Origin of the sequence: Wolbachia endosymbiont (group A) of Oxytorus armatus (genome assembly GCF_964027005.1) — a bacterium.
Lineage (GTDB): Bacteria > Pseudomonadota > Alphaproteobacteria > Rickettsiales > Anaplasmataceae > Wolbachia > Wolbachia pipientis.
This window is the reverse complement of record NZ_OZ034719.1, coordinates 749,470-864,812: the sequence shown is the minus strand read 5'-3', so window position 1 is coordinate 864,812 and position 115,343 is coordinate 749,470. Positions and strand designations below refer to the sequence as shown.

The following is a 115,343-nucleotide window of genomic DNA, read 5'->3' as shown; positions in this document are numbered from 1 at the left end:
CTTCATTATAGAAAATGGCCTACTGTTTCTTCAAGACTTGAAGCTTTTCTCATTTTTTCGCGCTTTGTCCAAGAGTCCACTTTTGTTGCATCAGATTGATTAATTGTTTCAGAACGAATCAACTCTCCAGATCTAGTAAAAAAACCTCGTTCAATAGCATCACGTACTGAACACCCACCAAGCAAACATTTTTCCCCTATTCGTTCCTCACAATTCTGTAATTTTTTCCACTTTTCTTGATCTTCTACTTCTACCTTTATTAGATTTTGCTTATCAGGGTATAATCTCACTTCCAACTCTCCCAAGCCAGTATCGAAAGTCAATACTATATTACTACCATCTGCTAGGCCTACATAATTCCTTATAGCGTTTTCCGTTATAATTTCTACCTCACTCTTACCTATCTTTATTATATTTCTTCCGTATTGTACACCTTCCTGAGTGATACCTAAACCCCTTGCTCCATTTGTAATCTTTGCAACATCTACTTTACTATCCTGTGAATATTCAAGACAGAGAGTAGAGTTGTCGATTTTTACGTCTCTTACCTTACCACTTGTTGCGCTTTGAACGATTGTTATGAAATCTAAAGCACGATTCTCATAATCTGCATAAGCGTTTTTCATATTAGCTTTGTGGCTTTCAAACTCTTCCAGTTCGTCAATTACATATATACTGCTTATGTTGTACAAAATTGCCCCTTTTGATATCAATTGACATACTATACCACTAGCAACCTCTATATTCCTTGAACCTTCGGAACTCTTTCTTAATTCACTAATCTTTCTTATCACAAAATCTGTAAAACTATATTCCTTTTCATATACCTTTCCGTATATACTACCCTGGTTAGGAAAGTTCAGCCTTACCCCAAGTTCTATAGCTTCGTTTACAACGCGTTTTAACTCATCTATATCTTTGGATTTATTTACCCTACCCAAAAATATTTTCAACTTTTCCGACTGATCTAATATTAAATCATCCCATAGAGTTCTAAGCTTAGGCAAACGTTTTTTGTCCTTCCACTCTTCGTAATCAATCGCTCCTGCTTCTAGCAGCAACTTTTTTGCTTCTTTGAAATGAGTTTCATTACCATAACAAGCCTCCCTAATCTTTTGAAAAACTCGAGACTTTCCTTCGCAATCACGAAGATTGAGAATCTCTTTAAGACCTTCATTTCCTTTGTGCTGATTGAAAAACTTTCTTAGTCGATTAGTGTTAAAGCTATGACCGCAAATACCTTCTAAATCATTTTTTGCTTCCAATTGCTCCTGAGTTAAAAAGATCTGTTCTAAAAGATTCACTTCAAAAGGTTTTTTGTTAATAATTACAATGTCTAGAGGAGTTTTTCCTTGTCTGTCAGTTTGACCACGTGCTCCTTTTTTCAGAAGCAAAGGTATATTTAAAGTATTATAATAAGCAGCATAGTGCAAAGGTGTTTGCCCTTCACTGTTAACTATGTTAGGATCAGCACCAGATTTTAAAAGTAAAGTCATAAATGCACTAACTGCACAACCTATGTCTTTTTCCACTGCTAAATACTCCATACCTTGTATTACATGTAGTATTGTCAATTTGGATTCTCCCCTTTGAAGATTGAGAACAGCTTTTAGATCATCACCTTTGTTATCGTGTAAAAAGTCCTTAAACCTTGTAATGTCACAAAATGGAAAGTCTGTAAGAAGATTTAACAGTGCCTTATTCAAATTTTTTTGGTTATCTTTTAAATCAGGTACGTTGAAAGACCAATCAGATATTAAATTTTTGAATTTTCCCCTTTTAATAATAGAGGTCAAAGAGCTGTTATCACTAAGCAGCAACGAGTATTTAATTGACTCATACTTATCATCTACCCGCCCCTCCTTCTGTTCTACCTTTACCTCCTTTAAATACTCTGTATCATCATCTTTAATGCGTTTAGCTAGATCCTTTAAAAATTCAATATCTCTGTTTTCCAGTAAAGGTAATGCCCCCTTCTTCATGAGAATCGAGACCATTTTTGTACTTCGTCCAGCTAAGTATAATGGAGTGCGCCGTTTTTCATCTAACGCATTAACATCAGCTCCATTGTTTATAAGATACTCTACTATTTTTATTTTTTGGCTCAAGACAGCATGATGTAGAGGAGTGCTTCCGTCATTATACTTCTTATTAACACTTGCTCCATTTTTTATTAGGATCTCTACCATTCTTGTGTTCCCTTGTGAGATAGCATAATATAATGGATCACGATTGTACGCATCAATTGTGTTAACATCAGCTCCTCCTTTTATAAGGGTTTCTACCATTTGTTTGTTGTTTTTTAAAACAGCAAAACTTAATTGGCACAATGTACCTGGATCTACTTGCTTTAATCTCTCTTCTATTTTACTAACTACATTACTCTTACTGAAACCAACATCAGCGTTAGCAGAATTTAATACTTCCTGCAATTTATTCAATTCCATAACTCCACCTCGGTTAAAAATACTACACACCATTTTCACACGCATGACATAAAATGCAAGAACTAATATGACATGCAACATTCGTCCTTAGGCATTTGAGGTAAGCTTTGCCTATTCACTTCACATTCATTTAGCCTACTATTAGGCTTTAATACTGCATATGTAATGCCACCAGCAATGGCCCCAACAATCAATGCAGCAGTAGCTGATATTGATAAACTAAGATGAATAGCAGTACATCCAATAGCCACACTTGTCAACATGGTCATTATCCCTACACAGAAACTGGTCTTTATTGCTCTATTAGTTATAGTTAGGTGTTTATTTTCTGTCACTTTTTGATACTGTATCACATTTTTATCATCAGCCAGACTTCCCGAGGTTTTGGGACACTCCCTTACTCGAAGACTAAGATACTTAACTATATCTTTGTAACCATTAGAATCTGCCAAATCGGAAGGAGTCTCACCTCTCAAGTTTTTTACATCAATAGTAGCCTTTTCTTCCTCTAAAAGATATTCAACTATATCGTAGCAATTCATTCTAGCAGATTCATGTAATGGAGTATCGCCATTTTTTTCGCTTACTACATTAACATCAGATCCCTTTTCTAACAGAGCTTTAACTATGCCTAAACAGCCCACCTCACAAGCAATATGCAAAGCAGTGCATCCTTCTTCGTTTCGTGCTTCAAAACTAGCTCCTTTTTCTAACAGAAATTGAACTACTTCCAAATGACTACATCCAGCAGCTTCATTTAAAGCAGTATCGCCTTCATAGTTTGTTGCATTAATATCAGTACCTTTGTCTAATAGAGCTTTAACGATTTTTAAGTAACCCTCTCGAGCAGCAATATGCAATACACATTTGAAACTATTCTTTCGTATGTCAGCATTATTCATTTGGCCCAATAGAGCTTTAACTATTTCTAAGTGGTCCTCGCTAGCAGCAATATGCAAAGCAGTACAGTCTTCGTTGTTTCGTGCCTCAACACTGGCTCCTTTTTCTAACAGAAATTGAACTACATCTAAGTGACACATTTCAGCGGCAATATGCAAAGGAGTGTCATTATCATCGGTTGCTTGGTTAATATTGATTTTTTCTTCACTTATAAAGTACTCAACCACTTTTAATTTACCCATTTCAGTAGCAGAATGAAGAGCAGTGCATCCTTCTTTGTTTCGTGCCTCAACACTAGCCCCTTTTCCTAATAGAACTTGAACTACTTCTAAGTGGCCTGCTTTAGCAGCAATATGTAAGGCAGTGTCACCATTATCTTTTTGCGCATCAACATCAGCACCATTATCTAGTAGAACTTGAATTACGTTTAAGTGACCCATCTGAACAGCGATATGCAGCGGAGTAGCTTCTTCATTGTTTATTACCTCAACAGTAGCTCCTTTTTTTAACAGGGTTCCAACGATTACGAAGTGGCCCCTGCCAGCAGCAAGATGCAAAGGCGTGCTACCATTGTTGTCTTTTATCTCAACACTAGCTCCTTTGTTTAATAGATCTTGAACTTTCTCTAAGGAACCATGAAAAGCAAAATTAAGTAAGTCAGTATGTATATTACTTTCGTGTACACAATGCTCATCTGTTTTTAAGTGACTATCGAGCGTAGCTAAATATGAATACGTAATATTTTGATTAACTTGATAAATTGGTATGGTCTGTGTTGCATAAAAACCTTGTTCTTTTGACCGCTTTTCTATTCCATCAACCATACTGTTCTCTTCTAAATCTGCTTGAATATTTATTGGACTAGATACTTCTTCCAATTGATTAACCACGACACTACCTTAACTTAAAAACTTATGTTTTAATTATTACACAATTATTATAATTAGCAATAGTTTTATATTTTTTTCAGAATTACAAATTTATTGTATTCAGATATAGGAAAATACCTTTTGTCTCTAAAAAACATTGCAACCAAGTATTACAAAGATTTCAATTATTTACTTCTTCAAAGATCCCAAAAAGATCGTATCTTTGTGAGAACAAGCTACGTAAAAGTAGGGTTATGAAAATAGGAACTTGCAATCTTTGCAACAAAGTTAGGTAAGTTAGTTCGTATGTAAATGTAGTAAAAGTAGGCTAATATAGCTGCTTTTATGGTATAGTAGAATTATTATATAGAAAAGTTCACACGTGTCATTTGGTAGACCAATCCATTCCAAAACGAACTCTTCTCTCACTAGCTGGTTTTGAGTGCTGGAAATGGTTATATTATTTAAGTTATTAATGACATATATTGTTAAATTAATACCAGTTTATTTTAGAATAATAATTAAGGTAGACTTATAAAAAACAGAATTTAAAAGTGAACAAAAGACCTTATATAAGCCTATTAAGAGCCTTTTACTAAAAACCACTTTAGGTTAGAAAATTTTTCTAAAATAGTAATTGACAAGTTTTAAAGGTGGGATAATATACCTAAAATATATTGGACTTATTCATTATGGTACGTGAAGAGTACAACATTCTTTCATTGTTCAAAAGGAGGTAATTATGGACCGTCGGGATATTTCAGAAGTTTTGTTTTCATCTATTAAGGAAGATGATCCTTATAGGGCATCTAAGCTCCTTCAGATTGAGCGTTGGTGCTATGCACATTGGATGATACATGAGGGGTATGGTGAAATAAGAAATAATTTTCTTGCACGAGTGTTATCTAGTAAAGATTGCTGGGAAGAAGTCAATAATTTGCATGGAGTGAAGCTTAATAGACAAGTGGTAGGCAGAAAATTAATTGCACCCAGTTCAGATAGTAATCCAAATCCTTTTGGTACTGTTAGATACCAAATTGCATGTGAGTGTTGTTTGGAAGATGAAATACGAGCTATATTTGAGGAAAGAAAAGAGAAATTGTCTGCTAAAGGTGGTGGCAGTTTGCTTGAGTATCGCCGCTTAGTTAAGTGCTATGGAGAAGGTCCTTTAGCTCAATTTTGGTCACATTTCATTAGTGGGTATCTTGATAAACTGGATTTGAGGGACCGTCATCCATATGAGTATGGGCTTGATTGTGCAGTAGATTGGCAAAGAGTAGAAGCAGTGGAATTCTTTTGGAATAAGATAAAATCTTTGCCTGAAGATGAAATAAGTGCACAAAAGAAGGATGAGATCTTGATGAAAAATGCAGCTTATACGGCAAGACCTAGTTTTCGCATTTATCCTGATATATTTGAGTTTTTCCTGAGTCAGGTAAGTCCTAATAGATATCCAGAACTTTTAAGAAGAGATTTAGAGAAAAATGATCATTATGGATCTTTGAATAAAATGAAAGACATGCACAATTTTGGTAAATTTCAGGAATTGTTTGATTGTTTAAAATCAAGTGAAATTTCAGAAGATGATTACTCTCTTTGGTTGAAATTCATGATAAAGGACTGTCCAGAGCATTATTTAGGTGCTGGTGTGGAAGTTTTTATGCATATGTGGAAAAAAGAAGGATTTGATAATCATCGTACTTTCACATTGGACGAGGAAATGATGGAAGATTCTTCTTTTCAAGGAAAATTTTCAGTGCATTTGGTTGAAAAAGGTTTTATGGAGCCAGTATGGGCAATGTTAGATAAGGCTAGTTCTAGACAAATCAAGGAGTTCATGTCTTCCGAAAAAGCAAATGATATACGTTCTATATTAGAGCAAGGAGATAATGAATCATTAAGTAAGTTTTTAGCCTATGGTAAGTCTGCTGATAAAGGGCTTGATAAAAAGAACAAACCTGGTCCAAGTGGTGATTTAGTTGAAGTAGAAGTTAGAAAAACGTATGGTAAGTCCAATGTAAGACTAGGCAAGTAAAAAACATTATATATTGTTGGAGGATTTTGTGCCAAATCAAGAGAAACCACAAGGTTTTGAATTAATAGAGTTGTTGATTCGAGAAGCAGGTTCAAATGCAGGAGCTAGCCCAAGTACTTCAACTCAACAAGGAAGTGATTTTGAATCTTTCAAAGCAAGGTTTCAGTCATATATCGATCAAATTCCATCATATTTACATTCAGTAGGTAAAGCAGGGTTTTTTCCGCATTTCTTTTTAGGAAGCTTTTCTACTTTGATAGATACAGAGATTGCGAAAAAGCTAGATATTGAAAAAATATATTTTAGTTTTGATGGTTCGAAAACTCTGAAAGTGGCTGTTATAAGAAAAGGTGGTATTACAAATCAGAAAAGCGCGATTGAGAAGGTAAATCTTTTTGTGATTTCAGAGTTTGGTAAGAATGATAGTAAGAGTAAAAAATTTACCTATGGTGAGCTAGAAGAGATACTGGGTCAATCAAATTTACCTGCACAGAATGAACATGTGAGAAGTGCTAAAGATGATCTTAAAGTTAAATTAGTAAAAATTGTTAAAGCCACAGGGGAAATATCTGTTGAAGTAAAAGATGACAAGTTGGATAAGAATACTTCTGCAACACATGAGTTTAAGGAAATAAAAAAGGGGTTATGGAATAATCCAGAAAGTGATATAGCTAAGCTGACTAATCCTGATGTGGAAAAAGTGAAAAAGCCTGTTGAAAATATTCTAAAAAAAGTTAGTAAAATTCACTCTGAATATAAGAATTCACTTACCTGTGCTCAAGAAACAAGAGAAGCAGCACATCATGGGTTTATAGCAGGAGCTCTTGTGAATTTCCGCTATAGACACAATCTTAGGGTTTACTTAGAGCAATTTGCAGGAAGAGGTTACGCTGATATTGTTCTAGTGCCTCGTGGTAAGGATAGGTCATTGAATGCCGTTCCTATTATTATAGAGATGAAGGCTGCTACTAAAGCAGAGTTAAAAGAAGGTAAAATAGGAGAAAAGAGTAGAACTACACCAACTGCTGCTTTAAAGCAAGCTGAGGATTATACAAAAGGTTTTCAACCGAATGTAATGAGAGTTTTAACTACTGCAAATGATATTCTGTGTGTTGGTGTAAATCTTGACCATCCATCTCCTATTTCAGATATTTTGGATAAGTCACGCAATCAAAAAATAATTCCTCTTTTTAACCAAATATTGATATCTATTGATGGACGAAATAATGGTGAGATTACACAAGAACAATTAGAAACACGAATTCAAGAAAATATAGAGCGTATCTATCATACATTTCCTGGTACGGGAGAGAAGGGAGATAATCATTATTTCAGTAGGTTTTTATTAGGCCAATCATTACTGTTAAACGAAGTTAAAGCTTTGGAAAGCGATTTCGAAAAGCATGTTTTTATTTATGGTGAAAATATACCTACCGAAACTCGTTCTGAAGGTAGTGGAAGGGGTGTTCCTCAACGTCAAGCAGCTAAGGAAGCCGGTAAAAAATTAGCTGAGTCGAACAAGCTTGATGAAAGCCATGCAGTTGTAACAATGGTATTTGTTCCGGAAAATGATGAGAGATTAGTTTATGTAATGAATATTGTTGAATCAGATGGAAGAGCTGAAATATTAAAAAAAGGCATTCCTCTTAATAAACTTGAACAAAAGATAGGAAATAGAAAGGTAGTAGAATTAAATCTTAATTTTAATATAAAAGAACAAAAATCAGATTTTAAAAAATATTTTAGTGTTGAAGTTAATGAGCCTATTTCTCTAGGAGAGTATAATGGTAAAAAATCTGATAAGTTTAAAGGTGATTTTAAGAATGTTCCTTACCCTAAGGATTTTAAGAAAACATTTGATGAAGTACTAGTATCTCAGCTTGCTTCTTTACAAGATCAATCTTCATCAATAGGTAAGTACAAGAAGTTATTTGGCAAAGTAGGCGAGGCAATATTACCTTTTAAAGATTTAATAAAAAAAGAAGCACATACTCAAGCTGTGTTTCATGGAGCATTTAGCCACTATAGTGATATAAATCTAGGAGGATCACAAGAAAACAGGGCGTTAGTATTAACAGAGTTTCAAACTGGAAGGGGAAAACGTATTGATATGCTAGTTCATGGTATTAAGTTCGCAGGTGATGATAGCAATGCTAAGGAATATACTCCTGTAGGGTTAGAGCTTAAAGGACCAAGGGAAGGCAAGACAGCTGATGCGTTAAAAGATGAGGCAAATAGACAAATCGCTGATGAGTATACGAAGGGTGTTACTTATAAAACGCTTACAGATGGGAATGAAGTGGATTTTATGGGTGTTGTATTCGATAAAGGAGCAAATAGTGCAAATTCTCTTATTCTGGGAAGCAAAGATGAGTTCACTCCTGTTATAGTAGTGCACAGTTCTGTACATGTGATTCCTACTGATCAAGTAGCACAATCTATTGATATATCTAAGGGAGAACATTTAAGAGGAGGACAAGAAGTAATCCAGAAGTTGAAAAATCTTGGTATACAAGAGGAGAATCTACGTACATTAGAATCTGCAGCAGCAGAACAAGATTATCATTATTGGCTGCAGCAACATGATATAGCTGATATTGCAAGAATAAAATATGGTTATGGAATTGATGGAGCTGACACATTATTTGAAGTAGTGGGATCACCGAAGCATATAGCTAATCAATTACAACAGTTTCAGAATAGCGTAGCAACAAGAGGTGAAAAAAGACCATTAACTTTGATTGTTAATTTAGATAATAATCACTGGGTTACGTTAGTCATTTCCCATCAAAATGGGCAGTATAATGGATACTATGTAGACTCGTTGGGTAATAATGTTCCAGATAACATTCGTCAAGTTTTACAACAGGCTCGAATTACCGTTAATGATGTTTCTATTGCTCAACAAAGAGATGGTTATAATTGCGGCTTATGGGCGTTGGAGAATGCTAAAGATATTAATACTGTGTTGCAAGAAGATAGATTACGTAATATTCCTGATGAAATACGTAACCGGTTGCAGATTCAAGGAAGAAATGAAGATCATTTTATACACATGAGAGAAGGCATTTCAAACGAGTTAAGTATAGATCCACAACGCATAGCTAACTTAGAGGCTGTACTTGCTGAAACACAAGCACCTAGAAAGAAATTTGACCTAAATAATTGTGTAAAACAAGGTAGTAGAAAAAGAAGAAGTATTAATCCTTGTTTATTTTCATTGGATGATGTAAAAAAGTTTATTAAGGGAAGGATAGATGAAAATAATATAGATAAGGTTATAGTTGATAGTGAAAAGTTCCTAACTTATGTTAAAAGTAGTCAAAATAAAGGGAAAAATGCTCAGCTAATAGAGTTCGTTGGAGATAAAAATATCGAAGGTAATCATAAGTACTTATTTGATAAGGTAGTTGAAGATAAAGGGTACGGACGTTATATTGAAAATGAACGTATTAAGAATTTGCACGGTGACATTTCACAGCAAACTGGTAGTACAACAAAAAGCTCAAAGTTGAAAAGCAGGTTAATGAACGCTGCAGGTGGAATACAATTAATAAGAGGAATTCATGGAGCTATCGTATCTTGTAAAGATGGAACAGCAATAGATTGTGGATTAAATTTAGGTGGGATAGCATGGTCTTTTGCATCTCAACCAATTGAGAATGTAATGGTTCAAATTACTCCAAAAATTGTAGCATCAGCTGAAAAGGTTGTGGGAAAAATTATACCAAGTACTTTAGGTAAACAGACAAAATTTGCTGTTCGAGTTATGGGAGTAAAATTTGGAAGCACGATAGCAAGAGGTACAGCAGGAGCTATAACCGGTGTCTTTGATATTGTTGATATAGGCATGTCAGCAAGTAATCTTGTGGATTGTAAAAAAAGGGAGAATAGTGATAATCCATGTGGAGAGAAAGAAATAAGAGATAATATAGCAACTATATCTTTTTCCACTATATCGTTTGTATCTGGTGTTGCGCTTACAGCACTTAGTATGCCTGGAATTGGTATTGCAGCTGGAGTTGCATTGATGGTAGCTTCTGGGGTTTATAGCGGTGTTAGCAATATCGTGGAATACGAGAAAAAGTATGATACAACCCATGATGAAAATTGGCGTATTTTTTGGCATACATTTGCTTTTCAACCTATACCACAAGATGTACAACATCTTGCAGCAAGAAAGGAAATGGTTAATAGTCTCACTAAAGGAGCGTGGCAAACTTTAAATAATAGCCTTAATAGTACTGTTGCTTATGGTATTGGTTTTGGAAAAGTAAGTGGTAATACGCTTCGTCCAGATTATGCAAAGATTCTTATGAATAAAGAAGAAAGGGCTAATACAAGAAGTCTTTCACGTGTTATACCTCATCGTATTGAAGATGCTAGCAGGATTTGTTTACCACAGGTTACTGATCAAGATTATGAAAAAGAAGGTACAACAAATTCACTCGACTTTGCTTCGTATTATTGTGAAAATTCAATGGTTATTAGTCATGATAATAGGGTAAAGGGGAAACAAAAGGATAAAACAATTGTTTATGATTTAAGCAATGTAAACAAAGGTGCCATCGTTGGAAATAACGAATGGAGCAATAATTTTTTAATTGACTCAGGTACAGCAGAAATAACTGGTGGCAATAAGGTAGTAAATAGGTTTATTGTAAACAGCATTGACTTCTCAGGTAAAATTATTGGTGGAGGTAATTCTGTTAATATACTTGATTTAAGCCAATTGAAAGATAAAGTTATAGGAGTGAATGTTAATTATCGTTTTAAGCCTAGTGCCTCTGGATCATTAAAGGCAAGAGTAAATGGTCGTTGGCTAATCAATGATCAAATTGATAATAATGGCATCTTTAGTTACTACTATGTTGGAAGAAAGAACAAGGTGGATGAGATTTCGTGCATGGGTTACTCTGAACACTTTACAGGAATCGATGATCGTGACGTTATCATAGATAGTAGTGGTGGTTCTAATAAAAATGAGAAAGATGTAGTTGAAAATTGTAAAAAAGTAATTATTTCGCCGTATACTACAGTTAAGGGTGGAAAGAGCAATTATACTTTTTACGTAAAAGCTGCAGACTACAAAGGTAATGGTTTATATTCAGAAATTGATGTAGATGGAACAGGAACTGTAATTTTTCCGGAAATTGATTTATTAGGTGATTGTGATCAAATAACTTACTCTACAAATAGTAATACTTTATCTTTAAAAATAAATTTTGGTCAAAACAATCAATTTACTCTTGATGTAAAAAATTATGTCGAGCAAAGCAGTAATAAACCTCACTTTGCACTAATAGACAAAAATGGTAGTAATATTGTTCCTAAGATTGAAAGATCAGACTTATCAACTATAAAAATTACTTCATTTGAATTACATTCAGAACATTCCTTAGATAATTTTGACGATGTTGCAAGTCATTATAAGAAAATTCCAAACAATAACAAGGATTACAAAGTCTTTAGTGTTATCAGAGATAGAGTACAGAATCAGGGTAATAGTGCAGTTCCACATATGGTTTTTGGTTCTCTGGAAGATGATGTAATAAACTTCGATCAAGGAACTATTTTTGCTAGGGGAGGAGGAGGAAGTGATGTGTATTTTATTAGCAATGATATAAATAGTGGAGAAGTTAAAATTGATAATAACTCAAGTGATAAAAAACTAGATACACTATTTATGTCGGCAGTTGAGAAAGATTTTTCAATCCAGCAATGTGATCTGTATTTAAAATACAATAATAGTAACATTCGAGTGAAAAACTACTTTCAAGATCCTAATTATAGGCATCTTATAATTATGAACAAAAAAGGAGAAACTTTTATCCCCAATATACAATCAATGTCCTGTTCTCCCTCTTCTTCGGGAAAGGGTAAATTAGTTCCTTTTTTACAGGCTACACAAACTCAGAATATGTTTTTGTTATCTAAGGATTTTCAAGGTGATCATGTAGTGATAGATTCTCGTCTTAAAGATATTAAAAAGTATAAAGATAAAGATGATCTCTTATTAATAAGAGAAAGTGAAATTCCTTTTATGATTAGAATAGAAGGTTTTTATACTGAACAAAGCAAATGGGAAAATATTTCTTATTCTCTATGGAATAATGATCATTTTTCTCCATCTCCTGAGTTATTAGAGAACGTTGATAATGTAATGGAGCATAAGGATAAACTTAGAAGTGACTATGAAAGAGTTGTAAAAGAATATATTGAAGACTTTAGTAACTCTACTAGTATCACTCAACACAATCAAAAATTAGAAAAAAATATTTCTACTTCTGTAGGACAAGATGAGGAACGCATAGGAGTAATGATATTAAAGAATATTACTCCTGGTCAAGTTGAAATTTTCAGCAATGGTGCAGATCTGATATTTCGCGATAAGATGTCTAATCATACGATCAATATAAAAGATTGGGATAATAATGAATTTCATAGAATTTCTACGTTGGAGTTTGATCTAGGTTTAGAACCAATAACGCTCCGTAGATTAGATAGGTTTAGTTTATCTGAGGTAAGAAAAATACAAGCTTTAATTGATAAAGCTTCAGAAAATTACCAAAATAGAAGTAAATATACTCCTAAAGTAGAAAATGACTTTAAATGTTTGATGTCAGTTGATGATTTTGAAAGAGAAAACAAAGAGCCAACACATCAATGTCTTGGTTTTTCTTCACTCCAGGAACGGGTCGGGTTTACAGAAAATTCCTGTAGTTTAGAGCAAATTAAGGAACTTAAAAGTAAAATACCAAGTAGCAGTCAGATTTTATCATTGCTTGAAAAGTTAGAAAACAACCTTTTGCTGAATGGTTATGATAGGAACATAATAGATCGGTGTAATAAGTGGATGACAACTTCTGGATTGGGAGTATTAAAACCATTGGTAAGCAGAGCAGATGGTGAAGGTAAAAGTGATGAAGTTAAAACTCTTCTTGATAGAACTGCTAACAGAAGTAATGTCAATGTTGAACATAAGAATCAGTGTTCACAAAACTGGACGGCTTTGAATTATGCTGTTTATAACGGTAATGTGGAATTAAGCCAAAGTATACTTAAACCATTTTTAAAAAAGAAAGGTGACATTAATGCCTTAACTAGTTGCAACGATGATAATTGGGCGCTTTTACATTATGCTGTTCACTACGATAATCTTGATATGGTTAGCTTTCTTATAGATAAAGGTGCTAAGGTTGACATTCAAAGTAAAAAGGGTAAGACGCCTCTATATTTGGCTATTGAGGAAGCCAAGCAGTTGGATATAGTTAAGCTTCTCCTTGATAGAGGTGCGGATATCAAGATTAAGTACAATGGTAGAACACCTCTGTACTTAGCTGCTTACAATGGTAATTTAGATATAATCACATTTTTTTGTGATAGGATTAAAGCTGAAAGTAACAACTTATTTAAAATAGAGCAGATTAAATTTTTAAAGGAGGAAGTTGTTAACCAAGCGAATATTCCATCCGATACAAAAAGATTGGTAGAGTCTTGTATAAGCAGTTTAAGAGGTTCGATAAAAAGTGAAGCAAAAAGGGTGCTAAAGGACGGTATGCTGAATGGTCGTAGTGCTTCAACTATTGAACTTTTGGATGAGGTTTATAATTTTGATGAAAAGTTGTTTGATAGAGCAATTAAGGAAGCTGTAAATGACACATATTCAAGTGTAGGTATAGAAGGAATATTAAAGTTTATAGCCAGTCACAATTATATTGGTCAGTTTATTTCAGGTTACATAGCTGTGTTTGACAAAATACCAGAGGATGATGGTGCAATGTTTAAATTAGCTTACTCTATTAGAGAGACCATGAAAATGCCTAGGGTCAATTCAGAAGAGAAATCTGATCTTGAAAAGCTAAAAAACAAATTACCAGAATCAGTGAGCAATGCAGTATTTTCTTCAGAGGTATGTATTAAAAATGTTGAGTATGGAAGGTACTTGTACTCACCTAATAATGATTGCATGTACCACTTAAACAATTGTGACAGGGATAGGCGGTATGTGTTCACTTGGCCTTCAAATGGAAATAGTGATCAATTTAAGTGGAAGGTTGAGCTCAATGGCGATAATGTGTATTTAAAGAATGTTGAGTATGGAAGGTATTTGTATTCGCCTAATGATGATTGTACATACCACTTAAACGATTGTGACAGGGGTAGGCGGTATGCGTTTACCTGGCCTTCAAATAGCAATAGTGATCAATTTAAGTGGAAGGTTGAGCCTAATGGTGATAATGTGTATCTCAAGAATGTTGAGTATGGAAGGTACTTATATTCACCTAATAGTGCTTCTACTTTCCAAGTTGACAATAACAGGCGGTATGTGTTTACCTGGCCTTCAAATGAAGAGGGTGGTCAATTTAAGTGGAAAATTGAAAATTGTGGATCTACTCGCAAGAGACGTAGCATACAAGAATTAAATGGTTATAATCAAACTGTAGTAGACTATCAGTCAATATTGACTGAAGAAAATAGTCAGCAAATAGCAAGTAGAATATCTGCTATAGTTGAAGATATTGAAAGGCACACCTTTGTAAATCAGTCAAAAAATAAGTTAGATTTAGATAGTTATTTAAATAATAGAGGGAGAAGCAATGCTGCGGATTCTATGAAGAGAGATGTATGTAGTGAACTCAATGCAAGTAGGAAAAGAAATATTGTTCTAAGCGGAAACGATGTATGCTCAATTACCTCAGGTTATGAAACACTTGATGTTGAAAACTTCCATATTCAAGAAGTAGTGATTAATGATGATGCTGATGGGAAGAAAAGTTTAAGAAGTACATTAGACCTACATCATTTGGTGCAGCAGATAAATAGGGATTTGAGTATAAAACCGATACCAACAGTTATTAAAGGCAAAAGTGATTTATTAATTAAGTTATCTATATCAGCTACTGGCTTACAGCAAGATGTAATAACAGTCAGGCTGAAAGATGCACTTGTAAATAAGTGGTATAAAAAATTACAAATTATTTTTGATAATGCACCGATGGAAATCGATGATAGTTTAGGTTTAAAGTCTTCGTTCTTTATTTCTGATGAAAAAATTATTGTAGTAACACCTCAAGACATAGAAGAAAAGAATAAATTAGTAATATCTAAAAAAGCAGGACAGTATACCTATCTTCATGATAAATACGACTTGATAGTTACCAATGCTTTTAATGCTAATATAGAAGCAAGCGAGTTGTGTATTATATATTTTAGAGATTTCTATAAAGAACCTAAAATGGAAACATTATCTATAAGGTTTATTGACAAAGAAATATTATTAAGTAATGAAATAGATAAAATACATAATTCAGATAGTATTGATAAATTAAATAATGTGAGTTCTATTGTTAATTCACAAGAGAGTTTTATACATTCAGAGGTTTCAAACAGTGGAGACATAAATGCTCAAGGTAAACTTGACAGAACACTGTTGCATCTTGCTTCCGAGGCTGGTGAATTTGATAAGGTGAAACTTCTTCTTGATAGAGGTGCTAATATTGAAGTTCAAGATAAATTTGGGTACACACCAATATTTCTTGCTACTCAGTCAGGTAAATGGAGTATAGTAAAACTACTCCTTGATAGAGGAGCTAATATTGATGCTCAAGATGAGAAAGGTCAAACACTTTTACACTTTGCTGCGTCAGGGAATAATTTAGATATGGTTCAATTCCTTCTTGACAGAGGCGCTAATATTGAAATTCAAGACAAGCTTGCTTGGACACCAATACTTTATGCTGCTCAGTCAGGTAAATGGAATGTGGTAAAACTTCTTATTAGTAACGGTGCTAAATTTAATAATGAAATAACGATTCAAGGAACGCCTTTACATTTTGCTGTGCAAGAGGGTAACTTGGATATAATTAGATTTCTTCTTGATGAAGGTGCTGACACTGAATCTCAAGACAAAGATAATAAAAAGCCTTTACATCTTGCTGTTGAAGCAGACAGGTTGAACATAGTAGAACTTCTTCTTGATAGAGGTGCTAGTGTCAATGCTAAAGATGAGAATAATAAAACACCTTTAGACTTAGCCACTAAAGAAGATGTGAAAGAGCTTTTGAAGAGAGCACAATTGGATCAAGGATTGTTAATTAGTGCACAAGATGGTAATCTTGATAAAGTAGTAGAATATTTTATCGGGAAGAGAGTCAGCTTAAAGGTTAAAGACAGAGATGGTAAAACACCTTTAGATTTAGCTGAGCAGAAGGGTCACACAGATATAGCAAAAGTGATAAAGCAGATGCAGTTAGAGTTGGATAAAAAACTGTTATCTGCAGTAAAAAATGGTGATCTTAATAAAGTTGAGGATTTTATTAGCCAAGGTACTAGCTTAGAGGTGAAAGATAGCAATGGTAACACTCTTTTACATTATGCTTCTCAGAATGATCATTTGGAAGTAGTAGAATATCTTATCAAAAAGGGAGCTAGCTTAAAAGCTAAAAATAAAGATGGTAAAACACCTTTAGATTTGGCTCTTCAAAAGAATTATATAAGTATAATAGAATTTTTGAAAAAAACACAATTAGATTTAGATGAAGAATTGTTAGCTACAGTAAAAGGTGACGATCTTAATAGAGTCAAAGCTCTTGTTAGCCAAGGTGCTAGTTTAGAGGCGAAAGATAACAGTAATAATACTCCTTTACATAATGCTTGTAATAATGGTCATGTAAAAGTAGTAGAATATCTTATCCAAGAGGGAGATAGATTAAAGGCTAAAAACAAAGATGGTGAAGCACCTTTACACGTAGCTGTCCAACATGATGGCACACTTGAAGTAATTGAGTTTATTTTGAGCAGAGATCTTAGTGGTATTAATGATATAACTAATAACGGTAAAACGCCTTTACATTTAGCTATACGAGAAGATAAGCCAAATACGGTTCAACTCCTTCTCAGAAAAGGTGCAAATATTGCAGTTAAAGATAAAAATGGTAAAACATCTCTAGATCTGGCCAAACAAGAAGATTACACAAATATAGTAGAAATGATAGAAGAAGTACAATCAGATTTAGATGAAGGATTGTTGACCGCAGTACAAGATGGTAATCTCAATGAAGCTGAAGGTCTTGTTAGTCGGAATGCTAATGTTAATACTAGAGATAAGTACAGTTGGACACCACTACATTGGGCTGCGTATAAAGGTCATTTAGAAGTTGCAGAGTTTTTAGTAAAGAAAGGTGCTGATGTTAATGCTGCAAGTGAAAATCTTTATGGCAGCAGACCTATACATATTGCTATTGAGAACAATAATAAAAATATTATAGAGTTTCTTCTCAGCAAAGAAGTAGGTGTTAATGATACTGACAAGCAAGGTTATACGCCACTGCACTATGCAGCATGGAGAGGCCGTTTAGAGGTTGCAAGGTTCTTGATAGAAAAAGGAGCTGATATCAATGCTGCAGACACTTCTACTGCTGGTAAAAAACCTATACATGTTGCTGCTGAAAATAATAGTGAAAGTGTTATAGAGTTTCTTCTTGAAAAGGGAGTGAGCGTTGATGAGGCTGATAAAAATGGTTGGACACCACTACACTATGCTGCTAGGTTCGGCCAACCAGAGGTTGCAAAATTTCTGATAGAAAAAGGAGCTGATATCAATGTTGCAGATGCTTCTATTGCTGGTAAAAGACCCATACATGTTGCCACTGAGGAGAATAATAAGGATATTATAGAGTTTTTTCTGAGCAAGGGAGTGAGTGTTAATGATACTGACAAAGATAGCAGGACACCACTACACTGGGCTTCTTGGAGCGGCCATTTAGATTTGGTAAAGTATTTTATAGATAAAGGGGCCAACATTAATGCTGAATGCAATGATAGTAAAACACCGCTAGATGTTGCTATTGATCTGAAATATAATAATGTTGTAGAGTATTTACAGCGAACACAATTAGACCTAAATGAACAATTATTAGCTGCAGTACAAGGTGGAGATTTTAAGAAAGTTAAAGACCTTGTAAGCCGAGGTGCTAGCTTAGATGCTAAAGATAAGGAAGGTAAAATACCTTTGCATTTTGCTGCTCAAGAAGGTAATCTGGACATGGTCCAGTTTTTTCTTAATAGAGGTGCTAACACTAAGGCTGAAGACATGTATGGTTGGACCCCTTTACACTTTGCTTCTGCTTACGGTAAGTTTGATGTAGTTAAATTTTTTCTTGATAGCAATATTAACATTAGAGCTAAAGATAGATATGGTGATACACCTTTACATTTGGCTGCCCAAAATAATGATAAATCTGAAATAGTTGAGTCTTTTTTAGATAGTGATGCTAATAACATTAACGATAGAACTAATAATGGTTGGACACCTTTACATGTAGCTTTACAAGGAAATAAGCCAAGTACAGTTAAACTTCTTCTTGGTGTAGGTGCTGACATTGAAGTTCAGGATATTTTCGGTGAAACACCTTTGGTCATAGCTACTCGAGCAGGTTATACAGATATAGTCAAGATTTTAGAACAAGAACAATTAGGCAAAGAGTTGTTTACTGCTGTAAGAGAATATGATTTTTCTAGAGTTGAAAAGCTTATCAGTCGAGGAGCTAATATTGATACTAAAAACAAGAATGGTAAGACGCCGCTAGATATTGCTATTAATACAAAGAACGCTCTTGAAGAGAATCAAGGATCTCTCAATAATGCATTATCGCTTGGCCAACAAGGTCGTATAGTGAGAATTTTAGAACATGAACAATTAAACAGGAAGTTATTTACTGCTGTAAGAGAAGAAAATCTCCCTAAAGTTAGAGAGCTTATCAGTCGAGGGGCTAATATCGATACTGAAAGGGATGGTAAAACACCACTAGATGTTGCTAAAGAAAAACTTAGAGAACATAGTAAAAATGAAGAATGTAGTGATGTTGTGCAGTGCTTAGAAAAACTCAATCAGAAAAGAGGAGAAGCTGTACAACGTAAACGCCGTCATTTACTGAATGAGTTGCTAGGTTCAAGTAATCAACCTGAGATAGCAGCAAGTGGTAGTACAAGACCATCTTCATGGATAAATGATTTGTTTAGTTGGGTGAAAAGTTCTGTAGGTGGGTTTAGAGCTGTTTTACCTGAGGAAACATCAAGTACTACAAGTTCAATTTTACAAGTTGATGCGCCAATAGATGTAAATGGTACGATAATGTTACTTGATGTGCTTGTTAGAAAGGTTACGGGTCAAAAATACATTTTTACATCAGATCAGAACGTATCATTACTGGAAGCGCAGGGCTATGCATTGAATATTACAGAGAAATTTGAGAAAGTAGTAGAGCAAGCTGCATTAAAAAGTGGCATATCAATGCATCGGTTAAATATTGATTATATGGGAATGCAGAAAGAGATTACTAAAAAAGTCATGAGTGGTAAATTTAATGAAATTTCAGGGATTTCAAAATCGTATATAGAGAAAGCATGTCCTGGTGAAGAATCTGGTAAATTAAGTCCGAAGAAATTTGAAAAGTTTATAGCTCAATTTAATAAGGGGCTGCTAAATCAATCAATAGAGCAGATATTACACAACAGAGGTGGTAGATTAGAAGTTGATGGTACAAAAAAACAGCAGATAAGTTTAGAGCCTCAAAGTTATTTAAGTAATGCTTCAGTTCACAGCCATTCAGAAGTATCAACTTGTCTTTCTGAGATAGGAGTAACCAAGCTTGGAGGTAATATCAATAGGTAGGTTATAATATAAGAGGTGCAGCTATAAAATGCCAAGTAGTGGAAAATTTAAAGTGAAGGTAGCCAAAATAATTAGGGATACCAGACCAAGTTTGATGGTCCTAATACTAAAATGGATGAAGTAGACATTAAATGCTAAGTGGTTAATGTGTTTTCCATATTGAACTTATAGCACATAGCTTTGATATAGAAGTTTGGGTAACGTTATGATAGTAATTTATATAATTCTATGTGCAATCTTTATAGCTGTTTTAGACAGTTCATTAGACTCTTAATTATAGGATATGTTTAACTGAGGAAAGATTTTCATAAATGTTGAAGTGAATAAGTTGTAGTATTTATGTTTTTTCCCTGAGTTGTAAAATTTCAGAATGAGAGAGACCGGTAATTTGAGCTATAACATCTATAGGGACACTGGCCTTGAGTGAGTTTTTGGCTACTTCAATATCCCTTTCTTTGCGACCTTCCACTCTGCCTTTTTCATGGCCGATTTGGATGCTTTCTTGTCTACCTTTGTGAGTAGCATCATCGAGTTTTTGTTCCAAGATAGCAGCTTCTTTCTGTAAATCCATTACCCTTTCTTCATAAGCTAGGAGATCCTTCTCATTCCAATGAAACTTATCTAACTCATCATATGCTAATTTTATTATTGGTGATTTTTCTGCTATTCTTCTCAAATCTTCATCAGTTGTTTCTTCTGCATATTTAAAGAAAAATAGCCAACGGTCTATTACATTTTCTAGCTGCTCTTCCCTGCTTTTAGGAAACTTTGGCAGCTCAATGAAGATAAATTGAAAATCTTTTAAGTCATGCTCGTTAGTTTTTTCATCTCTTATGGTATGGCTAGATATATAATCAAGCTTATCAGGAAATAAATTACAATTAGAAATAGCAATAAAGAAAACCTTCTTTAAATCAATATACTTACCACCTTTATCAGCTTGCCTCGAGTAAGCCTTAGCAGCATAAAGTTGAGCGCGTTTTTCAAAGCCTTTATCACGAGCGAGTTGCATCTCAATCACGTATCTGGCCCCAGTGGAATCTCTGCACAGGACATCAACAATACTCTGCTTATCAGAGGCAATTTCAGGATCCATAATGGTGCTAAGGAATTCGACATCTTGTATAGTATTTATTTCAGTAAATCCCAAAATATCATTCAAAAAATGGATAAGGATATTCTTATTTTTTTCAGTACCAAAAATTTTCTTAAAGGTCAGGTCCAGCTTTGGATCGAGAAACTTAGAAAGAGCCATGAGAAAGTAAGATAAAAAGCATTAATAATTATACACAATTGTGAAGAAATATTCAACTAAAATGCAAACATAGAAGTTTTTGTATATCTTTGTTTGGTAGTATTAACATGTATAATATTTATGGCAAACATCTCAATAAGGTATCAGATAGCACAAAAAGTAAGGAACTGGAGGTTAAAGCGAGGATATACTCAAAAAGATTTAGCGAAGAAAGTCAGTGTAACGTATCAAGTAGTACTACAATATGAAAAAGGAACACGTAAAATTTCGATTGAAAAGTTGTATGCTATAGCAGAGATATTGTCGATTGGTATTGTAGACCTAATTCCTGTATCAAATGAAAAAATCTGTCTTGAAGATGAGGGAGAAGAAATACTAAATCTAGTAAGAGAATATAAAAAGATTAATGATCAAGAGTTACGTAAGATATTTTGTTTACTAACCAAGTTTGTTCAAATTAGTGAGAAAAGTAGTAAAAAAGCAGAGAAAATAAAAATTGCAAAGGGTCTGGTTAAAGGAGGAGTTTCTGTTGATATTGTTGCAAAAACAATTGGTCTCTCTGCTGATGAATGTGTTGAAGAAAAAGGAGGTTCTATTTACTGCCAAATAGGAAAGAAGATAAAAGAATGGAAGAGAGTATACTCAAAAGGATTTGGCTGAGAAAATGGATACAACACGTGACGAAATAAGCAACTATGAGCAAGGACGTGTGGCCATTCCACTGGAAAAATTATATGCAATAGCAGAAACATTATCAATTAGCATTACAGATCTGCTCATAGAGGAAGATTGTAAGTTAAAAACATGATATAAATGAAGTAAGAGGGAAGATAACTCTACTCACTATAGGAATAGAGTTATCACGGGCGTGTGCGACCGAAAACCAATTGGTATTACAACCGTTTGTATCAAGGTACACTAGCCCTATCTCTCGATACGTTTGAATAGTTGTTTGGGAAATATATATACGCCCGTTTACAATCTTAAATTAACTAAAACTATCGAGGTTTATTATGGTTACATCTTATCAAAATTTTATTGGCATTGACATCGGAAAATTTAAAAATGTTGCTGCAGTTTACAACCAAAATAACATTATCAAGTTCGACAATAATGCTGATGGTTGGCAACTGTTGTTTAAAAAGTTTTCAGATATCTTACCTAATTCTTTGGTAACTTTAGAAAATACGGGCAAATATGAGCTTGGTTTATCACATTTTCTTGTTGGCAAGAATATTGCAGTACATCAAGCAAATACTCGAAAAGTAAAAAGTTTTATCTTGTCTCACGGAACTTTAGCAAAGTCTGATAAATCAGATGCGATGGCTCTTGCTCAATACGGATGTGAACGCCATAAAACTCTCTCTCTATTTGTACCTACTTCAAAAGAACAATCAACTCTAGCTGCACTGTGTCAACGTCGTGATGACATTACGCAAATGAGAACTCAGGAAAAGTGTAGACTGGAAGCTCCTGAAAATGACCATATAAAGGAAAGTTGCCAGAAGACCATTGAATTTTTCAATAATCAAATAAACGAACTCAATGACACTATACAAAAAATTATTGATGAAAGCCATGAGCTACAACAACGTCAAAAAATCCTTAAAACAGTTCCTGGAATAGGCAAAAAGTTATCACAAGATTTTTTGTGTTTAATGCCAGAGCTTGGCTACTTAAGTAGAAAAGAAGTAGCAAGTCTTGCCGGAGTAGCACCTCATCCTAAGGAAAGTGGTAAAGCTGTTGGTTACCGAAGGATTATGGGCGGTAGAAGTAATGTTCGTTCAAAGCTCTTCATATCAGCCATAGCTGTTACAAAGTCAAAATCTGTACTTGGTGCCTTTTATTCTAAGCTTGTTGAAAGTGGTAAGAAGAAGATGGTGGCTATAACAGCTCTTATGCGTAAAATTATAGTAATTGCTAATGCAAGACTTAAAGCAGCAATTACTTCACACAGTAGCAACTGACAATGAATATTGTGAATAAGTACGTCCACACAAACTTAAAGTACTTATTCACATATTCATTGGCTTAAGCAGGCAATAGCTGTTTGACATAAAATTCTATTCCTATGACGAATGGATTTTTATTACCTACATGATTGGATCAAGTTGCAAAATTACACAATAAAAAATTTTTTAAAAAACATAGTTGATGAGATAGTAGAAGATGAGCTACCTGATTTAATAAAAGAATACAAAAAAATTGGGAGTCAAGAATTACGCTATGCGCTAATAAAATCTCTGTTTGAAAGCATACAAATTTGCGAAGAGAAAGTGAAAAGAGCAGAAAAGATGAAAATTGCAAAAGATTTAGTGAAAGGAGTAATTCCAATCAACATTATTTTGCAAACTGTAGGAATCTCTTTAGACGAAATTCAACAAGTTTAAAATAAAAAAATCATCATATATTAATATATTCACTTCTTAATGAAAAAATAAGCAAAAAAGATTGAAAAATTGATTTGACTTCACTCGAAAGCTATGGCTTTATGCCAATGCTGATAAAAAGACAGCAGTAAATATCTAAAAAAAGTTTGTTGTTAGTGAAGGGTAAATTATATGAATAAAAGTAAAGAAGAAATAGAATTCAGAATATTAGAAAGCAAAGGCAAAGCACTACTTGATCGTGAAATAATGGAAACATTTCTAAGTGCAGTACATGAAAGGTCACAAGCTCAAGAAATTGCTAAAAATCTGGTGAACACTTATACGGGAGTAGGAAGGATTTTAGGTAGAGAAATGGATGACCTGAAAGTGATAGAAGGAGTGACTGATTCTGCAGTAGCAATGATTATGTGCGTTAAGGAAACACTAGAAAGGGTACTGAGAGAAAAGCTCAAGAGTGAGCCAATAATGGACTTACAAGAGCTAGTAGAGTACTTAAACGTAAGTATAGGCCACTCAGAAAGGGAATGTGTAAAAATACTATACTTGAATAAGAGGCGCCAACTAATTGGAGAAGAATCCTATATTGGTGAAATGGAAAAAGCACCGGTATACATAAAGGAGATTATAAAAAAAGCATTAATAAAAAATGCAACATTAATAATAATGTCACATAACCATCCTGGAGGAAGCTTAGAGCCGTCAGAAGAAGATCAAGCAGTAACAAAGGGCTTAGCAGCAGCGTGTAGTACTGTAAGCGTTAGATTATTTGATCACATTATCATCACAAGTGGTGGTTATTTTAGCTTTAGAGAAAACGGATTGTTATAGTAGAAAGTATTTGCAAATCTACTCACTATAATTTATAATGAGTAATAGAATATATAAACTAAGGTTTATATACTTAAAAAGTATTTTTAATAGTGAGGATAATATGGGTAAGAAAATAATTGTACCTTTTGATGATCAAGAAGGAGGTACTTACGAGTTAAACATTGATCTTGATAGATTATCGAAGGGTGAAATATCAAATTCTATTAGAGGTATTGGTCGTACTAGCCAGCAGCCTACCTTTGTGAGCAAAATTAATAAGGCTAAAAAGCTTGGAGAAGTGCCCTCCCCTGATAGAGACGTTCAAATCAACTACGGAAAAGGGCTCGACTACATATATGGTACAAAACCTTTAAATGATCAAGAAGATAAAAATCCATTTGCTTCAGCTTTGCAAAAAATAAAGCCAAGTATAAGCGAAAGCGAAAAGTTGAGCTGGTTTAAAAGTGAAGTGGTAGAGGCAAAAAACGTAAATGAATTGCACAAAACTATAGACCAAGTACTAGCCTCTGGAGCAAGAATAAATGCATATAACGATGGGGAATGGAGCATTGCAGAGTATGTAGTATTGGGTACACATTTTCATAAATTTGATAAGACTGATCGAAAAAAGATAATGCGTAAATTAATGCTAAGTGGTGCAGAGTTTCATGATACTCTACTGCAGAATAAACTGATAGGTGAAATCTATAATAAGCTACAGCCAGAAGTTCAGCCACAGATAGATAAGCAACTAGAAGAGCTAGAGGAAGCTGGCGAAAGTGCTGTTCAAGAAGGAGAATTAATAGATATCGAGATAGACAATACAACATCGTATATAGAATTTTCTGATGATAGTAAGGTAGAGGTAGCCAAAATACTGAGAGAATTAGGAAGTAATATTTTAAAAATTGGCAATGATGCAGTTGAGGTTAAAAGTGAGAAGGGAGGTATAAGAAACTATATCGATATGTCAGATGAAATCTCTATTATATTAGAATTTCCTACAAGCATTGGTAAGCTAAATATTATATTGTACCACGATGTAAAAAAATATGATCAAGTACAATTGAGAGTAGAAAACAAGGAAATGTGGGCTGAATTACAAAAAATAGGAGAAGAAATAGGAAAAAACTGTCTCTTTGGAGGAGTAAAACTTAAAGAAGCAGTAGAGAGAGGTAGTTTCACTAGATGTGGCATATGGAGTAAAAAGTATGCTATAAAAGAAGTTAGCAATGATGAAGTATTGTCTCCGTCTTCGTGGGTGAATAGGATACGTGAAGGTAGTAAAGAAACCTTTAGAGAACTTTAATGCGTCTACAGCCAGCTTTAAGGTTCCAGAGGTTTTTTCTTACCGTTATATCTGGAGCCTTTGAGCTATAGTAGAAAATATTATATGTATGGTTCTTTGCGTGGAAAAAATTCTAGACTATGAAGTAGGGGAAAAAGTGAAAAGTTGGAGGTTAGAGAGGGGGTATACTCAGAAAGATTTAGCTGAGAAAATTGGTGTAAAATACTGGGTAATACTGCAATATGAGAAAGGGAATCGTAGAATTTCAATCGAAAGGTTGTACGCTATAGCAGGTGCATTGTCAGTAAGTATTACCGATCTCATTACTGCATCAAAGGAGAAAATCGGCTTTAAAAATGAGGAAGGAGAAATATTAAATCTAGTAAGAGAATATAAAAAGATTAATGATCAGGAGTTACGTAGGATGTTTTGTTTATTAACTAAATTTGTCAAAGTTAGTGAAAAAAGTAGTAAAAAATCAGAAAAAATAAAAATTGCAAAGGGTTTGGTTAAAGCAGGAGTTTCTGTTGATATTGTTGCAAAAACAATTGGTCTGCCTGCTGATGAATGTATTGAAGAAAAAGTTGGTTCTATATACTGCCAAATAGGAAAAAAGATAAAAGAATGGAGGCTAGTGAGAGAGTATACTCAAAAGGATTTAGCAGAGAAAATGAATACAACACGTGACGAAATAAGCAACTATGAACAAGGACGCGTAGCTACTCCACTGGGAAAATTATATGAGATAGCAGAAGCATTATCGATTAGTATTACAGATCTACTAACAGAGGAAGATGAAGGTAGTAGAGTGGAAAATGAGCTACCTGATTTAATTAAAGAATACAAAGAAATTGAGAGCCAAGAACTACGTAATGCACTAATAAAATCTCTGTTTGAGGGAATACGTATTTGTGAGGAGAAAGTGAGAGAGATAGAAAGGATTAAAGTTGCAAAGGATCTAGTAAAAGGGGGAATTTCTATTGATACTATTTTGCAAGCGGTAGGTTTATCTATTGATATGGTTTTAGATGGATAGCTCGTAAAAAAATTATAGCAATAAAGTTTTTTTCTTAAATGGAGGATAAATGTTTGTTTCTGCAAGCAATGTTAGTTACGGAATAGGGCAAAGAATAGAAAATTGTAGGTTAATGCGAGGGCATACTCAAATAGGATTAGCAAGTCAAATAGGTTTAACATACCAAGAAGTAAACAGCTATGAAGATGGGTATATTCCTATTCCAATTGAAGTACTATATATAATAGCAAGAGTATTATCAGTTGACGTTGTAGATTTATTACCTGAACCAGTAATAGTAAGGGAAGACAGCTATGAAGACGAGGAAATACTCTATCTAACGAAAATATACGAGAATCAAAAGTTAGGCAAAATAGTACCTTCATTAGTCAGGTTTGTTCATATTAGCGAAAAAATTAATCAAGAAGAGGCAAGGTTGGAAATAGCAAAAAATCTAGTGAAAGAAGGGGTTTCAGTTGACATAATTTCCCAAGCAACCGGCTTATCTACTTACGAATATAATGATACAAGAAAAGAAGTCTGCACTGACTCTATATATTACAGAATAGGACAAAGAATAAGAGAATGGAGGTTGATAAGGAGATATACTCAAAAAGATTTGGCGAATAAAGTTGATTTAACGCTCAAGGAAATACACGAGTATGAAATAGGATACACTGCCATATCATTTGACAAATTATATCAAATAGCAGAACAATTATCAGTGAATATTAAAGTTCTGCTACCTAAAACAAATGAAGATAGTGAACTACTCACTTTACTAAGAAAAACTGAAGAGCAGGAATTAGTGAATGGATTAGTAAAATTTTTATCTAGGAGTATGAAGGATAGTAAAGAAAAGGTTAAAAAAATAGAAAAAATCAAAGTTGCGAAAAATCTAGCAAAGGCAGGTGTTTCTACTGATGTTATTTTGCGAGCAAGTGGCCTAACTGCTGATGAGTGTGAAAATTGAATTGTGTTAAAGACGGTACTGAGAAATATTATATTAAGATATAAGTAAAGATAGTTATATATTTAACACTTCTATGCAGAATTTCTCTATCACTTTTTGATTGTCCTCTATCATTTTACTTGCCTCTTGCTGAAGAGATTTGATATTTTTTGATGTAATATTATCCATGTCAGGTGATGCTATTTTTAATTGCGATTGTATGCGTATATATTTATCACCTATAACTTGATCAAGTTGGTAATTTACTGAATCTAAACTTGAGGCAAACATCACATGTAATAGTGGTTTTATCCAGCCTATTTTTCCAAATCTCTTTGAATTGGCATACTCTATGCTTCTATCTGTTCTTCCAGTACCTATCGATAACAGTAGAATATCATCATTTGGAAATAACCTCTTACCACTTGCATATGCACAAGCCGCTGGATTATTGGCAAATACCCCGCCATCCACTAATACCATTTCCTTGTGGTTGATTTTAAGATATTTAGGTGCAAAGTAAGTAGGTGCAGAAGTTGTAGCTCGTAATGCATCTTTCAATTTGATAAAATTTCTATCTTCTTTCCAGCTCTTAAAAAAGAAAGGATGGTTGTTATGAATATCATAACTGGTAAGCAGTACATTACTTAAAGTGTTTTGTAGAGTATCATCACCAAAATATTTATCCAGTACAAATTCAATATTTTTATGTGAATATTGTGCACAATTAAACCAAGAAAATATTGATCTTCTCAAAAATGAAGATTTAAAAATATATGACCCGTATTCTTGGTAAAACTCAACTAAATCATTGGCTGAATATTGAGGTTTATCTTTTTTACATAATCCAGCTACAACAATTCCACCGGTTGAGGTCCCTGCCATAAGATCAAAGATTTCAGCTATCGGTTTTCTTGCTCTCTTTTCTATTTCTGCTAGAATAATGGCTGGTATTATGCCCCTTATGCCTCCTCCGTCAACTGAAAGGATGTATTTTTTCATGATTAGATATTTATTAATTCTGTTAACTTGCTCACTTTTATCAGGTTGTGTTACCTGTCCAAAAACTACAGTCTGTTTTACACCTAGGGAAAATTGTGCCGAACAAATAACCAATGCTATAGATCAAGCTCAAAAATCCATATTAATTCAGGCATATCAATTTACTTCAAAGCCTATTGCACAATCTTTAATTAGAGCAAAAAAACGTGGTATTGATATTAGGGTTATCCTAGATGAATCACAGGTCAGCTCAAAATACAGTGTCATCAATGAATTATTTAGGCAAAAAATACCGATATACATAGACTATAAACCTGCAATTTCACACAGCAAAATTATGATTATTGATGAGCAAAAAATCATAACCGGATCATTTAACTTTTCAGATGCCGCTCAGCAAAGAAATGCTGAAAACCTATTGATTATAACAGGAGATCCTCCACTAGTTGAGCAATACATCGAAAACTGGAAGGATCGTAAATCTCAATCTGATCCTTATACACCAAAAGTAGAAGAATAATTACTTAAAATCAGCTTTAAGCTCATCCAATTCCTCAGAAAGATTTTTTACCCTTTCCTCAAGTACTAATACTTTTTCCATTAAACCATATTCAATAAGTTTATCGTGAAATTGTACCCTTGAGTCTAACTTGGATAACCACCATATAAATGCTACTGTTTGTATTAATAACGTGATAATTACTGTAATTGGGATTTTTTGATTTTGCATGTTTCTCCTAACTGTGTAATCTTTCAACTACTTCTTGTTTCCGGTTACGAAATATTACTGCTCAGATTCGTGTTCTTTTTCAGCATTATAGAGCAAGTGTATAATTTCATCGTATGGTTTATCTTTATTGTGCCGTGATCTTAGCACAGCTACATCTCTAGGGTTTTTCCCATCTGTGTCTCTAATGTTAGGATCTGCACCTTTATCTAATAAAAATCTAATTATCTTTAAATTGCCTTCATATGTAGCTGCATGTAAAGGTGTCCATCTTTCATATTTCGTAGCATTTATATCAACTCCTTTTTCTACTAAGAATTTTACAACCTCTGCACATCCTTCTTCTGCAGCATAATGTAGTGCTGTTAATTTAGGGATCTGCACATTAATGTCTAATAGATTTTCTACTGAGAATTTTACAACTTCTAAGTTACAATTTTGAGAGGCAGTTCGTAATATTGTTTTATAATTATCTGTAGCTTTTGCTTTCATGTAGCAATAGGTAATAACAACACATATTATCATTGTTATACACCACCAAAAATGTAGCTTATTTCTTGAGTCTCTATTCATATTCAATACTTTTTTCAACATTAAACATTTGTTTTACTGATTTTTTCTTAACGTTGATGCTGATAACATAGTGCGATAACCTGAACTATCTAACACATGTTCTGCTCTATCAATTACCCATTCACCGTCTATATCTTGATAAAACCCTAACAAGCTAAGTTTCGCCTCTGCAAATAGTTCTGGATTACCAGGCATAGTGATATCCAATACTGCATTATTTCGCTTTAGTTGTTTTAACTTAGCATTTGCTGCACTTAGTGCTGATTCTACATTAGAGTAAAGCGTTTGTATGGTATAACTTGGACTACCAGAGCCAACTGTTTCTGATATAGTTTCACCCTTTTCATAGCTATGCCATTTTGCAACCACTGAGTTGTACCTACTCACGCTAAAATGCACTTTCCAATTTATTGTGTCTTGAGGTCTAATAGCTGTTGTTCCTAAAGCTTTTCCAGTTGCCGACTTTGCTTTGCCTTTTGGAATAAAGAGTATATATCCGCCAGCTAGTTTTGCCATTGCTTCGCGTTCTATTGCTATTTTTGTTAGTAAACTTATATCACTTTCTTCTGTTTGGTTAATATGTGGAATCAACACATTTTCAAATTCTTCTGCAACTCTGCACCCATATCCGTGTTTTTCTGCTATTTCATTAACCAAGTTACCTAGAGTAATTTGATGCCATTCTTTAGATACTTTTTCCTTTAATGATAGTCTTAAATTTGTTGCATGAGCCTTTATTAGTAAGGTTTTAGGCGGACTCTGTACCGTAATTTCATTAATTGTATATACACCCATGGGCGTCACTCCGATTTCCCTATACCCTAAAGAAATATTCAATTTATTCGGGATATTTAAGTTTTCATCTCTGTAATCAACATACACTTCAACTACATCGTCTATTGTCCCAGATTCATCTGTGAGGCGCAATGATATAACTCTATCTTTAATTGATTCACATTTATCTATTATAAAATCTGGCTGCATTTATTCCCAGACCTTTAATTTTGACTTTTGTACTGTTTTCTTAATAGTAGAAAGCTTTATCTTTAATCCAGCAGGTAAAAAGCTTCCGTATTCTGCCAAACCTAAGTTCTCTGCTAGTACTAATTCCACTACTCCATCAGTAAATCCGTAATGTTTCCAGCAAATCAGATCTAGCATTTCTCCTTCTTTAGTTAAGTAATATATAGTCATCTATAGCTTTTCAAACTCAAACTAAATTCAACTTTTCTTGGAAATCCACAAGGGAGAAATGATGTTTGCTTTTCTTCTAATCTTGTAATCACAAACTGTCCCAAAACATTTCCCATGTTATCAACCAAAGTGTGAGGTTCTTCTGCTTCTTTTGCACTATTTAATTGACTTAAATTTCCAGGGTTATGAAGATAAGTTATTCCCTCTAAGTCTATATTTTCCACTCCTTGACCAATATTTTGTAGTGACGGCATTTTATTGATGCATTCAATTACACTCCAACGATTTTCTTTACTATACTTCAAACTTATCGGAGTAAATTTATATGGACCAAGAGATAACATCAGTAAAATGTCTCTACTGTATCAAATAAAACATCACGTGACTTTTCTCTTATCCTTTTTATTACTTCATCTGCAAGACCACGAACATCTTGATTTGGTGCTGCTTGTACACTTATGTTGAAATAATTATGTTGAGTTTGGTTAAAAGTTTTATTTTCATATTTGCTTTTTACGTACTCTTTTAGATTTTTCTCATCTACTACAGATTTCTTTTCTGCGATAGCATGTTTAATTTTAACATTATTCCAGCTATTTTTAGAAATTTCTTTCATCACATTATTATTTGATAAAGGATTCCCATTATTAAAAACACTATTTTTAGAAAGTACATTGCTAGCTTCTCCATCAACTAACGAAATAACAGTTTTTCTCTTTTCAAATTCCTTTACTGGACTATTTTTTGACACTTTTCCAAATATGCTACTAACTGTATTTTTCATCCATGAAAAGGCTTCTCCTATAGGTTTAATGAGTGATTTTATGTATTCCAAAAAGCTAGAAAAAAAGTCTTTCACCTTTTGCCAGTTAGTCACAACAAGAGCTGCACCAGTAACAAGACTTGCTATTAAAAATCCAATCGGGTTACTCATTACAGCGAGTGTTACTGCTCTTAGTCCTGTTATTACTGCAGGAAAAACTGTAGCTGATAAAAATGAAAATGTTGCAATTATTTTTGCTCTTAAACCGAGAACTGTACTTGCTAAAAAAGTAAACCCATAACCTAAGCCCACTACTAAGATTTTCAAACTTATTAAAGCTGCTATAGTTCCCATGATTGCTGTAGTTAAGGTTGGATATTTTTCTGCAAATAAGGCTATGCTCCTAGTTTTTTCTTGTAAAAATTCAGCTATAAATTTTAAAGTAGGCAGCATCACCGAGCCCAGGTTCATACCAACTTCAGCTATTGCATTTCGAAGGAGTCTTAATTTATTGGCTGTAGTGTCTGCACGATTTTTGAATTCTTTTTGCAGAGAGCTTCCATACTTTTCTGTATTAGCCAATAACTTTATTGCATCCTCATACTTATTAAAACTTCCAGCTAATAATGCAATATCATCTTGATATTCCTGACCAAAAAGTTTCATAAGGATTGTAGAACGTTCCTGATTATCCATTTTCTTTAGAGTTTGAAAAAAGTAAAGTAGTGCTTTTTCCCCATTTTCACTTATCCTTTGTACCATTTCTTCTGCGGCTATGCCCATTTCTTCTAGTGCTTCCTTAAATTCTTTTCCTTGACCTTCAGCAGTTTGAAGTTTTGAAAGTAGTGCATTTATAGCAGTTGCAGCTTTTGCTGGTTGTTTGCCCAAACTAATGAAAGCATTTACTAAGCTACTTGTTTGTTCAAACTTTAATCCAAACTGCTTTGCAGTACCACCAACTATTGCTAGAGCTTCAACCATATCTTTTGCTTTAGCAGCAGTGTTATCTGACAAGTGGTTGATCACATTACCAACGTGTTCCATTTCACTAACATTAATTCCATAAACGTTAGAAAGTTTAGCTATAGAATCTCCTGCTTGTTCTGCAGACATATCAAATGCTGTAGACATTTTTGCCACTGTTTCTGTAAAATTAAAAAGGTCTTCTTTCTTGATACCAAGCTGTCCACCGCTTGCAGCTATTTGTGCTAATTCTGCGGCTGATAATGGTATTGTTCTTGACATTTCCTTTAACCCTTTGGCAAATTTAGTTGCTTCATTCGTTCCCTTTTTAAAATCAACTACTTTTGTAACATCAGCCATAGCACTTTCAAAATCAATAGCAACTTTAACTGGCGCTGCAAGCGTTAGTCCAAGCCCAATAGTCTCTATAATTTTTGACTTAAAATGTGCTTTGCTTGCTAAAAAACTTTGGTGACTACGTATTGCAGATCCAAGCTTACCATACTTGCCTTTCAGCGCTTCAATGGACGAGCCAAGTTTATATTGGTCGCTTACTAATGACTTAATATTTCTTCCACTTTTTCTTACTTCTTCATTAAATGAATGCAAAGCATCTCTCTTTTTCAAATATGCTTCTTTTGCTTTTATTGCAGAGGTTTTGGCCTTGTCAAATTCTGCTTTTAAAGTTTTGCTCGGTTTCTCTATTGCCTTCATTTGTTTAGCTAAAGATTTTACTTGATCTTCAAAGCCTTTCCATGACCTCTTGCTAGTCAAAACATCATGACCTAACTGCTTAAACTTTGATACTGATTTTAAAGATAAGTCAAGCTTTCTTATATTCTCACCAAGATGAGTAAGTTGACTGCTACTTCCTTTTATTACAGTACTGAAACTGCCATCTAGGACTGCTCCAATTTTTATAGATAACGTTGACATTGTACCTTCCTCGCTGCTTCATTCCATAGGATAAATTCATTAATTTCCATTTCAAGTATTTGCTCAACCCCGCCCCCTACAACAGAGCTGAACATTAATACTTCTGACCTCAAGTCCTTTGAATAACTGGTGAAAAAAAATCCTTTAATACCTCTTGCACTTTCACATAATCAGCAATATCTAACTCTTCAATCGCTTCTTTTGCAACTGATGTCAAATTGGCAGTCAAAGTTACTTCCTTACTTAGATCACTACCATTAAGTCTCTCAATAGCTAGATAATCTCTAACTTTTGGATGTCTAACGGTAAGTTCTGAGACAGAAATACCATCAACTGTTATTGGGTTGTTTAGTGTTATAGTTTGCATAAAATTCTCCTATAAAAAATAAAATCTTGTAAAATGTTGTAACTATTTGATCAACATCTAAAAAATAGAATTCTAAAAATCTTCATATTCCAAGCACCGTTTGAAGTAGTGCCATCTGATCAACACCATTTATCTTTCTAATCATATTTTCAGCATCGATTTCTATTAACTCATTACCACCTATAGTAAGTTTATAGTAATGAGCAGCTACAGTACACTTCAGCGTTGCTTTTTCAGCAGGTTTCCAGTTACCAAAATCAAACTCTTTAAAAATGCCTCTTAAATTGATTATTACTGCTTCAATATCATTACTACCACTCCCTTGCATTCCACCTCTGAGTGTCAAAGAAACTGAATTCCCATTTATTAGACCAAATAGCCTAAAGAGTTCTGTATCGTATTCAGAAAAAGTGAAATCTGCTTCAAGCTTTTCCATGCCCATATCAATATTTATTGGAATATCCATACCACCAGCTCTGTACTCTTCGGTTTTTATGGTAAGCTTCGGCAAGGTTATTTCATCTATTTTTCCTGCATAACCACGACCATCTACAAATACGTTAAAATTTCTCAGTATTTTGGGTAACACTTCGCTTTCTCCTAACTTATTACACTATTATTTACAAGATGGGATCTGAATATTATAGCTCTTTTTACAATAATCCGAACAGACCGTAATATGCTACTGGCCTGCTATAGCCATAAACACATATCTTATCGCATTCGGACTATTATAAGAAAGGCTATATTTGCTCAGCTGGATATGGCGGTGTAAACTCAAAATCAAAAGACACTTTTCCGCTTGCAATATTTGCCGGTGTATTGAGTTCGGGAGTTGCATAACATTTTCCACTGATAATTGCTCCTTGCGCTTTTAAACTTGCAAGGTAAGAATTCACCCCCTCAATCACATCATCTATATAAGTTTTTGTGATATTGCGATCAACTGCCCAGAGATGAGCTCGAAGTAGACTATCATTGAATAAATCTGCAGTCCTTCTCACTGACAGAAAAGCCCATTTTGAGTCATTTGAACATGTTCTATTTCCCCAAAGCCTATAGCCGTTTTGATGAATTATCGTTGTTACTTCATTTTCATTTAAGTGGTTTGCTCTGCAATTTGCATAACCTAAGCTAAAATCAATAGACCTGCTTGTGCCAACAATACCATTTATCTCTTTATTTGAAGGTGAATGCCAGAAGCCTTGTTCGCTGTCTATTTTAGCTATTAAACCAGCTACAAATGGGCTTGCTGGCAAGGTTCCTTCTTTTCCTTCAATAAATACCTTAACCCAAGGGTCAACTACGTAAACTCTTGAGCTGCCTACACTTTTTCTCCATTTTATTGCTTCTTCATCATTAGTATTTGGTCCATCTGCAACAATAATTGCTCTTAATTTTTCTGCTATGGAAATTAAAGCACTCACTACTGGATTTACTCCATCTATTTCAGGTAACTGATGAGTAAACTGAGGTGCAATTAATATTCTTGGAGCAATATGAACTATGCTTTCACTACTGAGGAATGCCTCTATCCCTTGATACTCTCCAGTCTCTTTATCAACACCGCCAATTATATTTTGGATAGTTTCACTTTCTTTGAGCTTTGAATCGCTGTTTTCACTTTCTTTAACTCGAATAACTACTACTGTTGCACCAATCTGGGAAAATATTCCGTTTGTTGCAGAAGGTAAACTGCCACTCTTTCCAAGTCTTGCTGCTTCTTTTAAGCTTCCTGCAATTAACACTGGTTTATTTAGCGGAAACTTTTGCTCATCAGCTTCAGGTGCAGTACCAATTACACCTATCACTGATGATTTAGCTGTACGTACTGTCTTTGCTCCTGAGGTTACCTCAATAACATTTACTCCGTGTAAAAATTCTTCAGCCATTTCTTTGTATCTTTTGTTTAAAATCGTTTAGTAAGTTCTCTAGCTCATTTTTACTTTTGGCTTCTGCAATTTTCTTCTTGGTAATGTCTTCCAACTCTTCACATTTAATTATTTCTTTTACTGCTTTTTTTGCTTTTTCTTCAATTATTCTTGCCATTTCAATAACTGTAATACCACGGACTTTTGCTAATGGTTCTATAATTTCTGTATCCTTTTTACTTATAGACTCTGGTGCTGCTAGAATGCTTTTTGCGGCTTTTTCTTGTATTTGATACGATTTAGCTTTTTGGTGAGAATTTCCAGCGTATTCGTTAGTATAGTTATTAAAATAAAAACGCACACTATCAAGTGCAGAAAGTTTCGCATTTTCCAATAATTCCAGCTCAATATCTTCCTTATTCCTTTCAACAATTTTCTCTCCTTCTGTTAAACAATAACTTTTTTGCCAGTCAAAATTCTTTGGTGCTTCATACCAATCATTTCCAGTTGGCTTGTTTTCAAGTGTTGTTGTTTCAATCTGCTTGTGGTTTTCAAAACGTATATAAATAGTCACAAATTCCTCCTCATTGCCATATTTGATCAGTTCGTTCTAACCCTGGACATTGCCAAGCCCTGAGCGTCCTTTCCACATCTACCTCAAGCCCTGTGGTGAGAAAATTGCTACGTATGTTATAAATCCCCCACTGAATAAATTGACCATAGTTGTGTACATAATTTGATGCAAGCATACCTTGACTAACTTGTGTTCTGGAATACAGATAAGATGATGTGTAAAGTAATATTGCAACTGTTTTTCCTGCTGGAATCTCCACATTACCAGATCCGGCTAACTTGCTATCAGAACTCGTGTATTGGTAAACATTTTTCCATACTATTTTTGAAATACTTGATTTATTAGAATTAGTGTTATCAGGAGTTCCCACAAATAATCCTGCTCCCCCATACTCCGTACTCGAATACGATGATCCAACAAATTCCATTGTCTTATTTATGTTCACATTGGTTGTATTTTTTACAAATACTACTCCAAGTGCAGCATACGGGTAATAGTATATCTCATCATAACTACCCGAAAAACTTTTTGTGCATAACTCTCCGTAAATAAATGTTCCTTTACTTCCCTCTATAAAACTTAGTTGTCTTGGCCGATAAAAACTAACGTAATCTGTATTGTACGTATGGCTACCTGCTAGTAGTTGTAACATATAGTCAGTTTTTGTTATATCACTACTCCACTTTCCAAGCTCTGTCGTAAAAGTTCCGTGGCCAAAATAATTATTTTTTCTGCCAAGTACACCAAATAAGAAAGGTAATGACCCTGGTTCAACCATGTTGCGCTTTCTTATTTCATTTATAAGAGACGCTTTTAACTGTTCATCCCGAGTTTTTACCTCATTCAGGATGTTTTCAATTCGAGTTTCTATTTCCCTAATAATTGATGAGCCACTTGGCACATCATTAACAGTACGGAAGTTATTCACTAAACCTTTAAGACCATCTTTATGACTGTTACTAATGCTATTTATTGCTGCAATATTGGCATTCTTTCTCGTATCAAGTAGCGATAAATTTGTTGTTCCTTTTTCATCAATTCTCTTTAATAACTGCTTCTCTGATTCAGAGATCACTGCTAAAGAACTAGCTTTTTTATTATCCAGATCAGTTAAGTGTTTTTTTGCACTATCAAGAAGTTCTTTTAGCTTACCATCTGTCATCTGTACAATTTCAGAAACTGCACTTTTGTCGATTATTGATTCCAATGCTTTAGCAAGATATGCTAATTGATCTGGTGTACTGTTTTCTGCTAAATCCTTAAGCCTCTTTTGTAGTGCATCAATTATTTCTTTTACTTTAGTCATTTGCGCAATATCAGAAATAGCTTTTTTATCTGCTATCAATTCCAGCGATTTTGCAAGATATGCCAGTTGATCAGGTGTGCTATTTGCTGCTAAATCCTTTATCCTTTGGTATATTGCTTCTTTCATTTCCAAAAATTTAAAAAAGTCTCAAAATTAAACCGCTCAAAATTACTCTTAAGTTGATTATGCTCATCTTCTCTTTCGGTAATATCTTCATCTATTTTCTTAATTGTGGTACGGATACGAACAACATCCTGCACAGCAATATTTTCTGGATGTGGTAGTGGATACCCTCTGCTTGTTTTATCATCTGACATTCTGCTAAGTGATAATGATTCGTAGATTTTTGACTTTAGGGCGATAAACAACCGTTCCACTCAAAGCTAATTTTACCCTTGTCTCATTACCATTAAAGTTTGTTAGCACATGAGTTCTCTCTACCCAGTTTTCCCCTATTGGTTTTCCTGATGTTAAATTTACTAATTGCCAATCCACGTTTTTTTGCACATACGCTTTAACATCTGCAGTGCCAGGTATCAGCGCATCATATGTTATGGTAATCTTAGTGTTAGCTCCTGCTGTAATGCTTCTAGTTACATAATCTGCACTCTTAGAAAGATTACCCATAACTAGCTGTAACCCAGGATATAGCACTGGACTTTTCTCTCGCCCTCCTTTTAGGCTTGCTTTTACCGTTAATTCCCCATTTATTCTTTCACGCAGTGCAAGCGGCAAATTATCAGACAAAAAGTTTTCTCTTCCCTCTTCATCTGTTAAGATAAATTCTACATTGGTATCAAATGCTACTTTTTCGACGTTTGTCAAAACAATTAAATCTGAAGTATTGGTTGCTGTAACTTTGCCAAGATCAATAACATGAGAATTTTCGCTAAATTTTGCAGCTAGTAGTCGAAACGTTAAATCTAAATTTTGATGTGGAGTCCAGGTACTTGCATTGCTAGATGAAAGTAATACTCCTACTTGATATGGCTGACTTGTTACCCAACGGCTATTTACTGCATCATATTTGCCAAGTTCTGCTATTTTGACTGCAGTACCCTGATCATCAGTAAGCAGTACTATTGCATACTCCTCTCCTGCATGGCAAAACACTGGTGGCCATTCTATACGTGTTGCTGTGCCATCTACTTTTATATCTTTCGGCTCAATATAACTTTCAGCAATGACAGTCTGCGAGGGCATTCCCACTGCTGTTTCTCTAATCTGCACAACAACACGTTTTTTGCTGCTATTTACGAACCATAGCTCCACGCCTCCTATGTGTCTGCTCTCATTTAGCGTAAATGTTTGGGCTAAAGGATCAAATCGTCTTGCTGCGATCACTCTTCTTCTTTCCTCTATGGTAATTGTTTTTTTACCAGTATACGTTGCTTCTCCATAACTTCCTTTATCACCGAAGAACTGCACTAACTTAGTCCCAGCAGGAATGTTTCTTGGTACAGTAAATCTTCCTTTTATTTTTCCTCTGTTATCAGCAATAAATGTTGCGATCATGTTTTTCTTTCAAATATTTTCTATGCTTGAGGTTGAATGCTTATGCCATCAAATTTTACTTCCTTAAGCTTTTCACCAGTTGCAAAACCTTCAATCTCAAAATTTTGAGTTGCTTCTCGCATAAATTCAGTTTCGTATGAGGTACTTGACAGCAGCTCTGTTGTTTCTTTAACATTAAACACTCTGGTTACTGGACTTTTCCAATTCGTGGTAACCTCCGTCCAGTGATCTATATTTTTATTTAGAGTAATTTGTGCCGGGACTGGATCAAAAGCTTGATATGGATTGATCTTTTCTCCTTTAATCTGTAAAAGCTGCTCCAGTACCGGTTCAAGTTCATATGGCAACAAATAAGTTTTTTCTCCTCCATCAATATCAGCAATCGTTACATCTATTGGTAAAATTAGTTCCTTATTTACTATTGCTGCAGACTGCAAAATTCCTTGATCGCGCATATCATCATCAAAGAATGAATCAACAAATACTCCTTTTTTGGTGGTAGGTTCTCTTGAATTTGCATCATTGCGTAGACGTTCCTCTGCAACCAGCGCATAAAGATCATTTATTCCTTTTTTCATTGCTTCAAGCTCATTCATCGGTACAGCATGAATAGCATTATTCACTATTTTTACCCCTTCGCCTTTTTTCCACGTCTGATGAATGTAGCAGAGCAAAAGTTGTCCACTAGGCGCTCTAGGCATTGATGGTCGCCAAGGGTGAGAAATTCCTTTTATTCTTCTTACCACTCCTTTGCTATCGATAGTAATTAAATCATAGCGGGGCATTTTCCAGGTGTAATCAATCAGAACCAAGCTGTTATCAACTGCTCCTTTTACTTTGCATCCCTGTTCACTTATATCTTCAGGGCTTACATGAGTACGACAGCGGTAGGTTATTTGATAACTACTTCCAGGAGCTGGTTCTTTACCTGGTAATGACCAATCAACATTTCCTGCATTTAACTTATAGTCTATACTATTTTCATAAATAACATTGCCTTGTTTAACTTGAATAATCTCAAGTACTGCAGAGTCAGGTATCGGATCAACAGCTCCTGAATATGAACCGTGAGTCACAGTAATGGTTTTTTGAATAGTGATATCTACTTTTTTAATTTCACTTATTGGAAAATCATTAACCTTCAGTTCCATTACTCTTTGGCTATTTGGCTGAAAAGTATGTGGTTCTGATTCAACTGATTTTATATCCGGATCTTCATCAAAAGAAACACGAATACTGTGAGGAAGTTCAATCTCATAGCCATCAACATGAGCTTTGCCCTCATTAATCACAAATATTTTTTTTCCTCCTTCTCCCTCTTCCTTTTGCAGGAACATTACTTCAAGACCATTTACGACGTAGGAACCATTTGCTTCTTTGTCATAACGAGCAAGAGCAGTAGTTACTATGTTTGCTTGTGGAGGTGGTGAATGTTCTATTAATACTCCATTTTCAATGTTATAGATTGGATAAAACTCTCCTTCAGAAAAACGTGGAGAAAGACCTTCTGCTTGATAACCCCAAATGGTGGAAACTTTAAGCCTTGCAGCTCCTACTTCCTGATAGTTTCTTGTACCAATAGCAGGATCACGAAGGTTTTCATCCTCAAGTTCTGTAATCGTAGATTCTACATAATAAACACCTATGCGAACTGTGGTACTCAGTGGAATAACAAATTCTTCTTTTTCAACTTTTCTAACTGCACCGCGCAGATAGATTTTTCCTCCCTCAAGTGTAGCTTTACCAGTTTTTGCATCTATAATACAATTGCTTCCCGTTATAACATCACCATCACGAAATATTGCATCACCTATGCCTTTAAGCTTAGAAAGAGCATACTCCTGAGTCTCATTTAATTCTGCAGACTGTAGACCTCTTCCTGCAAGGAACAAACTTTTTTCGTACTCTTTGTCAGGATTAAAGCGGTTATAATAGGCGTTTAAAGTCATTTTATTCTAAAAGGTTACAACAAATGAAAAAGTTTCCCGAGTTGCAGATGTTCTGATAAGTGGTACAGTGTGTTCTAAAACTAATAAGATCCCTGGGTCTTCTATATCTTGTGGTTCAAAATACCTCTGTCCTATAGGTAATTCTTCTTTTACTTTAGTACCAACCATAACCCCTAATTCCCGTATAACTTGATTTGCTGCGTTTGTGAAATCGAAAGTAAATTTGAGATAGAGATTATTAGTTGGTACATTTGAGGGGACAAGTAGACCGGTGGAACTTCCCCACCAGCCCCTCACAGAACTGTGCATGAACCTCTCGATTCACACAGCTCCCATTATTCAGTCCTTTGATTCCCATACTAGACTCCAGTGGTAGAAAGTATTCGGATTTTCTTTTCTCATTTTTCCTAGAAGTTCCCTCGCTAGTCTTTTTCCAATCTGATATTTCCTTTTTACCCACTTTTCTAGGTGCCTCTCTACATTATTAAGCAGTTTATACATCTCCGTTTGGTAAAACCTGCCATAATACTGACACCAGCCTCTGACTATTGGATTTACTTCCTTTGATATTTTCTCTAACTTTTTTCCTGTAAATTGGTGTATTTTCCACGACCTTATGGTTTGAGTGATCTTTTTCTTGGCCTCATTGCTAATCGCAGGTAGAAATCCAACGAAATATTTCCCTATTTTACTCTTTGCTTCTCTAGGTCTAAAAGTGTACCCTAGAAAATCAAAACTTTGTTTAGGAAATGCATTCTTACTGTTGCTATTCTTACAATATACTACCTGTGTCTTTTCAGAATGCAACCTCAGTTTAAACTCAGCCAATCTTTCTTCGATCATTACTTTCATAAATTCTGCCTGCCTGAGAGTTTTACAGTGTACTATCACATCATCTACATACCTCTCAAATGGTATTGTCGGGTACTTCTCTCTCATCCATTCATCAAATACATGATGCATAAATATGTTTGAGATCATCGGGCTTATTGAACCTCCCTGCGGAACTCCTTTATCCCTCACTACCCTACTACCGTCTGCTTGCTGAATTGGAGCTTTCATCCATCTTTCAGCATACATTATGATCCATTTGCAGTCTGTGTACTTTTTGATAGCTTGCAATGCCAACTCGTGGTCCAGATTGTCGAAAAATCCTGATATATCAAGATCTATCACCCAATTGTACCTCCAGCATCTTTTACGCGCTGTATCTACCGCATCCAATGCAGATTTATTTGATCTATAACCATATGAATCCTCATGGAATTTTGTTTCTACTAGCGGCTCCAGATACATAGCAGCAGCCGTTTGCCCTATCCTATCAAATACTGAAGGAACACCTAAAATTCTTTTTCCTCCTCCAGTACCTTTCGGTATTGCTACAGCTTTTACAGGCTCTGGAAAATAACTTCCAGATGACATCCGATTCCATAATTTGTAGAGATTATCTTTTAGATTTTCCTCAAACTTTGCTATCGAAACCTCATCCACACCAGCAGCTCCTTTATTCTTCGATACTTGTTTATAAGCTCTCCAAATAAGCTGCTTCGGTATGTTAAAAGACTTTGTTTTACTCATTAATTCCTCCCCTTTCGGTTGATAAATAATTAAAACTAAATAACCCAGCCCCTTCGCTCCATTTCCATTACAGAAACTTCTTCACTACTACGAGCTGATCCGCCCCTGTTCTTCGCATCGGTACTCTCATCCTTAGAGTTTAGCTCCTTGGACTTCTCCCTTATCATCGAAACGACAGGTTCCCGCAGTTCCACACAATAGCCTAAAATAGATTCACGCCACCTCTATGCCGGACGCCACCTATCCAGTAAACAAGTTCCTGATAGGTTTATCCCAAGAGATTGAGGAGCCCATGGTTTTGACGTCGTCTTTGGAATTTCGACACTTCATCAGTGGTTCATTTTCATTCGCCTCTCTATTTTACACATGATGCATAATTGCACCTTTTCCATAACGCTCACTACCATGGCTCTTTACCACAGCAGCTTATGGCTGTTTGAAGCCTGTTCTTGCAAACCGACTTCGAGGGGCCCACCCTCATCTATTGTGCAGCTTTGCACTTAGTTTGCTCATTTTTAAGCATTCTTTGTGTCCCTACGCCACACCCTAAACCTTCCAGATGGAGTTATAAGTTCACCGTTTTCATCACCTGTGCAGAATAGCACTTCGTCTGCAGTACGTCTGCCAAGTTCATTGAGCAGCTTTTCAGAAGTTATCAGCTCTGGTGGTGTGCTTTCACTATACTCTACAGTAACTTTATCACTTACTGGAATAGAGCTATTTTCCGTAAGTTTTATTACACCAGTACTGCCATTAACTGTATAGTCAATACTTGGCTGATAAGTTGTTTGCCCTGTAAAAACCTTCACATCTTTAATAGGTTGACGATCAAAAATAGGTTGATGATCAAATTTTATTTCACCCTTAACGAAAGTTTTTTCTACTTTGTGGCTACTTTCCCAACTTGAATCACCTGTTCCCCAAGCAAGATGTAGAGATTGCTCTTTTATGCTGGCTGCTATTGCTGCTCTTCCTGACTGTGTGAGTATTGACATTTTTAATTAAGCCCCCTATATTATATATGTACGGTGAGTTCAAAATTCGTCCGCAAAAATCAAAATATTTTTTTATATCAGAAAAATTTTTTAGGAGAATAGCTCAGCTCCACAGCTAAACTTTCCAACGCCGCGAGCAAATGGTCCGCTAGGAATGTCAAGCCATTTATCTTCTTTTGAACCAGTAGCCATTCCCTTAACCAGCTTCCGTGTTTGTAACAGCTCTTGAACTATACGCTCCATTCTATCTCTTCCTATACTGTGAAACTCCTCAGGTAGTCTATGCCGCTGTTTATACACTCCTGTACTTCCTGTATGGGTAAATGGATGTCCAGAAATTGCTGCTCGTGTAATTGCAGTTATAAGATGCTGCTTTGAATCTTTTTCGTTCATATTTTTTATTCTTAATCTTTCAGTTATGTCCTCTAACAATCCTGTTTCTTCATTTCTTAAATAAGTGCGTAAAGTGCGATCAGCCAAACCGTTTGCTTTAACAATTGCTCCATAAAATAATGCGTTCTGTCTTACAGATTCTCCTATTGATTTAAAAATTGTCGGTTTAGCTGTATCTTCCACAGACCAAAAAGCGTATGAACACCTAACACCATTAACAAGAGCAGATGTACCTCTAATGGCATCACGTGCTTGCTCAACAGTCGATATAGGTTTTTCACTTTTTGGCTTTCTCATATGATGAGCAGTAATTATTGATGCTCCAGTGCTACCTGCTAAATCAGATAATAAAGACATCAAATAATCGCCTACGGCTGGGTCAGTATTTAAATCAGCGTGCACAAATGATGCAAGTGGATCAAATACGATTAATTTTAAGTTTTTTATTTTATTAAGTTGTTTTGTTATCAATTCAAATTCAGGAGAAGTCTCTATAACTTTACCTGAAACACTCTTTATGATTGTAAGTGATCCACTAACATTTGGTAATGGTACAATAAAGAGCCTATCCTTATATTTTAATCTCTCGCATTGCGAATCAAGACGCTCTAAACGACGATGTATTTCACTCATATCATCTTCTGCAGAGAATATTACCACAGATCCATGCTCAGTAACAAGTGGGCCAAAACCACATGGCTGATCTTTTCTACTCGCAACTTTCAGTGCTAAATCAAGCAGAAGCATACCTTTACCAGTATCTCCCATTGCAGCTAGAATAGATGTCACTCCTAAAGGAAATAACCCTTCAACAAGAAACTTTTGCTCCGGTACTGGACCTATAAAACGTTCTACGCTCCATTCTTGAATATTAAGCAATTGCTTAACGATGATTTTTTTCGAGTTATTTTCAATGAATTCAGGAATATTCATCTTTTCTTCTATACCATCAGCTGAATCCCATCCCTTTGGTTTATTCTCCGGTATTTCAAGAAGAGTAAGTGATAAAACACCAAGAAAAGTAAGCTTTTTCACAACTTTCTCAGCATATTGTTTACCTGGTTCATCATTGTCTGGCCAAATAATAACATGCTTGCCCTTAAGTGGTGACCAGTCTGTTTTTTCTATTGGTGCATTTGCTCCTAACATTGCAGTTGTGGCAGTCATACCTTGCTCTATCAGAGCATCTGCACACTTTTCACCTTCAACTAAAATCACCTTATCAGATTTCACGATACCTGGAATATTATATAAAGGCCTGGTCTCTGGTAGAGTAAAACTAGACCTTTTTACATCAAAAGGAAGATATCTTTTTCCTGAATCAGTGTTATAACGATAAACTGTAACAATCACTTGATCACTTTCATCGTAATAGTTCCATGATGCCGTTGGTTGCCCCAGAGTGTTATTTTTTTCCGAATAACCAATCCACTTAGCAATATCTTCTATCGTATCAGTAAATTGATTTTTTCCAGTAACAGCAGCCCAAAGATCAAAAATATCTCCTCCTTCTTCGGTAGAAAAATCATGCCATAATCCGGCTTTACTGCCAGTTAACTCCACTATCATACTTTGTCCTTTATTGCCTTGTAGATCACCTACATAGAACTTATCACCACGAAAAGTTCCTCTTGGCAGTAAATAAGAAAGACATGACCTTATATTTGATAGGAGTTGAGTTCTTAATTGTTCTTTCTTCCCTAATAATTTATAATGTCCATTTCTTTGTGGACAATAAATATCCATACCTACCTGAAGAATTTTTATGTTCTAGCTATAACGTTAGCAGTTTTCCAACATCCATTAATCTTATTGATGAATTTTGTTGGTATAGATCTACCGTTTCTAAGTTCATATACTACTTGTAAGATATTTGTACGTTTATTGGGTTGAAATATTACTATTCCAGATGTATAAAAACTTCTTAAAGCGTTAGCACCAACGAGAGCTTGAAATGGGTTCTTTTCCAATGTAGAAATAGATACTTTTTTGGTGTGATTTGTGATGATTATTCCAGCCATAGGGTTAATCTTGGAGCGTAGTTTTTCTATTGCATGCTGCAGACCATAGTTAACGGAATTATAAGGAGAATCAATCACAACTAAGTCAAATTTTTCAGCTATCATATCTTTTATTTTTTCTATACCTTCTTCATTTAAGGTCAAATTCATCTTGTTCGTAACAACTAAGTTTTCTGTTGCTAAATGAGGAAGTTTGTTGAGTTGTTGTATACGTTCTCTAATGTAATCATATTCCATTTCGTTTTGTAGATAGAATATTTTTAGCGGCCTTGTAGGCTTCATGCCAAGAAATGATCTTCCTGCTGCCAGATGTACTAATAGAGAAAGAAGAAAATGACTTTTGCCAATCTTTGGAGTACCACCTATGACCAAAAGACCACCTGGTGTCAAAATTCTTGGGCCTATTATATCTTGTGGCATTGGTGATTTGTCATTTAAGTAATGGTGTACAGAAAATGCTTTTCCTTCGTTTTGTTTTTCTTGTAATGCGGAACTTCTTTCATCTTTACCGTTCAACCATGTCTCAACAGAATCTATATTACCTTTAACTAAAGTCCAAAGGTCTATTATATTTCCTTTCTTTTCTTCGATCAGGTTGTACCAATTTCCTGCATTTTCTCCTTCCATTTCAACTATTATCTTATTTCCATTTCTACTTCCAATATAGAATTTATCTTGGTAAGATTTGCCTTCAGGTAACAAATAAGATAAACAATCTTTGATGTTATTAATTAATAATGATTTTATTTTCAAAGCATTTTTAGATGAAAAATCCATAAAATTCTCCTTGTTTATTCCAAATTTGTTCAACATATTTTTTAGACGTTTAAAGTCAAGATTAGCCAGCTCACAAACAGTTTCAAAAGATCGTGAGCGAATCCATTGACAAGCCTCTTTTTTAAGTTTAGGGTTTTTTCCTGCTGCATCCTGAATAGCTCTAGTAATAACAGCAGCCCACAACTTTCCTTCGTCATACTTCAAAATGGCAACCAATCATCTTGAAAACTTTTTTGTAATTCTGGAGTAATAACTGTAGTAATCCTATTCCTATCTCCGTACGTATTATTAGTTTCAACGCCTACTTTTGCTGTAAACTCTAAATCGTTGAAATCAGCTATAGAGTTGATTCTTCTAGCAGTAACTGCTTTCTCTGAAGTGTCATTTGCATGAATATTTCTGGATGATTCCAAAATACTACGCAGCATAGAACGTCCAGATTCTCCCCAGATGTCTTCTTCACCTTCTGCTTTGCCATTTTTGATACCTATAATCTGAAAAATCTTGCGTTTTGCATATGGGCCTTCAGTGACGGTAAATTCTGCATTTAAATAGATACTGCCAGTAGTGTAGTTTTTAGTGAACCAATTTTCATAACCTCCAGGCTTTATTGCCATTTTTACCTTGACTATTGTACCTTTCGGTATTAAACTGCTTTGCAGTTTTGCATTATTAAAATCAGTTAAAAAATCTTGTAGCATACGCTCTCCTATAAGTTGACTTTAAAGTGAAAGTTAGCTATTCCATTAGCTGCCAATGACTATTTATCTTATCGACAAGTTTGTTTGGCACGCGTTCACCATTGCGAAGCTCAAATACTATCTGGCGTGCACTGCTTTCTTCATCATGAGCAAACATCACCATACCAGTACTGTAAAATCCACGTAAAGATCCAGCACCACTTAGGCCTTGAAATGGATCTTCTTCGAGCATCTTTTTCGATAATTTTTTTGTATGATGAGTGAGTACAATACAAGCATCTGGATTGACAGCACTGCGTAGCTTCTCAAGAGTCTTTTGCAGAAAGAACAGCATAGCACTATTATCATTTTCATTCCCATATTCACTGCTAAAGATGTTACGTAATGGATCTATGGCTAAAACATCAGGTTTAAAGCGTTCATTTACAATCTCCTTAATTTCACTTATTTCATCATGATTAAATGATAAGTGCACTTTTGGCGTAATGATTAAGTTGTTAGCAGCTACATTCAAAAGTTCATTATCAAGTTGTTGCAAACGTTCTTTCATATATTCATATTCAATTTCAGTTTGCATGTAGAAAATTTTTAAAGGTCTATTTGAAGCCATACCAAGAAAAGAAACACCTACCCCTACAACAACATTGCAAGCATTGATTTTTCTCCATATGAAAAGAGTCTGGAAGCTCTTTTACTCTAAACACAATGTTTACATCCTCAAAATTAATCTCAATTCGCTTAACTAACGTTCTAATAATATCACGTTTAGTTAGCCAGTCTGCATTATTAAGACTTGAGTTAATACTAGAGGAAAACCCCTCTAAATTTGTTACTACTAGAGTTAACTCTTGTGTGAGTTTTTTCTGATCAAATATCTTTTTCTTTTGTTCTTCAACCATTTTTAAGTTTTGTTTCATTGCTTTAATTCTTGGCTCAAATTCTTCTTGATCAATATATTCTTGAGCATAACTATCAATTAACCTTGCAATACCTCGTTTTAACTTATCTTCTTGTATTTCAAGCAAAGCACTTTTTTGATCTAGTGGTGATTTTTTAAGTTCTGAAAGTCTACGTTTATACTCCTCTAATATTCTATTTGGATTTTTTAATAGATGTTTTACCTCTTCCCACACAGCCATGTCTAATGTATCTGTACGAATTAATTTGTTGTTACACATTTTATTACCGCCAAAACGGTATGAATCCGTGCCAACACAACGATAATATACCTGATTATTAGTTTTTTCCCCCTCCTTATTCCTTGCAGTGCTAGTACCATAATATGCATAATTGCAAAGCTTACATACTACTAAACCTTGCAATAAATGTCTTGCTCCTCTTTGTCTTGTTCTTGCTATTTTTCTATTCTCAGCTAATTGTTCTTGAACGATTTCAAATAAATCTTCGCTTACTATACTAGGTACTTTAATATAAATCCAATCCTCTTTTGGAACAGGATAAGTAGAATAATTATCTTTTGGATGCTCGCAGGAGTTTTTTTTCGGTCTTATATGTTTTAGTTTGACACCAAACCTTGTTTTACCAAAAGCTGCTTGTCCTTTATAAGCAGAGTTTTTTAACATACTCAAAACTACAGCCCTATCCCAATACTCTTTTCCAGTTCTCGTCATAATGGACATAGCACTTAGCCTACGACATACTTCTCCTATACTGGCTCTTTCTCTTCCTACCCAAGAAAATACTTTACGAACAACTTCAGCTTCTTCTTCATAAATCTCAAATAAGGCCTGTCCTGTTTCTGTATTTTTGTTTATATAACGATAGCCATAAGGAGCAGCACTCATTACACTTATACAACCCTTATTTGCTGCATAAATCTTTCCTCGACGACTTCGTTCCATGATTTTTGCACGTTCGTATTCTGCTATCATACCTTGCATTTGTAATAGTAATTGAGATTCTGGATTATCGCTAATTTGATGATTTAAAAAAATGACTTCCACTCCTAATTTCTTAAACTCTTCAAGTAATATCATCTGATATGCATACTTACGAGATAAACGATCAGGAGAATGAATATAAACCTTATCAATGTTACCTTCTGCTATTTTATCACGTAATTTTTCCAAACCAGGACGGATTATGTTAGAACCACTATAACCATTATCAATAAATTTATATTCATTTAATAATTTATGTCCATCCATACTAATTTGATTCTCTATAGTAGCAATTTGGCTTGCTATTGTATCTTCTTGTGCTTGCTTCCCTGAAGAAACTCTTGCATATAAACTAACTGTTACCATTTTACCGTCCTCAAATCTACTTTCTTATATTCAGAGTTTTCTTCCTTTTTGCTCGCTTTTATTGGTTTACTTAACACTAATTTTTCATATGCATCTAATAGATACAACTCTGCTAATCGATTTACTTCATAACTACAACTAATACGAACTATTAATTTCTTGTTGCCCATGAGCTCTACCATATATTATCCATCGAGACATATGGTTATTTGATCATTAGCTCTATAAATAAATTCAACTCTCCGTTCTTTTTGTAGAAGCTTTCGGGAAATAGTCTTCTCAAGTTTCAGGTTTATTGCAATATTGTTGGCGGAGTCCCTCCTTGGTTTTGATGTAAGTAATCCCATACTTTATTTGGTTGATCAACAATAAAGTTTTGATCTAGTATATTGGGAGCTACAGCTCTATTATCTGTTTGTTGTTTTTTAATTTTAAACTTTCTTCTCAGTATAGCCCTGATGTCATTTTTCTGCATAATACTTTGCACCGTTTTCAAATTGCAACTTTTACCCAAAGCCTTCAATTCAGCATGAATTTTAGGAGCTCCATATCTACATTTAGAAACTTGATATATTTTTTGAATAGCTGCGAGTAGCTCTTTATTTGCTGATTCTCTACTGCTTATTTTTCTTGTGGTCCACTTATAGTAGCCACTAGCAGAAAATCCTACATAATTCCTGTACTTTATAGCAGTTACTATATAAAAAAATATTTTACTCTTTTTGACTGGCCAGGGCTTTTTTTTAAATGTCTCTTTCCCTTGTTACTCTTGCTTTGTAAATCAAACCTCTCTTTGTCGTAAGGAGCCATGTTACCTCTACCTGGAAATGCATCTGCTGCCGACTTTTTTTCGTTGTGTTTCTTTATCCATTTTCCTAATAAACCACCCTTTATTCCTAAATCTCTTGCTATTTTTGTAATTGTTTGACCTGCCTTTCTTTGTTCATTTGCCAGTTTAACAGCTTCCAATTTGAATTCTGCTGTATATTCTCTTACCATTTCTAATCCTCCAAAATTTTATTTTACCCGAAAAAACTCCTTTCTTTCTCTCCACTTTTTCTGGATAAGGTCAGTTTACTGGCCTCTCCATGAGTGAGATTGAAAAATTAAGTGTGAACGGTTACCTTGGATGACAGAAAAGAGTGTTGGAAGGAGGCAATATTAAAAACTTAATTTCAGTCCAGCCAAGAACACATAACCAGAGTTGTTATTTTCTATTTTAGGCTCTTTTGTACTAAACTTTACAATATCGAAATAGTATGAAGTACCTAAAAAAAGAGAATTTTCAAGACTTAAAGCATATGATGTTAACTCGTTTGTACCTTCGCCTGCAATATCCCTACCACTACTAAAATATGTTAAGCTCGATTTGTAAGAATCAGAACGGTAAGCGATACCTGCATTCATATAATACGTATTATTTGTTTCAGGATTACGCTTCTCACCAGATTTACCACCATTACCATACGAAAAAATGCAATCAAGATCGAACAATTTTAGCTTCAAACCAAAATTCCAGTGTAGTAATTGATTGCGGCATTCATAATTTTTAGAAGTCCCATCTGAGCAATCAGTTAAATTTTCTCTTGCAAATTCACCAGTTAAGGCAGTAGTAAAACCTATATCATCTGACAAGCTGTTTTTATAGGAAAGGCCAGCAGCAATTAAATTGCTGTACTGTAAGTTATTTTTTCCTGGAACATAACTGAATCCGAGTTGAAAGTTATAGATTTCAGGGGAGATGTAGTTAATTGATGATTGTTTTAGCCCTAGTCCGAGTTCATTATAATCGCTATAAATATTGGGCTTGACCCAGAACACCTTGTCTTGATCATATCCAGGGTCACCATCCTTTTTATGATCACCGCGCAAATTTGCATAGTTTGTCCAATGACCATTTACTCCTCCAGCAGCTGCATAAATTTTTGAAGTGTTAATTAACATGCTCTGACCAACTAAACTTCTTTTACCATATTCAATTGATCCAAGTTCCTGGTTTTTTATGATAAAATACCATTCCTCCATGTCTAACTTTTCTATGTCTAACGCTTTTAGGTTTGCAATACCAGAAACCCCTGCCTTAACATTAACCCCCATTTGAGTATTTGGATAAACTTGCTGTAAATAAAGAAAGCGCAAGTATGAATAACTTGAAGTTTTATCCTTAGGCTTAGCATTGAAAGAATCTCTGTTGAAGGCGTAGCCGAATCTCAAATCTATTTTTCCGTCTAGTTCTGCATAAAATATTTCCTTATCCAAAATTGTTTTAGAGCTAGCACTATTCTGCAAAAACAATGATGAAAGCAGTGCTACCAGGTAGTACTTTAACTTCATAAATAAACTTAAATCTTTATAAAAATTTAAGTTTAAACTCAATATAAATAAAAAACAACTTTTCAGAAGGCACCGCTGGTAGATTTTGCTGCCTGTTTTTGAGCTATATTCCCATAAATTATTGATACACTTGGTAATTTTTGCATTAATAACTGCTTATTAATGGCAGAATGTATACGATTAATTATTTTAGATGTACTTTTTACATCGCAGTTAATCAAAACAAAAAGCACTTTATTCTCATCAATATACCCTAGAAAATCATCACTACGGCAATTTTTATAAAAATGTTCTATGACAACTTTCAGTGCATCATTTGTCTCGCTACAGCTACTATTTAAGCCAATTATTCCTATAGCTGCATTAATTTGATGTTGAAAGGCGAAATTCAATATAACGTATAACTCTAGAATAGTGGACTCATTGCCCGGTATATCGAATAAGTCATGGTTTTTATATTTCTTACCCATTAGATATTCATCTCTAAAGATTCCTAATTTATGGGACAAACTGATATCACGTATTAATAGCTCATAATTTATTTTATTACTGGCAAATTGTGCAGTGCGGAAAACTTTTACTTTTGTCCTGATATCTTCTCCCTTAGCATCAATTAAGGAAAAATCTATCACTTTAGGTAGTATATCAAGTAAATCGTGTCCATTTTCGGTATACTCTAAATAATTCTTCACGTTGTCAGCTGCTCTTGTGCTTAAGATATTAATTAATGGCTTATTAAGCAAATTCTTCTCTTCATATTTTAACAAATCCCTTGCAACTTGATTGAGCCCTAAAATTAACACGTTTTTTTTCTTATTATCCTGACAAACAGATACCACAGCATCATCTTTTCTTCTTGCAGTTATGAAATCATCCATACTTTCATTCTATACAGCGTATTTATAAGTATAATAAGATTATATTAAGATTTACTTACTTATTAATATGCTTAATTGGGTATAGGCAAAATGTCATATGGGATGGCTTTGTTGTAGAAGAATCAAGATTACTGTTTATAGACTTCAAGTTACTGCAAAAAATATTTTAAAACATAGTGATATCTTGACTTTACCTAGTTAATATTCCAAATTATAAAAAAACAGATAGTTCTATGACGACAAGTCTATTACAAGGCAAAAAGGGATTAATAACCGGAATAATAAATAAGAGATCAATAGCATACGGTATAGCAAAAACTCTCTCAGAGCACGGAGCAGAACTTGCAATCACCTACCAGAATGAAATAATAAAAGAAAAACTATCACCAATAGCAGATGAACTAAATGTGGAGCTAATATTACACTGCGACGTTTCAAATGAAAAAATCATAGATAACGCTTTCGAAATAATAGAGAAAAAATGGGGTACTCTTGACTTTTTGGTGCATGCAATAGCATTCTCCGATAAAAATGAGTTAGATGGTAAATATGTCAATACTTCACTGGATAACTTCCTCAATGCAATGCATATATCGTGCTATTCTTTCACTGCTTTAGCACAAAGAGCTGAAAAAATGATGTCAGGTGGTGGTAGTTTGCTTACTTTATCTTATTATGGCGCTGAAAAAGTTATGCCAAATTATAACGTTATGGGTTTATGTAAAGCAGCACTTGAAGCAAGTATAAAATATATAGCATGTGATCTCGGGCCACAAAATATCAGAGTAAATGCAATTTCCGCTGGTCCAATCAGAACTTTAGCATCTTCTGGAATAAGCGATTTTCACTCCATATCAGAATGGAATAGAAATAATTCTCCGCTCAGACGCAATGTTACAATAGAGGATGTTGGCAAGGCAGCGTTATACTTATTAAGCGACTTAAGTAGTGGCACTACTGGAGAAATTTTGCACGTCGATTCAGGATATAACGTTGTAGGAATGAAGGTGGTTGACTAACAAAGCACTAGTTCCTTCGGGTTCATACACAACTCTATCAGGAGTTTTGTGACTGTGATTGCAGAAAACATCGAACATAAAATTCCTATTGATAAAGTGACAGAAAAGCCTCTAATTGCTCCACTGCCAATAATGAACATTATTCCTGCAGCAATTAATGTAGTGATATTTGAATCCAGTATTGTCTTTATAGCGTTTTTAAACCCTTCTTCAATAGCACGTTCCACTCTCTTGCCAGATTTGATTTCCTCACGAATTCGCTCAAATATTAAAACATTTGCATCCACCGCCATACCAACAGTAAGTGCAATACCGGCAATTCCAGGTAAAGTTAGAGTTGCTTCAAGCAGAGTGAGAATTGATAATATAAGAACTACATTAGAAAAAAGTGCAACAGAGGCCAATACACCTAATTTGCCGTAAGTGATGATTATAAATAAAGCCACGGCTATAATAGAGATTGTTGCTGCCATTTCCCCTGCCTTTATTGATTCTTCTCCAAGACTTGGGCCAATGTTTTTTTCTTCAATTATTTTAAGTGGTGCTGGCAGTGCTCCAGATTTTAAAAGTATTGCAAGTTCGCTTGCTTGTTTTTCAGTAAAATTACCGCTAATTTCTCCCTCTCCATTTAAAATTGGCTCACGTATTGTAGGTACTGTTAAGACTGTGTTATCCAGAACAATTGCAAAAGGTTTTCCTACATTTTCTTTAGTGATTTTCGCGAATCTTTTACTCGCTATGCTGTCAAATTTAAAATGCACTGTTGGTTTACCTAAGTGACCAAATCTAACTGATGCGTTAACCAGCGAATCGCCACCTATTTCAGTTTTGCGGAATATTGGATAAGAATTGCCTAAAGAATCCTTGAGCATGACAGTGGTTTCATGGTCTATATCCTGCACCTTGGCTATGTTAGTGTTTGCCAAATGAAAAGCTAGCTTAGCAGTTTTGCCAAGCAGAGATTTTATCTGCTTGGTATCTTCTACTCCAGGCACCTGCACTAATATTTTATTCTGCCCTTGTTTTTGAACGCTGACTTCCTTTGTGCCAAGTTTGTCCAAACGGCGCTGGACATTGTTTATTGATTCTGCAGCTACTTCACTGATCAAAGAATTTTTATAATGGGGTTTATACGAAATGAGAATCGAAGAATCTTTTCTATTTAGTTCTAAATTTGGATTTATCGCATTAATCAACACAGATGCTTTTTTATAATCATCAATATTATTTAAAGTTATAACGCTATTTTGTACGTTAGATTCAATATTTTTTGTTAGCAATGTCTCTTTTATTTCGTTAGCTAGCATGCTTAGCTTTTCCTTAAAATAGAAGTCTAAGTCTATGTTTAAAAGCAAAGATGCCCCTCCTTTCAGGTCAAGGCCTAAGTTTATTCTTTTTTTCGAAATAAAAAGCTTATTATCAAAGAAATTTGGCAGTGTTATGTATAAAGCAAATAAACAGATGCATAATACTGAAAAAGATTTGACTATAAGTCTGTTATACATAAGTTGTAGGTTTAAAATTGTAATAATTGATTGTAAGTTAAAAATAGATTTTTGTAAAATTCTCTATTTGACCTTACCCAGAAAAAGTAGAGAGAAAGTTAAGACGTTTTTATCATGAGAATAAATTGTGCAGGAATGCAATAGTTAATAGTAGAATGTCTACGTTATTTGTTACAAAAGATTTCTATGTATTCAAATATGGCAGTTCTGGTTTGTTGAGCGAGAAGTATCAATAAGCAGCTCCCTTTTAAGTGAACTTTTCTGCAACAGAGTTATCGTAACAACAGCCCTTATGGCTCATGCTGGAAATGATGTTTTTTGTATTCAATAGAAATTGGTAATTTTGAGAGGTATACTGTGACCCTTGATCGCTATGTAACAGCAGATTTTTATCGGGCTTGCGTTTATCAACGGCCATCAATAAAGAATCTATAACTAATTATCATGTTACTCATTAACCACCATGCGTGAATATAGGTCAATTATTGCCGCCAACAACCTTCTTTAGTTTTTATGTAGGTAATCCCAAACTTTATTTGGCTGATCAGTAGTAAAATTTTGATCCAATGTGTTCGGAGCCACAACTCGGTTGCTTATTTGCTGTTTTTTATTTTTGAACCTTCGTCTAAGCTTGGCTTTAATGCCATTTTCTTGCATAACACTTTGTACTGTTTTAATTTTTGCCTAAAGCTTTTAATTCAGCGTGAATTTTAGGGGCTCCATATCTGCATTTAGAAGCTTGATGTATTTTTTGAATATCTGCTAGAAGCCCTTCTTTTGCTAATTCTTTACTGCTTTTTTCCTTAGCAACCAATACCACCAGTACAAAACCCTACATAGTTCCTGTGTTTTATAGCAATTTCTATATAAAAGAATACTTTACTCTTTTTCTTTGCCCAGGGCTTTTTTTAAGATGTCTCTTTCTCTTGTTAGTTCTTTTTTTAGATTAAATCTTTCTTTGTCATAAGGAGCCTTTGCCTGGAAATGCGTATGCTCCAGACATTTTTCCATCATATTTTCTTACTTAACATACTGCCATCTATACCTAGATCTTTTGCTATTTTTGTACTTGCTTGACCTGTTTCTTTAACCAGCTTAACAGCTTCTAATTTGAATTCTGCTGTATATTCTCTTCTATTTGTCATATTTTGAAAAAACGTTTTATTTTACTCCAAAAACGTCTTAACTTTCTCTCTACTTTTTCTGGACTACTCCGAATCGGTTGACAAATTGGACGTTTGATAAGCATAATTTGGAGCTTCTTGTGTAATGACTATATCATGAGCGTGACTCTCTCTTAATCCTGATGCAGTAATAGTAACAAATTTACAATTTTTTTTCATCTCTTCTATATTCCTATTACCAGTATACCCCATTGCAGCTTGCAATCCGCCAATCAATTGATGGATTACTCCTGAAGCTGGACCTTTGAATGGAACTCTTCCTTCCACTCCTTGTGGAACTAATTTGAGTTTTGAATCTTTATCTTGAAAATAACGGCTAGCTGAACCTCGTTTCATTGCACTAATAGATCCCATTCCTCGATAGCCTTTATATGCTCTGCCCTTATACATAATAATCTCACCTGGGCTTTCGTCAGTGCCAGCAAAAATCGAACCAATCATCACAGAGTCAGCACCAGCTGCAATAGCTTTTGCAACATCTCCTGAGTATTTTACCCCACCATCAGCAATTAGTCTGACGTTTCTTGCTCTACACGCCTCTGCAACATTCTTGATTGCAGAGAATTGTGGCACACCAACACCTGTAACTATTCTGGTTGTACAGATTGATCCTGGTCCTATTCCAACCTTCACTGCATCAACACCCGCATCAATCAACGCTTCAGCAGCCTCCTTTGTTGCAATGTTTCCGCCAATTAATTGCGTATTAGGATACATCTTTTTTATTTCCCTAATGGTATTGATAACGTTTTCGGAATGACCGTGAGCAGTATCCACAACAACTACATCAACTTCTTCTCCGATCAAAGCTTCACATCTGTCTATACCATCTTTTTTACCAGTGCCAATTGCAGCGGCAACTCTGAGACGCCCTTTACTGTCTTTACATGAATTTGGGTATCTATTGTATTTTTCAATGTCTTTAACCGTAATTAAACCTATACAACAAGAATTTTCATCTACGACCAAAAGCTTTTCTATTCTATTTTCATGCAACAATTTCATTGCTGAGGCACTATTCACTCCCTGCTCCCGCACTGTCACTAACTTATCTTTTGTCATCACTTCGGAAACTTTTACATTCATGTTCTGGTCTTCAATAAATCTCACATCTCGGTTAGTTAAAATTCCAACTAACTTGCGTTGATCGACTACAGGAATGCCAGAATAATTTTGCTCTCTCATTAATGAAATTGCTTCCGCAACTGTTTTATCCGGTGAAATCGTAATTGGGTTATACACGATCCAACTTTCATATTTTTTCACCCTTCTCACTTCTAAAACTTGTTCATCTATTGATAAATTCTTATGTATGCAACCTATCCCTCCATGTTGGGCAATAGCTATTGCAAAGCCCGATTCAGTAACAGTATCCATTGCAGAGGATATGAGAGGGATATTTAGTTCTATACTATTTGTTAAATAAGTTTTTGTATCTGCATCGCAAGGCAATATATTAGAATAGGCTGGCAAAAGAAGTATATCGTCAAACGAATAACAAGCTTCCATTTTTTTCATAGGCTTTATTTAAAGCTTATACGCCAATTAATTAAATTGCAATAGGCAAAATTAGCTAGGAGCCTTTAATTGTATAGCTCTAACTGTTTTTAGGAGATAGAAAAGCTATATGGTTGCTAATACATTTTATTGCAAAATAAGCATTCTACATTATTTGCCAGCAAACAAAACTGCTCAATAGTTAAGTTTTCTGGACGCTGGTTTCCGCTCAATTTAGCGTTTTCAAGGACAGTTTCAGCGTGGTTCGTTATATTTTGCAAGCTATTTCTCAGCATCTTTCTTCTTTGAGAAAAAACGACACGTGTTAATCTTGTTAAGGTTTCCAAATTTACTGCAAACTTTGGGGTAGGCAAAGGATTTACTGTAATTACTGAAGAATGTATTTTTGGTCTTGGAAAAAACTCTTTAGGTTCAATATCAAATTCCTTTTTTATATCACATAGCAACTGGCTTAGCACTGATAAGGAACCATAATCTTTAGAATTGGGTCTTGCCGTAATGCGATCTGCTACCTCTTTTTGAAACATTAATGTCAAGTTCGTAAAAAATTTTATATTATTTAACCACTTTAAAAATAACACTACCGAGATATTGTAAGGCAAGTTAGCAATAACTTTAACTGGGCGCTCTATCAGCTCTTCTTCTGTAACATGCAGTGCATCCGCTTCTATAATTCTATACTTTCCTTGATGCTCATTTAGCAGTTGGTCATGGTGTTTTACTAAATCTCTATCTTTTTCTATAGAAAGTAGAGACTTTGGATTATGCACCAATATTTCTCTTGTTAATGCACCATATCCAGGACCAATTTCAATGACATTAAAATTTTCCAGACTACCAGCTAAAGCGACGATTTTTTTTGTTATCTCACTCGATAAAATAAAATTTTGCCCTAGACTCTTTTTTGGCTTCAGTAAAAATTTTTTCATATTATTTTCATTATACAGTATTTTAAAAATTAGTTGACGAAAATTCATTGATAATTGTATATTATTAATGTGTTTAACGCCGGCTTAGCTCAATTGGTAGAGCAACTGACTTGTAATCAGTAGGTTGTCAGTTCAAGTCCGACAGCCGGCACTCTCGCCCATATAAGTAAAGTTGATGTCCTTTTTAATAGTAGCAAATTGGAAAATGAATGGAATGCGTTCTTCATTTGTTGACTTTATAGGCAAACTTAACAACAAGAGCAACGAAATTACCTCTAAGCTAGTGATTTGCCCTCCTTTTACATCATTGCCAGATAGTATAGAGCTAAGCAATAATATTAGTATAGGAGCACAGAATTGCCATCAGAAAAAGTCCGGTTCTTACACAGGTGAAATTAGCGCAGAAATGTTAAAAGAACTAGGGTGTACTTACGTAATACTTGGGCACTCTGAAAGGGCTAATGAAAAAGATAGTGAAATAAAACTTAAGTCGGAAATAGCAATAGAATCAGGCTTACACCCAATTATCTGTGTAGGTGAAAATTCAGAAGATTATAAGAATGAAAAAACAAAAGAAGTAATAGAATATCAATGTAAAAACCGCTTGCCAACACACGGTGAATATACCGTAGCATATGAGCCAATATGGGCAATAGGCACAGGTCATGTGCCAAATAATGATGCAATTACTGAGGTGATAGAGGTAATAAAATTGTGTACTGGTAAAAAACACATTATATATGGTGGTTCAGTTAGTTCAGAAAATATAGAAAATTTGTTAAATATTTCAAATTTATCAGGAGTTTTAATTGGCAGTGCAAGCTTAGATTTCGATCACTTTTATAAAATTATACAACAAGTTGAAAAAAAGTTTTCTCTTATCAATTCTAAAATCAGCAACTAAGAATCCTATGATAAATGTCATCATTCCAGTGTCAAGCATATATCTGTACGAACATCTAGTATAGCTAAAGTAATCTAGAAAATTAACGATATTTTATTCCCCGGTGAACGCTCTATTTTGTTTTCCAACTCTAGTTCTAAAAGAGCCATTAGAGCTATGTTGGTAGAAAGTCCGCTTGCTAATATAAGTTCATCTATATCAACAGGTACAGAGTTAATATGATCAACTATAACAGATTTTGCCTGTTGTAATTTTTCTTGTTTTTGGTTAACAGAGTGGTGCTCAACATCAAATAGGTTTTTTTGCTGCGGAGGTAAACTAAACCTAATACTCTCTATTATGTCATCAGCGGATTCGATAAGCTTAGCACCGTTTTTAATTAAATAATTACTACCACTACAGCGTGAATCTAAAGGGAAACCAGAAACTGCAAACACCTCTCTCCCTTGATTTAAAGCAAAATCTGCTGTTATTAGAGAGCCAGAACGTTTCGATGCTTCAATCACTGCAACACCTAGCGATAGGCCAGATATAATTCGATTCCTTTGAGGAAAATACTGAGGCTTTGGTTTAGTAGCAAATGGAAGCTCAGTAATTACCAACCCACCATTCCCAGTGATTTTTTTGTATAGATCAAAATTCTCTTTTGGATACACCACATCAATTCCGCTTGCTGTAACAGCAATAGTGGGGTGATTTTTGTATATTACACTGTTTGCTGCAGTATCAATTCCTCTTGCAAGTCCAGAAATGATAACAAAACCAGCTTCACTTAAATCAAGTGCCAACTTATTGGCAAAATTTCTTCCATTCATTGAAGAGTTACGCCCACCGATTATTGCAATTATCTCACGGCTTAATAATGATATATCACCAAGCGCAGTTATTACAGGAGGACAACTAGGGATATTTCTTAAAAGATCAGGGTAATCTGGGTCACATGCGGGTATAATTTTAGCTCCAATTCTTTCTGCATTATTGATTTCTTCTCGTACATCTTGAATGCCATACACCTTATCATTAGCCACCCTATTGAGATATTTTAGCACCTCATCTAGCGATCCGTGTGTTCTTAGTATACTAAAAAACTTTATTGGTCCTATGGTTCTAGCCAGGCTTAACCATACTTCTAATTCTTTGTTGTTCAATTTATTTATCTTCATAAAAAGCTTGAATTTCTTATCAATTTAGTGTACCCAAGATAATGCAAATATACAGTGTTTTATGACGCATTTTGTTACAGATAAATGCATAAAATGTAAATATACAGACTGCGTGGAAGTATGTCCCGTTGACTGCTTCTATGAAGGCAAAAACATGCTCGTGATTAACCCAGATGAATGTATTGATTGCGGAGTGTGCATACCTGAGTGTCCAGTAGATGCAATTGTAACTGATGATTCCATAAAAGATATTTTAGAACTAGATGAAGAGTTGCTGAGCAGCGAACAAAAAACTTTCAAGTTATTTTACGATATAAATGTAGAATACTCACAAAAGTGGCCAAATATCACAGCTAAAAAGCAACCCCTCTATACTGCAGAAGAGTATAAGGAAAAAAAGGATAAAACAGCTTATTTTGACGAAAATTTAGAGTAATATTAACAAAGAAAAAGATCAGACTCCTTGCATAACCATATGAAAAACTAGCAACTCACTCTTTTTTGTCATTCCAACGCGTGACGCACAATCGTACGAACATTGCAATTTGCAGGTGGCAGATGGTGTCATGCAAGTAGCTCTCCTTTGTCATCCGAGCCCCTATGATGTCATTCCAGTGCTCTGACTACTTGGATCCAGAAAAAAAGATGATGTCATCCGAGTAGCTGACACTGGTTCCTTTATGACGGTGTCATCCCAGTGCTTGACACTGGGATCCAGGAATTTTATTAAGTATAAAAGTAGCCGTTTTATGTTAAAATACAACGTTTTGATGATTATGAAAAAGCTGGATTTCAGACTGGAATGACACCACCTGCAAATTGCAATGTCTGTACAGTTGTGCATAGGATAGAGCTATAGAATTTTTCAAAGCGTTTTTTCTATTGAAGATAAGAGCATCTTTTATATATGCTATATAGTAAAACATAGAATGCCCATGATTCCAACTATAGCAATTTTAAGTGGTGGGTTTTCTTGTGAGAGAGAAGTATCGCTTATGAGTGGAAAAGCAGTAAAAAAGGCGCTTGATAGCCTTTCATATAATGCAATAGAAATAGATGTTGACAGCAACATTGCTGAAAAGCTTAAAAAAATTAATCCCCACCTTGCTTTTATCGCTCTGCATGGACCTTATGGTGAAGATGGCTGCATTCAAGGTTTACTGGAGATTTTAGGTATAAAATATACACACTCAGGAGTTATGGCTTCTGCTGTTGCTATGAATAAAGTGATGTCAAAGCATATATTTCGATCCCTTAGTATCGACACTCCAAAAGGTTATGTAATTAGCCGAGAAGATGTACTAAAAAATAATATTAAAATCGATTATCCGTACGTCTTAAAACCAATTAACGAAGGTTCAAGTATTGGAGTGCACATAATTTTCTCGCACGAGGATTACTTAGAACTGAAAGATAACAGTTCTACTATAATGGAAAAGATGATTATAGAAGAATACATTCCAGGTGTAGAGTTACATACTGCTGTATTGCTAAATGAAGCAATTGGCACTATAGAAATACGACCAAAAAATAAATTCTATGATTATGAAGCAAAGTATACAGATGGATTTGCAGAACATATATTTCCTGCTGAAATTCCTGACAATATATATAAAATGACCTTGGAACATGCACTGAAAATTCATCAATTTTTAGGATGCAAAACTATTTCCCGCTCAGATTTCCGTTATAATCCCAAAAATAACACTTTAAAAATGCTTGAGATTAATACACATCCTGGCTTTACTGAGTTATCATTAGTGCCAGAAATTGCAAAATTGGCAAAAGGAATCAATTTTAATGAATTAGTTAAAATTATTATTGAAGCAGCACAAAAATATTAGGGATTTAAGTCATGTTGAGCAATGTTACTAGAAGCCAAAGGAGTTTTTTGCGCAAGTGTGCCTTGGTTATTATCACAGCACTTTTTCTTACGCTAATACTCTACAGCTCACTTGATAAAATAATAAATCGATTTAATTACTACTTTACTTGGTATAATGACTGCCTATCCAGTTTATTACTCAGTAGTGGATTTTCAATCGACGAAGTAGTTGTGAGCGGCAATAAATTTACAAACAAAAAAGATATTCTAAGTTTGACAGATAGAACGCAACCTATCCTGTATATATCACTTTCAAAACTTGCCGGTAACATACAATCCGTAAGCAGATGGATAAAATACGTAAGAGTTCACAGAATTTTACCTAATACCCTACACATTAATATAGATGAACATAAACCGTTTGCTCTCTGGAAAGACAATAACAAGACCTCGGTAATTGATTTCGAAGGCAAAGTGATCGTAGATGACTATCCAGTAGATGATCTTGTTGTAATTACAGGACAAAACTCGTTATCAAACCTAGAATTTGTTAAAGATGTGTTAGAGAGTAAAACTCAATTAAGTGACCACATTTCCTCTTTTGCTTATATAGGGAATAGAAGATGGAATATCATATTTGATAACGGTTCCACAGTGAAACTGCCTGAAGATAATCCTTATAGTGCATGGGACTATTTAAACCACTTGCAAAATACAACTGATTTTACTTTCAGCGATTGGAGTATCATTGATATGCGTATTACTGATAAAATTTTTGTGAAGAGGTGATCTGCTGTCATCCAAGTAGCGGGATACTTAACCGTCATACCGCCGCGGCGCTAACAAGTAGCGGACCGTCATACCTTAACATAGATTCCGCTAACAAGCAGCGGGATGACGGTTGTCGTTTAGCTACAAATATTAAGAAATTTACCAAACGAAAAAAAAGGCAAAAGAAGCCCCGTGGTTGGCTAATTACTTACATTATACTTTCAAGTATGGCGTTTTTTTATTCTAAACGCTTAATAACCGCGATTTAGCTGCTTTTTAATGCAACTAACCTTTAGTCATAAATGTTTAACAAATTTACTAAACAGAAAAAAAGGCAAAAGAAACCCTAGGGTAGCTAGTTATTCACTATCCATTTTTTAAGTTGGCGTTTTTTTATGTTTTAAATGCTTTATAAGCGCATTTTAGCTTATATTAGGTAAAAACCTAGAATTTTATAAAGACATAAGGTGCACATAGTGCAAAAAATTAAACATGAGACGCCAGATACGTGAGTTTTTTTGTCATTTAATCTGTACAGAGAAGATAAATAAATAGCTTCAGTTTCATGATAAGGGGGCTGGCGAGGTTTGTCAAGGAATTTTTATGCAAGAGATCTATTGAAATGCCCCTGTAAAATTATACTATTAATTAGTGCACTATAAATTTAAAATTATAGATATGTTAAGCAGATTGGTAATTTTGCTATTAGTTTTTATACTTCCTTTTTCTTCATACTCATACCAGTTTAGAACCAAAGCAAAGCAAGCAGTAGTCTTAGATTTAGCTTCAGACTCATTCATTTTTGACCATAATTCTGATGAAAAAATGGCCCCATCTTCAATGAGCAAGCTAATGACTTTATATATAGCCTTCGATTATCTAAAAGCTGGAATAATACACATGGAGGATAAATTTCGAGTAAGTAGAAAAGCGTGGGAAAGGAGAGGCTCTTCTATGTTTTTGAAAGAAGGTCAATCCGTTACGGTGAGGGAATTACTTGAAGGAATTACAATAGTCTCAGGCAATGATGCCTGCATAACACTAGCCGAGGGCATTGCAGGATCAGAAGAGAATTTTGTGGCTGAAATGAATGAAGTTGCACAAAATTTGAATCTGAATGACAGTCATTTTGTCAACTCAAGCGGGTGGCCAGATGAAGATCATTTTATGAACGCAAAAGACTTGGTAATGCTGGCAAAAAGGATTTTCACCGATTTTCCTGAACATTATGATTTATTTTCCGAACAATATTTGACATATAATGAAATTGTACAAAAGAATAAAAATCTTCTACTTTTTCACGATATTGGGGTTGATGGCTTAAAAACCGGTTATACAAATGCTGGTGGTTACGGCATTGTAGCATCTGCAAAACGAAATGATAGGAGAATTTTTGCTGTCGTAAATGGTTTAAACACTGAGAAAGAGCGAATAGAAGAAGCAAAAAGATTGATACAATACTCCTTAAATCATTTTAACACTAAGAAAATATTCGTTAAAGACAGCGTAGTTGAGGAAGTAAATGTTCTCTATGGAAAAGATAGAAAAGTGCCTATTACAGTTGCAAACGATGTTACCATAACTTACAACCGCAAATTGCATGACCAAATTAAGGTGCGTATTGAATACAAAGATATGATACCTGCACCCATTAAAAAAGGTCAAGAAGTGGGCAAAGTTTTTGTAGAAATACCAGGTATTGAGCAACAAACTACACCACTTTATGCAGCAAATGACGTGCAGGAATTGAATTTCGTAGAAAAGTTTTTTAGGATGTTGTTTTAAGTTTGATATTAAAGCAATTCCGAAAGAGAGATCTATTGCACTTTAGTGTAGTTTTAACTAACAATTTCTGTTACAATACAAGATTGAAATGTTACGAAAATGTGCTGGTTGTATTTGTTGCTGTCTAGTATCCTAGAGATACTGTGGGCTGTAACGCTAAAGTTTAGTAACAGTTTTACTAAAGTTGTGCCTTCGATTGCAACATTGGTAATTATGATCATTAGCATTTACTTTTTATCTCTTGCAGCATGCTTTCTACCTATTAGGGTATGCTATGCAGTTTCCTCTGGAATATGCACAATTGGAATAACTATAATTGGGGCAACCACTTTCACAGAGAATATTAATTTATCTCAAGTTTTATGTATCGTTTTAATTGTAATAGGAAGCATAGGGCTAAAGCTCTCTATTTAAACCTAAAAATTTATGCATGAATTGGATATATTTACTCTTATCGTCACTAATTGAAGTGTTCTGGGTCATAACACTTAAGCATAGTTATGGATTTACTCATCTCGTACCATCAATAATTAGCATACTCTCCATGGCTTTTAGTACATATTTACTTTCGCTCGCTACACGTTCTATACCTATCGGAGTATGCTATGCAATTTGGACTGGAGTGGGCGCTATAGGAGCTTCGATACTTGGAGTTTACCTATTTGATGAACCAGTTAATTTATTCGAAGTAATATGCTTTATTTTAGTTACATTCGGGATTATAGGATTAAAATTGTTTGATACTGCAAAACAAACTGTTGATAAAATGGAATAAAAGATCCCACTGGGATGAAAGAAGCAGATACTCCATATTGTCATGCAAATTGGAATCCAGACTTTTTTCTATATAGCATGGTGAAGACGGGAAACCGTAACCGTTCACACAATGGCGTCAACTTAAGGAAAAATATCAGCGATAGTGTATAAAATTTCTCTCTAAATTTTTTATCATTAAATTATCCAAAGAGTGCAAGGGACAGCACTTTTGTTTCTGTTTTATTTCAACAAAGAAGTCTAAAATGTGTCCTTTTTAGGTGAAATATGCAAAAAGGAAAAAACCTTATTCTACAAATTAAAAATATAATATACTCGAAAACTTTTCAGAAAATCCATTGTGTTGAGTTTTACACGAACAAGCTTTTTCGACAGTATTTTCTATGATTTTAAAGTTAGTTAAAAAAAGTTTGGGAATAGAATGTGAACTTATGGAGCCATTGACATGTACCCTCAAAGCAAGCTTTTTCTAAAGCAAGGTATAAGATTTGCCATACAGGCTTTCAAGAATTTAAGCATCCAAACAGCCTATCAGGATGAACCTGAGTTGGAGAGGCTATAGACTTATTGCAGCAGATGGTTCTGGTATGAGATTACCCAGCTCTGGGAAAATTGTATCCGAGTTTGAACCAAATGGAACAACAGGCACCATTGGCAATTTGTTTGTTGATTTGTGTACTTCGCTGATTTGTAGTGCTCGTCTTGCAGCTTGGAATATAGGTGAACAAACGTTGGCGGCAGAGCAATTACCCGAAGTTATCACTCAAATGCGTTTATTAAATCAAGAGAAATTATTATTTATCTATGATCGTCTTCAGTAAAATTCATTCAGCAGCATTATGATTTGGAAGTAGATTTTATTTTTTGCTTGCAAAAAAGAAATTATAGTAAGCTATGGGAACGCTGGCGAATTAGATTTTGATTTTATATTAGAAAATGAAAAGCTAAAAAATAAAATGAAAGGACAGAAAGTAAGAGTTATAGTGCTGACATTAGCCAACTGAGAAACAGAGTTTTTGACCGAGACTTTGGAGCAAAGCTTATGTGTTAAGGTGGCACATAGAGGAGTGCTATAAACGACTCAAAGTAGGAGCAGAGTTAGAGAATTTTTCTGGAGAGGCTGTATTACAAGAATTTTGGGCAAACTTGGTCATGTGCAATATATTATCGCTTCATATATGTGATGCACAAGGGCCTTGGAACCCAGATCAAATTACTGAGTATCGTTTAAATTTTTCAGTTTTATTTGGTGTAATGAGGCAGAAACTCTATCAGGTACTTATTGCGCCAAAAAACTTTCAAGCCCTTTTTAAGTATACGCGCTAAAGTTAAAATCCGACCGGGACAGCCGCAATAAAGTAGATAAGCCTAAACGCCATCATGTCTTTAGGAGAGTTTGCTAATGAAAGTTCTTAAGTTGACGTCATTGGCTGAATGGATACGATTTATTTCAGTGCATGAGCTGGTCCTTTTCGGATTTTAGCGCTGTGTACATAACTGCACGAACGTCTAGTTTAGGGGTAAGAAAAATTAGGGCCTGCAAATTAATCCAAACACATAAGTGTAGTGTTACCACCAAATGCTGTAGTGTTAACACTTACAACTTTTTCTGTAGAAAAACGCTGTAAATAATGAGGACCACCAGCTTTTGGCCCAGTGCCAGATAGTCCTCTACCACCAAATGGTTGTATCCCAACTGCTGCACCTATCTGGTTACGGTTGATGTAGACATTTCCAACTGATATTTTTTTACTTATAGTATCAATTTGACTTTGTATACGACTCTGCAAAGAAAACGTGAGTCCATATCCAGTACTATTTATATCACTTATAACTTCATTTAATTGTGACTTGTTAAAACGTATGATATGTAAAATAGGACCAAATACTTCTTGCTTTAATTGCGAAATTTTTTGTATTTCATAAATATATGGAGGAAAGAAATAACCATTATGAGAATTTGTATCCATGGGTACTTTAAATAACAGATTTGAATCTTCGTCCTCTGACATTTTTTGCGTATGTTGAGTTAGCATATCGATAGATGCTTTGTCAATTATTGGACCAATATCAGTACTAAGTTGTATTGGGTCACCAATCTTGAGTTCTTGCGCTGCACCGCATATCATTTTTATCTGCTTCTCTGCTATGTCCTCTTGAATAAACAGCACTCTAAGTGCAGAACAGCGTTGACCACTGCTACGAAACGCAGAAAGCAAAGCATCCATAGCCACTTGCTCTAAAAGAGCAGAGCTATCAACTATCATAGCATTGAGCCCTCCTGTTTCAGCAATAAGTGGCACAATAGGACCATCCCTATTTGCAAGCATTTTATTGATTATTTGAGCAGTTTGTGTTGAGCCAGTAAAAGCTACTCCGGCAATTCTATTGTCTGGAACTAATATTTTGCCTAAATATCCACCATCCCCAGGAATGAGGTGTAACACATTCTTTGGTATCCCAGCTTCATGTAGTATCTTAACAGCTTCGTAGGCAATAATCGGCGTTTGCTCTGCCGGTTTTGCCAGCACTGCATTACCTGCTGCAAGTGCAGCTGAGACCTGCCCAATGAAGATAGCGAGCGGAAAATTCCACGGTGATATGCATAAGAAAACTCCTCTGCCTTCAAAAAAGATGAAGTTATCTTCACCTGTTGGGCCCGGCAATTTTTTCCAGTCGCTCAGTTCATTTTTTGCTATCATTGCATAATAACGCAGAAAGTCGATTGCCTCTCTTACTTCTGCTATTGCATCGGATAAAATTTTTCCTGCTTCCACAATCAGAATGTAAATTAACTCTTTCATCCTTTCCTCAAGCAAATCTGCAGCTTTTTCAAGGCATTTAGCGCGCTCTTCTGCTGAAACATTCTGCCACTTAGCAAAAGCACTATGTGCTATTTCAAGAGCGTTTAAAGCTTGATTGCTTGTTGCACTTGACACTTCTCCAATTACATTTTCCAAATGTGCAGGATTCACTACTTCGATAAATTCAGCATTATCAAATAGTGCTTTTCCATCAATTATTGGTCCAACTTGCCACTTTTTTTCACTAAAACCCTTTATATCATCTGCAAATTGTGAGACTATCACAGAATCACTAATATCCATCCCCAAGGAATTTTTTCTTTCTGGTCCCAAAATATCTTGTGGTAATGGAATGCCTGGATGAGGTTCATAATTAAAATTTATAGCTTTTTCCAGTGGATCTGAAATTAACTCATCGATTTTAACGTTAGGATCACTTATTTGATTAACAAACGAACTATTAGCTCCATCTTCAAGAAGGCGTCTTATAAGATAAGGCAACAAGTCACTATGTTCCCCAACGGGTGCGTAGACACGACAGCTAACATTTGTTGCAAGCTCTGACATTGCATAATCATATAAGTCTTTTGCCATTCCATGTAAGCGTTGAAATTCAAATCCAGGGTGGTTTTTATCAGCAAGTTCCATGATAGAAGCAAAAGTATAGACGTTATGAGTTCCAAAGCATGGGTAAAAGCTGTTTGGTTTACTCAAAAGTTTCTGTGCGCACACGAGGTAAGATACGTCAGTATAGCTTTTTCTTGTAAATACTGAGTAATCATTTAATCCCAATTCTTGCGTACACTTGATTTCTGAATCCCAATATGCACCTTTTACAAGCCTCACCATAATTTTGTGCTTTGATCGAATAGCAACATCCTCTACAAAGTCAAGAACAGATAAAGCACGTTTTTGATATGCTTGTACAGCCAAGCCGAGCCCTTCCCACTCAGAAAGTGATTCATCAAGCCGTAATTGTTCAAACAAGATTAAGGAAATTTCAAGCCTTTCTGTTTCTTCTGCGTCTATGCATAGTGAAATGTTGTATTTTTTTGCCTCGCGGCAGAGCTCTAAAACCTTAGTGAATATCTCACCAGCAATTCGGCCAAATTGACTAAATTCATAACGTGGGTGTAAAGCAGAAAGTTTGATTGAAATTCCATGGGATTTAAAACAATCATTTATTTCAGTGGATTCACCTATAGCTTTTATTGAGTGCATGTATGAATTAAAATACTCTTCTGCATCCTCAGTTGTGTGAGCAGCTTCGCCAAGCATATCAAAAGAGTATAAAAACTTACTATTGTCATCTAGTTTTGCGTACCTTAAAGCTTCTTCTATGGTTTCTCCAACAACAAAATGATTACCAAGCATAGACATTGCTTGTTTTACTGCTTTGCGAATGATCGGTTCTCCTAAATTCTTAAGTAACTTAGAAATTGCGTAATAGAACTTCGAATCGCCTTCATTATCTCTCAATATACTGCTACCTATCATTAAACTCCACGTGGAAGCATTGACGAACAATGAAGAAGAATATCCTAAATATTTACTCCATTCTTGATTGGCAATTTTATCTTTGATTAGCTCGTCTATTGTATAATCATCTGGTATTCTAAGTAGCGATTCAGCAAGGCACATCAATGCTATTCCTTCATCATTGGAAAGCGAGTATTGCTGCATAAAGGAATCTACAATACTTAATTTATTGTGTTTGATTTTTTCAATAACTTGTTTTGCAATATTATAAATTCTATTTTTTGAATCAGCCGAAAGCTCTGCTTTTTCTACAAGATAACGTATATAACTCTTTTCATCAGTACGATAAAATCCTTGTAAACGTTTTCTGAGTTCATTAGGTTCTTGTATAGAGCTTATCATATATAATTATCTCCAAAAAATACTCCGACACCATATGTATGGTGAAATTATATCATAACTTTGCGCAGAGCAAATTGCTATTTACAAAGGGATCAGAGCTGGCTAAAAGAAGTCCATGCAATAACTTCACTAAATCAAAAAGATTGTGCAAGTATGTAGCTCAACACTCCACCACACATCAAGTATTTAGTCTCAGTTGCGGTTTGTACACAGCATTTGAGTTGAATTGATTGCCTTGAATTATCCTTTCTTTTGATGATACATTCTAGATTTCCACCTGGCACTATTTCACCTTTTATGCTTATTACCTTACTACCATCAAATATCTTTCTGGTTATTCCATTTTGAAATACAAGTGGAAGAACACCCATACCAACTAAGTTGGACCTATGTATACGCTCAAAGCTTTCTGCAATGACAACTTTAACCCCCAACAATAAAGTACCCTTTGCTGCCCAATCCCTACTTGAACCTGTGCCATATTCTTTTCCTGCAACAATGATTAGAGGTACATTATTTTCCTTGTAACGCATTGCTGCATCAAAAATTGACATAATTTCTTGAGAAGGAATATATTTTGTATATCCACCTTCGGTGCTAACCATTTCATTTTTTATTCTAATGTTAGCAAAAGTGCCACGCATCATTACATTGTGATTACCACGGCGAGACCCATATGAATTGAAATCCTGTGGTTCAATTCCAAGCCCTTTTAAATATAGACCGGCAGGACTACTCGAGGCAATATTTCCCGCAGGGGAAATATGATCAGTAGTTATGCTATCGCCAAACATTGCCAATATTTGTGCACCCTTTATATCGATTTTATTATTTTTAGGTGATAAGTTATCAAAATAAGGCGGATTTTGTATGTAAGTGCTGTTTGCATCCCAATTATAGATTTCACTTTTTTCACACTTTATCTTTCGCCAATGTTCATCACCAGAAAAAACATCCTTATACTTTTGTATGAACATCTCACGTGTTACCACACTTTTAACACAATCTTCGATTTCATTGTTTGTTGGCCATATATCTTTGAGATAGACATCATTTCCATTCTTATCTTTGCATATTGAATCTTTTGTCAGATCAATTTGCACAGTACCAGCAAGTGCATATGCAACAACAAGTGGCGGAGATGCCAAGTAATTAGCTTTGACTAACGGATGAATTCTTCCTTCAAAGTTACGATTGCCAGATAAAACTGCAGCAACGGTTAAGTTTTTGTTTTTAATGCCATCTTCTATATCTTTATTAAGTGGACCAGAATTCCCAATGCAAGTTGTGCAACCATATCCAACTAGATTAAAACCCAAAGCATTTAGATCTACCTGCAATCCAGACTTTTCTAAATATTCTGTTACAACTTGTGACCCTGGAGCAAGAGAAGTTTTAACCCAAGGCTTTGATTTTAATCCAAGTTTAATTGCATTACGAGCTACAAGACCTGCAGCAATCATCACACTTGGATTAGAAGTATTAGTGCAGCTTGTTATTGCTGCAATAACTACACTTCCATCTTGGAGTTTATCGCTTTCCTTTGACTCATTAACTAAAAATGATTTAGAAAAAGACTCTGCCACTTGTGAAAGAAAAACCTTATCTTGTGGTCTTTTGGGACCAGCCATTACTGGCTCCACGCTTGATAAATCAAGCTCTAGTGTGTCAAAAAATGCTAACTCGTCACTACTACGCCACAGTCCTTGCTCTTTCGCATAAGCCTCAACTAGCTTAATCAGCTTTTCTGGCCTTCCGGTTAAGCTTAAATAATCTAGCGTTTTTTGATCAATTGGAAAAAATCCACAAGTTGCGCCATACTCCGGGGCCATGTTTGCTATAGTGGCTCTATCTGCCAAAGATAAATAATCTAAACCATCACCATAAAATTCTACAAACTTACCAACAACGCCTTTTGTTCTTAGGATATTGGTAACCGTCAGCACTAAATCGGTCGCAGTTACTCCTTCCGACAATCTGCCAATTAATTTAAATCCAACTACTTCTGGAATCACCATACTAATTGGTTGACCAAGCATCACAGACTCAGCTTCTATGCCTCCAACACCCCAACCAAGAACTGATAATCCGTTAACCATTGTAGTATGGCTGTCAGTACCAACTAAAGTATCAGGATATATGACTCCATCATTATTACACACAACTTGCGCTAAATATTCAAGATTCACTTGGTGGCAAATCCCTGTGCCAGGCGGCACTACTCTAAAATTTGTGAAGGACGATTCTCCCCACTTTAAAAATTGATATCTCTCCAAATTTCTTTTTACTTCTAGCTCAACATTCTTACTGAATGCAGAAACACTTCCATAACTATCTACTTGAACAGAATGGTCAATCACAAGATCAACCGGTACAGACGGATTTATATTGCTTGGGTTTCCTCCATTTTTCTTAACATAGTCCCGCATTGAAGCTAGATCAACAACAGCAGGAACCCCTGTAAAATCTTGCATCAACACCCTTGCTGGTTTATAGCTAATTTCGTGATTAGTGTGTTTATTAACGCAGTCTGCTAGTACTCTTATGTCATCTAGCTTTACGTTTACTCCATCTTCATTGCGCAATAAACTTTCAAGCAGAACCTTAAGTGAGCAAGGCAATTTAGTCACATCTATTCCTAAAAATTCACTAGCACTACTTAGGCTAAAATAGTTGTATGACTTCCCGTCAATGTTTAAAGTCGTTTTTGCATTTAAAGAATTGTTCATCCTATCACACTATATTAGTTAAAATTGGAATTACTGCCGTTACTTTTTTGTTGTTGACCTTGCTGCTCATACATAGTTTCGAAATCTATCGGATCTAGCATCAGTGGGGGAAATCCACCACTACTTGTAACTCTTGCAATTATTTCTCTTGCAAAAGGAAAAAGAAAAGTAGGTCCGCCAATAAACAAAGCTTGTCTTACCTCTTCCTCACTCAACTCTTTTAAATTTTCTATTGAAAAAATACCACAATATTTCGTTTCACAAATGAAAGCTACGCCATCTTTTATTCCTTCATCTTTTACCGTTGCTTTGACTTCTATATGCAAAGTAATTTCATGGAAAGATTTTTCTTCATTCACTTCTTCTTTGTTTTTCGTCCCTTCTAATTTTGCTGAATTGATATTAACCATTACATTAATATCTGGAGCTTTACTAGAAGAAAGGAATGGCGAATTCGGATTCTCAAATGATAGATCTTTAACATATTGACCGTGAATTCTCATTTTTTGTTGTGGCATTTCTTACGTCTCCTTTAATTAAGTTGAGATATTTAATACTTTCTTATATAATATATTCATTTACAAACGAATAGCAAACCTGATTATAAGTTGATATGCAAAACATATTTTCATTAATAATTAATAATGTTCGGATACTTTATATGCCAAGGAGTTGAGTTACTATGATAGAGCTTGTAATATATGCTTTATTAGCGGCGTTCATTTTTTCACGTTTGTATAATTCTTTAGGAAGGTCAGCCAACCTCAACCTAAAAAAGCTAACTAGTATATTGGATGTAAGCCGAAGTAGAGAAGAAGTAGTAGAAAACATTGAGGGTTACATTGATAGCAATGATGAAAATTCAATAAAAGTTACTTATGAACAAATATTAAAAAAAAACAAAGATTTTTCTATTTCCCACTTTATAGAAGGTTCAAGCATAGCTTTTGAATTAATAATAAAATATTTCAATCAAGGAAATCTGTCCCAGTTAAAATCTCTCTTGGATAAAGATTTATACAACAACTTCGTAGAGAAGATTAAACATCGTAAAGAGATACACGACTCTATAATTGTTTCTATCGTTTCACAAAAGATTTTAGAAATAAAGCTAGTAAAAAACGCAGTGTTTATTGCAGTATATTTCCTTTCAGAGCAAATTAACTTCGTTAAGAACAATGAAGGAGATATAATATCAGGTAGTACATCCACTATTAATAAAGTTGAGGATGTATGGCAATTCAAAAAAAATGTTAATTCATCAGACCCAAGCTGGTTGCTTGTTTCTATTCACTATAAAAAGACAAGTAACGATAAGACAAATGACAAGTAAGATTAGTTTTATTTAGAGTTAACCATGGAAAGCAAGCTACGCGAACTAGTACTTGACACTGAAACGACAGGTCTTGACACTGAATCTGGTCATCGAATTATTGAAATAGGGTGTGTGGAATTAATTAATCGTATTCCAACAGGTAAAGTATTCCATCGGTACCTTAACCCAGAAAGAGATATACCTTATCACTCGTTTAAGATTCACGGTGTTAGTGAAGAATTTTTAGAAGGTAAACCATTATTTTCAGATGTTGCACTTGAATTTCTTGACTTTATATCTAATGATATTTTGGTAATTCACAACGCTGAATTCGATGTTAAGTTCCTTAACATGGAGTTAAGCAAGCTGAATGCTGGGTTAATTTCCTCAGACAGAGTGCTAGATACATTACCTCTTGCGAGGAAAAAATTCGCAGGATCACCTGCTTCTTTGAATGCATTATGTAAGCGTTTTGATATATCGCTAGAGAATAGAGAATTGCACGGAGCACTAGTTGATGCTCAATTGCTTGCAAAGGTATATGTTGAACTTACAGGAGGGTTACAAACCTTTCTGTTTGATAATGAATGCAATCAGGACAGTAACTCCACATTCGTTCAGCATAAAGTACGTAATCTAACTCCCAGAGAACATTTACCAAATAGTGAAGAAATTGATGAACATAAGAAACTGTTAGACAAAATTAACAATACACTTTGGAATAAATATATTGAATAGGTTAACCAATAAAGATACAATTCAATTTTACTGAGAGCATTCTAATGGTAAGGTTTATAAGATTATTATCTAATGTGCTAGCAGCATTAGCAGTTGTTTTTTTAGGTTATTGTTATTTCACTAAAAAAGGCATATTTGCCCCAGCAGCGATTCACAACGCAGAAGTTAAGATAGGCGGAGATTTTTCTTTAATTAATCAGGACGGACAGATCTTGCGCAGTAGTGATTTTAAAGATAAATACATGATGATTTTCTTTGGGTTTTCCTCATGCAAAAGAATTTGCCCTATGAACCTTGGAATAATTTCAGAAACACTTGCAAAGTTAGATGAGAAAACTAACAACAAGCTACAAACATTCTTCATCACAGTCGATCCTGAGCGCGATAGCACGGAAAGACTTAAAGAATTTCAGCAGCAATTTGACCACAGAATACAAATGTTAACTGGTGAAAGAGAAAAAATAGACGAAGTAATTGCAAAGTATAAAGTATATGCTAGCAAAGTTGGTGGAGAAGAAGAAATCAACCATTCTTCAATAATGTACCTTATTGGCCCTGGAGGAAAATATGTTACACACTTTGCAGCTGATTTAAATTCAGACGAAAGTCAATCTGATAAGATTTTGGCTGAGATAAGAAAATACGTAAACTGAATTATAGATTTTTCTGTTAATTAGTCGAGCATGCAACTGCATGAGCATTATGATTTGAGAGCAATCTCCATGGGAAGACACACACAACTGTACGAACGTTGTAGTTTGGGAGCAATTCCCACCAGTGGGGTGTCATCCCAGTGCCCAGACACTGGGATCCAGCTTCTATGCAACTTAATTAAAAACGTTTGTTTTAGCGTAAGACAACTACCTTTAGCTCATCAGCTCAGTTATAAGCAAAATTTCTGGATTCCAGTGGGCTTTGTTGCATCGCTACTTATGAAAGGCTAACTATAGTTAGGATTATAAGTATAGCTCTTTTTACAATAATCCGAACAGACCGTAATATGCTACTGGCCTGCTATAGCCATAAACACATATCTTATCGCATTCGGACTATTATAAGAAAGGCTATAACTTATTGAAAATCTTGTTTTTTTGCAATCAATCTGATCAAATTTAAGAATAGTAATTTATTATTTACATTAATAAATTTAATTCTATTGAAAATAGCTAAAGCATTGAAATTCTTGAATTTTAGCCGGATTAGTGAGTGGTAGTGAAATTTCTTTTACTCAAATTTAGGTATTCACTGACCGTTCTTGTTATAAATACCAGAATAATAAGCTACTGATATTCTCCATCTTTTTTATCTTTAATCCATCATAGCTAGCGATGCAACAAAGCCATTCCAGTGTCAAGCACTGGAATGACATCATCTGTTGTGCAATTTATAGCATTTCTCATAATAGTCCGAACAGGTCATAGGAAGGCAGAATCAACAGCACGACGAAAGGATTCGAATAGAGGAATGTTTTTCCTGGCTCTGTTTTTTATAGCAAACCAATGATGCTCAATTTTGTTGAAATCTGGAGAATAAGGCGGCAGATACAAAATTTCTGCACCAACCCCTTTAGCAAGCTCGATAATCTTATCAGACTTATGAAAAGTAGCATTGTCAAGAATGACAGTCTGTCCAGGTTCCAAGATCGGTGTCAAAAATTGCTCAAACCATCCATTAAAAACATCCATATTACAGTGGCCTTCAAAGGTTAACGGAACAACTATCTTTCTTCCACTTAAGGCTGCAACCATACTGATTCGTTGAGTTTTCTTTCCAGATTTTAAGGCATAAAACCGCTGTCCTTTCTGGCAATATCCGTAGGGGGTAGTCTTCGGTGTTATCAATGCCAGACTCATCTATATACACTAAGTTTTTAGGTTCTTTTGTCGCTATAATTTTCAAAAATTCAGCACGTTTTTCTTCGTTTCTTTCCTTGTATCCATATGTCTTTTTTTGCGCGTAAATCCAATTTTTTTAAGGGCTCGATAGATCGTTTGGATACTAACGTTGTTCCAAAGTTTAGCCATTTCCGATAGAGTCTTTCCTCCGTGTTCTCTGGCAAATTTGGCAAAGGTATCCCAGTCGGTGATTTTGTGATTGTAACCCCCATTTCCAAGTTTTTTTGATTGAAAGTCTCCTGTTTCTTTTCTTCTTTGCTGCCACTCCCATAAAGTAGTTCGTCCAATCTTAAATCTTGCTGCCACTGTTTCTCTGCTTTCTCCTTCGTCTAGCGCTTCCATTGCTTTTTTTCTTAAATCATAACTATATGCTGCTGGCATTCAACCTCCTTATCATCATCTACCCTTATCCTATCACATCCGGACTTTTATGGAAAGAGCTATACCTTCAAAAATGAATGTTCGTACAGTTATGGAAGACACATTGGAATGACACTATTTGCTGTCTTCAAAAATAAACATTCGTAAAATTGTGCTTTTAACATGGGTTATCAGTTTAAAAATGTTGCTAACTAGTATATCTGAATGTAACATCAATTAACGTGTATAAATAAAGCAATCTAATGGAAAATAGTTATAATGCCGATGCAATAAAAATCTTAAGGGGTCTTGATGCTGTAAGGAAACGTCCAGGTATGTACATTGGTGACACTGACGATGGATCTGGCTTGCATCACATGGTATATGAGGTTGTTGACAACGCAATAGATGAATCTTTAGCTGGATATTGTGATAAAATTGAAGTTAGCATAAATAAAGATGGTTCAGTATCAGTAACCGACAATGGTCGTGGCATTCCAACTGACATTCATGAAGAAGAAGGAATATCAGCAGCAGAGGTAATAATGACTCAACTCCATGCTGGTGGTAAATTTGACAGCAATACCTATAAAGTTTCTGGGGGATTACATGGTGTTGGAATCTCAGTTGTGAATGCATTATCAAGCTGGTTGGAATTAATTATTTGGCGCAATAAGAAAGAACACTTTATGCGTTTTGAAGATGGTGAGTCTATTGAACCTTTAAAGGTAGTCAACGAAAATACAAACAAAAGAGGAACTAAAGTCACGTTCATGCCATCAACAGAGACTTTTAATGGCATTAATTTCAGTTACTCAACGCTTGAAAGTCGTATAAGAGAATTAGCATTTTTAAATTCAAATATCGACATTACTTTACGTGATCTGCGCAATGAACCATATACAGAATCTCATTTCAATCAGAGCAATCAATCTAAAGACAATTTTGGTACAGCAAATTTTGTGCAGTATTTAGATAAGAATAAGACACATGTAACTAAAATTGCCAGTATGAAAGGAGATGCAGAAGATCTTGGCATCAGCTTGGAAATATCGATGGAATGGAATGATTCCTACTATGAGAATATGTTGTGTTTCACTAATAATATACGGCAACGAGATGGTGGTACGCATTTGGCAGGATTTAGATCTGCACTAACTAGATGTATCAATACCTATGCAACTAATGAAGGGTTTTTAAAGAAAGCAAAAGTAAATTTAACTGGAGAGGACGTTAGAGAAGGTTTAACTTGTGTTTTATCTCTTAAGATGCCTGATCCTAAGTTTTCTTCACAAACAAAAGATAAACTAGTTAGTTCTGAAGCACGTGCAGTTGTAGAAAGTATAGTTTCTGATAAATTAAGCACAATCCTTGAAACTGATCCCAAATTGGCAGCAAGCATAGTAGAAAGAGCAATTAGGTCAGCAAAAGGAAGAGAAGCTGCAAGAAAAGCACGAGAGTTAGTTAAAAGCAAAAACAATATTGATATTGCAACTCTGCCAGGAAAGCTTGCTGATTGCCAGGAAAAAGCCCCTGAGTTATCGGAATTATTTATAGTAGAGGGTAATTCAGCAGGTGGTACTGCAAAGCAGGGGCGTAATCGTAAAACACAAGCAGTGCTTGCCTTAAGAGGAAAAATTCTAAACGTAGAACGTGTAAGTTTAGATCGTATTTTTTCATCTGCAGAAATAGGCTCTTTAATCACTGCAATTGGTGCTGGAATAGGGAGTGAACACTTCGATATTGAAAAAGCTAGATATCATAAAATTATCATCATGACAGATGCAGATGTTGATGGTTCACATATAAGAACTTTGATTCTAACTTTCTTTTTTAGACATATGCGTGAAGTTATTGAAAAAGGTTACTTATACATAGCACAGCCACCCCTCTATAAAGTTACAAAGAATGCCAAAGACACTTATATTAAAGATGACGAAACTTTTGAAGAGTATATAATAAACTCAGCAGTTAAAAGATTAACACTAAGTGGTACAGCTACAGAATTTAACAACTTGCGCCTTATTTTGAATAAATGCGTTAGCACTTCTAATATTAGCAAAAATTATGATAGAGAAATACCACAAAATCTCTTAGAGTCATTGCTAATTTTAAGTAAAAAGAATGCTCTATCATCGGCTGATGAGATATTAAAGTATTTGAAGTTAATGTACAGCGAATACACTTGGGAAGTGGAAATAAAAGATGAAGAAAAAGAAATTCATATCTCTAAATTGTTTCAAGGATTGGCAGACAAATATATATTTGCACTTAGTATGCTTGAAGGCAAAGATATGCAAAACATATTAAGTTTGCTTGATGGTATAAGTAATTTATTTAATGGTGATTCATTTTTAAAGTCACAAGAAACTGAAATAAGAATCACTTCTCCAAGTACGCTTGCAAAAATAATAATGGACTATGGTAAAAAAGGTTTAACTCTGCAGAGATTTAAAGGTCTTGGTGAAATGAATGCTGATCAGCTATGGGATACTACGTTAAATCCTGAGGCTAGAACTTTATTAAAGGTTGAAATAAAAGATTGTGAAGAAGCTGATTCCATATTTTCAATATTAATGGGTGATATAGTTGAACCACGCCGTGATTTTATTAATAGCAATGCACTTAATGTGCATGATGTTGATATTTGAACTTTTAGCAAAATGTACGAACGTTACGGGTTTAAGCAAAGACTGTGTCATTCAAGTAGCTGACACTGGTTCCTTTATAACGGTGTCATTCCAGTGCTTGACACTGGAATCCAGGTTGCTCACAAGCAAACTAGCATAGAAAGTGGTTACAACGTTTTCGATGAGATTGCAGAAAGGCTGGATTCCAGTGTCAAGCACTGGAATGAAAGCAGTCCTACGTCATGCCGCGATTCATTCGCGGTATCTCTAGATCCCGCTAACAAGCAGCGGGATGACGGTTGTCAGGGTGTCATCCCACTACCTTCTCCTGTCATCCCAGTGCCTCCCTCCCCTGTCATCCAAGTAGCTTGACACTTGTATCTTTATGATGTGAGGCATTAGAGCTAAAATACCTCACAGGGAGGGTGAAGCTGATGCAACGCTAATGCCATTAAGGCCGAATCCCAGATTTTGCTTCCCTCCCATAGAGTTATAGCTCTTCTCATAATAATCCCAATAAGGTAAGAATGGATTTATGGTAGAGGGGTTTGTATGCCAGCAGCGTATAGTTACGACTTAAGGAAAAAAGCAATGGAAGCATTGGATGAAGGAGAAAGTAGAGCAACTGTTGCCAAGTGACCTTACCCAGAAAAAGTGGAGAGAAAGAAAGGAGTTTTTTCGGGTAAAATAAAATTTTGGAGGATTAGAAATGGTAAGAGAATATACAGCAGAATTCAAATTGGAAGCTGTTAAACTGGCAAATGAACAAAGAAAGGCAGGTCAAACAATTACAAAAATAGCAAGAGATTTAGGAATAAAGGGTGGTTTATTAGGAAAATGGATAAAGAAACACAACGAAAAAAAGTCGGCAGCAGATGCATTTCCAGGTAGAGGTAACATGGCTCCTTACGACAAAGAGAGGTTTGATTTACAAAGCAAGAGTAACAAGGGAAAGAGACATTTAAAAAAAAGCCCTGGCCAGTCAAAAAGAGTAAAATATTTTTTTATATAGTAACTGCTATAAAGTACAGGAATTATGTAGGATTTTCTGCTAGTGGCTACTATAAGTGGACCACAAGAAAAATAAGCAGTAGAGAATCAGCAAATAAAGAGCTACTCGCAGCTATTCAAAAAATATATCAAGTTTCTAAATGTAGATATGGAGCTCCTAAAATTCATGCTGAATTGAAGGCTTTGGGTAAAAGTTGCAATTTGAAAACGGTGCAAAGTATTATGCAGAAAAATGACATCAGGGCTATACTGAGAAGAAAGTTTAAAATTAAAAAACAACAAACAGATAATAGAGCTGTAGCTCCCAATATACTAGATCAAAACTTTATTGTTGATCAACCAAATAAAGTATGGGATTACTTACATCAAAACCAAGGAGGGACTCCGCCAACAATATTGCAATAAACCTGAAACTTGAGAAGACTATTTCCCGAAAGCTTCTACAAAAAGAACGGAGAGTTGAATTTATTTATAGAGCTAATGATCAAATAACCATATGTCTCGATGGATAATATATGGTAGAGCTCATGGGCAACAAGAAATTAATAGTTCGTATTAGTTGTAGTTATGAAGTAAATCGATTAGCAGAGTTGTATCTATTAGATGCATATGAAAAATTAGTGTTAAGTAAACCAATAAAAGCGAGCAAAAAGGAAGAAAACTCTGAATATAAGAAAGTAGATTTGAGGACGGTAAAATGGTAACAGTTAGTTTATATGCAAGAGTTTCTTCAGGGAAGCAAGCACAAGAAGATACAATAGCAAGCCAAATTGCTACTATAGAGAATCAAATTAGTATGGATGGACATAAATTATTAAATGAATATAAATTTATTGATAATGGTTATAGTGGTTCTAACATAATCCGTCCTGGTTTGGAAAAATTACGTGATAAAATAGCAGAAGGTAACATTGATAAGGTTTATATTCATTCTCCTGATCGTTTATCTCGTAAGTATGCATATCAGATGATATTACTTGAAGAGTTTAAGAAATTAGGAGTGGAAGTCATTTTTTTAAATCATCAAATTAGCGATAATCCAGAATCTCAATTACTATTACAAATGCAAGGTATGATAGCAGAATACGAACGTGCAAAAATCATGGAACGAAGTCGTCGAGGAAAGATTTATGCAGCAAATAAGGGTTGTATAAGTGTAATGAGTGCTGCTCCTTATGGCTATCGTTATATAAACAAAAATACAGAAACAGGACAGGCCTTATTTGAGATTTATGAAGAAGAAGCTGAAGTTGTTCGTAAAGTATTTTCTTGGGTAGGAAGAGAAAGAGCCAGTATAGGAGAAGTATGTCGTAGGCTAAGTGCTATGTCCATTATGACGAGAACTGGAAAAGAGTATTGGGATAGGGCTGTAGTTTTGAGTATGTTAAAAAACTCTGCTTATAAAGGACAAGCAGCTTTTGGTAAAACAAGGTTTGGTGTCAAACTAAAACATATAAGACCGAAAAAAAACTCCTGCGAGCATCCAAAAGATAATTATTCTACTTATCCTGTTCCAAAAGAGGATTGGATTTATATTAAAGTACCTAGTATAGTAAGCGAAGATTTATTTGAAATCGTTCAAGAACAATTAGCTGAGAATAGAAAAATAGCAAGAACAAGACAAAGAGGAGCAAGACATTTATTGCAAGGTTTAGTAGTATGTAAGCTTTGCAATTATGCATATTATGGTACTAGCACTGCAAGGAATAAGGAGGGGGAAAAAACTAATAATCAGGTATATTATCGTTGTGTTGGCACGGATTCATACCGTTTTGGCGGTAATAAAATGTGTAACAACAAATTAATTCGTACAGATACATTAGACATGGCTGTGTGGGAAGAGGTAAAACATCTATTAAAAAATCCAAATAGAATATTAGAGGAGTATAAACGTAGACTTTCAGAACTTAAAAAATCACCACTAGATCAAAAAAGTGCTTTGCTTGAAATACAAGAAGATAAGTTAAAACGAGGTATTGCAAGGTTAATTGATAGTTATGCTCAAGAATATATTGATCAAGAAGAATTTGAGCCAAGAATTAAAGCAATGAAACAAAACTTAAAAATGGTTGAAGAACAAAAGAAAAAGATATTTGATCAGAAAAAACTCACACAAGAGTTAACTCTAGTAGTAACAAATTTAGAGGGGTTTTCCTCTAGTATTAACTCAAGTCTTAATAATGCAGACTGGCTAACTAAACGTGATATTATTAGAACGTTAGTTAAGCGAATTGAGATTAATTTTGAGGATGTAAACATTGTGTTTAGAGTAAAAGAGCTTCCAGACTCTTTTCATATGGAGAAAAATCAATGCTTGCAATGTTGTTGTAGGGGTAGGTGTTTCTTTTCTTGGTATGGCTTCAAATAGACCTTTAAAAATTTTCTACATGCAAACTGAAATTGAATATGAATATATGAAAGAACGTTTGCAACAACTTGATAATGAACTTTTGAATGTAGCTGCTAACAACTTAATCATTACGCCAAAAGTGCACTTATCATTTAATCATGATGAAATAAGTGAAATTAAGGAGATTGTAAATGAACGCTTTAAACCTGATGTTTTAGCCATAGATCCATTACGTAACATCTTTAGCAGTGAATATGGGAATGAAAATGATAATAGTGCTATGCTGTTCTTTCTGCAAAAGACTCTTGAGAAGCTACGCAGTGCTGTCAATCCAGATGCTTGTATTGTACTCACTCATCATACAAAAAAATTATCGAAAAAGATGCTCGAAGAAGATCCATTTCAAGGCCTAAGTGGTGCTGGATCTTTACGTGGATTTTACAGTACTGGTATGGTGATGTTTGCTCATGATGAAGAAAGCAGTGCACGCCAGATAGTATTTGAGCTTCGCAATGGTGAACGCGTGCCAAACAAACTTGTCGATAAGATAAATAGTCATTGGCAGCTAATGGAATAGCTAACTTTCACTTTAAAGTCAACTTATAGGAGAGCGTATGCTACAAGATTTTTTAACTGATTTTAATAATGCAAAACTGCAAAGCAGTTTAATACCGAAAGGTACAATAGTCAAGGTAAAAATGGCAATAAAGCCTGGAGGTTATGAAAATTGGTTCACTAAAAACTACACTACTGGCAGTATCTATTTAAATGCAGAATTTACCGTCACTGAAGGCCCATATGCAAAACGCAAGATTTTTCAGATTATAGGTATCAAAAATGGCAAAGCAGAAGGTGAAGAAGACATCTGGGGAGAATCTGGACGTTCTATGCTGCGTAGTATTTTGGAATCATCCAGAAATATTCATGCAAATGACACTTCAGAGAAAGCAGTTACTGCTAGAAGAATCAACTCTATAGCTGATTTCAACGATTTAGAGTTTACAGCAAAAGTAGGCGTTGAAACTAATAATACGTACGGAGATAGGAATAGGATTACTACAGTTATTACTCCAGAATTACAAAAAAGTTTTCAAGATGATTGGTTGCCATTTTGAAGTATGACGAAGGAAAGTTGTGGGCTGCTGTTATTACTAGAGCTATTCAGGATGCAGCAGGAAAAAACCCTAAACTTAAAAAAGAGGCTTGTCAATGGATTCGCTCACGATCTTTTGAAACTGTTTGTGAGCTGGCTAATCTTGACTTTAAACGTCTAAAAAATATGTTGAACAAATTTGGAATAAACAAGGAGAATTTTATGGATTTTTCATCTAAAAATGCTTTGAAAATAAAATCATTATTAATTAATAACATCAAAGATTGTTTATCTTATTTGTTACCTGAAGGCAAATCTTACCAAGATAAATTCTATATTGGAAGTAGAAATGGAAATAAGATAATAGTTGAAATGGAAGGAGAAAATGCAGGAAATTGGTACAACCTGATCGAAGAAAAGAAAGGAAATATAATAGACCTTTGGACTTTAGTTAAAGGTAATATAGATTCTGTTGAGACATGGTTGAACGGTAAAGATGAAAGAAGTTCCGCATTACAAGAAAAACAAAACGAAGGAAAAGCATTTTCTGTACACCATTACTTAAATGACAAATCACCAATGCCACAAGATATAATAGGCCCAAGAATTTTGACACCAGGTGGTCTTTTGGTCATAGGTGGTACTCCAAAGATTGGCAAAAGTCATTTTCTTCTTTCTCTATTAGTACATCTGGCAGCAGGAAGATCATTTCTTGGCATGAAGCCTACAAGGCCGCTAAAAATATTCTATCTACAAAACGAAATGGAATATGATTACATTAGAGAACGTATACAACAACTCAACAAACTTCCTCATTTAGCAACAGAAAACTTAGTTGTTACGAACAAGATGAATTTGACCTTAAATGAAGAAGGTATAGAAAAAATAAAAGATATGATAGCTGAAAAATTTGACTTAGTTGTGATTGATTCTCCTTATAATTCCGTTAACTATGGTCTGCAGCATGCAATAGAAAAACTACGCTCCAAGATTAACCCTATGGCTGGAATAATCATCACAAATCACACCAAAAAAGTATCTATTTCTACATTGGAAAAGAACCCATTTCAAGCTCTCGTTGGTGCTAACGCTTTAAGAAGTTTTTATACATCTGGAATAGTAATATTTCAACCCAATAAACGTACAAATATCTTACAAGTAGTATATGAACTTAGAAACGGTAGATCTATACCAACAAAATTCATCAATAAGATTAATGGATGTTGGAAAACTGCTAACGTTATAGCTAGAACATAAAAATTCTTCAGGTAGGTATGGATATTTATTGTCCACAAAGAAATGGACATTATAAATTATTAGGGAAGAAAGAACAATTAAGAACTCAACTCCTATCAAATATAAGGTCATGTCTTTCTTATTTACTGCCAAGAGGAACTTTTCGTGGTGATAAGTTCTATGTAGGTGATCTACAAGGCAATAAAGGACAAAGTATGATAGTGGAGTTAACTGGCAGTAAAGCCGGATTATGGCATGATTTTTCTACCGAAGAAGGAGGAGATATTTTTGATCTTTGGGCTGCTGTTACTGGAAAAAATCAATTTACTGATACGATAGAAGATATTGCTAAGTGGATTGGTTATTCGGAAAAAAATAACACTCTGGGGCAACCAACGGCATCATGGAACTATTACGATGAAAGTGATCAAGTGATTGTTACAGTTTATCGTTATAACACTGATTCAGGAAAAAGATATCTTCCTTTTGATGTAAAAAGGTCTAGTTTTACTCTACCAGAGACCAGGCCTTTATATAATATTCCAGGTATCGTGAAATCTGATAAGGTGATTTTAGTTGAAGGTGAAAAGTGTGCAGATGCTCTGATAGAGCAAGGTATGACTGCCACAACTGCAATGTTAGGAGCAAATGCACCAATAGAAAAAACAGACTGGTCACCACTTAAGGGCAAGCATGTTATTATTTGGCCAGACAATGATGAACCAGGTAAACAATATGCTGAGAAAGTTGTGAAAAAGCTTACTTTTCTTGGTGTTTTATCACTTACTCTTCTTGAAATACCGGAGAATAAACCAAAGGGATGGGATTCAGCTGATGGTATAGAAGAAAAGATGAATATTCCTGAATTCATTGAAAATAACTCGAAAAAAATCATCGTTAAGCAATTGCTTAATATTCAAGAATGGAGCGTAGAACGTTTTATAGGTCCAGTACCGGAGCAAAAGTTTCTTGTTGAAGGGTTATTTCCTTTAGGAGTGACATCTATTCTAGCTGCAATGGGAGATACTGGTAAAGGTATGCTTCTGCTTGATTTAGCACTGAAAGTTGCGAGTAGAAAAGATCAGCCATGTGGTTTTGGCCCACTTGTTACTGAGCATGGATCTGTGGTAATATTCTCTGCAGAAGATGATATGAGTGAAATACATCGTCGTTTAGAGCGTCTTGATTCGCAATGCGAGAGATTAAAATATAAGGATAGGCTCTTTATTGTACCATTACCAAATGTTAGTGGATCACTTACAATCATAAAGAGTGTTTCAGGTAAAGTTATAGAGACTTCTCCTGAATTTGAATTGATAACAAAACAACTTAATAAAATAAAAAACTTAAAATTAATCGTATTTGATCCACTTGCATCATTTGTGCACGCTGATTTAAATACTGACCCAGCCGTAGGCGATTATTTGATGTCTTTATTATCTGATTTAGCAGGTAGCACTGGAGCATCAATAATTACTGCTCATCATATGAGAAAGCCAAAAAGTGAAAAACCTATATCGACTGTTGAGCAAGCACGTGATGCCATTAGAGGTACATCTGCTCTTGTTAATGGTGTTAGGTGTTCATACGCTTTTTGGTCTGTGGAAGATACAGCTAAACCGACAATTTTTAAATCAATAGGAGAATCTGTAAGACAGAACGCATTATTTTATGGAGCAATTGTTAAAGCAAACGGTTTGGCTGATCGCACTTTACGCACTTATTTAAGAAATGAAGAAACAGGATTGTTAGAGGACATAACTGAAAGATTAAGAATAAAAAATATGAACGAAAAAGATTCAAAGCAGCATCTTATAACTGCAATTACACGAGCAGCAATTTCTGGACATCCATTTACCCATACAGGAAGTACAGGAGTGTATAAACAGCGGCATAGACTACCTGAGGAGTTTCACAGTATAGGAAGAGATAGAATGGAGCGTATAGTTCAAGAGCTGTTACAAACACGGAAGCTGGTTAAGGGAATGGCTACTGGTTCAAAAGAAGATAAATGGCTTGACATTCCTAGCGGACCATTTGCTCGCGGCGTTGGAAAGTTTAGCTGTGGAGCTGAGCTATTCTCCTAAAAAATTTTTCTGATATAAAAAAATATTTTGATTTTTGCGGACGAATTTTGAACTCACCGTACATATATAATATAGGGGGCTTAATTAAAAATGTCAATACTCACACAGTCAGGAAGAGCAGCAATAGCAGCCAGCATAAAAGAGCAATCTCTACATCTTGCTTGGGGAAGTGGTGATTCAAGCTCTGGAAGTAGCCATCAGGTCGAAAAAGTTTTTGTTGAGGGTGAAATAGCTCTAGGCTCTGTGGACAAAAAATATGAAAAGAGAGAAAAAGATGGTAGTTTAGCCTAATAGGTAAAAAATGGAGAAACTACCATATGCAATATTACATCAAAGAGGAAAATTGGAAACAAATTTTAGAGTTCATAAAAAGCGTAAAAGGAATGCACAGCAAAGATGAAAAACGTTTAAGAATATTCATAGAGGCAGTGTGGTACATAGTGCGAAGTGGTTGCCAATGGAGACTTTTACCAAAAACTTATGGTAATTACAGGAGTATACATAAGCGATTTAAAAGATGGTGTGAAAGAGATGTCTGGAAAAAATTGCTTGAATATACTAAACAAGAGCCTGATTTAGAAGTTGCTATAATCGACGGTACGATCATCAGAGCCCATCCATGTTCATCTGGATATACAAAAAACTCCAAGGATCAAGAAGCTTTAGGGAGGAGCAAAGGTGGCTTTACAACTAAAATACATGCGCTTGTCGATGCACTTGGAAATCCACTTAAATTTACTCTGACTCCTGGTCAAAGAAATGAAATTACGCAGGCACAAGTGTTGACTGAAAGTATCTATAACTCTACTGTAGTAGCTGACAAGGGCTACGATAGCAATGCCTTTGTTACAAGTCTTGAAGACAAGGGATGTACAGTAGTTATTCCGCCAAAACGGAATCGAAAAGTGCAAAGGTATTACGATGAGCATATCTACAAAGAACGTCATTTGATTGAGTGTTTTTTTGGTAAAATTAAAAATTTTAGGCGCATTTTTTCCAGATTTGATAAAACTGCTGAGGTTTTTATGGGTTTTCTCAATTTTGTTGGAGCTCTTGTATGGCTTCTCTAAAATTTTGTCCACAGAGCCTAGATCACCACACTATTAAAGATGTAAGGGTTTTTACAGGACAAACAGTGTATCAGTCAAGTGTTGACTATACAGTTGATAGCAGTACTGGTGTAATAAAACTTACGGAAAATAGCTCTATCACGGCAAATAGTGCAGTTACTGTAGAATATACTCAAAGCACACCACCTGAATCTATAAATTCTATAAAGCTCTTGAATGAACTTGGCAGACGTACTGCAGATGAGGTTCTCTTCTGCACGGGTGATGAGAATGGAGAACTTGTAACTCCTTCTGGAAGGTTTATGCCCTCAAATGTACCAACCAATAATCTTTATCTCAAGTTTACTTTCGATTTCACGGACGCAGCAAATCAAGTTATACGGGAATTAGGGGTTATGGTTGGTACTAAAGTAAAAGAAGGGTTACCTAGAGGACAGAGATATTTTGAACCACAAGATATAGAAGACCCAGGGATCTTATTAGTTTTAGAACATACAGTACCGCTCATTAGGACTTCAGCAACCAGGGAAACTTTTTCGTTTGTAGTGACATTTTAGAAAAAGAGAAAAAAGATGACCTTAAATAGCTATTATAACCGCTTTAATCCTGACAAAGAATACGAAAAAAGCTTGTTTCTAGCAGGAAGAGGTCTACAGTCAGCAGAATTAAACGAGACGCAAGAATATGCTCTTTCAAAACTCAAAGGCATAGGTGATGCAATATTTCGTGATGGTGATGTTGTAACAGGAAGTAATTGTATTATAGATAGAGAAACTGGTAAAGTTACACTTGAAAGAGGAAAAATCTATCTTCGTGGAGCAGTTAGAAAAGTCGAAAAAGAAGAGTTTGTTATTCCACTGAGTACCACAGTTCGTATAGGTGTTTATTATCTAGAATCTACAATTACAGAACTTGAGGACGAAAATCTTCGTGATCCTGCAGTTGGTACAAGAAACTATCAGGAAGTAGGAGCTGCAAGGCTTAAAGTTTCCACCATTTGGGGTTATCAAGCAGAAGGTCTTTCTCCACGTTTTTCTGAAGGAGAATTTTATCCAATTTATAACATTGAAAATGGAGTATTAATAGAACATTCACCGCCACCACAAGCAAACATAGTAACTACAGCTCTTGCTCGTTATGATAAAGAAGCAAATGGATCTTACGTAGTAAACGGTCTAGAAGTAATTTGTTTGCAGAGAGAAGAAGGGGACGAAAAGGGGAAAAAAAAATATTTGTGATTAATGAGGGCAAAGCTCATGTTGATGGCTATGAGATTGAACTTCCTCACAGTATTCGTGTTTCTTTTGATGACGATCCAGATATAAAATCAGTTGAATCAGAACCACATACTTTTCAGCCAAATAGCCAAAGAGTAATGGAACTGAAGGTGAATGATTTTCCAATAAGTGAAATTAAAAAAGTAGATATAACTGTTCAAAAAACCATTACCATTACTCACGGTTCATACTCAGGAGCTGTTGATCCAATACCTGACTCTGCGGTACTTGAGATTATTCAAATTAAACAAGGCAATGTTATTTATGAAAATAGTATAGACTATAAGTTAAATGCAGGAAACGTTGATTGGTCATTACCCGGCAAAGAACCAGCACCTGGAAGTAGTTACCTTATAACCTATCGCTGTCGCACTCAGGTAAGTCCTGAAGATATAAATGAAGAGGGATGTAAAGTAAGAGGTGCCGTTGATAACAGTCTGGTTCTGATTGATTACACCTGGAAAATGCCACGCTATGATTTAATTACTATCGATAGCAAAGGAGCAGTAAGGAGAATAAAAGGTATAGCTCACCCTTGGCGACCATCAATGCCTAAAGCACCTAGCGGACAACTTTTGCTCTGCTACATTCATCAGACATGGAAAAACGGAGAAAAAGAAGGGGTAAAAATAGTGAATAATGCTATTCATGCTGTACCGATGAATGAGCTTGAAGCAATGAAAAAAGGAATAAATGATCTTTATGCGCTGGTTGCACAGGAGCGTTTACGCAGTGATGCAAATTCAAGAGAACCTACCACCAAAAAAGGAGTATTTGTTGATTCATTCTTTGATGATGATATGCGCGATCAAGGAATTTCGCAGTCTGCAGCAATAGTAAACAAAGAATTAATTTTACCTATAGATGTGGAAATTATTGATGTTGAAAGAGGTAAAGAACCTTATCTTTTACCTTATAAACTTGAACCGGTACTGGAGCAGCTTTTACAGACTAAAGGAGAAAAAATTAATCCTTATCAAGCTTTTGATCCAGTACCGGCACAAATTACTCTAAATAAAAATATAGATCACTGGACGGAGGTAAAAACAAATTGGAAAAGTCCAGTAACCAGAGTATTTAATGCTAAAGAAACGACAGAGCTGCTGTCAAGTACTTCATACGAAACTGAATTTATGAGAGAAGCAGTACAGAATTTTGAAATTGAAGGTTTTGAGCCAGATGAAAAGCTTAAGGAAATAAAATTTGATGGCATTTCTATTATACCTATGGCATAGAGGAAAAAAAAGTGGAAAAAAGAGCTAACAACCAGGGAAAATTAAAGGGAAAGGTGAAAGTACCAGCAAACATTCCAGCAGGTACTAAATTAGTACAGTTTTATGGGGATAAAGGAAGCTATGGAGAAGCAACTTATACTGGTAAAAAAACAATTACCATAGAGGAAAGAAGAAGAGTTATCGCAGCAAGACGATTTGATCCTTTAGCCCAAACATTTACTTTAAATGAGAGCAGACACATAGGGGGTCTAGATTTATGGTTCACAAATAGCGGCAAAAAACGTGTTGTTGTGCAGATTAGAGAAACAGCAGTGGGAATGCCCTCGCAGACTGTCATTGCTGAAAGTTATATTGAGCCAAAAGATATAAAGATAGATGGCACAGCAACACGTATAGAGTGGTTACCAGTGTTTTGCCATGCAGGACAAGAGTATGCAATAGTGCTACTCACTGATGATGCAGATACTGCAGTAAAAATAGCAGAGCTTGGCAAATATGATACAGTAAATATTCGTTGGGTAACAAGTCAACCATATCAAGTAGGAGTATTACTTTCATCAAGCAATGCAAGTACCTGGACTCCACATCAGAACTTAGATTTAACGTTTCGGCTTTTGGCTGCAAAATTTAGCGAAGTTTCTCACATTATTGATCTTGGCAAGGTTACTGCAAATAACGTATCAGATTTAATTGTTTTGACGAACGTCGAAAAAGTAGCATTTGATACCAATGTGGAATTTGTTTTAACAGATGAAGAAGGAAAAGAAAATTTTTTGTCTGATAATTTGCCGCTCGCACTGCGTGAAAGAATAAATGGGGAATTAACGGTAAAAGCAAGCCTAAAAGGAGGGCGAGAAAAAAGTCCAGTGCTATATCCTGGGTTACAGCTAGTTATGGGTAATATAGGGGAAAAAGGAGATTATGTTACAAGAAGCATTACAGCAGGAGCTAACACTAAGATTACCATAACATATGATGCGCTAATACCTGGCACTGCAGACGTAAAAGCATATGTGCAGAAAAGCGTCAAAGAATGGCAGCTAGTAAATTTAACCTCGGGAAAACCAATAGGGGAAAATTGGGTAGAGAGAACTCATGTGCTAACAAACTTTAATGGTAATGAGACAAGGATAAAATTGGTTTTAAGTGGAACAGTTGTCTATCGTCCTAAAGTCAAAAATTTGCGAGTGATTATTACTTAAATCAATGCCAAATGACCAAAGCAAACGAGGATATACACTACCACATCCAGAAAATATTGCTGTGCAGGATGTTGTTCGTATCCGTACCACAATTGAGAAAATAGATGAAGATATTACCGAAAGAGAAGATGAGCACAATCAACTTAAGAGTAATTTTGAGCGGTTTAATTTTGAGACTTTTTTAAATTTTTGGAAATGAAAGAAGCAATATACCAAAGGATAAAGGATTTAGCAGCAAATAGCACACCTGATCAACTGGCATATCTTGCAAAATCGCTGGAATTGATAGCAGATAAAAAAGCTGTTTCTGACATTGTGCAAATGACTGAAGTAAAAGAGATAATTGATGCACTACAGAGAAGGCTTAAGGATTTAGCAGCAAATAGTACGCCAGATCAACTAGCATATCTTGCTAAAGCATTGGAATCAATAGTCGACAAAAGTGCAGTTTCTGAAATTGTACAGATGACAGATGGTAAGTTAAAAGAACTTCTTGATAGTGCAAAAAAACACTTAAGTGACATAAACAGCAACAAAACAAACTCAATATCGTCCATAACTGCAGTAAAAACAGAGTCTGTTAATGAAATCAACAAGCTTAGGGATAATTCCTTAAATACTTTAAAAGCATCATCAGATTCGCATATATCGCTACTTGATACGAGAAAGAATGCCAATATCGCAGCAATCAACAGTGTTGGCAATGATCATAAAGATGGTCTTAAAGGTTTAGTAAATAACTTCCGTACTGTTAATGATGTGCCAAGTGGTTCATCGATTATGAGGGAGATAAGGAGCAGAGAACCAACCAAGCTTAACTCCATAAATGATGTACCAAGTGGCTCATCAATCATGAAAGAAGTAAGAAATCGTCATATGATTGAACCTGGAGCATTACCTTTTTTATTTGGTGTACTAAGTAGAAAAAATAATTACTTTGGTCACGGAACTTTTACAACTGAGCTTGGAGAGTGGAGCGGTGATATAACAAAAACAGACTATATGCTGCAACTACTTGCAGGTACTCACACATATGATACAAGCTATGTTAGTTTTTATCGGCCAAGACAACTAAATTTTTTAGAAGGAAGTAAAGGTACATTTATCTACGGAGAATCATACCCAAGATTCATGTATGATGGATTTTCTGAGCAATTCAATATGCTGAAATACCCTTATGCTGCACTGGGAGTAATATTCGTAAAAAACACAAGCAATGTAGATATAAGTAAAACTCTAAACTTTGTTGGATCTGCAATGTGGTATAAAGATGAAGTTAATTATGGAGGAGCAGGATTATTTATAGGTACACCTGATAAAACTAATACAAGGAAGTCAGAGATTTCGAGAATTACTTGGACACGTATTTACCAGCATGAAATTAGCAGTCCTGAATTTATTGCATCAGGTAACATAATCATTCCAGCAGGAAAAACCGTTACAGTGTTACTTTATACGTCATCTAATCTTCACTCAGAAGGTGAAAGAGTTGGTGAGACACCTGAGTTCTTTGCAAGTGAGCATACGTATAGCGCAATCTATGGTCAATTTATCCAATGGGGAGTATACAATTTTCGCAGCAATTTTCTGACTACAGGACTTGAAGTAGATCTAGAGAGAACACTAAGAGCGTGGCAATGTCCTGGGTTAGATGCAACATATAAGCTTTGGCATTAAAAAAATATAGAAGATGTTGAGTTGGAGTTATTGTAAAATGCGAAACTTTCTATACTTTCTAGTTTTTGTCTTCATTTTAATAAATATACTAAACCTTAAAAAGTAGCAATCAGAAGAAGAAAATTAAAAGAGTTTTCTTGACAATTTTAAAGAGCAAGTTTTAGCAGATAACTATATGACAGAAGAATTTTTGCACGGAGTAAATGTTATAGAGGTAACCTCTGGAGCAAGGGCAGTACGCATAGCTAAATCATCAGTGATAGGTGTAATTGGTACTGCACCTGAAGCTGATGAGCAAAAGTTTCCGCTAAATAAACCAGTGTTAATTGCAGGAAGCTTAAAAGAAGTAGCAAAACTTGGAAAGAATGGCAGTTTACCTTCTGCAGTAAATGGAATATTTTCCCAGATTGGTGCAACAGTAGTAGTTATTCGAGTTGAGGAAAGTGAAAACAGCGATCCAAAGCTTAAAGAAAGTGAAACTATTCAAAGTATAATCGGTGGAGTTGATAAAGAGACTGGAGAATATCAAGGGATAGAGGCATTCCTCAGTAGTGAAAGTATAGTTCATGTTGCTCCAAGAATATTAATTGCACCTCAGTTTACTCACCAACTCCCAGAAGATGGCAAAAATCCAGTAGTTGCAGCATTAATTTCTATAGCAGAAAAACTGAGAAGCATAATAGTAGCAGATGGTCCAAATACCAATGATGAAGAAGCAATAAAGTGGAGAAAAAGTGTAGGCAGTAGCAGAGTTTACGTAGTTGATCCGTGGGTAAAGGTATTTACTGAAGGGAAAGAAGAAACTTTGCCGTCTAGCCCATTTGTAGCCGGTTTAATAGCAAAAGTAGATAGTGAACAAGGCTTTTGGCATTCACCTTCAAATAAAGAGATAAATGGTATTGTTGGGACAAGTAGGGCTATTGATTTTACCTTAGGTGATACAAGTTGTAGAGCAAACCACTTAAATGAAAATGAAGTAACAACGATAATTCATCAAAATGGCTATAGGCTTTGGGGCAATAGAACATGTTCAGATGATTCAAAATGGGCTTTTCTATCAGTGAGAAGAACTGCAGATTTAATCAACGATAGTCTGCTGCGAGCTCATCTCTGGGCAGTTGATCGAAATATCACCAAAACTTACATAGATGATGTGATTGAGGGGGTGAATTCTTATTTGGCCAATTTAAAAGCGCAAGGAGCGATTATCAGTGGAAAATGTTATGCAACTTCAGAATTAAACACACCAGCAAATATTGCAAGTGGAAAAGTATACTTTGATTTTGAGTTTACACCACCATATCCAGCAGAACAGATTACTTTTCGTTCACGGCTGGTGAATAGTGAAATATCGTAAATTTTATTAAGGGAAAAAAGGAAGAAAGATGCTACCAAAGATTTTAAAGAATTTTAATGTGTTCGTAGATGGTCGGGGTTATGCAGGAAAAATAGATGAAATTACGCTGCCAAAGCTTACCATAAAAACTGAAGAATATAGAGCTGGTGGTATGGATATTCCAGTAAATATTGATATGGGCATGGAAAAGCTTGAAGCAGATTTCACTTTTTCTGAATACGATACAGAACTCTTTCGGCTATTTGGGTTGATAAATGGAAATTCAGTAGCTTTGACGCTCCGTGGTGGAATGCAAGGTAGTGGAAGTAATGATATTGAAGCAGTAATAATCAATTTAAGAGGCATTTTTAAAGAATTTGATTTTGGTAGCTGGAAACCTGCTGAAAAAGCCACTCTTAAATGCACTGTAGCTGCCCATTATTATAAACTTACGATAGGTGGTAATGAACTGATAGAGATCGATGCTGAAAATATGATTAGAAAGATAAATGGCGTTGATCAAATGGCCTTGCTGCAAACGGTTTTAGGTATTTAGGTTTAGTTTTAAAAAGATTTTAAAATTTTATTTTTTAGGAGAAAGTATGACAACAGTAAAACTTGATAATCCAATAACAGTTGATGGTATTTCTGTATCAGAGCTTACCATTAGACGTCCAAAAGTTAGAGATTATCTAGCTATTGAGAGACTTAATGGTAGTGATCTGAGTAAGGAAGTAACTTTGACTGCCAATCTAACATCAGTTGCAAAAGAAGCAATTGAAGAGTTGGATATTGCTGATTATGTAAAAGTGCAAGAAGTATTAAAGGATTTTTTTTCACCAATTATCCAAAAAACTTGAGATTAGAAATACTAGTGCTTGGCTCTATCATAGGTGGTGGAGTTGAGCACATTCTTGATATGGAGATTAGTGAATTTATTTCATGGAGCAAATTAGCAAGGGAGCTTAAATGTCAACGTTATCTATAAAAATCGGAGCTGTTTTAGATGGCAGTTTTAATACTGTAATAAAGGGCAGTAGTAATCAACTTACTTATCTTGGTGAGAACATAAGGAAGCTTGACTCATCTTTAAAATCAGTATCAAAATTTAAGCAGTTGGGTCATGATGTTTTGACTAGCAGGAGGTCGTGGAAGGGCTTTGAAGATCAAGTAAAATCTTTAGCTAAACAAATGAAGGCAATAGAGAAACCGAGCAAAACCTTAAAAGCAGAATTTGACAAGGCCAAAACCTCCGCAATAAAAGCAAAAGAAGCATATTTGAAAAAGAGAGATGCTTTGCATTCATTTAATGAAGAAGTAAGAAAAAGTGGAAGAAATATTAAGTCATTAGTAAGTGATCAATATAAACTTGGTTCTTCTATTGAAGTGCTAAAAGGTAAGTATGGTAAGCTTGGGTCTGCAATACGTAGTCACCAAAGTTTTTTAGCAAGCAAAGCACATTTTAAGTCACAAATTATAGAGACTATTGGGCTAGGGCTAACGCTTGCAGCGCCAATTAAAGTTGCTGTTGATTTTGAATCGGCTATGGCTGATGTAAAGAAAGTAGTAAAATTTGTGCAAAATGACACTAAAGATGAAGCATTAAAGTTTGCTAAAGAGTTAAAGAAATTATCTCGGGAGATACCCTTGTCAGCTGCAGAATTAGCACAAATAGCTGCAAGTGGTGGTCAGCTTGGTATTGACAAAAATGATCTTATTAAGTTTACAACAGTAGTTGCCAAAATGACCACAGCGTTTGATATGTCGGCAGAAGAAGCTGGTAATGCTATTGCGAAAATATCCAACGTCTATGGAATTAAAGTTGATGGTATGGAAAATGTAGGTAACATAATAAACCATCTCTCAGACAATACCGCTGCTAAAGCACAAGAAGTGGTTCTTACATTAAATAGAATTGGTGGTAATGCTAAACAGTTTGGTTTAGAAGTTGATCAAGCAAGTAGCTTAGCAAGTACGTTCATAAGTTTAGGTAAACAACCTGAAAAAGCAGCAACTGCTATAAATAACTTTCTTAGTAAACTACAGACTGCAAGAGAGCAAAGTCCTGAATTTCACGATGCATTAGATGAGATGGGAACAAGTATAGAAGAGCTCGAACAAACCATTAAAAAAAATCCTCAAGAGGCAATATTACAATTCCTTGAAACTTTAAAAAGAATAGACGATCAAGAGCGTGCCGGTATTCTTATGAATCTATTTGGCGCTGGGTTTCAAGATGACATTGCTCTTTTAGTAGGAAGCTTAGACATTTATAAGAAAGCTATTGAACAGGTAGCTGATAAAGGAAAGTACCGCTCCTCAATGCAGAAAGAATTTGAAAATCGGGCAAACACTACAGCTAATAAATTACAATTACTTAAAAATGCAGTATTTGAAGCTGGCATGAATCTAGGGTCAGTGATGTTGCCTACTTTAAATTATGTAGCTGGAAGTTTGAAAGCAATAACAGAGCGTATAGCTTCTTTTGCAGAAAAATATCCAACTTTAACTACAGTAATCATGAGTACTTTAGCAGCTTTGATAAGTTTGAAAGTCTTAGTAGTGGGAGTAGGCTATGGAATTACTTTATTAGGAAGTACAATTTTTGGTCTTAAAGCAACGATATTGGCAACATTTTCATTTTTATCAGCTATAGTTTTCCCTGCAGTAATAACAGGGCTAAGAGCAATAACACTCGCTGTAATGACTAACCCAATCGGACTTTTAATAGCGAGTCTTGTTGCTGGTGCAGCTTATGTTCTAACTAACTGGCAAAAAGTGAAAGACTTTTTCTCTAGCTTTTGGAAATCACTCATTGAACCTATAGGAAAAGCTTTTTCATGGATGGGAAATACAGTTAGTAGCATATTTGCTGAGAATAACCCGATTAGAAAATTTGAAAATAATGGAAATTTTGTTAATAAGCTTTCTAAAAATAGCATTTTCAGTAACGGAAACCCATTGACAAGTAATAGTGCTATTAAACAATTTTCAGAAAATAGTAAAGGCAATTTTGAGAGTTTTAAAGTTAAAGGTGTTATAGAAGAAAAAAGAGCTATAGAACAAGAAGAAATTGAGAAAGCATTCAAGAAAAGTAGATATGAAAATAGGGAATCTAAAGTATATAACCAAGCATTCTATCAAACGTTTAATATCAATATTAAGTCTGAAGATGTCCGCAGCGTTGCTGATGCAGTAATAGAACGATTTAGAGAACAAGCACGTGGGGCACTTTTTGATATAGTTGAAGAGTTACATTGATGTTGCTTGGAAAATGTAAGCTTGAACCAATAAGCCTAAGATACAGTAAAGAAAAAAGGTGGTATACAATTGAATGTATTGAAAAAACGTCGCTACAAAACATTGGTTCAGGAATTGAATGTATTGATTTAACAGGAGTGATTTATTCACGTTATCAGAGTAATGGCTTAGAACAGCTAAAAAATATACGTGATACTAAAGAACCACACGTTCTGGTTGATAATTCAGGAAATGTACTTGGGAATTTTGTCATTACTAATGTAGAAGAAAAACAGATATTATTTTTTCCTGATGGAAAACCGAGAAAAGTTGAGTTTATTTTGAAGTTAAAAAGTTACAGTAAGTGATTTATTATTACACGAAAGAAAACGAAATGTTGGATTACATTTGCTGGAAACATTATGGATACAGTAGTGGAGCAGTGGAGGAAGTATTGCTTGAAAATCCAGGCCTTTCAGAACATGGAAGTTTTTTGCCCGCTGGATTAAGAATTAAGCTTCCTAAAATTCAAAAAATACTGAAAGAATCTGTTATAAATATTTTAGATGAATGACACCAGATTTTGATATAGTAGCAAAAAATAACCCAGTAACAGAGGTTTTAAAAAAGAGTTTAATATTACTACGTGTCACTGATGGATCAGGTACTACAAGTGACGAAGCTGAGATATGTATTAATTATGGCTCTAGCGCTTTAGAACTTAAGGGTAATTTACAGGTTTTTCTAGGATATAAAGAAACAGGTTTATTACCTATGGGGGTATATAAGGCAAATCAAATTACAATACAAAGTCCACCACAAACTTTAAGAATAAAATGTGACGCTGCAAGTTTAAGAGGATCATTAAAGGAAAGAAAATCAAAGGAATGGAAAGACATTACCTTGGGAGATTTGATTAAAGAAATAGCACAAGAACATGGGTATGAAGGTAAAGTCGCTGAAAGATTTGAAAATATATTTATACCACATACCATTCAAGCAGATGAAAGCGACATGAGTTTTTTGGAAGGGTTAGGCAAAAAACATGATGCACTAGTAAAACCAGCAGGAGGATATATAATTTTTATCCCAAAGGGAGAAGCAAGATCAGCAACTGGAAAGATGTTAGGCACAACAGTACTTACACCTAAAGATATTATAAATTGGGAGGTAAATTTTAATGTGCGTAACAAATATGGATCTGTTATTGCAAAATGGCACAGTTATGAAAAGGGAGAAACTATAGAAGAGAAAGTGGGAAATGAGGGTCCAAGTTATACTCTGCAAACGCTTTACTCTACTGCAGAATCAGCAATTAGTGCAGCAGAAGCCAAGTTAAAACAACTAAAACGTAGTACATCAAATTTAAATGTAACTGTTCCTGGTAATCCAGAGTTATTTGCAGAAGCTAAGATCAGCCTTTCAGGATTTTGTCAGGAAATTGAAGGTGAATGGGTAATTAGCAAGGCAGAACATATTCTGAATAATAGAGGATATCAAACTATAGTAGAGGCAACAGTGAGCAAAGCTGTTTAAGTGAAACTTAAGCAAATGGTCATTTAATTCCAAATAAATATATAATACATGAACATAAATTCGATCATATATAAAAATAGACTAATTTTATTAATAGCACTAGCAGTATGTATTGTAATCGTATGTATTTCCTTATCTGAAAAGAGATATAAAGATAGCATTACTAAATTAGAGATTGCATCTGAAACTTGTGACCTAGAAAATATCGAGCTCTTGATACAAAATAATGTAAATATTGGCGAAAAAGCATTGCATTATGCTGCAGAAAAAGGATGTTTAGAAATTATAAAATTTTTAGTAGAAAAGGATGTTGATATAAATACTGCCAATAAATTTAAGCGAACAGCACTACATTATGCTGCAGATAATGGACATTTAGAAATTGTCAAATTCTTATTAGATAAAGGATCAAATCCTATAGCTACAGATCGAGATGGAAGAAGACCAAGAGATATGGCTGTAGTGGAATTGCGATATGATAAAAACAAAGGCAAAACATATAGAGAAATCATAAAGCTACTTGCTAAAGCAGAGGATCAATACGAATCAACAAAAAGTAATCACTAAAGCTGTAAGTTTTCTATAATCTATACATAAATTTCTAAAACTATCCATAACAAGTTAATATTTTCACATGAAAAAGCAAAAAATCCCAATTACGGTAATTATTACCATATTAATCCAAACCGTAGCATTGATATGGTGGTTATCCAAGCTAGACTCAAGGGTACAATTTCACGATAAACTCATTGAATATGGTTTAATGGAAAAAGTGTTAGTACTTGAGGAAAGGGTAAAAAATCTTTCTGAGGAATTAGATGAATTCAAAGATGTGCGGCCCGAAGGTCATAAATGTCGTGATGGTTAAATTCCATCTCCCATAGCATCTGGGTAAAATCATGATCCACACCTTAAGAACCCCAGTTATGGATTAACCAACACAGTAAGGCTTAGAAATAGAAGGCTTTTTTGACTGCATGGAATATGAAATTAATGTAGAAAAAATATGTACCAGAAAATTTATTGGCGATCTGTGCCGTGTATGTTCAAGCTCAAATTTATTTTTTAAACAACCAAAGACTGTCTCAATAATCGACCTTTTTCTCAATAAAGCCTTCTCTTTTAGTGAGATTAGTGCGTTTTTCATGCCTTTTTTCACTTTAGTGACAAGCTTTAAACCTCTATCGAAGAGTTCCTCAAAGAGCTCCTTCTTGATATAGCCTTTATCTCCGAACAAAAGTCCTGTCAGTCTTTTAGTTATAGTTGGCACAGGTATCAACGTTACCTTTGGTTAGAGTAAGTGATTGAATTTCTCCAATTTCGTTAATCACCAAGTGCAATTTAAAGCCAAAAAACCAACCATACGTGCTCTTACCAATTTCTGCTAAACCATCAAAAACTTTGTTCCTAGAGATCCTTTTCTTGTGGCAAATGGCAATCGTAGAAGTGTCAATGTAGGAAGTACCTGTCATTTTCGCTTGTTCGCAGAACCATTGAAGAAGTAATGCTAAATACCGTAAAACTCTCGGCTTTAAGGCAATAAATCTGTGATATGAAGGCATCTTTGAAAATTCTGATCTATAGAGTAACTTAAGGTAACAAAGATAAAAAGCCTTGAAGTTTTTACATGGCGATTGGTGGTATAACAGGATTATGGTTAGCATTTCTGAGTGCGCTATTTCTGGTACTCTGGTTGGTTTTTTGCCATTTGATAAGAACTTATTTGCAAAATTTTCATCTACTACACGACAAAAATCCTCGACGCAGCAGTAAAGTTCTGTAATATCTTTCTTCATGGGTAACCTCTTAAATTATTGTTAAAATACTTGAGTTTACCCTATTTCCCTCTTTATTAATTCTACTTTTATCTGTTTTCTAATCCATAACTGGGGTTTATAAATGCAGATTTGAATCTAGTTTCACTTGCAATCGCCTTAGCAGTCATAGTCTTACCAGTTCCTGGTGGACCATACAAAATGTATCCTTCTCCATTTTCTAGAGCATCTGGTTCATAAATCATCATCAACTTTTGTTTTATATTGTTTGGAAGTATAACATCATCAAATGTTATCTTTCCTCTTTCTTCATCTTTTTCATAAAACTTCATCCGCAGCTCTTCTTTTACTTCAACTTTCTTTATGAGACTACCAAGCCTTTCTTCTAATTCCTCTTTTGTTATGAGACTACCAATTAGCTTTTCCATTTCATTGCTAAGCTTCTTACTTAGCTCTTTCATTTCACCTTTTGTTGTAGCATTATTAGCTTGCTTTGAAATTTCATCTAATCTTGCCGTGAAACTACTAATTAGCTCTTCCACTTCATCTTTTTTTGCAGCACTACCAATTAGCTTTACAATTTCATTGTATTGACTACTAAGCCTCTTATTTAGCTCTTTTAGCTTTTTGATTTGAGGCTCTAAGCTTTGTATTATATTTTCTTGCTCTTTAGCTAATCCATTTTTTTCATTAGGTTCTGCTTTTTGTGCATCAAGCTTTTTATTCTGGCTGATCATTTTACATGAAAGTGCAAGCACCAAAATAGAAAGTATAGATAAACTCAAAGCAACAGGAAGAGCTACATTAAAGGCTGCAATTGGAGATAAGAATGCAACATAAGGAGCAACAGCGAGTGTCCCAGATGCAAGCAATGCCAAAGTAGCAAAAGCACCAGCTAAAGGAAGTCAAACTAATTTCACATAAAAATCAATATAAATCTATATTCACTATGTATTTCTCGTCTTCAGTTTCAAGCTCAGACTGCATCCACTCTATCGTTTCCGCATTGCAAACTGCCTGCAAATCATCCTGTGCGGATTGATTCAATTTGTCCTCTCGTAGATCTGCTTTTATCATCAACTTTTTTATCAGATGCTTAACTGATACATTATTATCTGCCTTTATCTTTCTGATAATGTTTAATATCTGAATAACATTATCTCCCATTTCCTCTGAATATTTATCGTAGATAAGTTCTTCTTTGCTCGGCCAATTACTTTGATTGTGTACAGAATTATAACTATACAATTGGTGGTATATCTCTTCTGTAATGTAAGGCAAGAAAGGTGCAAATAACCGCAAAATAATATTCAGTACATACGCCAAGCTTTGTTTTGCACTTAAACTGCTTCCGTACGCACGTTTTTTTACTAACTCCAAGTAACTATCACAAAAATTCTTCCAAAAAAATTCCTCTATTACGCCCAAAGCTTCGCAGTATTCAAATTGTAATAGGTTGTTCGTTGCTCTTTCTATAACTTTGTATAACTTAGACAATATCCACTTATCCATTGTCTCGTGAGCAGAATTTATGCTCATCACTTGATGCTTTTCCATGAACATGGAAACGAACTTGCTAGCGTTCCAAAGTTTTGTAACGAGGCGCTTGCCAATTTTGAATGTATTTTCAGAGTAGACTGTATCAACTCCAAGCCTTGAGTTCGCTGCCCAATAGCGCACTACATCAGCTCCATAAGTTTCAAGTATTACATGAGGAGTAATGATATTACCCTTTGATTTACTCATCTTTTTCTTATCATCTGCTAAACACCAACCGCTGATCATAATGTTTTTCCAAGGTAAAGAATTTGCATGATAATGTGCCTTTAAAATAGTATAAAAAGCCCAAGTTCTTATTATCTCATGGCTCTGGCTGCGCAGATCTGCAGGAAATATCGTATCATAGCGATGATTTGGTAAGCTAAACTCACTGTTTACTGCTAGTGCACTTAGTTGAGGAGTAATTGAACTTGTGGCCCAGGTATCCATTACATCTTGATCTGGGATAATCTCTTCTTTGCTATACCCTTTTGGCAAATCTTTGAGTGGATCAATAGGTAGGGCCTTTATTTCAGCTAGAATAATTTTACCTTCTTCTCCCTTACGTTTAGAATACCACGCTGGAAATGGCACACCAAAATAGCGCTGCCTTGAGATGCACCAGTCCCAATTTAGCCCTTCTATCCACACTTCCATACGTTTACGCATATTGCTTGGGTGCCAATTGCATTCTTTTACTTTATCTAATACTTGAGCTTTTTGCTCTAAGGTCTTGATAAACCATTGATAAGTAGGTAATATCTCAAGTGGTGCACCAGATCTTTCTGCGCACTTAACAGAATGAGAAATGCTAGTGCTTTCTATCAAAAGTCCTTTTTTAGTTAGGATTTCGATCATCCTCTTTCTTGCTGCTGTAACTTTCAATCCATTTATTTCATTTAGTATATCGTCTGTCATCCGAGTAGCTGACACTGGGATCCATTCTTCTTTTTTCTGACCATACGCTGACATGATATCTTCCTCTGTCATCGCTGGCATTGGCTCTTTTTCCTGGATTCCAGTGTCAAGCACTGGAATGACATCATCTAGGTCCATCCTTCCATCCTGATCGATGATAATTTTCATCGGTAGATTATGCTTTTGCTGCCAATATATGTCGAGTTCATCACCGAATGTACAACACATAACAAGCCCGGTGCCTTTATCTATTTTAACCTTATCATCTGCTATTATTGGAACTTTCTCCTCTGTTATTGGCACTACCGCTGTTTTTCCGATCAGATGAGTGTAGCGCGTATCCTCTGGATGACAAAAAACTGCAACGCATGCTGGAAGTAGTTCAGGTCGCGTAGTTGCAATATTGATCTGCTCATTTTCTTGAGTAGAGAAAACTATCGTGTTTAAGGATGACTCAAAAACTTTATCTTCTATTTCTGCTTGCGCAATTGCTGTTTTATCAACCGGGTCCCAAAGGATGGGCTGCATTTTTCTATATGCATACCCTTTATTATATAGATCAATAAACGACATCTGTGAAAGCGTCACAGTTTCCTTGCTGATCGTGTGATATTCCAAATCCCAGTCATAACTAATGCCGACCGATTTAAATAGTTCCTTGAATTCTTGCTTTGATTTTTCAATAACCTCATGGCACATCTCTATAAATTTTTCTCTGCCAACTTCTTTTGCACGGGTTTTATAGGTTTGTTCAACCAATCTTTCGGTGGGAAGCCCGTTATCATCAAACCCAATCGGATAGAAAACATCTTTTCCCAGCATGCGTTGAAACCTTGCAATAAAGTCCGTGTGGCAATAGCTAAATATATGGCCAATATGGAGTTTTCCTGATATTGTTGGTGGAGGTGTGTCTATAGTGAAAGTGTTATCCTTTTCACCATTCCATTTATAAACTTTACTGCCTTCCCATAATATGTTGCATTTGTCTTCAACTTCTTTAAAGCCGTATTTTTCTTTTAACATAAATATTTCTCAATTTTAAACCTTAAGCTAGCAACGTTATACCGCCGCGGTATCTCTAGATCCCGCTAACAAGCAGCGGAATGACGATGGTCGGTAAACCTAAATTACTTTAGCTATAGCACAATTAAGTAAATACGGCAATTTTACGCCAAAATTTTTTGTTTACGAACATAAATTTTCTATGCTATGATAAAAATATTACTTGACCTTAGGTTCTAAGGGTATTATGTAATGTTAATTATATATATTGAGGTTTAATATGTTGAACTCAAATGAAAATCAAAATTCTTCACCTGAAGTACTTGCTGCACAAACTGAAGGTACGGCAACTGAGGCAACCACAGCAGTGTTGGATGATAGCACAGGACAAGAAACATCAGAAAATGAAGATGATCGAAGAGTTGGTTTTAGTAGTAGCACGTCATCAAGTAAAGGTCTTGTTAATGAGCAAGAAGGTGTTACTAAGTCAAAAAAAGGAAAAGGAAAAAGATCAGCAAGTGAAAGACTACAACGGAGTAAGCAGCAGTTAAAAGAGAAAGACGAGGAAATAATAGCATTAAAAGCTCAACAAAATACACAAGAAGTTGCGGACTTACAGCAACAGTTACAAGCTAAAGACGAGGAAATAACAGCATTAAAAGCTCAACAAAATACACAAGAAGTTACAGACTTAAAGCAACAATTAGCAGATAAAGAGAAAGAAATAGCACAACTAAAACAACAACAGCCAAATGCTGAAGTTGACAAACTGAAGGCAGACTTAACAGCTAAAGAGAAAGAAGTTGACAAGCTAAAGAAGGAAAATAAAGAATTAGAAGCTGAAAACAAAAAAATTCAACAACTAAAACAAGGCAATGCAGCACGGTACACCGCTACTGTTGGTATGGGTCTTGCTGTTGGATTGGTAGCATTTACTGCACTTGAACGTACAGTTAAGTTAGAGATGTTAGTAATGATTGGTATAGCAGTAGCATCTGCACTCGTAGCCGGTGGTATTACATATGCAGTATTACCTAGTACTCAAGTAGATGGGGCAAAAGCACAAGAAGTAAATGAGATGGGAAAAAGAAGTAACAAGGGTTAAGCCGAAATGTACGTGTCAAGTAAAACACTTGACGCGAACTTCAGTTTTTATATTCCTTCATTAGCATAATATAATTTTGTGCTGATTGTGTAATATGTTTAATTTCTTCATTCGACATCTTTTTGAAGAACTTTGCTGGCCTGCCAGCCCATATTTCCCCACTTTTTATTACTTTTCCATGTGTCACTAGCGAGCCAGCAGCTACCATAGCTTCAGACTCCACAACTGCATGGTCCATCACGGTAGAGCCCATACCAATAAACGCTTTATCATGCACCGTGCATGCATGCAACACACAAAAATGTCCCACTGTTACCATGCTGCCAATAATTGTGTCACCACCTGGGTTTCTATCCACATGAATTACCGTTCCATCTTGAATATTTGTTCCATTACCTATTTTTATTGATCCAACGTCCCCTCTGATTACACAATTAAACCAGATGCTTGCATCTCTTCCTATTTCAACCTTGCCTATGATATGCGAACCACCTGCGATGAAAGCACTTTCGTCTATTTTTGGTTCATAATCTTTGTATTTTAAAATGTGATACATATTAAACCCAAAGTCTTATGCATATGTTAATCAAAATAAGGTAAGCAGTAAATACATACTTAGATTTCAAACTACTTGGGTGACAGATGTTCTTGACTTACGTGCTTTGTACTGCTAAGATTTTTATTTTCAGCCCTATCTATAATGTCAGTAGCGGTATTAAGTATATTTCAAATAATATTGGTTGTTGTGTTAGTAATTTTAGTGCTCTTGCAGCCGCCTGGAAGTAGTTCGTTAAGTGGTTTTAGTAATACACAACAGGGGGTCAATTCGATGATTCCGGTGAAATCTTCTGAAAACCCGCTCAGCAGAATAACGGCTATTGTTGCTGGATTGTTTATTATAAACACATTGCTATTGTCAGGATTATATTCAAAAGACGTACATAAAAAATCGATTGCAGAGAAAATTATATTAGAAAAAAAGCAAGAAAGTGAACCTACTTCTGTTCCATTTGAAAATTAATGAAGGAAGCTAAATTTATCTTTGTTACAGGTGGAGTTGTATCGTCGCTTGGTAAAGGCTTAGTCGCTTCAAGCGTTGGTGCTCTTCTTCAAGCTCATGGTTTTAAGATCCGTATCAGAAAACTTGACCCGTATCTCAACATTGATCCTGGGACAATGAACCCAACTCAGCACGGAGAGGTATTTGTTACCGAAGATGGTGCTGAAACTGATTTGGATCTTGGGCATTATGAGCGTTTTACTGGAATTAAAGCAACAAAAGATGACAATATAACAACTGGTAAGATATATCATGAGTTATTGAAGAAAGAGAGGCGTGGTGATTATCTGGGCAAAACTGTGCAAGTCATTCCTCATGTAACAGATTTGATCAAATCGTTCATTTTTAATGGTACGGAAGGTTTAGATTTTGTAATATGTGAAATAGGTGGAACTGTAGGTGACATTGAAAGCCAACCATTTTTGGAGGCTATACGCCAAGTTAACTACACATTAGGAAAACAAAGAGTTATCCTTATTCACTTAACTTTAATACCATATCTTACCGCAGCGCAAGAATTAAAGACAAAGCCAACGCAGCATTCAGTTCGAGAGTTAAATTCCGCGGGGTTACAACCAGATATTATATTATGCCGCAGTGAGAAAGAAATTTTCGATAATCAAAGAGAGAAAATAGCTAAGCTTTGCAATGTTTCTTTATCCAATGTGATACCTGCCCCTGATGTGAGTCATATATATGAGTTACCGGTGTTGTATAGCCAATGTGGGCTTGATACGCAAATTTTGGAGCACTTTCATTTAAGTAAGCCAAAACCAAGCTTGACTGAATGGGATCAAATAGTGCATTCCATAAGGCACCCAACACAGGAAGTTACTGTATCTATAGTGGGAAAATACACCGAATTCCCTGATGCGTATAAATCACTAGTTGAAGCATTAAATCATGGTGCGATTAGTAATAAAGTCAAAGTAAGGATAAATTGGGTTAACTCAAGAGAGAAGGAAGAAAAACCTATAAATGAAAAACTTATAGGAGAGAAATTACAGAATTCTCATGCAATCCTTGTTCCAGGGGGGTTTGGTGATGACGGAGTAGAGGGTAAAATATTAGCAATAAATTATGCCCGTACAAATAATATCCCATTTTTCGGAATTTGCCTTGGTATGCAGCTTGCAATTATTGAATTTGCTCGTAATGTTGTTAAGCTTGAAGATGTACACTCTGAAGAATTTCGTAACTGTAAACATCCAATCGTTAAGTTAGCTGGCGATCAAGATGACGATCTTGGTGGAACCATGAGACTTGGGGCATACAAATGTAATATAAATGCAAACTCTAAAATGATGGATGCATATAGTAACACTACTATTTCAGAAAGACACAGGCATAGATACATAATCAATTCAGATTATAAAGATGATTTGGAAAAAAATGGGCTGCTATGCAGTGGCATATCAGAAGATGGAACGTGCATAGAGGCAGTGGAGTTAGAGAGTCATCCGTGGTTTATTGGTGTGCAGTTTCATCCAGAGTTTCAATCAAAGCCGTTTTCTCCTCATCCTCTTTTCGTGTCGTTCGTTAAAGCAGCAATTGATAAGAAATAAGTGCCTAGTGTTTAAGTATCAATATATGGAGCTTGCCATAGAGCAAGCCAAACTCGCTCAAAAAAATGATGAGGTGCCCATAGGTGCTGTAATAGTGAGTGGAGACAATATCATTTCTTCTGCACACAATATATCCAGCGATCCAACTGCACATGCAGAGATGTTAGCGATCAGACAAGCATTTTCAACTCCCACGCTTTGTGATGCTGATATGTACGTAACATTAGAACCATGTCCGATGTGTGCTCAAGCCATTTCCTTTGCCAGAATTAAACGATTGTACTTTGGAGCTTATAATCCAAAAGGTGGAGGAATTGAAAATGGTGCTAAGATATTTCAATTTTGCAGCCATATACCTGAAGTTTATGGTGGGATATTAGAAACAGAATGCTCTTTTTTGTTAAAGGATTTTTTTGAGAAATTGAGAACATAGTTTAAGTCTATCAATTGTCATTTGCTTGCTTATCTCTGAAACTATCTTCACTTTTTTCCATATAGCCGCCTCTAGTCTAACTGTGCAGATCGATTTGCTGCCACGTGCGTAATAAGTACAACATTAGAGTTGCTAGATAAATTATTATTAGTACCAGCTTCAGCGGCCAAATAACGACCATCTTCAGTACATGTGAGTATATATAGCCTTTCTTATAATAGTCCGAATGCGATAAGATATGTGTTTATGGCTATAGCAGGCCAGTAGCATATTACGGTCTGTTCGGATTATTGTAAAAAGAGCTATAATTTAATAGTGTTGCGGCTGCTTCCCTATCATTCAGTTTTGGGTCCAAACAATAATCTATCAATTTACTAATTGACTGTTTATTTGTAACTCGACCCTCAAACTCCCTGAGAGATCCTACTCTCTCTTCTAAGAAACTCTTTCTGCTAGTAGCTCTTTTTTAATCAAGACACAACCAAATTCACTAGCTTTCTTGCTTAGAGTCTTCACTATTTTTTCCTTATATAACTTTTCATAGTAATCAATGCCCTTCTCTACATATTCCTGTCCATACTTTAGCATACTATAAAAAATGCACGCCAATTTCCTAGCCGTAGCGGTAATCGCTTTCGGTGCTCCTAGTCGTTTTTTTAACCTTCTGCAATATGCACCAATCCCACTGTTGCTTCTTGACACACACTGGGCAGCCATCCTAAAAGCATTTGCAGCACGAGCAATAACTTTGCGAGTTCTCGTCCCAAATACTTTTTCCCCTGTAACTTTATTAGCAGGACTTAGCCCCAACCAAGAAGTAAAGTGCTTCTCTGATGGCCATTTATCGTGGTTCAAACCAACTTCTGAGATAATTGTTTGTATAGTTAGCACATCAAGCCCAGGAACTTTAGTAAAATCAATACCGGTTACTCTATACAGTTCTTCGTGTAAAGGAAAGTCTGGTCTGTTTTTTGAAAACCTATTCTTTATTTTGCTGCATCGCTTATTCTCGTCAGATTTTGTTTCAAATGTTTTGTAATATTGTTCGATGCTTTTGTCGCATTCTGCTATTTTTTCCTGATAAATATTATACAATTCAAATTCTTGCTTTAACACAAATAAGAGTTCCTTTCTGTAGTCGCCTTTTAGCGCTTTTGCCATGGTAGATCTATCATTTCTTATCCGTACATCTCTCAATTCTGATAATTTTTCAGGATTCCTTTCACCTTCAATTATTGCTTTGATAATTTGCATACCGGTCACTCCAGTAATATCACTTATGACTTTGTGTAATTGAACGTTCATTTGAATTAACGCTTTTTGCATACGTAGAATATGTGTGGATGCACTTTCAATCAGGTTGCTACGTTGCCTAACGTAATTACGCAACACACACATTTGATCATCAGGTCTAAACGACCCATGGAGTAATCCATAGCTGTGTAATTGTTGTAACCATTGACAGTCTTGAACGTCGGATTTTCTACCAGGCACGTTCTTAATATATCGTGCATTTACCAATTTTACCTCAAATCCATATGACTCAAGTATTTGAAACAAAGGAATCCAATATACTCCTGTTGATTCCATAGCTACTGTTCTAACTTTACATTTCTTTAACCACCCTGCTAAGTTATGAAGATCAACTGTAAAGCATCCAAATTTTTTGACACGTTGTTCATCTCTTCCTTCAGGTACACATACATAATGTACAGCTGAGCCGATATCAATTCCTGCTGTATCAGGATTCACTATTTCTAGTTTACTTTTTGCCTTTATCATGGTAATTATCCTACTATAACTTATAATGGAGAAGCACTTAAGCTTGGGACGGTTAGATTATACAATCTTCTAATCGAGGTAGTCATAATAGACTCCATCAGTGGTTTAACCGTTCCTCCAAAACCACGCTCCTAAACGGGCACTTAAGCACCATTGATCAGTCGGTTATAACTGCAGAAGTACTTCTTGATAAATTATATATAAAAATTGCTATGGAAGTGAAGAAATAGTTTCTTTCCGGTTTAACAAGATTTTTTTCTTGTTCGACGCTCCTAAGTTTATAACGAATTGCTGCGTTTCTTCAGGTGTAAGTTTACCTACTCTGTAATCTAACTCATTTGCGGTTCTTGCACGTTCTACTTCTTCGTGTCCATAGCAGCCTAATAGGTTACTTATTGCCTGTACCATACCATTTAGACTATTTGCAAGTTCTACTCCTAATATCCTATACAATGACTCTTGTACCGATGTCGTATAAACTTCATCAATCACTTCTTTCAGGCAGACCAGAGTATAGATTATAAATTTTCTTTCTTCTCTTGATTCTGATAGGCTCTTTAAAATATCAGTAAGAGTTGGTACTATAACATTCCGCACAACTTCTTGATTTCTTATTAAGTTTGGTACTGTATTTTTTAATACCTTAGCCCACTGCTTATCTTCAGGCAATTTTCTTTCACTTATGGCAGTTAAAATTGTACTTCCAAGAGTTGGATCAGTTATTGCCTGAAAAATAGCATATGATACTTCCAATGATAAATGGTAAACAAGCGATAATAGATGTAAATTGGAAATAGGAATGCTGGAGCGTATCTTTAGAACATCTTTAACAGCAGCATAGAATTTCTTTAAAGTACTAGAATCTCTAGCACCTTGAAGTTCTTCAAAATTACTTAACTTATTAATGAAATTTTCTTGTATATTTTGAAATCTTGCTTCAATTAATTCCTTTTTGGATGTCATTTTTTTAGCTACACTTTCAGTCTTTTCCTTTACTTCCAGGTATAGTGCACCTGCTTCTGCTCCTCTTTCTGCTATAGTTGATAACCCGCTAAACAAATCATTAGCTGCTTCTTCTAGACTTATGTTAAATACAGCATTATTAACAATTACCTCGTGTTTGCGTTCCCCTTTTACTTTTTTATATAATACAAACAGAGACATAGATGCTATTGCAGTCAAAAAGAAGGTCACAGCTACTATTACTAACACTAGCGGAGACATTTTAATTAGAGTAAACGTGGCTGCAGCTCCCATACCAAGCGAAAACATCGCTACACATCCAACCGCTACTTGGAAACCCCAGTTATGGATTAGAAAACAGATAAAAGTAGAATTAATAAAGAGGGAAATAGGGTAAACTCAAGTATTTTAACAATAATTTAAGAGGTTACCCATGAAGAAAGATATTACAGAACTTTACTGCTGCGTCGAGGATTTTTGTCGTGTAGTAGATGAAAATTTTGCAAATAAGTTCTTATCAAATGGCAAAAAACCAACCAGAGTACCAGAAATAGCGCACTCAGAAATGCTAACCATAATCCTGTTATACCACCAATCGCCATGTAAAAACTTCAAGGCTTTTTATCTTTGTTACCTTAAGTTACTCTATAGATCAGAATTTTCAAAGATGCCTTCATATCACAGATTTATTGCCTTAAAGCCGAGAGTTTTACGGTATTTAGCATTACTTCTTCAATGGTTCTGCGAACAAGCGAAAATGACAGGTACTTCCTACATTGACACTTCTACGATTGCCATTTGCCACAAGAAAAGGATCTCTAGGAACAAAGTTTTTGATGGTTTAGCAGAAATTGGTAAGAGCACGTATGGTTGGTTTTTTGGCTTTAAATTGCACTTGGTGATTAACGAAATTGGAGAAATTCAATCACTTACTCTAACCAAAGGTAACGTTGATACCTGTGCCAACTATAACTAAAAGACTGACAGGACTTTTGTTCGGAGATAAAGGCTATATCAAGAAGGAGCTCTTTGAGGAACTCTTCGATAGAGGTTTAAAGCTTGTCACTAAAGTGAAAAAAGGCATGAAAAACGCACTAATCTCACTAAAAGAGAAGGCTTTATTGAGAAAAAGGTCGATTATTGAGACAGTCTTTGGTTGTTTAAAAAATAAATTTGAGCTTGAACATACACGGCACAGATCGCCAATAAATTTTCTGGTACATATTTTTTCTACATTAATTTCATATTCCATGCAGTCAAAAAAGCCTTCTATTTCTAAGCCTTACTGTGTTGGTTAATCCATAACTGGGGTTTATAAGTGTTTCTGGATCTGATTTGCTTAATGTGTCAAATATAAATAAGGTTTTTGAGAAAGCAAAAAAAAACACTCCTTGTATAGTTTTTATAGATGAAATTGATAGCATTGGCAAAATACGCAGTGATAATAATGTAGAATCTTTAAATAATTTATTAGCTGAATTGGATGGATTTGAATCTAGAAAAGGTGTGACGGTGATTGCTGCAACTAATCACTTAGGTGTTTTAGATAGGGCACTTATTAGGGGAGGTCGTTTGTCCATACACATTAAGATTCCTACATTAGACACAGACACACGTAAAAAAATAATAAATGAGTATTTTCAGAAGAAAGAATTGCAAAATATATTTATTGACACAATTTTACGCAATACTAATGAGAATTTTTCACCAGCAAATCTGATTAGTTTATTAAAGGAAATAGAAGATTGTGGAAGTAAAGTACTTAACAATACTAAGATTGCGGTTATTTATCGAAGTTTTAA

95 protein-coding genes, 1 tRNA gene and 13 pseudogenes (1 of these 109 running past the window's edge) are annotated in these 115,343 nt (G+C 35.1%); 58 read left to right on the top strand and 51 right to left on the bottom strand.

The features are described 5' to 3' along the window. Nucleotides 1-5: 5 nt before the first annotated feature. On the bottom strand, nucleotides 6-2,447 hold the full coding sequence (locus AAGD79_RS04240) for an ankyrin repeat domain-containing protein (RefSeq protein ID WP_341811171.1): 2,442 nt from the start codon (nucleotides 2,445-2,447) through the stop codon (nucleotides 6-8). Between the two features lie 62 nt (nucleotides 2,448-2,509). Then, nucleotides 2,510-4,237, bottom strand: a complete 1,728-nt coding sequence (locus tag AAGD79_RS04235; protein ID WP_341811170.1) for an ankyrin repeat domain-containing protein — start codon at nucleotides 4,235-4,237, stop codon at nucleotides 2,510-2,512. Nucleotides 4,238-4,958: 721 nt separating this feature from the next. On the opposite strand from AAGD79_RS04235, the gene AAGD79_RS04230 reads away from it, so the two are divergent. Together AAGD79_RS04230 and AAGD79_RS04225 are read left to right on the top strand one after the other, a co-directional pair. Beyond that, the gene (locus AAGD79_RS04230) at nucleotides 4,959-6,251 is read left to right on the top strand and encodes a hypothetical protein (RefSeq protein WP_265023377.1); all 1,293 of its coding nucleotides are present in this window, start codon (nucleotides 4,959-4,961) and stop codon (nucleotides 6,249-6,251) included. A 28-nt stretch (nucleotides 6,252-6,279) separates the two neighbouring features. Continuing rightward, entirely contained in the window at nucleotides 6,280-19,926 is a 13,647-nt protein-coding gene (locus AAGD79_RS04225; protein WP_341811169.1) for an ankyrin repeat domain-containing protein, read from the top strand. Nucleotides 19,927-20,263: 337 nt separating this feature from the next. Here AAGD79_RS04225 and AAGD79_RS04220 read toward each other — a convergent pair whose 3' ends face one another. Further along, nucleotides 20,264-21,181, bottom strand: coding sequence for an Rpn family recombination-promoting nuclease/putative transposase (locus AAGD79_RS04220; protein WP_341811168.1), 918 nt, complete (start codon nucleotides 21,179-21,181; stop codon nucleotides 20,264-20,266). Between the two features lie 120 nt (nucleotides 21,182-21,301). Here AAGD79_RS04220 and AAGD79_RS04215 point away from each other — a divergent pair. The 7 genes and pseudogenes from AAGD79_RS04215 to AAGD79_RS04185 all read left to right on the top strand — a co-directional run. After that, a pseudogene (locus AAGD79_RS04215) lies at nucleotides 21,302-21,983 on the top strand (helix-turn-helix domain-containing protein); the annotation flags it as partial. Nucleotides 21,984-22,194: 211 nt separating this feature from the next. Next, nucleotides 22,195-23,148: an IS110 family transposase gene (locus tag AAGD79_RS04210; RefSeq protein WP_264339072.1), complete on the top strand. Its 954-nt coding sequence runs from the start codon at nucleotides 22,195-22,197 to the stop codon at nucleotides 23,146-23,148. A gap of 195 nt (nucleotides 23,149-23,343) precedes the next feature. After that, a pseudogene (locus tag AAGD79_RS04205) lies at nucleotides 23,344-23,571 on the top strand (transcriptional regulator); the annotation flags it as partial. A gap of 171 nt (nucleotides 23,572-23,742) precedes the next feature. Beyond that, complete coding sequence (locus tag AAGD79_RS04200) at nucleotides 23,743-24,399, top strand: RadC family protein (RefSeq protein WP_341811167.1); 657 nt, start codon at nucleotides 23,743-23,745, stop codon at nucleotides 24,397-24,399. Nucleotides 24,400-24,502: 103 nt separating this feature from the next. After that, nucleotides 24,503-25,690 carry a hypothetical protein gene (locus AAGD79_RS04195; protein ID WP_341811639.1) on the top strand — a complete coding sequence of 396 codons (1,188 nt, stop codon included), beginning with the start codon at nucleotides 24,503-24,505 and terminating at the stop codon, nucleotides 25,688-25,690. Between the two features lie 88 nt (nucleotides 25,691-25,778). Continuing rightward, the gene (locus AAGD79_RS04190; protein WP_341811166.1) at nucleotides 25,779-26,705 is read left to right on the top strand and encodes a helix-turn-helix domain-containing protein; all 927 of its coding nucleotides are present in this window, start codon (nucleotides 25,779-25,781) and stop codon (nucleotides 26,703-26,705) included. 49 nt (nucleotides 26,706-26,754) lie between these two features. Next, nucleotides 26,755-27,657 carry a helix-turn-helix domain-containing protein gene (locus AAGD79_RS04185; RefSeq protein WP_208571523.1) on the top strand — a complete coding sequence of 301 codons (903 nt, stop codon included), beginning with the start codon at nucleotides 26,755-26,757 and terminating at the stop codon, nucleotides 27,655-27,657. A gap of 54 nt (nucleotides 27,658-27,711) precedes the next feature. Here AAGD79_RS04185 and AAGD79_RS04180 read toward each other — a convergent pair whose 3' ends face one another. Beyond that, nucleotides 27,712-28,638: a patatin-like phospholipase family protein gene (locus AAGD79_RS04180; RefSeq protein WP_141456779.1), complete on the bottom strand. Its 927-nt coding sequence runs from the start codon at nucleotides 28,636-28,638 to the stop codon at nucleotides 27,712-27,714. Here AAGD79_RS04180 and AAGD79_RS04175 point away from each other — a divergent pair. After that, nucleotides 28,637-29,158, top strand: coding sequence for a phospholipase D family protein (locus AAGD79_RS04175; protein WP_139686866.1), 522 nt, complete (start codon nucleotides 28,637-28,639; stop codon nucleotides 29,156-29,158). The genes AAGD79_RS04180 and AAGD79_RS04175 overlap by 2 nt on opposite strands. On the opposite strand, the gene AAGD79_RS04170 is transcribed toward AAGD79_RS04175, so the two are convergent. The 28 genes and pseudogenes from AAGD79_RS04170 to AAGD79_RS04035 form a co-directional block, all read right to left on the bottom strand. After that, complete coding sequence (locus tag AAGD79_RS04170) at nucleotides 29,159-29,368, bottom strand: hypothetical protein (RefSeq protein ID WP_019236585.1); 210 nt, start codon at nucleotides 29,366-29,368, stop codon at nucleotides 29,159-29,161. A gap of 54 nt (nucleotides 29,369-29,422) precedes the next feature. After that, nucleotides 29,423-29,938, bottom strand: coding sequence for an ankyrin repeat domain-containing protein (locus tag AAGD79_RS04165; protein ID WP_244226821.1), 516 nt, complete (start codon nucleotides 29,936-29,938; stop codon nucleotides 29,423-29,425). 33 nt (nucleotides 29,939-29,971) lie between these two features. Further along, nucleotides 29,972-30,922, bottom strand: coding sequence for a contractile injection system protein, VgrG/Pvc8 family (locus AAGD79_RS04160; protein ID WP_208571519.1), 951 nt, complete (start codon nucleotides 30,920-30,922; stop codon nucleotides 29,972-29,974). Continuing rightward, entirely contained in the window at nucleotides 30,923-31,132 is a 210-nt protein-coding gene (locus AAGD79_RS04155; RefSeq protein ID WP_208571518.1) for a tail protein X, read from the bottom strand. Further along, a complete protein-coding gene (locus AAGD79_RS04150) occupies nucleotides 31,129-31,476 on the bottom strand; it encodes a phage tail protein (protein ID WP_208571517.1) in 348 nt (115 codons plus the stop codon). Before AAGD79_RS04150 ends, AAGD79_RS04155 begins: the two co-directional genes overlap by 4 nt. Continuing rightward, on the bottom strand, nucleotides 31,476-33,794 hold the full coding sequence (locus tag AAGD79_RS04145) for a phage tail tape measure protein (RefSeq protein WP_341811165.1): 2,319 nt from the start codon (nucleotides 33,792-33,794) through the stop codon (nucleotides 31,476-31,478). The genes AAGD79_RS04150 and AAGD79_RS04145 overlap by 1 nt, the downstream gene beginning before the upstream one ends. A 109-nt stretch (nucleotides 33,795-33,903) precedes the next feature. Continuing rightward, on the bottom strand, nucleotides 33,904-34,161 hold the full coding sequence (locus tag AAGD79_RS04140; RefSeq protein ID WP_341811164.1) for a phage tail assembly protein: 258 nt from the start codon (nucleotides 34,159-34,161) through the stop codon (nucleotides 33,904-33,906). 82 nt (nucleotides 34,162-34,243) lie between these two features. Further along, nucleotides 34,244-34,750, bottom strand: a complete 507-nt coding sequence (locus tag AAGD79_RS04135) for a phage major tail tube protein (protein WP_264706158.1) — start codon at nucleotides 34,748-34,750, stop codon at nucleotides 34,244-34,246. A gap of 154 nt (nucleotides 34,751-34,904) precedes the next feature. Next, entirely contained in the window at nucleotides 34,905-36,053 is a 1,149-nt protein-coding gene (locus AAGD79_RS04130) for a phage tail sheath subtilisin-like domain-containing protein (protein WP_341811163.1), read from the bottom strand. Further along, nucleotides 36,046-36,606 carry a hypothetical protein gene (locus AAGD79_RS04125; RefSeq protein ID WP_019236467.1) on the bottom strand — a complete coding sequence of 187 codons (561 nt, stop codon included), beginning with the start codon at nucleotides 36,604-36,606 and terminating at the stop codon, nucleotides 36,046-36,048. Before AAGD79_RS04125 ends, AAGD79_RS04130 begins: the two co-directional genes overlap by 8 nt. Before the next feature lie 10 nt (nucleotides 36,607-36,616). Further along, nucleotides 36,617-38,038, bottom strand: a complete 1,422-nt coding sequence (locus AAGD79_RS04120; protein ID WP_265024393.1) for a hypothetical protein — start codon at nucleotides 38,036-38,038, stop codon at nucleotides 36,617-36,619. Beyond that, complete coding sequence (locus AAGD79_RS04115) at nucleotides 38,035-38,229, bottom strand: hypothetical protein (protein WP_141457048.1); 195 nt, start codon at nucleotides 38,227-38,229, stop codon at nucleotides 38,035-38,037. Before AAGD79_RS04115 ends, AAGD79_RS04120 begins: the two co-directional genes overlap by 4 nt. Nucleotides 38,230-38,233: 4 nt before the next feature. Continuing rightward, the gene (locus AAGD79_RS04110; RefSeq protein WP_341811162.1) at nucleotides 38,234-39,427 is read right to left on the bottom strand and encodes a hypothetical protein; all 1,194 of its coding nucleotides are present in this window, start codon (nucleotides 39,425-39,427) and stop codon (nucleotides 38,234-38,236) included. Nucleotides 39,428-39,447: 20 nt separating this feature from the next. Next, the gene (locus AAGD79_RS04105) at nucleotides 39,448-41,376 is read right to left on the bottom strand and encodes a DUF4815 domain-containing protein (RefSeq protein ID WP_341811161.1); all 1,929 of its coding nucleotides are present in this window, start codon (nucleotides 41,374-41,376) and stop codon (nucleotides 39,448-39,450) included. 6 nt (nucleotides 41,377-41,382) lie between these two features. After that, nucleotides 41,383-41,631, bottom strand: a pseudogene (locus AAGD79_RS04100) (hypothetical protein); the annotation flags it as partial. A gap of 84 nt (nucleotides 41,632-41,715) precedes the next feature. After that, nucleotides 41,716-42,954: a group II intron reverse transcriptase/maturase gene (ltrA, locus tag AAGD79_RS04095; RefSeq protein ID WP_341811160.1), complete on the bottom strand. Its 1,239-nt coding sequence runs from the start codon at nucleotides 42,952-42,954 to the stop codon at nucleotides 41,716-41,718. Nucleotides 42,955-43,475: 521 nt separating this feature from the next. Further along, nucleotides 43,476-43,949: pseudogene (locus AAGD79_RS04090) on the bottom strand (hypothetical protein); the annotation flags it as partial. 90 nt (nucleotides 43,950-44,039) lie between these two features. After that, the gene (locus AAGD79_RS04085) at nucleotides 44,040-46,088 is read right to left on the bottom strand and encodes an AAA family ATPase (RefSeq protein ID WP_341811141.1); all 2,049 of its coding nucleotides are present in this window, start codon (nucleotides 46,086-46,088) and stop codon (nucleotides 44,040-44,042) included. 17 nt (nucleotides 46,089-46,105) lie between these two features. Beyond that, nucleotides 46,106-47,356 carry an AAA family ATPase gene (locus AAGD79_RS04080; protein WP_341811142.1) on the bottom strand — a complete coding sequence of 417 codons (1,251 nt, stop codon included), beginning with the start codon at nucleotides 47,354-47,356 and terminating at the stop codon, nucleotides 46,106-46,108. After that, complete coding sequence (locus AAGD79_RS04075) at nucleotides 47,341-47,841, bottom strand: hypothetical protein (RefSeq protein ID WP_265023922.1); 501 nt, start codon at nucleotides 47,839-47,841, stop codon at nucleotides 47,341-47,343. Before AAGD79_RS04075 ends, AAGD79_RS04080 begins: the two co-directional genes overlap by 16 nt. Before the next feature lie 37 nt (nucleotides 47,842-47,878). Next, a pseudogene (locus AAGD79_RS04070) lies at nucleotides 47,879-48,484 on the bottom strand (AAA family ATPase); the annotation flags it as partial. Then, nucleotides 48,438-50,108 (bottom strand): recombinase family protein, encoded by a 1,671-nt coding sequence (locus AAGD79_RS04065; RefSeq protein WP_341811143.1) that lies wholly within the window; start codon nucleotides 50,106-50,108, stop codon nucleotides 48,438-48,440. The pseudogene AAGD79_RS04070 and the gene AAGD79_RS04065, both read right to left, overlap by 47 nt. Further along, nucleotides 50,102-50,278, bottom strand: coding sequence for a hypothetical protein (locus AAGD79_RS04060; protein ID WP_182319925.1), 177 nt, complete (start codon nucleotides 50,276-50,278; stop codon nucleotides 50,102-50,104). The genes AAGD79_RS04065 and AAGD79_RS04060 overlap by 7 nt, the downstream gene beginning before the upstream one ends. 122 nt (nucleotides 50,279-50,400) lie before the next feature. Beyond that, complete coding sequence (locus tag AAGD79_RS04055; protein WP_341811145.1) at nucleotides 50,401-50,583, bottom strand: hypothetical protein; 183 nt, start codon at nucleotides 50,581-50,583, stop codon at nucleotides 50,401-50,403. Nucleotides 50,584-50,601: 18 nt separating this feature from the next. After that, nucleotides 50,602-50,682 (bottom strand): annotated as a pseudogene (locus tag AAGD79_RS04050) (hypothetical protein); the annotation flags it as partial. Nucleotides 50,683-50,804: 122 nt separating this feature from the next. Further along, nucleotides 50,805-51,107 carry a transposase gene (locus AAGD79_RS04045; RefSeq protein WP_081600753.1) on the bottom strand — a complete coding sequence of 101 codons (303 nt, stop codon included), beginning with the start codon at nucleotides 51,105-51,107 and terminating at the stop codon, nucleotides 50,805-50,807. A 162-nt stretch (nucleotides 51,108-51,269) separates the two neighbouring features. Further along, nucleotides 51,270-52,442, bottom strand: coding sequence for a porin (locus tag AAGD79_RS04040; RefSeq protein ID WP_341811159.1), 1,173 nt, complete (start codon nucleotides 52,440-52,442; stop codon nucleotides 51,270-51,272). Nucleotides 52,443-52,504: 62 nt separating this feature from the next. Then, nucleotides 52,505-53,320, bottom strand: a complete 816-nt coding sequence (locus AAGD79_RS04035) for a hypothetical protein (protein ID WP_341811158.1) — start codon at nucleotides 53,318-53,320, stop codon at nucleotides 52,505-52,507. A gap of 233 nt (nucleotides 53,321-53,553) precedes the next feature. On the opposite strand from AAGD79_RS04035, the gene AAGD79_RS04030 reads away from it, so the two are divergent. Then, nucleotides 53,554-54,339, top strand: coding sequence for an enoyl-ACP reductase (locus AAGD79_RS04030; RefSeq protein WP_341811157.1), 786 nt, complete (start codon nucleotides 53,554-53,556; stop codon nucleotides 54,337-54,339). Here the strand turns inward: AAGD79_RS04030 and secD are convergent. Then, nucleotides 54,336-55,694, bottom strand: coding sequence for a protein translocase subunit SecD (gene secD, locus AAGD79_RS04025; RefSeq protein ID WP_237357366.1), 1,359 nt, complete (start codon nucleotides 55,692-55,694; stop codon nucleotides 54,336-54,338). The genes AAGD79_RS04030 and secD overlap by 4 nt on opposite strands. Between secD and AAGD79_RS04020 the strand changes: the two genes are divergently transcribed. Continuing rightward, nucleotides 55,681-55,962, top strand: coding sequence for a hypothetical protein (locus tag AAGD79_RS04020; RefSeq protein ID WP_039964338.1), 282 nt, complete (start codon nucleotides 55,681-55,683; stop codon nucleotides 55,960-55,962). The genes secD and AAGD79_RS04020 overlap by 14 nt on opposite strands. A 129-nt stretch (nucleotides 55,963-56,091) precedes the next feature. On the opposite strand, the gene AAGD79_RS07000 is transcribed toward AAGD79_RS04020, so the two are convergent. From AAGD79_RS07000 to rsmA, 6 genes are all read right to left on the bottom strand, one after another. After that, on the bottom strand, nucleotides 56,092-56,262 hold the full coding sequence (locus AAGD79_RS07000; RefSeq protein WP_080717647.1) for a DDE-type integrase/transposase/recombinase: 171 nt from the start codon (nucleotides 56,260-56,262) through the stop codon (nucleotides 56,092-56,094). Between the two features lie 255 nt (nucleotides 56,263-56,517). After that, complete coding sequence (locus AAGD79_RS04015; RefSeq protein WP_007548352.1) at nucleotides 56,518-56,664, bottom strand: IS3 family transposase; 147 nt, start codon at nucleotides 56,662-56,664, stop codon at nucleotides 56,518-56,520. Nucleotides 56,665-56,723: 59 nt separating this feature from the next. Beyond that, nucleotides 56,724-56,855 carry a hypothetical protein gene (locus tag AAGD79_RS04010; RefSeq protein WP_341811156.1) on the bottom strand — a complete coding sequence of 44 codons (132 nt, stop codon included), beginning with the start codon at nucleotides 56,853-56,855 and terminating at the stop codon, nucleotides 56,724-56,726. After that, nucleotides 56,855-56,989: an IS3 family transposase gene (locus AAGD79_RS04005; protein ID WP_007548354.1), complete on the bottom strand. Its 135-nt coding sequence runs from the start codon at nucleotides 56,987-56,989 to the stop codon at nucleotides 56,855-56,857. Before AAGD79_RS04005 ends, AAGD79_RS04010 begins: the two co-directional genes overlap by 1 nt. 63 nt (nucleotides 56,990-57,052) lie before the next feature. Continuing rightward, nucleotides 57,053-58,546 carry an IMP dehydrogenase gene (gene guaB / locus AAGD79_RS04000; protein ID WP_341811155.1) on the bottom strand — a complete coding sequence of 498 codons (1,494 nt, stop codon included), beginning with the start codon at nucleotides 58,544-58,546 and terminating at the stop codon, nucleotides 57,053-57,055. 116 nt (nucleotides 58,547-58,662) lie between these two features. Beyond that, nucleotides 58,663-59,475 (bottom strand): 16S rRNA (adenine(1518)-N(6)/adenine(1519)-N(6))-dimethyltransferase RsmA, encoded by an 813-nt coding sequence (gene rsmA, locus AAGD79_RS03995; protein WP_209472716.1) that lies wholly within the window; start codon nucleotides 59,473-59,475, stop codon nucleotides 58,663-58,665. A 78-nt stretch (nucleotides 59,476-59,553) separates the two neighbouring features. On the opposite strand from rsmA, the gene AAGD79_RS03990 reads away from it, so the two are divergent. Beyond that, nucleotides 59,554-59,626: transfer RNA gene (locus AAGD79_RS03990), tRNA-Thr, on the top strand. Between the two features lie 24 nt (nucleotides 59,627-59,650). Further along, nucleotides 59,651-60,379, top strand: a complete 729-nt coding sequence (locus AAGD79_RS03985; RefSeq protein WP_341811154.1) for a triosephosphate isomerase — start codon at nucleotides 59,651-59,653, stop codon at nucleotides 60,377-60,379. Nucleotides 60,380-60,453: 74 nt separating this feature from the next. On the opposite strand, the gene dprA is transcribed toward AAGD79_RS03985, so the two are convergent. After that, complete coding sequence (gene dprA / locus AAGD79_RS03980) at nucleotides 60,454-61,542, bottom strand: DNA-processing protein DprA (protein ID WP_341811153.1); 1,089 nt, start codon at nucleotides 61,540-61,542, stop codon at nucleotides 60,454-60,456. Between the two features lie 61 nt (nucleotides 61,543-61,603). Here dprA and AAGD79_RS03975 point away from each other — a divergent pair, with 61 nt between their 5' ends. From AAGD79_RS03975 to AAGD79_RS03945, 7 genes and pseudogenes are all read left to right on the top strand, one after another. After that, a complete protein-coding gene (locus AAGD79_RS03975) occupies nucleotides 61,604-61,978 on the top strand; it encodes a ferredoxin family protein (RefSeq protein WP_010082601.1) in 375 nt (124 codons plus the stop codon). A gap of 493 nt (nucleotides 61,979-62,471) precedes the next feature. Then, nucleotides 62,472-63,417 (top strand): annotated as a pseudogene (locus AAGD79_RS03970) (D-alanine--D-alanine ligase). Continuing rightward, complete coding sequence (locus AAGD79_RS03965) at nucleotides 63,398-64,156, top strand: cell division protein FtsQ/DivIB (RefSeq protein WP_264339297.1); 759 nt, start codon at nucleotides 63,398-63,400, stop codon at nucleotides 64,154-64,156. Before AAGD79_RS03970 ends, AAGD79_RS03965 begins: the two are co-directional and overlap by 20 nt. A 660-nt stretch (nucleotides 64,157-64,816) precedes the next feature. After that, nucleotides 64,817-65,923, top strand: a complete 1,107-nt coding sequence (locus AAGD79_RS03960) for a D-alanyl-D-alanine carboxypeptidase family protein (RefSeq protein WP_341811152.1) — start codon at nucleotides 64,817-64,819, stop codon at nucleotides 65,921-65,923. A gap of 114 nt (nucleotides 65,924-66,037) precedes the next feature. Continuing rightward, on the top strand, nucleotides 66,038-66,337 hold the full coding sequence (locus AAGD79_RS03955; RefSeq protein WP_244662759.1) for a DMT family transporter: 300 nt from the start codon (nucleotides 66,038-66,040) through the stop codon (nucleotides 66,335-66,337). 16 nt (nucleotides 66,338-66,353) lie between these two features. Then, the gene (locus tag AAGD79_RS03950; protein WP_341811151.1) at nucleotides 66,354-66,698 is read left to right on the top strand and encodes a multidrug efflux SMR transporter; all 345 of its coding nucleotides are present in this window, start codon (nucleotides 66,354-66,356) and stop codon (nucleotides 66,696-66,698) included. Nucleotides 66,699-66,964: 266 nt separating this feature from the next. Then, nucleotides 66,965-68,100, top strand: a pseudogene (locus AAGD79_RS03945) (transposase). Nucleotides 68,101-68,241: 141 nt separating this feature from the next. Here the strand turns inward: AAGD79_RS03945 and putA are convergent. The 3 genes from putA to secB all read right to left on the bottom strand — a co-directional run bounded on the left by putA (nucleotide 68,242) and on the right by secB (nucleotide 74,629). After that, on the bottom strand, nucleotides 68,242-71,382 hold the full coding sequence (putA, locus tag AAGD79_RS03940) for a bifunctional proline dehydrogenase/L-glutamate gamma-semialdehyde dehydrogenase PutA (RefSeq protein ID WP_341811150.1): 3,141 nt from the start codon (nucleotides 71,380-71,382) through the stop codon (nucleotides 68,242-68,244). A gap of 134 nt (nucleotides 71,383-71,516) precedes the next feature. Beyond that, on the bottom strand, nucleotides 71,517-74,111 hold the full coding sequence (gene acnA, locus AAGD79_RS03935; protein ID WP_341811149.1) for an aconitate hydratase AcnA: 2,595 nt from the start codon (nucleotides 74,109-74,111) through the stop codon (nucleotides 71,517-71,519). Between the two features lie 14 nt (nucleotides 74,112-74,125). Then, nucleotides 74,126-74,629: a protein-export chaperone SecB gene (gene secB, locus AAGD79_RS03930; RefSeq protein WP_006279761.1), complete on the bottom strand. Its 504-nt coding sequence runs from the start codon at nucleotides 74,627-74,629 to the stop codon at nucleotides 74,126-74,128. A gap of 164 nt (nucleotides 74,630-74,793) precedes the next feature. On the opposite strand from secB, the gene AAGD79_RS03925 reads away from it, so the two are divergent. Genes AAGD79_RS03925 through AAGD79_RS03910 form a run of 4 tightly spaced genes read left to right on the top strand, consistent with a single transcriptional unit; the run spans nucleotide 74,794 to nucleotide 77,108 of the window. After that, a complete protein-coding gene (locus AAGD79_RS03925) occupies nucleotides 74,794-75,444 on the top strand; it encodes a Tim44/TimA family putative adaptor protein (protein ID WP_341811148.1) in 651 nt (216 codons plus the stop codon). 24 nt (nucleotides 75,445-75,468) lie between these two features. Then, on the top strand, nucleotides 75,469-76,164 hold the full coding sequence (gene dnaQ, locus AAGD79_RS03920; RefSeq protein WP_341811147.1) for a DNA polymerase III subunit epsilon: 696 nt from the start codon (nucleotides 75,469-75,471) through the stop codon (nucleotides 76,162-76,164). Between the two features lie 44 nt (nucleotides 76,165-76,208). Beyond that, the gene (locus AAGD79_RS03915) at nucleotides 76,209-76,817 is read left to right on the top strand and encodes an SCO family protein (protein ID WP_010962368.1); all 609 of its coding nucleotides are present in this window, start codon (nucleotides 76,209-76,211) and stop codon (nucleotides 76,815-76,817) included. A gap of 30 nt (nucleotides 76,818-76,847) precedes the next feature. After that, the gene (locus AAGD79_RS03910) at nucleotides 76,848-77,108 is read left to right on the top strand and encodes a hypothetical protein (RefSeq protein WP_010962369.1); all 261 of its coding nucleotides are present in this window, start codon (nucleotides 76,848-76,850) and stop codon (nucleotides 77,106-77,108) included. A gap of 471 nt (nucleotides 77,109-77,579) precedes the next feature. Here the strand turns inward: AAGD79_RS03910 and AAGD79_RS03905 are convergent, their stop codons facing one another. Beyond that, nucleotides 77,580-78,017 (bottom strand): IS630 family transposase, encoded by a 438-nt coding sequence (locus tag AAGD79_RS03905; RefSeq protein ID WP_341811146.1) that lies wholly within the window; start codon nucleotides 78,015-78,017, stop codon nucleotides 77,580-77,582. A 42-nt stretch (nucleotides 78,018-78,059) separates the two neighbouring features. After that, entirely contained in the window at nucleotides 78,060-78,440 is a 381-nt protein-coding gene (locus AAGD79_RS03900; RefSeq protein WP_007549224.1) for a helix-turn-helix domain-containing protein, read from the bottom strand. A gap of 242 nt (nucleotides 78,441-78,682) precedes the next feature. On the opposite strand from AAGD79_RS03900, the gene gyrB reads away from it, so the two are divergent. The 27 genes and pseudogenes from gyrB to AAGD79_RS03765 all read left to right on the top strand — a co-directional run bounded on the left by gyrB (nucleotide 78,683) and on the right by AAGD79_RS03765 (nucleotide 102,267). Then, nucleotides 78,683-81,070, top strand: coding sequence for a DNA topoisomerase (ATP-hydrolyzing) subunit B (gyrB, locus tag AAGD79_RS03895; RefSeq protein ID WP_010962371.1), 2,388 nt, complete (start codon nucleotides 78,683-78,685; stop codon nucleotides 81,068-81,070). 93 nt (nucleotides 81,071-81,163) lie between these two features. Beyond that, on the top strand, nucleotides 81,164-81,421 hold the full coding sequence (locus tag AAGD79_RS03890; RefSeq protein WP_010962372.1) for a hypothetical protein: 258 nt from the start codon (nucleotides 81,164-81,166) through the stop codon (nucleotides 81,419-81,421). Nucleotides 81,422-81,758: 337 nt separating this feature from the next. Next, nucleotides 81,759-82,061, top strand: a complete 303-nt coding sequence (locus AAGD79_RS03885) for a transposase (protein ID WP_081600753.1) — start codon at nucleotides 81,759-81,761, stop codon at nucleotides 82,059-82,061. Next, nucleotides 82,046-82,264, top strand: a pseudogene (locus AAGD79_RS03880) (IS3 family transposase); the annotation flags it as partial. The gene AAGD79_RS03885 and the pseudogene AAGD79_RS03880, both read left to right, overlap by 16 nt. 18 nt (nucleotides 82,265-82,282) lie before the next feature. Further along, on the top strand, nucleotides 82,283-82,465 hold the full coding sequence (locus AAGD79_RS03875) for a hypothetical protein (RefSeq protein ID WP_341811145.1): 183 nt from the start codon (nucleotides 82,283-82,285) through the stop codon (nucleotides 82,463-82,465). 122 nt (nucleotides 82,466-82,587) lie between these two features. Further along, a complete protein-coding gene (locus AAGD79_RS03870; protein ID WP_182319925.1) occupies nucleotides 82,588-82,764 on the top strand; it encodes a hypothetical protein in 177 nt (58 codons plus the stop codon). Further along, entirely contained in the window at nucleotides 82,758-84,428 is a 1,671-nt protein-coding gene (locus AAGD79_RS03865; RefSeq protein ID WP_341811143.1) for a recombinase family protein, read from the top strand. The genes AAGD79_RS03870 and AAGD79_RS03865 overlap by 7 nt, the downstream gene beginning before the upstream one ends. Next, nucleotides 84,382-84,987: pseudogene (locus AAGD79_RS03860) on the top strand (AAA family ATPase); the annotation flags it as partial. The gene AAGD79_RS03865 and the pseudogene AAGD79_RS03860, both read left to right, overlap by 47 nt. Before the next feature lie 37 nt (nucleotides 84,988-85,024). After that, nucleotides 85,025-85,525, top strand: a complete 501-nt coding sequence (locus AAGD79_RS03855) for a hypothetical protein (RefSeq protein ID WP_265023922.1) — start codon at nucleotides 85,025-85,027, stop codon at nucleotides 85,523-85,525. Continuing rightward, complete coding sequence (locus AAGD79_RS03850; protein ID WP_341811142.1) at nucleotides 85,510-86,760, top strand: AAA family ATPase; 1,251 nt, start codon at nucleotides 85,510-85,512, stop codon at nucleotides 86,758-86,760. The genes AAGD79_RS03855 and AAGD79_RS03850 overlap by 16 nt, the downstream gene beginning before the upstream one ends. A 17-nt stretch (nucleotides 86,761-86,777) precedes the next feature. Continuing rightward, nucleotides 86,778-88,826, top strand: coding sequence for an AAA family ATPase (locus AAGD79_RS03845; RefSeq protein WP_341811141.1), 2,049 nt, complete (start codon nucleotides 86,778-86,780; stop codon nucleotides 88,824-88,826). Between the two features lie 90 nt (nucleotides 88,827-88,916). After that, the gene (locus AAGD79_RS03840) at nucleotides 88,917-89,117 is read left to right on the top strand and encodes a hypothetical protein (protein WP_341811649.1); all 201 of its coding nucleotides are present in this window, start codon (nucleotides 88,917-88,919) and stop codon (nucleotides 89,115-89,117) included. Nucleotides 89,118-89,143: 26 nt separating this feature from the next. Next, on the top strand, nucleotides 89,144-89,896 hold the full coding sequence (locus tag AAGD79_RS03835) for an IS5 family transposase (RefSeq protein ID WP_264702259.1): 753 nt from the start codon (nucleotides 89,144-89,146) through the stop codon (nucleotides 89,894-89,896). Beyond that, nucleotides 89,884-90,453, top strand: coding sequence for a hypothetical protein (locus AAGD79_RS03830; RefSeq protein WP_341811140.1), 570 nt, complete (start codon nucleotides 89,884-89,886; stop codon nucleotides 90,451-90,453). Before AAGD79_RS03835 ends, AAGD79_RS03830 begins: the two co-directional genes overlap by 13 nt. A gap of 15 nt (nucleotides 90,454-90,468) precedes the next feature. Beyond that, nucleotides 90,469-92,408, top strand: a pseudogene (locus AAGD79_RS03825) (DUF4815 domain-containing protein). Nucleotides 92,409-92,419: 11 nt separating this feature from the next. Continuing rightward, the gene (locus AAGD79_RS03820; protein WP_341811139.1) at nucleotides 92,420-93,610 is read left to right on the top strand and encodes a hypothetical protein; all 1,191 of its coding nucleotides are present in this window, start codon (nucleotides 92,420-92,422) and stop codon (nucleotides 93,608-93,610) included. A gap of 4 nt (nucleotides 93,611-93,614) precedes the next feature. Next, nucleotides 93,615-93,809 carry a hypothetical protein gene (locus AAGD79_RS03815; RefSeq protein WP_065094988.1) on the top strand — a complete coding sequence of 65 codons (195 nt, stop codon included), beginning with the start codon at nucleotides 93,615-93,617 and terminating at the stop codon, nucleotides 93,807-93,809. Then, on the top strand, nucleotides 93,806-95,287 hold the full coding sequence (locus AAGD79_RS03810; RefSeq protein WP_341811138.1) for a hypothetical protein: 1,482 nt from the start codon (nucleotides 93,806-93,808) through the stop codon (nucleotides 95,285-95,287). The genes AAGD79_RS03815 and AAGD79_RS03810 overlap by 4 nt, the downstream gene beginning before the upstream one ends. Before the next feature lie 175 nt (nucleotides 95,288-95,462). Further along, complete coding sequence (locus AAGD79_RS03805; RefSeq protein ID WP_341811137.1) at nucleotides 95,463-96,644, top strand: phage tail sheath subtilisin-like domain-containing protein; 1,182 nt, start codon at nucleotides 95,463-95,465, stop codon at nucleotides 96,642-96,644. A gap of 28 nt (nucleotides 96,645-96,672) precedes the next feature. Beyond that, nucleotides 96,673-97,179, top strand: a complete 507-nt coding sequence (locus AAGD79_RS03800) for a phage major tail tube protein (RefSeq protein WP_341811136.1) — start codon at nucleotides 96,673-96,675, stop codon at nucleotides 97,177-97,179. Nucleotides 97,180-97,225: 46 nt separating this feature from the next. Next, a complete protein-coding gene (locus tag AAGD79_RS03795; protein WP_149168985.1) occupies nucleotides 97,226-97,483 on the top strand; it encodes a phage tail assembly protein in 258 nt (85 codons plus the stop codon). Nucleotides 97,484-97,592: 109 nt separating this feature from the next. Then, nucleotides 97,593-99,884 carry a phage tail tape measure protein gene (locus AAGD79_RS03790; RefSeq protein ID WP_265018047.1) on the top strand — a complete coding sequence of 764 codons (2,292 nt, stop codon included), beginning with the start codon at nucleotides 97,593-97,595 and terminating at the stop codon, nucleotides 99,882-99,884. Beyond that, on the top strand, nucleotides 99,884-100,231 hold the full coding sequence (locus AAGD79_RS03785; protein ID WP_246433181.1) for a phage tail protein: 348 nt from the start codon (nucleotides 99,884-99,886) through the stop codon (nucleotides 100,229-100,231). The genes AAGD79_RS03790 and AAGD79_RS03785 overlap by 1 nt, the downstream gene beginning before the upstream one ends. Before the next feature lie 26 nt (nucleotides 100,232-100,257). Next, nucleotides 100,258-100,437 (top strand): tail protein X, encoded by a 180-nt coding sequence (locus AAGD79_RS03780; protein ID WP_211908098.1) that lies wholly within the window; start codon nucleotides 100,258-100,260, stop codon nucleotides 100,435-100,437. Beyond that, a complete protein-coding gene (locus AAGD79_RS03775) occupies nucleotides 100,434-101,399 on the top strand; it encodes a phage late control D family protein (protein WP_341811135.1) in 966 nt (321 codons plus the stop codon). The genes AAGD79_RS03780 and AAGD79_RS03775 overlap by 4 nt, the downstream gene beginning before the upstream one ends. A gap of 48 nt (nucleotides 101,400-101,447) precedes the next feature. Next, complete coding sequence (locus AAGD79_RS03770) at nucleotides 101,448-101,966, top strand: ankyrin repeat domain-containing protein (RefSeq protein WP_262986489.1); 519 nt, start codon at nucleotides 101,448-101,450, stop codon at nucleotides 101,964-101,966. Between the two features lie 67 nt (nucleotides 101,967-102,033). Continuing rightward, nucleotides 102,034-102,267 carry a hypothetical protein gene (locus AAGD79_RS03765; RefSeq protein ID WP_341811134.1) on the top strand — a complete coding sequence of 78 codons (234 nt, stop codon included), beginning with the start codon at nucleotides 102,034-102,036 and terminating at the stop codon, nucleotides 102,265-102,267. Between the two features lie 63 nt (nucleotides 102,268-102,330). On the opposite strand, the pseudogene AAGD79_RS03760 reads toward AAGD79_RS03765, so the two are convergent. The 3 genes and pseudogenes from AAGD79_RS03760 to AAGD79_RS03750 all read right to left on the bottom strand — a co-directional run bounded on the left by AAGD79_RS03760 (nucleotide 102,331) and on the right by AAGD79_RS03750 (nucleotide 106,654). Then, nucleotides 102,331-103,195: pseudogene (locus tag AAGD79_RS03760) on the bottom strand (IS982 family transposase). Nucleotides 103,196-103,263: 68 nt separating this feature from the next. After that, nucleotides 103,264-104,052 (bottom strand): AAA family ATPase, encoded by a 789-nt coding sequence (locus AAGD79_RS03755; RefSeq protein ID WP_341811133.1) that lies wholly within the window; start codon nucleotides 104,050-104,052, stop codon nucleotides 103,264-103,266. Nucleotides 104,053-104,101: 49 nt separating this feature from the next. Further along, entirely contained in the window at nucleotides 104,102-106,654 is a 2,553-nt protein-coding gene (locus AAGD79_RS03750) for a valine--tRNA ligase (RefSeq protein ID WP_341811132.1), read from the bottom strand. A gap of 259 nt (nucleotides 106,655-106,913) precedes the next feature. Between AAGD79_RS03750 and AAGD79_RS03745 the strand changes: the two genes are divergently transcribed. Further along, the gene (locus AAGD79_RS03745; protein WP_341811131.1) at nucleotides 106,914-107,738 is read left to right on the top strand and encodes a hypothetical protein; all 825 of its coding nucleotides are present in this window, start codon (nucleotides 106,914-106,916) and stop codon (nucleotides 107,736-107,738) included. Between the two features lie 40 nt (nucleotides 107,739-107,778). Here AAGD79_RS03745 and AAGD79_RS03740 read toward each other — a convergent pair whose 3' ends face one another. After that, nucleotides 107,779-108,294, bottom strand: coding sequence for a gamma carbonic anhydrase family protein (locus AAGD79_RS03740; RefSeq protein ID WP_341811130.1), 516 nt, complete (start codon nucleotides 108,292-108,294; stop codon nucleotides 107,779-107,781). 144 nt (nucleotides 108,295-108,438) lie between these two features. Between AAGD79_RS03740 and secG the strand changes: the two genes are divergently transcribed. Genes secG through AAGD79_RS03725 form a run of 3 tightly spaced genes read left to right on the top strand, consistent with a single transcriptional unit; the run spans nucleotide 108,439 to nucleotide 110,796 of the window. Then, nucleotides 108,439-108,759, top strand: coding sequence for a preprotein translocase subunit SecG (gene secG / locus AAGD79_RS03735; RefSeq protein WP_010962615.1), 321 nt, complete (start codon nucleotides 108,439-108,441; stop codon nucleotides 108,757-108,759). After that, entirely contained in the window at nucleotides 108,759-110,363 is a 1,605-nt protein-coding gene (locus tag AAGD79_RS03730) for a CTP synthase (protein ID WP_155968501.1), read from the top strand. Before secG ends, AAGD79_RS03730 begins: the two co-directional genes overlap by 1 nt. 25 nt (nucleotides 110,364-110,388) lie before the next feature. After that, the gene (locus tag AAGD79_RS03725) at nucleotides 110,389-110,796 is read left to right on the top strand and encodes a nucleoside deaminase (RefSeq protein WP_209472967.1); all 408 of its coding nucleotides are present in this window, start codon (nucleotides 110,389-110,391) and stop codon (nucleotides 110,794-110,796) included. 435 nt (nucleotides 110,797-111,231) lie between these two features. Here the strand turns inward: AAGD79_RS03725 and AAGD79_RS03720 are convergent, their stop codons facing one another. Both AAGD79_RS03720 and AAGD79_RS03715 read right to left on the bottom strand, forming a co-directional pair. Further along, nucleotides 111,232-112,578 (bottom strand): IS110 family transposase, encoded by a 1,347-nt coding sequence (locus tag AAGD79_RS03720; protein ID WP_341811129.1) that lies wholly within the window; start codon nucleotides 112,576-112,578, stop codon nucleotides 111,232-111,234. A gap of 210 nt (nucleotides 112,579-112,788) precedes the next feature. Continuing rightward, nucleotides 112,789-113,850, bottom strand: coding sequence for a hypothetical protein (locus tag AAGD79_RS03715; RefSeq protein ID WP_341811128.1), 1,062 nt, complete (start codon nucleotides 113,848-113,850; stop codon nucleotides 112,789-112,791). A 124-nt stretch (nucleotides 113,851-113,974) separates the two neighbouring features. Here AAGD79_RS03715 and AAGD79_RS03710 point away from each other — a divergent pair. Both AAGD79_RS03710 and AAGD79_RS03705 read left to right on the top strand, forming a co-directional pair. After that, nucleotides 113,975-114,839 (top strand): annotated as a pseudogene (locus AAGD79_RS03710) (IS982 family transposase). A gap of 46 nt (nucleotides 114,840-114,885) precedes the next feature. Then, nucleotides 114,886-115,343, top strand: partial view of an AAA family ATPase gene (locus AAGD79_RS03705; protein ID WP_341811127.1) — the 5' portion only. The gene runs 160 nt beyond the window's last position; 458 of the gene's 618 nt are visible here — the first part of the coding sequence; it begins with the start codon at nucleotides 114,886-114,888; the stop codon falls past the right edge of the window.

Excerpts from the sequence above, each read along its gene's own strand:
- AAGD79_RS04240 (WP_341811171.1), bottom strand. The coding sequence starts at position 2,447 with ATGGAATTGAATAAATTGCAGGAAGTATTAAATTCTGCTAACGCTGAT.
- AAGD79_RS04230 (WP_265023377.1), top strand. The coding sequence starts at position 4,959 with ATGGACCGTCGGGATATTTCAGAAGTTTTGTTTTCATCTATTAAGGAA.
- AAGD79_RS04220 (WP_341811168.1), bottom strand. The coding sequence starts at position 21,181 with ATGGCTCTTTCTAAGTTTCTCGATCCAAAGCTGGACCTGACCTTTAAG.
- AAGD79_RS04210 (WP_264339072.1), top strand. The coding sequence starts at position 22,195 with ATGGTTACATCTTATCAAAATTTTATTGGCATTGACATCGGAAAATTT.
- AAGD79_RS04200 (WP_341811167.1), top strand. The coding sequence starts at position 23,743 with ATGAATAAAAGTAAAGAAGAAATAGAATTCAGAATATTAGAAAGCAAA.
- AAGD79_RS04195 (WP_341811639.1), top strand. The coding sequence starts at position 24,503 with ATGGGTAAGAAAATAATTGTACCTTTTGATGATCAAGAAGGAGGTACT.
- AAGD79_RS04190 (WP_341811166.1), top strand. The coding sequence starts at position 25,779 with ATGGTTCTTTGCGTGGAAAAAATTCTAGACTATGAAGTAGGGGAAAAA.
- AAGD79_RS04185 (WP_208571523.1), top strand. The coding sequence starts at position 26,755 with ATGTTTGTTTCTGCAAGCAATGTTAGTTACGGAATAGGGCAAAGAATA.
- AAGD79_RS04175 (WP_139686866.1), top strand. The coding sequence starts at position 28,637 with ATGATTAGATATTTATTAATTCTGTTAACTTGCTCACTTTTATCAGGT.
- AAGD79_RS04180 (WP_141456779.1), bottom strand. The coding sequence starts at position 28,638 with ATGAAAAAATACATCCTTTCAGTTGACGGAGGAGGCATAAGGGGCATA.
- AAGD79_RS04170 (WP_019236585.1), bottom strand. The coding sequence starts at position 29,368 with ATGCAAAATCAAAAAATCCCAATTACAGTAATTATCACGTTATTAATA.
- AAGD79_RS04165 (WP_244226821.1), bottom strand. The coding sequence starts at position 29,938 with ATGAATAGAGACTCAAGAAATAAGCTACATTTTTGGTGGTGTATAACA.
- AAGD79_RS04160 (WP_208571519.1), bottom strand. The coding sequence starts at position 30,922 with ATGCAGCCAGATTTTATAATAGATAAATGTGAATCAATTAAAGATAGA.
- AAGD79_RS04155 (WP_208571518.1), bottom strand. The coding sequence starts at position 31,132 with ATGACTATATATTACTTAACTAAAGAAGGAGAAATGCTAGATCTGATT.
- AAGD79_RS04150 (WP_208571517.1), bottom strand. The coding sequence starts at position 31,476 with ATGTTATCTCTTGGTCCATATAAATTTACTCCGATAAGTTTGAAGTAT.
- AAGD79_RS04145 (WP_341811165.1), bottom strand. The coding sequence starts at position 33,794 with ATGTCAACGTTATCTATAAAAATTGGAGCAGTCCTAGATGGCAGTTTC.
- AAGD79_RS04140 (WP_341811164.1), bottom strand. The coding sequence starts at position 34,161 with ATGCAAACTATAACACTAAACAACCCAATAACAGTTGATGGTATTTCT.
- AAGD79_RS04130 (WP_341811163.1), bottom strand. The coding sequence starts at position 36,053 with ATGGCTGAAGAATTTTTACACGGAGTAAATGTTATTGAGGTAACCTCA.
- AAGD79_RS04120 (WP_265024393.1), bottom strand. The coding sequence starts at position 38,038 with ATGAAAGAAGCAATATACCAAAGGATAAAGGATTTAGCAGCAAATAGC.
- AAGD79_RS04115 (WP_141457048.1), bottom strand. The coding sequence starts at position 38,229 with ATGTCAGATGATAAAACAAGCAGAGGGTATCCACTACCACATCCAGAA.
- AAGD79_RS04110 (WP_341811162.1), bottom strand. The coding sequence starts at position 39,427 with ATGATCGCAACATTTATTGCTGATAACAGAGGAAAAATAAAAGGAAGA.
- AAGD79_RS04105 (WP_341811161.1), bottom strand. The coding sequence starts at position 41,376 with ATGACTTTAAACGCCTATTATAACCGCTTTAATCCTGACAAAGAGTAC.
- ltrA (WP_341811160.1), bottom strand. The coding sequence starts at position 42,954 with ATGAGTAAAACAAAGTCTTTTAACATACCGAAGCAGCTTATTTGGAGA.
- AAGD79_RS04085 (WP_341811141.1), bottom strand. The coding sequence starts at position 46,088 with ATGGATATTTATTGTCCACAAAGAAATGGACATTATAAATTATTAGGG.
- AAGD79_RS04075 (WP_265023922.1), bottom strand. The coding sequence starts at position 47,841 with ATGCTACAAGATTTTTTAACTGATTTTAATAATGCAAAACTGCAAAGC.
- AAGD79_RS04065 (WP_341811143.1), bottom strand. The coding sequence starts at position 50,108 with ATGGTAACAGTTAGTTTATATGCAAGAGTTTCTTCAGGGAAGCAAGCA.
- AAGD79_RS04060 (WP_182319925.1), bottom strand. The coding sequence starts at position 50,278 with ATGGGCAACAAGAAATTAATAGTTCGTATTAGTTGTAGTTATGAAGTA.
- AAGD79_RS04055 (WP_341811145.1), bottom strand. The coding sequence starts at position 50,583 with ATGCAGAAAAATGACATCAGGGCTATACTGAGAAGAAAGTTTAAAATT.
- AAGD79_RS04045 (WP_081600753.1), bottom strand. The coding sequence starts at position 51,107 with ATGGTAAGAGAATATACAGCAGAATTCAAATTGGAAGCTGTTAAACTG.
- AAGD79_RS04040 (WP_341811159.1), bottom strand. The coding sequence starts at position 52,442 with ATGAAGTTAAAGTACTACCTGGTAGCACTGCTTTCATCATTGTTTTTG.
- AAGD79_RS04035 (WP_341811158.1), bottom strand. The coding sequence starts at position 53,320 with ATGGATGATTTCATAACTGCAAGAAGAAAAGATGATGCTGTGGTATCT.
- AAGD79_RS04030 (WP_341811157.1), top strand. The coding sequence starts at position 53,554 with ATGACGACAAGTCTATTACAAGGCAAAAAGGGATTAATAACCGGAATA.
- AAGD79_RS04020 (WP_039964338.1), top strand. The coding sequence starts at position 55,681 with ATGTTTAAAAGCAAAGATGCCCCTCCTTTCAGGTCAAGGCCTAAGTTT.
- AAGD79_RS07000 (WP_080717647.1), bottom strand. The coding sequence starts at position 56,262 with ATGGCCGTTGATAAACGCAAGCCCGATAAAAATCTGCTGTTACATAGC.
- AAGD79_RS04010 (WP_341811156.1), bottom strand. The coding sequence starts at position 56,855 with ATGGAAAAATGTCTGGAGCATACGCATTTCCAGGCAAAGGCTCCTTAT.
- AAGD79_RS04005 (WP_007548354.1), bottom strand. The coding sequence starts at position 56,989 with ATGACAAATAGAAGAGAATATACAGCAGAATTCAAATTAGAAGCTGTT.
- guaB (WP_341811155.1), bottom strand. The coding sequence starts at position 58,546 with ATGAAAAAAATGGAAGCTTGTTATTCGTTTGACGATATACTTCTTTTG.
- rsmA (WP_209472716.1), bottom strand. The coding sequence starts at position 59,475 with ATGAAAAAATTTTTACTGAAGCCAAAAAAGAGTCTAGGGCAAAATTTT.
- AAGD79_RS03985 (WP_341811154.1), top strand. The coding sequence starts at position 59,651 with ATGTCCTTTTTAATAGTAGCAAATTGGAAAATGAATGGAATGCGTTCT.
- dprA (WP_341811153.1), bottom strand. The coding sequence starts at position 61,542 with ATGAAGATAAATAAATTGAACAACAAAGAATTAGAAGTATGGTTAAGC.
- AAGD79_RS03975 (WP_010082601.1), top strand. The coding sequence starts at position 61,604 with ATGACGCATTTTGTTACAGATAAATGCATAAAATGTAAATATACAGAC.
- AAGD79_RS03965 (WP_264339297.1), top strand. The coding sequence starts at position 63,398 with ATGTTGAGCAATGTTACTAGAAGCCAAAGGAGTTTTTTGCGCAAGTGT.
- AAGD79_RS03960 (WP_341811152.1), top strand. The coding sequence starts at position 64,817 with ATGTTAAGCAGATTGGTAATTTTGCTATTAGTTTTTATACTTCCTTTT.
- AAGD79_RS03950 (WP_341811151.1), top strand. The coding sequence starts at position 66,354 with ATGAATTGGATATATTTACTCTTATCGTCACTAATTGAAGTGTTCTGG.
- putA (WP_341811150.1), bottom strand. The coding sequence starts at position 71,382 with ATGATAAGCTCTATACAAGAACCTAATGAACTCAGAAAACGTTTACAA.
- acnA (WP_341811149.1), bottom strand. The coding sequence starts at position 74,111 with ATGAACAATTCTTTAAATGCAAAAACGACTTTAAACATTGACGGGAAG.
- secB (WP_006279761.1), bottom strand. The coding sequence starts at position 74,629 with ATGCCACAACAAAAAATGAGAATTCACGGTCAATATGTTAAAGATCTA.
- AAGD79_RS03925 (WP_341811148.1), top strand. The coding sequence starts at position 74,794 with ATGATAGAGCTTGTAATATATGCTTTATTAGCGGCGTTCATTTTTTCA.
- dnaQ (WP_341811147.1), top strand. The coding sequence starts at position 75,469 with ATGGAAAGCAAGCTACGCGAACTAGTACTTGACACTGAAACGACAGGT.
- AAGD79_RS03915 (WP_010962368.1), top strand. The coding sequence starts at position 76,209 with ATGGTAAGGTTTATAAGATTATTATCTAATGTGCTAGCAGCATTAGCA.
- AAGD79_RS03910 (WP_010962369.1), top strand. The coding sequence starts at position 76,848 with ATGCAACTGCATGAGCATTATGATTTGAGAGCAATCTCCATGGGAAGA.
- AAGD79_RS03905 (WP_341811146.1), bottom strand. The coding sequence starts at position 78,017 with ATGAGTCTGGCATTGATAACACCGAAGACTACCCCCTACGGATATTGC.
- AAGD79_RS03900 (WP_007549224.1), bottom strand. The coding sequence starts at position 78,440 with ATGCCAGCAGCATATAGTTATGATTTAAGAAAAAAAGCAATGGAAGCG.
- gyrB (WP_010962371.1), top strand. The coding sequence starts at position 78,683 with ATGGAAAATAGTTATAATGCCGATGCAATAAAAATCTTAAGGGGTCTT.
- AAGD79_RS03885 (WP_081600753.1), top strand. The coding sequence starts at position 81,759 with ATGGTAAGAGAATATACAGCAGAATTCAAATTGGAAGCTGTTAAACTG.
- AAGD79_RS03875 (WP_341811145.1), top strand. The coding sequence starts at position 82,283 with ATGCAGAAAAATGACATCAGGGCTATACTGAGAAGAAAGTTTAAAATT.
- AAGD79_RS03870 (WP_182319925.1), top strand. The coding sequence starts at position 82,588 with ATGGGCAACAAGAAATTAATAGTTCGTATTAGTTGTAGTTATGAAGTA.
- AAGD79_RS03865 (WP_341811143.1), top strand. The coding sequence starts at position 82,758 with ATGGTAACAGTTAGTTTATATGCAAGAGTTTCTTCAGGGAAGCAAGCA.
- AAGD79_RS03855 (WP_265023922.1), top strand. The coding sequence starts at position 85,025 with ATGCTACAAGATTTTTTAACTGATTTTAATAATGCAAAACTGCAAAGC.
- AAGD79_RS03845 (WP_341811141.1), top strand. The coding sequence starts at position 86,778 with ATGGATATTTATTGTCCACAAAGAAATGGACATTATAAATTATTAGGG.
- AAGD79_RS03840 (WP_341811649.1), top strand. The coding sequence starts at position 88,917 with ATGTCAATACTCACACAGTCAGGAAGAGCAGCAATAGCAGCCAGCATA.
- AAGD79_RS03835 (WP_264702259.1), top strand. The coding sequence starts at position 89,144 with ATGCAATATTACATCAAAGAGGAAAATTGGAAACAAATTTTAGAGTTC.
- AAGD79_RS03830 (WP_341811140.1), top strand. The coding sequence starts at position 89,884 with ATGGCTTCTCTAAAATTTTGTCCACAGAGCCTAGATCACCACACTATT.
- AAGD79_RS03815 (WP_065094988.1), top strand. The coding sequence starts at position 93,615 with ATGCCAAATGACCAAAGCAAACGAGGATATACACTACCACATCCAGAA.
- AAGD79_RS03810 (WP_341811138.1), top strand. The coding sequence starts at position 93,806 with ATGAAAGAAGCAATATACCAAAGGATAAAGGATTTAGCAGCAAATAGC.
- AAGD79_RS03805 (WP_341811137.1), top strand. The coding sequence starts at position 95,463 with ATGACAGAAGAATTTTTGCACGGAGTAAATGTTATAGAGGTAACCTCT.
- AAGD79_RS03800 (WP_341811136.1), top strand. The coding sequence starts at position 96,673 with ATGCTACCAAAGATTTTAAAGAATTTTAATGTGTTCGTAGATGGTCGG.
- AAGD79_RS03795 (WP_149168985.1), top strand. The coding sequence starts at position 97,226 with ATGACAACAGTAAAACTTGATAATCCAATAACAGTTGATGGTATTTCT.
- AAGD79_RS03790 (WP_265018047.1), top strand. The coding sequence starts at position 97,593 with ATGTCAACGTTATCTATAAAAATCGGAGCTGTTTTAGATGGCAGTTTT.
- AAGD79_RS03785 (WP_246433181.1), top strand. The coding sequence starts at position 99,884 with ATGTTGCTTGGAAAATGTAAGCTTGAACCAATAAGCCTAAGATACAGT.
- AAGD79_RS03780 (WP_211908098.1), top strand. The coding sequence starts at position 100,258 with ATGTTGGATTACATTTGCTGGAAACATTATGGATACAGTAGTGGAGCA.
- AAGD79_RS03775 (WP_341811135.1), top strand. The coding sequence starts at position 100,434 with ATGACACCAGATTTTGATATAGTAGCAAAAAATAACCCAGTAACAGAG.
- AAGD79_RS03770 (WP_262986489.1), top strand. The coding sequence starts at position 101,448 with ATGAACATAAATTCGATCATATATAAAAATAGACTAATTTTATTAATA.
- AAGD79_RS03765 (WP_341811134.1), top strand. The coding sequence starts at position 102,034 with ATGAAAAAGCAAAAAATCCCAATTACGGTAATTATTACCATATTAATC.
- AAGD79_RS03750 (WP_341811132.1), bottom strand. The coding sequence starts at position 106,654 with ATGTTAAAAGAAAAATACGGCTTTAAAGAAGTTGAAGACAAATGCAAC.
- AAGD79_RS03745 (WP_341811131.1), top strand. The coding sequence starts at position 106,914 with ATGTTGAACTCAAATGAAAATCAAAATTCTTCACCTGAAGTACTTGCT.
- AAGD79_RS03740 (WP_341811130.1), bottom strand. The coding sequence starts at position 108,294 with ATGTATCACATTTTAAAATACAAAGATTATGAACCAAAAATAGACGAA.
- secG (WP_010962615.1), top strand. The coding sequence starts at position 108,439 with ATGTCAGTAGCGGTATTAAGTATATTTCAAATAATATTGGTTGTTGTG.
- AAGD79_RS03730 (WP_155968501.1), top strand. The coding sequence starts at position 108,759 with ATGAAGGAAGCTAAATTTATCTTTGTTACAGGTGGAGTTGTATCGTCG.
- AAGD79_RS03725 (WP_209472967.1), top strand. The coding sequence starts at position 110,389 with ATGGAGCTTGCCATAGAGCAAGCCAAACTCGCTCAAAAAAATGATGAG.
- AAGD79_RS03720 (WP_341811129.1), bottom strand. The coding sequence starts at position 112,578 with ATGATAAAGGCAAAAAGTAAACTAGAAATAGTGAATCCTGATACAGCA.
- AAGD79_RS03715 (WP_341811128.1), bottom strand. The coding sequence starts at position 113,850 with ATGTTTTCGCTTGGTATGGGAGCTGCAGCCACGTTTACTCTAATTAAA.